This is a genomic window from bacterium (assembly GCA_031082185.1).
GTDB lineage: Bacteria > Sysuimicrobiota > Sysuimicrobiia > Sysuimicrobiales > Humicultoraceae > VGFA01.
Map to the genome: position 1 here is coordinate 1 of JAVHLI010000007.1, position 111682 is coordinate 111682.

Below are 111682 nucleotides of genomic sequence, written 5' to 3' on the forward strand. Positions count from 1 at the left end.
TGCCGCCTCCAGCGCGCGCGCCGCGGCCGGCGAACGGGCGGCCAGCACCTGGAGCCGCGCGCGGAGCAACTCGGCCGCATCCTGCCATACCCAGCGCCGCAGCGCCGGCGCGCCCATGGTCGCCGTATCCGGGAACCCCGGCGTCGGCTCGAACTCCACCCACCCCACCCCGGGGAAGAACACCTCCACCCAGGCATGGGCGTCGCTGTTGCGGACTTCGTACAACCCGGTCAGCGGGTTGAGCGTCCCCGGAGCGTATCCGGTGACCAACCGGGCCGGGATCTCCGCGGCCCGCAGCAGCACGACCATCGCGCTCGCAAACTGCTCGCAGTAGCCCCGCCGCTCCTCAAACAGGAAGTGGTCCACCGCGTCGCCGGGCCGTCGCTGCGGGGGTATGGTCAGGTCGTACCGGTACTCGGCCCACAGGTGACGGTTGATTGCGATGACACGGTCGTAGGTCGTGGGCTGATCTGCTACCAGCCGGCGGGCCAGGTCGTGCACCCGCTCCGGGATCGGCGGCAGTACCATGTAGCGCTCCCGCAGGTCGGCGGGTACCTCGCCCTGAGCGCCGCGCAGACGCCCAGGGTCGGGGATCAGTGCCCGCGATACCACCGAGTAAACCGTGCCGGCCCTGAGCGTGGACGACAACCTGATCGCGCCGTACCGGTCGAGGTAGACCCGGGCGGTGGACAGGTAGAGACTCTCCGCCACCGGCGCGGCAAAGACCACGTTGGGCTGCTCCGCCTCAATGAAGAACGACTGCGTGACCCGAATCGGCCGCGCGCCGTAGCGGAGGACCTCGTCCTGCCGGTGGCCCAGGTTGATCGGCGGGAAGCTGCCCTCTGCCTCGTGTACACGGTTGTCGCCGATCTTCCACCCGGCTCCGGTGTAGGTGTCGAACACCAGCGCCCGCCAGTTGAACTGGTGGGTGGACCGCACACGCATGACCACGGTGTCGTCGAGCCGACCGCGCAGGCGCAGATCAACGGTGGTGCCGAAGCCGAAGTACCCGCGTGGGTTCCAGAGCCGCTGCGCGCCGCTGTCATCGCCCCCATCCGGGTAGGCCGGGTTGAAGATCCGGCCGGCAAAGAAATCCAGCAGCAGGCGCTGGGGCGAGAACGGCAGCGTGACCAGGCGCATCCCCTCGTAGCGCGGGGTGAGCGCGAAAACCACGCCGGCCACCAACAGCACCACTATCAGCAGGTGGTTGGCCGCCGGCATCATCCCCCAGAGCCGTGGACCGGTTCCCGATCCAGAAACCATTCGCGCCGGCCTGCCGGGCGCTCCGCCGGGGGGCGAGGCGGCCTCCACCGCGGCCTGCCAGGCGTTGTGCACCAACACCTGGACCGCGGCCAGGGCATACGGCACAAGGTAGAACAGGTAGGTCAGGTCCCGGCCGAACGCCGCGGCCACCGCCATGAGGATCACCGACGAAAGCAGGCTGAACAGCAGGTCGCGCCTCGCCGGCACATCGAACGAGTGCAGCGTCTGCAGCCAGAGCAGCAGCACCGTGAGCGGTACGCTTGTGTGGAAGGGATCGGCGTAGACGTCGCGCAGGAACTGCCAGCCCACCTGCAGGCACAGCGCGGCCAGAATCAGCTTGACCCACCAGTTGCGCTTCCCGCGGCGCCAGTGGGAGAACGCGAACCCGGCGGCGACCAGGACCGGGACTATCAGGCGGTGCTCCAGGAAGTCGTCGTGGGCGGTCACCGCCATGATGCTCACGACCACCGAGGCCATGGTCCACAACCGGAGCGGCACCGAGTGCTCTGGCGCACCGGTGTCCACGAGGCGGCGCCAACCTACCACGCCTGCACCGTCCCATCCTCCAAGCAGACGAGGACTGAGGCAGGTCCGCCGGGCCACGATCCGCTACCGGAAAGAGCGGTCACGACAATCAGGTGGCGGCCGGACGCGGCCAGTTGCGGGAGCACCTCTGCCACCGGCGGCGCGCAGGGAGCCACGCCGGCCAGCCAGTCCATCGCCGCCTCGCGGCCGCGGTGCTGAACTACCCCCTCCTCCCATCCGGCCAGCACGACGTCCGCCTCCCGGTCGAGTGCCGCCTGGAAGAGCGAGGCCGCCGCGCGCACGACGGCGTCCAGTTGCTCCGCGCTCTGCCGGCGATCGAGGTCAACGACGATCGCGGCGCCGGGCGTCACCGGCCGCTCGAACTCACGGACGACCAGGGCCCCGCGCCGCGCCGAAGATCTCCAGTGGATGTGGGCAGGATTGTCACCCCGCCTGTAGTCCCGCACGCCGTAGAGGTCCTCGGCCTGCCGCGTACGCGCGCCCGAGGACCCACCTTCGAGTACCGGGATCAGGTGCGCCATCACCCCTGAGGGCACCGGTCGGGTCCGCGGCCAGATCGTGACCCCTCCGGAGACGCTGACCCCTCCGGAGGCGCCGCCCCGGCCGGTGGACGGAACCTTGCGGCGCGCCGCGAACAGGCCCAGCGGCCCCCGGGACGCCACCGTCACCGCGTCGAGCGCGAACCGACCGCGGCCGGGCGGCACAACCGTCAGGTCAACCGTGAGCCGGATGCCGGGGATTACATGCGGTAGCAGGGCCCGCGCCCGCGCGCCCGACCATCCACCCTCAACAACGAGGAACCGGCCGCCCCGGGCGGATTCCAGCGTGATCTCAACCGGCAGGGGAACGCCCTCTACCCCCCGGGCCGGAGTCCGCTGCTCAATGCTCAGCCGGCGCAGAGGAACATGCGCCGTGGCCGCGCCGACGAAGAGCAGCGAGACCAGCAGGGCGTCGAGAACGAAGAGGAGCCCGGAGGCCAGGTTGGTCGCAAGCAGAAAGACCGCGCCCGCCAGCAGCAGCGTGGCGGTGCCCTCACGCGTCGGCACGAGGCGCCTCGAAGACCGGCACCGGCGTCTGCGCCAGGATCTCCACGATCACGGCCTCAGCCGAGGATGCCGGTCCGGCCTGTGATCGAAGAACCATCCGGTGGGCCATCAGTGGGACCGCCAGCGCCTTCACATCGTCGGGGGTGACGAACGAGCGGCCGGCCAGCGCAGCCCGCGCCTGCGCTGCGCGCACCAGGGCCAAGCCGCCGCGAGGGCTGCAGCCGAGCGCAACCGAAGGGTGGTCCCGGGTTGCGCCGGTAACCGCCAGCACGTACTCGCGCACCGCCGGGCTGACCACGATCGCCGCCGCGGCTTCTTGCATAGCCAGCACCTCGGAAGGCGCCACCACCGGCGTGACCGTCTCGATGGGATGGTGCCCGGCGTGACCGGCCAGCATCGCGCGCTCCGCCTCCAGCGGGGGGTATCCCAGCGATGTGGCCATCGCGAAGCGGTCGAGCTGGCCTTCCGGCAGAGGATAGGTCCCGTGATGCTCGGTCGGATTGAGCGTGGCGATCAAGAAGAACGGGTGCGGCAGCCGCCGCGCCTGGCCGTCGGCCGTGACCTGCCCCTCGTCCATCGGCTCCAGGAAGGACGACTGCGTGCGCGGCGTGGCGCGGTTCAGTTCGTCCACCAGGACCACGTTGGCGAAGATCGGGCCGGGCACGAACCGGGTCTCGAAGGTGCGTGGGTCAATGATCGAGGTACCGAGCACATCAGAGGGCAGCAGGTCCGGAGTGCACTGGATGCGCGTGAACTCCCCGCCGATCGAACGGGCCAGGGCCCGGGCCAGCATGGTCTTGCCCACGCCGGGCACGTCGCGCAACAGCACGTGCCCACGGGAGAGCAGGGCCACCAGCACCAGGTCAATGACCGCGTCTTTGCCCAGGATGACGCGGCCGATGCTCTCGCGCAGCCGGGCGATCTGGTCAGCGAGCATCGGGGGCCACCCTGACCAGTGTCAACATATATGTCACCTGTATCACCGCTGGCGCCAGGTCCAGACATTGTGCACCACGAAGTTCAGCAACCCGCCGAGGCCGATGGCGATGAGGTTCGAGAGCATCGGTATCAGCCCGACGTGCGTCAGCCCCCAGAGGAACCCCAGGTAGATCAGGTAGCCCAACCAGGTGGCCATATAGTACCTGCCCATCCGCTGCAAGAAGGAGGACAAGGCCCCTTCCTTGCGGTCGGCCCAAGTGTAGGCATTGTTCAGCAGGAAGTTGGTAAACGTCGAAACCAGACCCGCTGCAACGCCCGCCTGCATGTAGTGAACGCCCAGCCGTTGCGTGAGCAACCAGAACACGACCATGTTGACGGCCACGCCGCTGGCGCCCACGAGTAGGAACTTCCACAGCCGCGAGTCCGCGGGGCTGGCCGTGACGAGAACCGCAATGTGGCGAAACAGGTCGAGCCCCTGCCGGAGCGTCGCCTTGGTCTCTCCTGCGCCGCGCGCCTCGAAGACGTAGGGGACCTCGGCCACGCGCCGGTACCGGCCGCGCGCCAGGATCTCCAGCAGGATCTTGAACCCTACCGGTTGGAGCGTTACCCCCTCCACCACGCTCCGGCGCACCACGAAGCAGCCCGAGAGGGGATCGCTGCTACGCCGCGCGGCGCCGAGCAGCGCCCAGGCGAGCAGCCGTGTGGCCTGCGAGACCAGCCGCCGCCAGGGCGACAGCCCGGGCCGGGCCGCGCCGGGCAGGTAGCGCGAGGCCACGGCCAGGTCGGCGTGCTCCTCCTCCAGGTGGCGCATCAGGGCCGCCAACACCTCGGGGGGGTGCTGAAGGTCGGCGTCCAGCACCCCGAGCACCTCGCCACGGCCGATGCGAAACCCCGCCACCACCGCGCCGGCCAGGCCGTCTCCCCGCTCGCGGTGATGCACCGTGATCCTGGGGTCCGCCCGCGCTGCCTCGGCCAGCACCGCGTCCGTCCCGTCGGTGCTGTCGTCCACGAAGACCAGTTCATGGTCAACGGATCCCAGCGCGGTCCGCAGCGCAACCAGGAGGCGCGGGATGTTCTCCCGCTCGTTGCGGGTGGGAATGACAACCGACAGGCCTGGGGGTTGGGGCATCATCATTGTGACAGCAGCGTTGCAAGCTTGAGCAAGGCCTCCTGCACCGTGTCACCCGGAAGCGTGCAGATCCACTCCGCCTCCCGGGCCTTCCAGTCCAGGCTCTTCGCCTGGTCGGAAAGGATCACACCTTGGATTGGAAGCCCCTCAGGGATCTGAACCTCGAACGGGTACCCCTTCACTTGGCTGGTGATGGGGCACAGGATGGCCAAACCAACCTTGCCATTGTACGCGCCAGGCGACATCACCAGCGCCGGCCGTCGCCCCGCCTGTTCGCGCCCCGTCCGCGGATTCATGGAAACCCAGACCACGTCTCCTCGATCCGGTACCTTGGCCATGGCCTACCAGGCCTCGTTCCCTTGCGAAGGGCCGGTGTCCACTTCGCGATGCAAATTGCTCTTCCGGACGCCGCGCAGCAGTTCATCCAGACTGGGCGGAGTTGGGACAGCCGGCTCAACGATGAGCCTTCCTCGATGCAGCCGAAGCACAACGGGAGAGTCGTCCTCCAAGCCGACGTCGGCGGCAAAGGCCTTGGGAATTCGCACTGCAAGGCTGTTGCCCCATCGCTGAACGCGCGTCTTCATTGGGTCCTCCTTCAGCGGACTATACAATGAGTATACCACGCGTGCGGTTCATGAGTCAGCAATCCGCGCCATCACGCCTCGTCGCGATGCGTGATCCCGACGACCGCGGCCAGCCCTCGGACGAACTCGTCGAGGTCGCCCGTCGGCAGACGTCCGAGCCTGCGGCGGATGACTTGACGGGAAATCGTCGTAATCTTGGCCCGTACTACCGACGGATGAAGCAGCCCCGACGCCTCCCATCCCTGCACCAGATGGTCTTCCGGCCTCCGGGGTGCCTCGATGCGGCTCGTTATCATTGCTACGATGCAGTCGGCGCACCCGGCATGGTACTCGCGGGTGCTGATGACGAGCGCAGGCCGAAGGTGCTCGCCGCGTGCATCCGTGAACGGGAAGGGCACAGGTCGCCAGCAGCGTCCTCATCCCTGAAGCGGATCCAGGCGTCTGCTCCGCAGATACAACCACATCCCCACTGCGGCAAACGCCTCGGCCGCCACCACGGCCCAGGCCATCCCCCTCCCCCCAAACGAAGGCGCGAGCCAGATCGCCAGCGCCAGATTGAGCAACCCTGCCCCGATGACGATCCGGGTGAAGGGCCGATCCAGCCCGAGCGGGAGCATCCACTGGATGCCCAGGACGTTGCTGGCCGCGGCCAGGGGTGGGACCAGTGCCAGCACGCGCAGCACCGCGACCGCGGGCTCGAACCCCGGGCCCAAGAGCAGGCGAACCAAGACCGGCGCCCCCAGGAAGGCCGCGACCCCCAGCAGCACTCCGCCCAGTCCCATCGCGGCCAACCCCAACCGGACCATCCGGAGCGCCTCGGTGCGCGCGTGGTCGGCCAGGCGGCTGACGCGCGGGTAGAGCGCCTGACCTGCCGGACCCAGCAGCCCAATTATGGCCCTGCCGATCTTCTCCGCGCCCGCGTAGTAGCCCACAACCTGGGGCGGCGCGAACAGGCCCAGGATGAAAGCGTTGCCGGCTGTGTAGAGGCCTGCCGATGCGCGGAAGACGAACATGCTCCAGCCCATGCGCAGCGCGTCCTGGGTCGCCTGCCAGGCGGGCCACCGGATCGGCGCCTCGCGGCGGATCATGAACCACCCGCCGCAGAAGGCCAGGAAGCCCGCGGCCGCCTGCAGCAACAGCACCAGGGCCGCATCCTCCGGCGCGCGCACCAGAACGAAGATGCCCACGGTCGCCAGGGCTCTTGTCCCGGTGTCGAGCAGCGCGGCCTGCCGCATCCGCTCCATCCCCACCAGGTACCATCCGAACGAGGAACCCTGGGCGATCCCCCAGAGGTACGCGCCCCAGAGCAGCCCGGGATGCTCTCCCAGAACCGGCAGCCGAGCCGCCAGCATGAGTGGAATCGGGAGGATGAGCACCGCCAGCAGCGCCCGCGCACCCAGCACCCCTGCTGCGAGATCTGCCAGCCGGGCACGATCGCCCCTGGAACGGGCGACCTCGCGTGTGGCCGACAGGTGAAAGCCGTACTCCACCATATGCGTGATGTAGATGCCCAAGGCCAGAGCCATCGCCAGACGGCCCCAGCCGGCCGGCCCCAGCACGCGGGCAAGGTACGGCACGGTGACGAGCGGCAGCAAGTAGTTGGCCAGGTGTGCCCAGTACAGCACCAGCGCGTTCTGGGCCAGACTGTGCCGCAGGAGGCCGCGGAGCTCGTTCAGCGCGTCCCCTCCGGGGGAGACCCAGGAACCCGGGGCGATCGTGTGGCGATGAGCCGCAGGTAGCCGAGTATGGTCCTGGCCGCGGGCATCTTGCTGCGGCCGGCCTTGCGGTCGTAGCGCAGGTCGAGCGGCACCTCAACGATGCGCGGCCGGAAGACCGCGAGCTTGACCAGCAGTTCGGTCATCACCACGAACCCGGCCGACTCGATCAGGCGCGGCCCGTAAGCCGCCAGCGCCTGCCCCAGCAACTCGGCGCGGTAGGCGCGGTACCCGCACGAGTAGTCGCGGACCCCGTGTAGCCCGAAGCGCAGGCGGAGCAGCCATCCCACCCCGGCGCTGAGAAGTGCGCGGTGCGGTGGAACTCCGGCCTGAACCGCGCCGTGGACGTAGCGTGACGCGATGACCACGTCGGCCCCGCCGCGCAGCGCCTCGAGCATCGCCGGGATCTGCTCGGGCGAGTGTGTGTTGTCGGCATCCATGGTGACGATGACGCCCGCTGGCCCATCCGGCGCCGCCTCGCGGCAGGCGTGCTCCAGGCCGGTGCGGATCGCGGCGGCCAGGCCACGGTTTCGTCGATGAACCAGCACGGTCAGGGGGATGCGGCCCGCGAAGCCCTGCGCGAGCTCGCCGGTCCCGTCGGTGCTGCCGTCGTCCACCACGACGACACGCACGGCCGCCATGTCCGCAAGCCGCCTGCCGAGGGCCTCGATTGCTTCCAGCAGCGGCGGCAGCCCGGCGGCCTCGTTGTAGGCGGGGAGCACGATCCAGACGGCCACTCCTGCCGGGTTCGTCTCGCCGGAGCCGATTCCTGCGCCGTACGCGGTGCCTTGGCGCCGCGTCGCCCCTGAACCTCAACTCCGTCCCGGACGTTTTATTATGTACTTGAATTTATGGAAATCTGAGTTAGAATGCATAATGTGACCTTCAATCCTCTCCAGAAACGGGAGATCTTTCACCTGGCGTTCCTGCGGGCGCTCGCTCGCTCGGTGCCTCTGTCGGCCTTTGTCGTGAAAGGCGGGGGCAATCTTCGCTTCTTCTTCGGAAGCATCCGCTACTCCGAAGACATGGACCTCGATGCGGCCGGCATCGAGGTCCACGTGCTGCGCGACAAGGTCATGGCGATCCTCACCTCCTCCGCACTGGCCGATACCCTGCGGACCTTCGGGATCGAGCGCATCGAGCCTCCGGCCATCTCGCGCGCCAAGCAGACCGAAACGGTGCAGCGATTCAAGGTGCACCTCATCACGTCTGCAGGGGAAGACCTGTCTACCAAAGTTGAGTTCTCAAGACGCGGGTTGGACTCGCCGCTCCGATCGGAAGCCATCTCGGCCTCGGTGCTTGCAGCCTACCGCATGACTCCCCTGATCGCGCCCCACTACACGGCGCCTGCGGCGGTCCGCCAGAAGATTCGGGCCCTGGCCTCCAGGCATCATGTGCAAGGGAGGGATATCTTCGACCTCTACATGCTGAGCACGCACCCAGAAATCGCGAACGTCAATCTCGCTGATGGCATCCCACGATCAATGGCCCAAGTCGCCCGGGAGAGAATCTTCGCGGTGGGCTACGAACAATACCGGGACACCGTCGTGGCCTTCCTCGGGCCCGAGGATCGAGCCGCGCATGATTCGAGTCAGATCTGGGACGAGATCCGACTTCGCGCGGTCGCCCTTCTTGAGCAGAGGGCTCAGGATGACCGGTAGGATCTCCGTCCCACAGGCCATCCAGGCCATCGGCCGACCGGTGTTCACGACCCGGGAGGTCGCGGCAGTTCGCGGGGGTTCGGTCTCGGCCACGAGCCAGGCGCTGAGGCGGATGGAACGGCAGGGCCTGCTCGTCAGTCCGGCGCGGGGCATCTGGTGCGTCCCGACCGATCCGCGGTTCACGCCTCTTGCGCTGGTGCCCTACCTGGCCGGCGGCCACCAGGCGTATGTCTCCTTCTTCTCTGCCCTGCATCTTCACGGGCTCATCGAGCAGATCCCGCAGGTCGTCTATGTCGCCACGACCGGGCACCCCAGGATCAGAAGGACACCGGCGGGATCCTACTCCTTCCATCGCATCCATCCGCGCTTCTTCGCCGGCTTCGACTGGTACCGCGGCCGGCAGGAGTTCCTCATTGCCGGCCCCGAGAAGGCGCTGGTGGATTGCCTGTACCTATCGAGCAGGAGGGGGAGGCGCTTCGCGCACTTTCCGGAGATCGGTTTCGGCGAGAAGTTCAGCTTTCGCCGCGCCGCTGAGTGGGTGGAGCAGATTCCCTACAGGAACATCCGTGAATATGCCTCGGCACGTCTGGAGGCGCTCAGACGGAGAAGTCGGGAGAGGTCCCGTGGTCTCCCAAGAAGCGACGATTGACGGTTCTGCCCAGGCGCGTGCCCCCGAGCCCCTTGCATACCCGATGGGAATACCTTACGATATACCTTAAGGTGATCCGTATGCGATATGTTCCCGTAGAGGAAGCCCGGAAGAAGCTAGGCGCGCTCCTCCGTCAGGCGCGGGCGGGTGAAACCGTCGTGCTCGGCCGCCGTGGCGCCGACCAGGCCGTCCTGCTGTCCGCCGAGGAGTACGAGCGGCTCCGCCGGGTCGAGGAAGATGCGGCGCGGGCTCGGCTGGAGGCAGCCCTGACCGCCATTGCCGCGGATGTCCGGCGGGCTCGGCTGGCTCCGCGCGTTGTCGAAGAGGCCGTCCGCGCAGCCCGTCGGCGGTGAGGATTGTCCTCGACACCAACACACTGGTCTCGGCCATCGGCTGGGATGGCCCTCCGCGGCGCGTCCTTCTGGCGACCGTTGCGGGCAGGCACCACCTGATCACCACGCCCGACCTCCTGAACGAACTGGTCGCAGTGCTCCGCTACCGTAAGCTACAGCCTGTCGCAGCGCATCCCCTGCTGCCGGCGGTGCTGGCCTGGCTCCACCGTCCGGAGCACATCGTCCTGCCGTCGGCGCGCCTGCGCATCATCGCCGACGATCCCGCCGACAACATGGTGCTGGAAGCCGCGATGGCCGGTGGGGCCGATGTCATCGTCTCCGGCGACCGGCACCTCCTGGCGCTACGCGAGTTCCAGGGGATCCGTATCCTCACCTCCCGGCAGTTCGTGGGGCGGTACGCTCGCAGCGAGGAAGAGGGCTAGCCCGAGACATCACGCTGCCGTGGACCACCTGCCCGCTCGATCAAGGCGAAGTGCCGGTCTCCCGCATGCCAGATCTCGCAGTCCCGGGCGCGGGCGAGACCCGCGGCGGCGCACGCCTCCCACGAGGCGTCGAGCAGCTCCATTGCCCGAATCCGTTCGACGGCCGCGGCATGGGCCGGAAGACGCTCATCCAACCCGGCCGGCAGTTCCACCACGACAGGCGACGCCGTCACAACAAGGCCCTCGGCCAGCGCGGCAGCGTGCCTCACCGCCCGGCGCGCATGGCATCGAGCTGCCGTCGCGTGAGGCGAATGTTCACCCGGCCCGCCATCGCGGCTAGCTCCGCGAGCTTGCGGCGCCGGACGGCTTCTCGAAGCGCCATCTCAATGGTCTCCCGCTTCGTGCGGGCGCCCGTCAGCCGCCGTGCCTCGGCAAGCAGCGCGTCGTCAATCGTCACCATCATGCGCGGCATGTCATACACCTCCCGATACACCTGGCTATACACCAGGCCGCGGCGGAACGGAACACGGAAGCCATCTCGCCTAGCCTCATCGGAACCGGTCACATACCCTCATTCTTGCCGGAGAGCAGCGCCACCCCCTCGGATGGGAACCGTTCATCGAAGGTGTAGACAGCCGGCACTCCCAGCGACCGGGCTGCTGCCCAGATCATCGCGTCCCCGAACGAGATCCGCCCTGACGCGCGGCACATGATCAGTCCGAGCAGAACGTATTCCGCCTCGGCGCCCAGCACCATGATGTTTCGTCGCTGGATCAGGGCTACGAGAGCGTCAACAACCGCTTCCCGCGGCATGCCGTAGACGCTGGTGAGGACGTACGCGGACTCGACGATTCCGACGTCGGTAACGCCCAGCACCAGGTTGCTGTCAATGAGACCGCGCGCGCGCCCCGCCTGTTCTGCGGGCTGACCGGTCAGGTAGCGTACGATGAACGATGCGTCCAGTACCCCGCTGGGACCCGTCATGGCGATCGCCGTGTCTGCCTACGGCGCGACGGGGTCCGCTCCTTGTCCTTCGCGGCCGCCTCCCACGCCGCGCGCTTGACCTCCGACCACGCCCGTGTAGCCGCACCCCGACTGAGGTGGCTGGAGAGCACCCCGAAAAGCGACTCGCTGTGAGCAGGTGGGACGAAGCGGATCTCCACGCGGTCGCCAACAAGCGTCTGGATCGCAACGGCCCCGGGCCGGATCCCCAACCGATTGCGGATCTCCCTCTCAATGACAACCTGACCCTTGGTTCCCACGAGTGTCGGCATGGTATCCCTCCCGGGAGGAGTATAACATATCCGCTGAAGTCATACGATCAAACTCTATGACCGCATCCGACACTTCGGCGCAATCAGAGCCAGTCGATCCTCACAAGTTGCGCGGCTGACCGGAACTCGGGATCACCTGTGACAAGCACCGCATCTTCCCTGATCGCGGTGGCCACGGCAAAGGCATCGGCATACGCGATGGGAAACCGGGCCTTGATCCTGGCGGCATCGAGCACATCGTCGAAGGAGTTGGACACGGCCCGGATCGGCAGAGTCTCGATCCGGCGAAGGACCTCGTCCGCCTGTTCCAGAGACCGCCCCCGCGCCGTGATGCAGTACACTTCACCGATGTTGATCTCGTTCATCAGGAGAGGCTCCTCTGCGGCGGCGCGCAGGAGCCGCCGCACCTTTTCGAACCCCTGTTCTCTGTTGAGGAAGGCCAGTAGCGCGAAGGAATCGAGCACCCAGCGTTGCGCCGCGGGCATTGTCCCGTCTCCTCTCTTCGATCAGAACCTCGGTCAGGGGAGGACCGCCCTGGAGCATGCCGCAGGCGGCCTCGATCGGATCGTCGGGAACCGGCTCGATCACCACCCTGCGGCCGCCGGCCGGGGTCACCAGGACCATGCTCCCAGGCCGGAGCCCGATCTTCTCGCGCAGATGGGCCGGGATCACCACCTGCCCCTTAGGCGAGGATTTAACGACGGCCATGATCGTTCTCCTGTTCTGGAGATCGTTAAACAACCTACCAAGTAGTTTAACGCCCGCTCCCAGAGGTCGTCAAGCGCTCACTTATCCTGCAGCCGCTCCACCAGAATCAGCCGGACCATATTGACGGCCTCCTGACGCCGGACCTCGAACCCCCTGCTGCCCAGGGCCTCCAGCAGGGCTCCAACCGCAGGCGGCACCGGCGGCACGGTCAGGATCCACACGCGCTGGTGCCGCGCCAGCCCGTCGGCAACCTGCGCCAGGCCCGCGCCACCCGGCCCTTCGACGTCCCCCTCGCCCCGCGGCGTCAACACGATGCGCGGCTGTGGACCGTGGAAGTAGTAGTTGACAGGGATCCGCGAGAACCCCGGCAGAAAGGCGATCGCATCGTCGGGCCGCGCCTGCTCGGCGAGCGTGCGTGAGACCAGGCGCCAGTCGAAGACGTCCAGGCGGGGCTGACGGTGGAATGCCATCGTGCCTGCGGCGTTTGGAATGAGCACGAGGATCGGCAGCAGCAGGCCAGCGACGATTCCCCATCGCTTCGGGCCGCCGGCCAATGCCGCAGCCCCACCGGCCACCAGCAGCGCCACCGGAGGCACGATGAAGAGCAGGTAGCGCGGTGCGTAGACGTTGAGTCCCAGCGAGACCGCGAACGCGAGAACCGGCGGCCCGAGCGCAGCGGCGATCAGTGGGGCGATGGTATCGCGCCGAATGTTGGAACCGCGAACAGCCGCGACCACCAGTGCAACTGCCGCGATCAACCCGATCACGGCGATCCAGGGCGTCCCCGCGGCCTGGATCGTGGTTAGCTTGGGACCCCAATGGTCCAGGATCGGCCGGCCTACTGTCATTGCCGCCAGCGTGTCAACCAGGGTGGTTGGCGCAAGCGGAACCCGGTGCGCGGGCCATGCCCGGCCTCCTGCGAGCTGCTGTATGAAGCACGGCATCCAGGGAAGGAAGAGAAGCACGACCCCCAAGGAGGCATAGACCCAACGCCGCCACTGTTCCGAGTCCGTGCGCCTCCAGATGAGGTAGCCCATCTGCGAAGCGACAACGAAGAACCCGAAGTAGTGGGAATACAGCATCGCCGCGGTGGCGACCGCGTAGGTGACCCACGCCCTGCGGTCCCCAGAGATGCCGCCATCGTCGCGTCTGTCGCCGCCGGATGCCGCCCCCCACAGCGCCCACCACGAGAGCAGGGCGGTCAGCGTCAGCAGCCCGTACATCCGGGCTTCCTGCCCGGCGGCCACCTGCGAAGGCGCCACTGCCACCAGCAGCGCGGCGAAAAGCGCCGGGCCCGCGCCGACCAGGCGGCGGCCAAAGGCCCAGGTCACGGCGACGACCGGCACGCTGATCAGCACGGACAGAACACGCACCGCGGCCTCGCCGCTCCCGAAGAACGCCATCCAGAAGTGCAGCAGCAGGTAGTGCAGCGGCGGGTGCGGGTCGTTCGCAGCCACCAGGGCCAGCATGCGCTCCAGCGGCTGAGAGGCCAGGAAGACGCTGACGGTCTCGTCGAACCACAGCGACTTCGCGGTCAGCCCCCACAGCCGTAACCCGGCGGATAGGACCACGACCGCGGCCCAACCGATGCCGACAGCCCTCCCGGTCATGGCGCTCCCTGCCCCTCTCCTCTTGTTAGGAAGAGGACCTGGTCCACCAGCGCGTCCTCACCCGGGAACTCCGCAGCAAGGCACTCGAGGGCGAGAGAGAGATCGCCCACCGACCGCTGAGAGACGGTTCGCTCGCTAACCAGCACGATCCCCCAGTGAGTGAGGCCCTTCCGCGCCCACTAGCCCGCGGGATGCCGAAGGGCTATCTCTTCCTCGACCCTCTTCTCGAGCGCGAGGCGGTCATCTATCTCCCGCGGGTAGCAGCTGTAGTAGTGCAGGGCCGCGTCGACCTGACGCCGCGACAACTGGGGCAGCGTCTGCACCACTGCCTCGACGTCCCCGGCACAGACCCCCAAGACCCGGACTACCTCCCATACATCAACCCCGGTCCCTGCCACGGTCGCACGCCGGCCGGTGGGGCCGTCCGTGAAGACGATACCCGGGCACCGCCGCTGGCGAAGGCCTTCTTCGATCAGGATGGAAGCCACCCTGCTCGCAGGACGGTCCAGGAGTCTGCCAAGAGCCCTGACCTCCCTGAGGGTTTCATCCGCGAGCCGTATGCTGAAGGGTTGGCCCCTTGGCATGACAGAAGCCTCCGTAGCCGGGTGTGGAGCACCCGGCGTTCGCTGTAGTATACCTCACTACATCACACTACGCGGTGACCGCCCTCGCGTCAAGGCGGCGGCGACCTGCGTCATCACTGATCGAGATCGAGCGACCACCGCAGCTCGCGACCGATCGCTTCCATGTCCACCTTCGGCATGGAACCCAGCTTCCGGTGCGCCATGTCCCCCTTGATAGTGCGGACGATCCCCGTAGCTAACGACGGAAGTGGGTATCCACTTCACTCCAGTATCCCCAACATGTAGTATTGGGGCGTGGCCGAGCCCGAGTACCCACGAACGGCTTGCGCAAGCCATCCAGGTCGCGGAGAACTGCGGTACGTAGGCGTGAAGGCGAACAGGAAGGCGGCTACTTCATTAACGAAAAGTCCTTCCTAGTCGCGCTTAGAAGCTGGAACGTTGCCGAAAGCGGCAAAGGCGAGGGTTTTTGAGAGAAATTCTGCGAGAAGTGGTGGATTGCAAATCCCACCACTTCTTTGGTCTTGGGGTCGATGTGGACAAATACCCCATGCTCCAATTCGCGGCTCACATAAACTTGAGAGGGGTCCTTCACCATTTCAAGAATGTCGGCCTCCGAATCGTAGAAGGCCCTGATGCCTACGTTTCCGGCCATATCACAACCTCCCCCTTGCGAAAGCGATCTACAAGATACGCGGTCATCACCCTGCGCGGACTGCCGTCTTCGGCACAGACCAGGATGTACTGGCCCTTGTACCTCCGATATCTTTTCCCCACTTGGCGATAGTAGTAGACATCGCTGTCCTCAGCCGTGATGCACTCGGGCTTGGAGCAAGCAAGACGAAGTTCTCCGGCTAATTGTTTGAAGAAGTGGCGACGTAGTTGGATGTGTATCCAACGACGTTTTGTGAGCACGACAACATGCCCGAGAGGGTCAGTGACTCGCCAAACCTCTTCGTCACCTGGGGCCACGGTTAGGGGTTTCTACTTTGGCCCCCTCCTCCTCCTGCCAACGCCATTAGGAGAACGTTAAGGAGGGTCTTCGTGTTCCCGGCAAACTGGGACACTACCTGCCTCCATGCCCTCGCGGGCCGCCTGCTCCTGCATCCCCGGCAGGGCATGGGCATAGGCGCTCATCGGCGGCTCCAAGCCCCCGACACCACAAGATATGGGGTCAACTGGAGCGAAGTGGATACCCACTACGACGGAAAGAGCAGCCCGGCTTCCTTCCACCCGGCGATCAGGTGATCGCCGGGAAGCCGGCGCTGCACGTTGCTGGTGATGGCGGCCACGATGATGTCGCGCCAGGCCTGGTGATAGGCGCGCGCGCTGACCACGACGGCGGGGCGCAGTTTCCTCCCCGGCTCATCGGCGAACACGAATCCTACTAGAACGACGTCACCCCGATCACAGACGATCATAGGCCGCGTCCTGCGGGTTGTCCCACAGATCCGCCAGCACCGGATCGGCCGCGGCGGTCATACCGAGCGTGGCCCGCACGTCATCGCTCAGGTCTTCACGGAGCCGCTCCTCGATGGCCGCCAGCACGTACTCGCGTATCGTGAGGTCGCGCTGCGCCGCCACCACTCGGAGACGCCTGCGGACTTCGGGTGTAACATCAATGCTGATCCTGGGCCGCTTCGAGGCTGAACCCGCGATCCGCGGCATATCTGACCCCCCGGCGAAACTCGTCCTTTAGCGGCAGATTGTCACAAAGACACCTTGGTGTCAACCTACACATAGTCATCCAGCAGGATGACCACCGGGGCATCAGGGATCGGCCTCCGGAAGACAGGGTCGTTTGTGACGAGCGCGCCTGCGCCGTGCACCATGGCCGTGCCCAGGACCAGCGCGTCCGGCATGCGCAGGCCGAGCGCCCGGAGCCGGGCCGCCCGCTCAGCGATCGGCACCGTCACGTCCGCCAGCACCGCATTGGGCATCCCTCGGAGGAACGCGGCCGCGCGGGCCGCCTTCGCCTCGTCCCGTGCCATGTACGGGCCGGCGAGAATCTCGACGACCGACACCGTTGAGACGACCAGGCGGAACTCCCCCTCGGCCAAACGGGTCAAGAGCGCCATCGTGAGATCCACGTATGATGCCAGACCCTCCAGGTGGTAGAGCAGAACGTTGGAGTCCACCGCAACCAAGGTGTGAGGCCGAAGCGCGTCCAGGAAACGCTCCGTGTCCGCCCGCACGCCCTACGGCCACCCTTCGCGTTCCCGATCTAGGTAGCCGCGGATCTCTTCCGGGCTGCGGCCGTAGGTGCCTGCGAGGATACCCGCCGTCATCTCGGCGTAGCGGCGGGCGCTGACAAAGACGGCCTCGTCCTCACGCAGGATCCACACCCCCCGGTCTCCGGGCTTGAGCGCGAGCTGCTCGCGCACCGCGGCCGGGACGCCGACCTGTGACTTCTGAGTGAGCCGAGCCGGGTAGGCGGTCTGCCTATCTGTATTACCCATGGCATATCACCAGGGAAATAGTAAGGGGTATTACCGATCTGGTCAAGTGTAGTGAGGCGGTTTCTGGAGGACGCCAGGGCCCATGAGGGTATGCCGACTCCCCGCGCCTGGATCGAGGCCACCGGCCCAACCGTAGCCCGCCTGGCGGCCGCCGGCACGTCGGTTGGGACCCGGTCCATCGTTGAGGCCATCGAAACAGCGCGGGATGAGCGGACCGCGGATGCTGCCGCGGGCGGCCCTGAGGACCTGCGGTGAGGGCCGTCCTGGACGCTTCTGTGGTGGTGCGGGCCGTGCCCCCCCCACCTGCTGCCGTTCGAGGTTGCAACCGCCATCCGACGGCTTGAAGCAGGCGGGCAAATCTCGACCGAGCATGCCGAAGTGGCCCTAATCGGGGCGCTGCGCCTGCGGGTCACGCTGCGCACCCCGCGCGACCTCCACATCAGGTCCCTGAACCTTGCCCTGGAAACCCCCTAGGGATTGGGGACCTCCAGGTCGCGGCAGATCTTCCTGGCCAGGCCCTCGTTTGTCTCACGGTGACGGAAGAAGCTCACACCCGTGCTGCTCGAGGTGCCGAACAAGTTCCCGCCGCTTCATGCGGTCGGGAGGGGCTCCCTAATAACCTCTTGACCTTCAAGGCTCTCCTCCGTCAAGATCCGATTCGCCTCCAGAACAAGCTCGACTGCCTCCTTCAGGTTCTCTCTGGCCTCCTCAAGGGTCGAGCCCTGCGTGTTAGCGCCCGGCAGCTCTTCCACGAAGGCGACGTAGCCCTCAGGAACCTTGACGTAGACCGCCGTGAACCTCATCATGTCGCACACCTCTCAAGTATTCTACGCCACGAGGAGGCTTGAAGCCAGATGTGGCTAACTACTCGCCCGTGCCCGCCCCTGCGAGGTTGTCAATGAACTCGCGCGGGGTCACGATCCTGATGCCCTCGAAAACCCCGAGGGGCAGCAGGTGTGTTCTGTCTCCGGTGACGAGAAAGTCAACGCGGGCCGCGACTGCGTACTCCAGTATCCGGTGGTCGGCCTCGTGAGCCAGAACCCCTGAGATCCTGGCAGAAGGCCTGACGAGTGAGGCAACCGCTCGAACCTCGGCAAGAGCGTCACGGACCCGGCTTTCCGGCCAGCCGAAGGTCTTGCTGAGGACCGACCGAAGCTCAGCCAGGATCGCCGGGCACACGAACAGATGCACGACGCCCGCGCGCGCGAGTGCCAGGATGGCCTCGGGCGTGCCGCCGAACACGATCGCCGACACGTAGACGTTGGTGTCGGCGACGACCCGGATCACGCGCCGCCCCGCCTCCGTCCGGTCGCAACCTTGTCAAGCAGCCGCTGGAGATCCTCCTCCGTTCTGATCCCCATTCGTTCCGCTGTCTCAGCCCCCCACCGGCGCAGGCGCTGCCAGCGAGCGGAGGCTAGGTACTGCTGAAGCGCCTCGCGGACGAGCGCGCTGCGCGTGCGGGACTCTTCTCTGGCCACACGCTGGGCCTCGCGCAGCAGGTCTGTCGGCAGCGAGACGGTGATCGGCCTGGTGGTCCGCATCCTGCTCCCTCCTCGGTATTACTCAGTAACATCTTGCTGGTTCCGGCGGCACCCGTCAACCAGAGGCTCAGTTCTCAGATCCTCGAGATGCACGAGATCCGATTCGCTGGACCCCAGCGGTGATTGGTGAGCACGTGAGCGCACGCGTGGCAGAGCCGACCGTCCGCATGCTGTGCGAGATGATCGAGGGCGAGGCGGGCGCGCTGGTTGGCGCCGGCAGCGGCGTTCCTCTGGCTGTTGGGCGGCTAGCTGGTGTGGGTCGAGATGACTACCGATACGCCGCGCTGCGGGGCAGCACGCGCAGGATACGCTTCATCGGCCAAGCCGACGAAGCACTTCATCGTGAGGGATAGTCTCGCTCTCCCCGCGGGCTTCTTGGACGGCGGCAGCCTCTTCTGGCGTTTCAGGCTCGTCATCCTCGGGAGCGATCGTTAGGGCCAGGTCTACAGGGTCAATTGACGCCCCAGCCTTCAGCGCTCGCAGCAGCTTTTCGGCTGCGCCCGCCCGGCTCTCGGGCAGTTCGTCTACAAGCCGATGGAGCTGCTCTCTGATGGTCATGAATGTCCGCCTCCGGCTGAGGGCCCTCACGTTCACGGTCGCCCGCCTCAGACACAGTCAAGACTGAGCCGGCCCTCGCCCTCCGTATTCTACCCCAGGAACGGCGCTATCGAAACTGCTCCCGCCGCCTGGGAGACTGTCAATCCCAGGGTAGCACTTCCCTTGGCCTATGATGTTGGTGTTCGACTCGCTGGCCTCCCTCGCTCCTTGACATGGCTAGAGCCAGGACTCTGTACTTGCCGATAATACAGGTGAGGAGGCAGTTAGAGGGATGGCGGGCAGCCGGCGATTCCGCAGACACCCTAGCCACAGGCTCACCGTGGTCCATCCAGGATAGCCCGCTGGATGTACATAAAGACCCAGTAACATGGACAATCCGATGTACAGGAAGGGGGAGTGAACGGCGTGCTTGATCGTCTGACAGAAGCAAACCCGTGGTGGCGTGGAGCAGCGGCGGTCGCAGAAGACCCCCACCTGCAGCAGTATGAGGCGGCACCGATTCGCTGGACCCCAAGGGTCTGCGCTGAAGCTGATGATCCGGCAAAGCCTACGCGAAACCCCCTATGAAGGCGTGCTGTACTACGCCTGCGACCTCGACACCGACCCGGACGTAATCCGTCAGGCCGTACAGACGGCGAAGCGGCTCCGCCCCCAGTCTCGGCGCTGGCGCATATTCCTGGACGAGGTTTCGGCCATTCCCCGATGGCCTCAGGCGGTGAAGTGGCTTAGAGACAACACACCGGCCAGAGAGGATACCTTCATCCTAACGGGGTCCTCGGCCATCGAGGTCGCGGCCGGCGCGGACAGGTTGCCTGGACGCCGAGGACGCGTCGCACGGCCGGACCGAATTCTCCTACCGTTGTCGTTCGCAGACTTCGCGCGACTGCACGGGGTGGCACCGCCTGTGGAGATGGCAGTGTCTGCTTTCCTGGATCCGGCGGCACAGCGTGAGATAGAACCGATGCTGCTCCACCAGCCACAGCTTCAGGGACTGCTCGAGCGGTACATGCGCGTCGGGGGGTTCCCCGCGGCGGTGATTGATGAGCACGTGAGCGGACGCGTGGCCGAGTCGACCGTCCGCATGCTGTGGGAGATGATCGAGGGCGAGGCGCAGCGGCACCGGCGTGATCCGGTGCGCCTGTTCCGCACGCTCGAGCACATCGTGACCAGCTTGTCGGGCCCCACGGAGTGGACGGCCCTGGGGGAGGCGATCGACGCCGACAGGCGCACGGCCGAGGAGTACGTGCGCCTGTTGGCCCGCATGTTTCTCGTGGTGGTGCTGTTTCGCCGTGATCCGCCAGGCGCGGACTGAACCCAACATACCCGGCCTGGTCGAGAGCGTCGTCCTGACCGCGCTGTTTCGCAGCGAGGAACGGCCGTTGGCGGAGGAGTTCGCCGTCCCAAGAGCGTTGTTCTATTGGCGCTCCAAGGCAGGAGGCGAGGTGGACGCGCTGGTTGGCGCGGGACGCGAAACCATCCCCGTAGAGGTCAAGTATCGAGCCCAGGTGCGCGGCCGCGATCTTGCACCCCTGGCCCGCTCCTTTCCGCGTGGCATCGTCGTCACCCGCGACGCGCTCGACCTCAGCAACCCACGCTTCCCCCGGGTGCCGGCAGCGATGTTCCTCTGGCTGCTCGGCAGGGGACGCACGTCGAACGGTCTTACGGGGCTTCCATCTCCATCCGATCCAGGAAGGCGCGCGGCGTGAGCACAGGCGCCCGTCACCCGCGCCAGCGCTACGAGGTAGTCATCGCCGGGATCCGGCGAAAGCCCGCGGGCATCAGAGGGGTCTTCGGCGGTGGTGGCCATCCGACGGAGGAGGTCAACGTAGACCGCCGCATCGTCCTCGCTGACATACCTATCCCGAGGTGAGGGAGACGACCAGCAAGCCGGGGTCCAGAACCGCCCGGTGCACTACTCTCTCGATGCGTGGAGCTCGTCGTAGGCCAGTGCGAGCGCCTCGTCCTCACTCAGCTCGCTACTCTTCCATGCCCTGGTGACCGCCTCGATCCCCAGGTAGCCCCGCAAGGCCTCCTCGAAGACCTGGTACTCTTTCTTGCCGGTACGCACCGCGGCTATCTTGGCCAGGCGCAGCAGGCTCTCGTCTATGTAGACGGTGGTCTTCTTTCGCGTCATGGATTCATCATGTGGTGTCTCGTTCTTTCCGTCAAACCGCCATTACCCCGGGCAGCGCTCTGCCATGGCTTGTTGACACGGCCAGGCAGATAGGATTGAACGTATCTACTCGTACGACGAGGAGTTCAACCGGGCGGTGCGCGACCTCTTCCGAGATCCAGAGCAGCGGCTGTAGGAGCGGGAGAGCGCCGTTCTTACGGCAGTGACTGAGCGCGCTGCGCCGATCCGTCGTCGTTCAGGTGCAGCGTGATGATGGAGTCGCCCGGTGCGCCCAGGGGGCCGCACTTGGGCGGCGCCCCGGCCGGGTTTCCACTGGCCCTGAACTGGATGCCGGTGGCAGTGCCGGCGGCGGCCAGATCGTAGCTCCAGCAGGCACCGCCGGGTGCGATGAACCCCATGGCGGAGGCGAAGTTGGCGTTGGTGACCCCTTCCCAGGTGCCGTACTGCTGGTAGTAGGACCACGCCTGCGACCTCAACTCGCTGAGCGCCTTCTCGGCCTCCGGAATCAGGGCGCCGCGCCGCGCACCCAGATACCGCGGAACCGCCACTGCGATCAGGATCCCCAGGATCGCGATTACGACGACCAGCTCGATCAGGGTGAAGCCGCGATCCTGCCGGCGAAGTGCCACCTGTGTCACCCCTCCCGGGCCCGTTCCACTGCGACATCATATCGCGAGGCGGCCTGCCCCACGGGTGCCCTTGAGTTTCTGTTCCCCGGAGGCTGCTCCGCTAGACCTCGGGCCCGGGCAGCGCCGAAGCCGAGCAGAGCCCAGAAGACGAACGACGAGCCCTGGTACCCGGGCTGAACCTGAAGCACCAGCAGAAACGCCAGGGCACCGGCCGCGGCGCCGGCAGCCCCCAGGTCGCCCCGGGCGGCCGCGCGGAAGGCTGGGGCCAACAGGGCCACGAGCAACCACAGGTAGGCGGCGAGCCCGAGGATTCCGGCCGCGACCGCCATTTCCAGGAACTCGTTGTGAGCCCGATCATAGCTGAACAGAGGGGGGAGCGTCTTCCCGGCGTAGATCCTGGCCTCCCTCGGGTCGCTCATGTTGGGGAAGTACCGGAACGAATCCAGGCCCTGCCCTAGCCAGGGCCGCCGCATCCAGGCCCGGACCGCGCCCCGCCAGAGTGAAAGCCGCACCTGCACGCCGCCGCCGTGCTCCAGTGTCATCGCCAGCCGTTGCGTCGGCTGCCGGGCGTCGGGGTGGATCTCGCCGGGGACACGCCGGAGCGCCGTGCCGTCGGCAGCGACGCGGATTAACACCTGCTCGTCAATTGTGCGTGCGAATGGCCCGACCTGCGCGGCATACAGCAGTGTCAGCGCAGCCATCAACCCACCGACAGACGCAGCCCACCAGCGCCGTGATGCCCCGTGCCGTGCCAGGACCACCGCTGCGAGCAGCCCGACCCCCAGCCACGACGCGACCCACCCGGCGCGCGACCCAGTGACCAGCACTCCCAGGAAGAGTGAACCGATCAGGAAGACTGCCGCCATTCGCGCCAGCCTGCCCCCGGCAACGAGCATGGATGCTGCTGCCACCGGAATGACCATGGCCAGGTACCCGGCGAGGAACGCTGCGTTGCCCAGAATCGCGAACGGCCGCAGGTAGCCCCGATAGCCCCACACGGGATCCAGGCCGGCGAACTGGATCAGGGCGTAGATGGCGTTACCTGCCGCGCCGATCAACAGTGCCGCGGTGAAGCGGCGCTGGAACCCAGGGGCTGCCCTGAGTTCGTGGGCCGCGACTCCGGCCACGATTAGGTAGCAGAGGATGGTCGCCAGCCCCTCCCTGCGGATCAGGTTTCCCCAGAAGGCAACGTGAGGGTTTGGTGCCTGCCAGGTCGCTATGCCCAGGACAGCGGACAGGACCAGGAACGGGAGTACCAGGCCGGGCTCCGGACGCGGGGAGGACCGGCGGTCGAGCACATACCGCAGTCCCCACAGGACCGCCGTCAGGGCACCCACAGCCCACACCGCGTTCCGCTTGGCCTCAAGGAACGTGCGTACTGGATCCAGGGGGTCGAAAACCAGGGGGACCAGCGCCACGCTGACCACAAGCAGCCAGCGCAGCGCTGAGGACAGGAGGTCGGTCCGGGTTCCTGCTGTGTCGGTCACGAAGCCGGGTCTCCTCAACCATTCGGGTCCAGAAAGCGGAGTGACCCGACATGCGGGCCACTCCTGCTCCATATCAGGTGTGCCGGATTGCTACGGCAGTGTCTGCGAGCGGGCGGACGAACCGTCGCTGTTCAATATCAGCGTGATGGTCGCAAGGTTCACCGGGCCGCACTTGGCCGGAGTGCTGTCGCCGGTGGCCCGCATAGAGATGAGGGCTCCTGTAGAGGACGGGAAAGAGTAGGCCCAACATCCCTTGTCATCGGGTGGCGCGACGAACCCCAAAACCGTCGCATCGCCACCGCCCGCGAACGTCCCGTACTGCTGGTAGTAGGCCCATGCGAGCGTCTTGATCTCCTGCAGCACGTTGTCGCCCTCTGCGATCAGGGCGCCGCGGCGGGCGCCGAGGTACCGGGGCACCGCCAGGGCAATCAGGATGCCGAGGATTGCGAGCACGACGACCAGCTCGATCAGCGTGAAGCCGCGCTGCCCCCTCTTCTTCCAGAAGTACTTCATCATCGCCTATCCCTCCTTGGGATCTTTCTCCTCACGCGCACTCCGTACCAGAAACAATCAGACCAGGGGATCAATGATCCTCTTGCTCTTCGACCGTCCTCCCTCCGCCCATCACCTCCCGCTCCCCGACGTCATCCATCTTCTTGCGCCGCTGTTACTGGTTATGCCCACGCCGACCGCCTCTTAGACCGGCGTTCGACGCTTCGCCGGGTTCCTCACACCCACCACACCCGGAGTCCTGCTGCCTCGGCGCTCGAGCGCTGCCGGGCGTCTGAGGTCAGGAATGGAACGCCCGTCCCGCTCCTCACTCACAATGCGGGAGAGGGGCTTACCCCGGGAAGCCACCGGCCTAGCTGACGGCATGCGGCCCTCCCGCTGCGCGGCCTCGACAAACCCTGCCCGCACCACCCGGTCCAGCGTCACCCCGCCGCTCCCGACCGCCCGCAGAGGGCTGATCACGGCGATCGGCCGCCCCCGGTCGGTGAGGACGACCTCCTTCCCGGCGCGCACGGCGCGAATCGCCTTCGAGAACCCCTGGTTCGCCTCGCGCAGGCCCAGTCGCATGGGGACGACCGGGGTAGCCTACTTCACCCCTGTCGCGAGCTGGAAGATGGGCATGTAGAGCGAGATCACCATCGCGCCCACGATCACGCCCATGAAGATGATCAGGATCGGCTCGAGCAGCGAGGTCAGTCCGGCCACCATCGCATCGATCTCGACGTCGTAGAAGTCGGCCACCTTCTCCAGCATCTGCTCGAGCGCGCCGGTCTCCTCGCCCACCTTGGCCATCTGCACCACCATCGGCGGGAAGACGCCCGAGAACTGCAGCGGTATGGCGATCGTCTGTCCCTCGCGTATGCTACTGCGCACCGCGTCAATCGCGTTGGCTATCACCGTGTTGTCAATTGCCTTGGAGACTACCTCGAGAGACTGCATGATCGGCACGCCGCTGGCGATCAGGGTGCCCAGCGTGCGGGTGAACCGGGCGATCACGATCTTGCGGTTCAGTTCGCCCACCACCGGCATCTTCAGCTTGAAGCGGTCGTAGCGCGCGCGGCCCGACGGAGTCTGCAGGTAGCGGCGCAGCACGTAGAGAGCCACACCGGTAACCGCGAAGATCACGTACCAGTACGAGCGGAGCGCCACGCTGACGGCCATCGCTATCTGGGTGGGCAGCGGGAGCTGTCCCGACCCGCCCAGCTCTTTGAACATGTTCTCGAACTGGGGCAGGATCACGATCGTCATGAAGAACAGGCCGCCCAGCGACGCCGTGGTCAGCAGTATCGGGTAGACCATCGCCGACTTGATCTTGGAGCGCAGCGTCTGCTCCTTCTCTAGGTAAGTGGCGACGCGGTTGAGCACCTCGTCGAGCACGCCGCCGGTCTCGCCGGCACTCACCATGTTGACGTATAGCGCTGAGAACGCCTTGGGGTGCCGCCCCATCGCGTCCGAGAGCGGCCGGCCGGCCTCCACGTCCGCGCGCACGGCGGCGACGATTTCCCTCAGGCGCTTGTTGCTGGACTGCTGCTCCAGAATCGTCAGCGTGCGCACCAGCGACAACCCCGCGTTCACCATCGTGGCGAACTGCCGGCTGAAGATCGCCAGGTCCTTGAGACCAATCCCGAACATGCTCTGCAGGGACTGAAAGATGTCGGCGCGCTCGACCGTGCGCTCCAGGTGCGTTATGAAAAAGCCCATGTCGCGGAGCCGGTCCACGACCATGGCGTCGCTGTCGGCCTCGATGACGCCCGAGATCATGCGCCCGCTGTTGTCTTTGGCGCTGTAGCGGAAGACTGGCATGGCTGCGCCTACCCCCTCGTGTTGCGTCCGGCGTGCTCGACGTCGCCGCCGCCCTCTCTGATCATCTTGCGCAGCTCCTCGGCGTGGATGGCCCGGCCTAGCGCGTCCTCCAGCGTGATCATCTTCCGTAAGCACAGGTCTCGAAGCGACTGGTCCATCGTCTGCATCCCGTACTGCCCGCCGGTCTGGATCGCCGTCTCGATCTGGTGCGTCTTGGCTTCCCGTATGAGGTTGCGGATCGCCGGCGTGGCCAGCATGATCTCCACGCACGGGATCCGCCCGATCTCGTCCAGGGTGGGCCAGGTCCCCCCGCCGGCGCTGCTCAGCCGCGGCCGCCCCGGCGCCGGCCGGCCGTCTACCCGCCCCTTGTACCGCGCGTTGGGGAGCAGTTGCTGCGAGATCACCGACTCGAGCACCATCGAGATCTGGATGCGGATCTGCTGCTGCTGGTAAGGCGGGAAGACGTCAATGATCCGGTCTATGGACTGCGCGGCGTTGGCCGTGTGCAGGGTGGCAAAGACCAGGTGGCCGGTCTCGGCGATCGTCAGGGCCGCGGAGATCGTCTCCAGGTCGCGCATCTCACCGATCAGCACCACATTGGGGTCCTCGCGCAGCACCGCGCGCAGCGCCGCCGGGAACGACTGCGTGTCGAACCCCAGCTCGCGCTGGTTGACGATGCTCTTCTTGTGCTGGTGGAGGTATTCGATCGGATCCTCCACGGTCACGATGTGGACGTGCCGCTCGGCGTTGATGAAGTCAATCATCGAGGCCAGCGTCGTGGACTTGCCGTGGCCGGTGGGACCGGTTACCAGCACCAAGCCGCGGGGCTTTCGGGTCAGCTCCTTCAAGGCCGGCGGGAGGTTCAGGACCTCCACCGTCGGGATCGTCATCGGGATCACGCGAATGGCGATTCCCACCGCGCCCCGCTGCCGGTAGATGTTGACCCGGAAGCGGCCCAGCCCGGGCACGCCGTAGGACAGGTCGAGCTCCCAGAACTTCTCGAACTTCTGCTTCTGGAAGGTGTTGAGCATGCTGTAGCCGAGCTGGAAGGTGTCCTCGGCGGAGAGGATCTCGTGGTGCTCCATCGGCGCCAGCCGTCCCCACAGGCGCATCGTGGGCTTGATCCCGGAAGTCAGGTGCAGGTCCGACGCCTGGGCGGTGACAACCTCGCGCAGCAGATCCTCGATGTGCATGACAACCCCCTATTCGACGAATACGACGCGGAGCAGTTCCTCCAGCGATGTCAACCCGGCCAGCACCTTGGCCACGCCGTCCCCGTGCAGCGTGCGCATCCCGGCGGCTACCGCGGCACGCTTGAGGACGTCCGCGGAGGCCTCCTTCATAACCAGCGCGCGGACCGCGTCGTCCATCATCATGATCTCGAACAGACCGATGCGCCCCTTGTACCCGATGTGGTTGCACCGGTCGCAGCCCTTGGCGCGGTAGACCACCGGCGGCGGGTCGTCCGGACTTACCAGGCCGTAGCGCACCGCCACCTCCACCGGGAGCGTGTACTCCTCGCGGCAGTGCTGGCAGAGCAACCGCACCAGACGCTGCGCAACCACGCCGATCACCGAAGAGGCCACCAGGAACGGCTCCACGCCCATGTCCGCCAGCCGCGCCACGGCCCCGGGCGCGTCGTTGGTGTGCAGCGTCGAGAGGACCATGTGGCCGGTCAGCGCGGCGTTGATCGCGATGCGCGCGGTTTCCTCGTCGCGTATCTCGCCTACCATTATGATGTCGGGGTCCTGCCGCAGGAAAGAGCGCAGGCCGGTTGCAAAGGTCAGGCCCGCCCTGGGGTTGATCTGGACCTGGGCGATGCCGGCAAGCTGGTACTCAACCGGGTCCTCGATGGTGATGATGTTGACGTCAACCTTGTTCAGCCGGTGGAGGATCGAGTACAGACTGGTGGTCTTGCCGCTTCCGGTCGGACCGGTGATCAGAATGATCCCGTAGGGCTTGACGATCAACGACTCGAACCGCGGCAGGTCCGGACCCAGCAGGCCGAGCTTCTCCACCCCGACCAGCGCCGCCCGCTTGTCCAGGATCCGCATGACCACCTTCTCGCCGTATGTGGTAGGAATGCTGGAGACGCGCAGGTCAATCTCGCGGTTGTCCACGCGCAGCTCGATGCGGCCGTCCTGCGGCGCGCGCCGCTCGGCGATGTTCATGTTGGCCATGATCTTTACGCGGCTGGTGGCCGCGGCCTGCACGTGCTTGGGCGCGGTCATGACATTGTAGAGCGTGCCGTCAATGCGGTAGCGAATGCGGAGATGCTTCTCCTGCGGCTCCAAGTGGACGTCGCTGGCGCCCTGCCGGACCGCCTGGACCAGCATCAGGTTCACCAGGCGCACCACCGGCGCGTCCTCGACGATCTCGCGCAGCCGGTCGAGGCCGGGCTCCTCCTCGCCCACATCGGAGGGGCGTATCTCCTGGATGACCTGGTCTAGGGTGCCCTCGAGAGCCGGGTACTGGTTGACGGCGTGCTGGAACCCCTCAGGCGTAATCGCGGCAGGGATCAGGTCGCGCTCCACCGCGCGCCGGATGTCGTCGAGGGCCACCACATCCAGCGGGTCCACCATCCCGACGACAAGCGCGTTTCCCTCGATGCGCAGCGGGATGACCTGGTGGCGCCGGATCAGTGTCTCGGGGAGGGCCAGGATCACCTCCTCGGGAATCCCGACCGCCTGCACGTTGACGAACTCGATCCCCATCTGGCCGGCCACGGCCTTGGAGATGGCCTCCTGGGTCGTCAGCCCGCGGCTAACGAGTACCTTGCCGAGCCGGTCGCCGCTCGCGTGCTGGGCCGCCAGCGCCTGTTCCAACTGGGCGCTGGTGATCAGCCCGGCTTCCACCAGGATCTCGCCCAGCCGGACCCGGCGACGGACCGCTAGACTCTTAGAGGGCCTCATGCCTCTCCATCAACATGACGATGTGCGACTTGTGCACCATCACGACGCTCGTCTCGTAGAGCAGCCGGTCGTCGAGGGTGTAGACTCGCGCAGAGGTAATTGCCAGGAAGTCCTTGGCCTGGTTCAGCCGGTCGGAGAGCCGGGCGCTCGAGGGCAGGTGCAGCTCGCCCTCAATCCGGTGCGACGGCGTGAAGATCACGACCTGTTCGCGGTCCAGTTCCACCTTCATCGGGCAGCTCCCCTTCCCTCGGCGGCCAGCTCGGCTGACCGGGGACGCTCCACCAACCGCTGGATGCCCTTCAGACTCAGGCCCCGCTCGACCATCGCCTTCACCCACCGGATGCGCTCTACATCCTCTTCGCTGTAAAGCCGGTGTCCTCCCCCTGTGCGGGCCGGGACGAACAGGTTGTACTGGTCTTCCCAGGCGCGAATACGCCTGGGGTTGACCCCGGTAAGGTGCGCCACCGTCCGTATGGGATAGATGGGCGCACACTTGTCCACGATCATCTGCCTTTTCCTCCGCTTCCACCACTTCCACCACCGTTCCCACCCACACGTGGCACGGCAACCGCGTCGCGCTGCGGCCGGAACCCGTGGTCGCGCAGGAACGAGTAGATCTCCTGGAGTTTCGAGAACCCCTGGTAGTCGGGGCGGTATTCCTGCTCCAGCTTGTAGTCCAGTTCCACGAGCTTGTTCAGGGTCACGAAGAACGCGTACTGAACGATGTTGGAGGCCGCCTCGGGCGCATCGCGGTTCTTGTCCACGAACAGGTTGAGGATGTCCACCTTGGGCAGATCTTTGGTATCAAAACCCTCGGCCTTGGCCCGGGACTCGATTAGCTGCCGCAGGTCGGAGGTGGCCTTCCAGTCCTTGGCCAGCACCATGGCGACGTCCAGATCGTACTCCAAGTCGCCGCTGCCCATGCTGTGGTGCATCGTCGGCCGGTTGAACGGGTTGAAGATCTCGGTCTCCTCGGCTGGCCGCTCGTCCAGCCGGCAGCCTTCCTTGTCCAGCGGCGAGATCGCGAAGACCGGGCAGTTGAGTTCCAAGCTTAGCTCGGCCAACGCCGTGGAGATCATGTCGGTCCGAGCCTTCCAGTCGTCCACGTAGGCGGAGAGCGGGATCTTCTGGAGGTAGTCGAAGAACAGCACGATATCCTGCGTCTGGAACTCCTGCATCAGGTTGTGGGCGTGGGCGCGGATGCGGTCCAGCGTCTCCTTGCGGCCGGCCTCCACCAGGTACAGGTACGGCGAGAACCGACCCAGCGCACCCCGGGCCGAGGCCACCTTGTCGGCCACCGACTCGCCGTCTCCGTTGCTCCCCATCAGAACCGTGGTGGGGTTGATGCCGACTTCCTTGGCAATCAGCCGGGCGGCCAGCACGCGTCGGGTCTGCTCCCAGGTGTAGAACAGGACCGGCACCTTGTGGTTGGCCGCCACGTGCACCGCCATGTCCAGGGCGAAGTTGGTCTTGCCGCGGCGGGGGGCGCCGGCCATCCCGTAGTAGAAACCCCGGCGCAGGCCCGAGAGCAGGGTGTTGAGCCGGTCGAAGGGACTGATCGAATACCCCAGGATCCCGTTCGTCATCACCGGCCTGGCGTCCATCATTGGGCCGAGCATCTCCGAGATCGGCGCGACCTGACGGCGCGTTCTCCGCCGCTGTATCTCGAGCAGTTGGTGGATCGCGTCTGTGGTGAACTGCACGATGTCGGTCTGCCCCTGGTTGGGGCGGTAGAGGTAGCTCCCGAAGGCCTCGTGGACGCGGGCCAGCAGATCGCGGCTCTCCCGGGCCTTGAGATCCTCCACGTACGCCATCAGATCTCCGGCGTTGGGCGGCGGCAGCAGCAGGACCGATGTGAGGTACTGCTCCATCTCAGGGGTCAGAAGGCCGCGTTCGGCCATCTCCGCGCGCAACCCGGCCTCGTCAAGCGCGGCCGTCGTGGCGTGCGCATCAATCGTCACCTTGGCCAGCCGGCGCGCCTGCGGCGAGGCAAGCTGATCAACGTGGAAGCCCTCGTTGCTCGCCAGCGTCAGCAGGTGCCGGTCCCGGATCAGCCCACTAAGCAAACGCGTTTCCAGCTGGTATAGCTCCACGATTCCTCCGCAGAAGTTCTCCCGACACTATCTTGCGCCGGGTCCCACCCTGTGGTATTGTCGTTGCAACTTCTGAGATGGGCAAGTGAGAATATACCCAGAAGTTTAGCGGACTAGTCCCGTAAGGGCAAACCCGGAGCGATCCGGGGGCGCAAAGCCACGGGACCGGCGGCAGAGGCCGCCGGTCGGCTGGGTTGCCGGTGATGGACGTGACAAGTGACGAAACAGGCCTGGGAGCCCTAAAGACCGCCTCAGGGCTATCGGGCGAGAACCTCACCCTCGAGCGGGCCGCGGCCTATGGCCGTGCCCGGCTTCTGGCGCGCACCGGCCGCTGGTCCGAAGCCCGCGAGGCATATCAGCAACTCATCGCCCTCGATCCCAACGAACCCTGGATATACTGGGACCTGGCCGAGGTCCACCGGGCGCTGGACGACCGCCACGAAACCGGCCTGGCCTTCCTGACCGCCGCGGACAAGCACCTCTCCCGCGGGGAGACCGACAAGGTCCTGAGCGCCTACCAGCAGGCGGCAGCGGTATCGCCCAATGATCCCATCGTCAAGGCCAAGATCGGCGACCCTGCGGTAGCCCACCCGGCTCCACAAGAACCGGCTGCCACGGATGAACCCGCAGCAGGTCCGCCGGCCTCGACCGCCCGGGCGCCGCGCGGCCGCATGGCGGGAAAGGGCAGCACCCTAGGCCAGGTGCTGTTGAACCTGGGCATCATCAACGAGACGCAGTTGACCGAGGGGCTCGAGATCCAGGCGCGCACCGGCGAGCGCATCGGACACATCCTGCTGGAGATGGGCACGGTCACCGAGTCCGACCTGGCCCGCGGCATGGCCGAGCAGTGGGGTTACCCCTACCTGGCGCTGGCCGATACCAAGGTGGACACCGAGATCGCCAAGCTGATCCCGCACGCCCTGGCGGTCCGCCACAAGTGCGTGCCGCTCGAGAAGCGCGGTGGAAGACTGCTGCTGGCGATCGCGGACCCCCTCAACGTCATTGCGGTGGATGACGTGCGCTTGATCACCGGGCTCGAGGTGGACCTGGCCGTGGCCACCGAGGAGGACATCTCCTCGGCCCTCAATCGAAACTACCAGTTTGGCGACGCGCTCATCGAACGGGTCATGAGGGATGCGGTACCCGACTTCACCGTTGAGATCGGCGAGGAGGACCCCTCGCTGGATCAGCTCAAGGCCCTGACCGAAGAGGCGCCCGTGGTCAAGCTGGTCAACCTGACCATAGACGAGGCGGTCAAGCAGGGCGCCAGCGACATCCACGTGGAACCGCAGCGGGCGGGCCTCTGGATCCGGTACCGCGTGGACGGCGTGCTGCGGGATGTGATGAACCCGCCCAAACACCTCAAGGCCGCGTTGATTTCCCGCCTGAAGATCATGGCGGATATGGACATCGCCGAGCGGCGGAGGCCCCAGGACGGCCGCATCCACCTGATCGCCGACGGACGCAGCATAGACCTGCGTGTCTCGACGCTGCCCACGATGTTCGGCGAGAAGGTCGTAATGCGCGTGCTGGACCAGTCCTCAACCAAGATCGGCCTGCCGCGCCTGGGCTTCCAGAGCAACACCCTGGCCCTCTGGGAGAGCGCCGTCAGCAAGCCCCACGGGATGGTGCTGGTCACCGGCCCGACCGGTAGCGGGAAGACCACGACGCTCTACGCGACGTTGGGCAAGCTGAACACCCTGGATCGGAACATCGTTACGATCGAGGATCCGGTGGAGTACCAACTGGGGCGGGTCAACCAGGTCCAGGTCAACCCGAAGGCCGGGCTGACCTTTTCCGGTGGGCTGCGCAGCATCCTCCGACAGGACCCGGACATCGTGATGGTGGGCGAGATCCGCGACCGCGAGACCGCTGAGATCGCGGTGCAGGCCGCGCTGACCGGCCACCTGGTCCTCTCCACCCTTCACACCAACGACGCGGCGGGCGCCGTCACCCGGCTTGTGGACATGGGCATCGAGGGGTTCCTGATAAGCTCCTCGGTGATCGCGGTGCTGGCGCAGCGCCTGGCCCGCACCATCTGCCCCCGCTGCAAGGTGGCCTATTCGCCGCCGGCCGAGGCCCTCGGCCGGCTGGGCGCCGACGCCCGAGTGGACCCCGGCGTGGTCTTCTACAGGGGAGCGGGCTGCGACCACTGCCGGGGCAACGGCTACCGGGGGCGCATCGGCGTCTACGAACTCCTGGTCATCTCCGATACGATCCGCGGCATGATCGTCCAACGCGCCTCGTCCACCGAGATCAAGGCTCAGGCGATACGCGAGGGGATGCGCACGCTGCGCGACGACGGCCTTGAGAAGGTCATGGCCGGGATCTCGACAATTGACGAGATCCTGCGGGTCGTCTACGTGGCAGACTAGCCGGTGCCGGGCTGATGCCCGGCACCGCGACCGTTCGAGGACCGTTCGAGACCCCCTGCTCCCTCGCTCTAGACCAGCGCGGCAGCGAGCTGGCTGTTGCGCCGCATCTCGAGGCGGATGCGGCCCAGGTTGGCCAGCCGCGTCCCTACCACCACCATTATCGCGTCGGCCCCTGCAGGCCCGACGGCCACCGGCCCATCGTCGTACTCCAGCAGCATTGTGCGCAGCGAGCCGCGGCCCATCTCCTTGCCCATCGAGTCGGCCGCCGCGATATTGCTGGCCACGATCGCGCCCAGGGCCTCGAGGTCCACGCGTTCCTCCGTGGTCATCCCCTCCACGACGAACCCGTCCCGGCCGACGATCATGGCGGCCACCACGCCGTCAACCCTGGTCATGTCGGCAAGCACATCCTTCAACTGCGACATCATAAGGTCCCTCCCGCGGCCTACAGCGCCCCGGGTGAGGGCGCGTTGATCGCACCGCGCAGCCTGCCCAGCGCTGCGGCAAGCACGCGCGACACGTGCTTCTGTGAAATCCCAATCTGCTTGGCGGCTTCCATCTGCGTCAGGTCGGTGTAGAACAGGTAGTAGACAACCTTGCGCTGCAGGGCGGTCAGCGACTCCAACGCCTCCATCAGGGTCACCCGGTCCTCGATCGGAAGCTGGAAGCTGATGTGGCTCCGGTGCCGGATCCGGTCGCGGTCCACCCGCAGATCGGCCCCCTCCTCGTCGGCCTCGATCGAGACGGTGCGGAGAACCTCCCTTGCGCGCAGGACCTCCAGCAGTCCGTCCTCCTCGATGTTGAGCTCGCGCGCCAGGGCCTCGAGGCTGGGGAAGCGGCCGGTCTCGCCGACGTGGGCGTTGATGGTTTCCTCAATGCGCGTGTTGATTCTATTGAGCCAGCGCGGCTTGCGAATCGTGTCCCGCTGGTCGCGCAGGTAGTGGCGGATCTCGCCGCGGATCAAGTAGCTGGCGTAGGTGGCGAACTTCGCGCCGCGTCCGGGATCGAACCCGTTGATGGCGTTGAGCAACCCAATGTAGCCCACCTGGATCAGGTCCTCGGACGGTACCCCAGAGAAGCCGAACTCCGCGGCAATGCGCCGAACCAGGGGGGTGCACGCGGCGATGATGCGCTCGTGCGCGTCTGGGCTGCGCGCGTCCGCATGCTCCTGGATCAGGAGATCAACGGCATCGTACCCGGAGGCTTCTTCGAATCGAAGTCCCGGCTCCTCTGCTGGGCGGTGCGGAGTCCTTGCCGCCATCTCCAGCGCCTCCTGAAAACGACGAGCCCTCTCGGGCTGCCCCAAGAGGACCGCGAATCCACCTCCGGCAGCCCGGCCGACCACATCACTGGTCCCGAGGCTTTGCGCCCCCACCTTGCGATGGGTTTGCCCTTTTCGGGGTTCATATTCAGTTGTCGCACCCGGCAGTCAAGCCCGGTAATAATACATCATAGACCGTCGAGAGCATTTGCGCAAGTACTGCCCGATCCCAGGCGTGGGGCCGGCCTGGACCGGCCGACATACCGGAAGGCAAGCCGCTGCGCCATCAACACCCCGACCACGGCTCGGGCCTGCCCCGCGGTCAGCCCGGCCATGGCGGCGACCGCTGCGACCGTGCGCGAGCCGTCGAGCAGCCCAGGCACCGCGTGGCCTGCCGGCCCCGCCACCTCTAGGATACCGGCCGCTACTTCCTCCGGCAGAGAGTTTCGGACGCCGGCAGGAACGAAGTAGGTTTCGTCCGCGGCGCCGGGCTCCCCCACGGCGCATGGCTCGTCCGCGGCACCGGGCGGATCTGCCACAGCCGCCACGGGCACGCGCACCTCCCCGGAGAACACGACGATCCACCCTGACGCCTCGCCGGGAGGCGCGGCGCCTTCTCCGCATTGGGTAACCTCCCCGCCGGCGACCACGTAGACGGACGGCTTGTCTCCCAGAACCAGGACCGCCGCATTGGAGTGCTCTGAGCGCAGTCGCTCGAGCAAAGGACTGAGACGGATGAACTCGGTGTGCAACCCCCCGGCCGAGAACTGCAGACCGGCGATCTGCTCTGCCAGCCACTCGGGGAGCGCCAGGTGGGTCTCTTCCGCGCCCGGGGGCACGCCGGAGGGCAGCACCGTTCCGGGTTGGCCCTGCTCCCAGCCGCCCGGCCCAAAGACCGCGGCGGTCCGGCGTGCCGGCGTCTCCACAACGGCGGCCATTCCGCGCGACCACGCGTAGTGGAAGATCCCGGACCCGTTTGACTCGGACACGGCGGCCTAGGCCTCCTCGAGTGCAGCCCGCTGCCAGAATCCGCCGACCGCCAAGAAGACGAAGCCGGCGACCCACAGCGCGTCTGCCCTGTGCACGGCCGGGTGCAGCCCGTGCCGGATCAGGGAGGTAAACCCGAAGCTCGCCGCGGTCAGGCAGACCGCCGCCAACGCCACGGCAAGCCACGGGTACGCCGATGTGCCTCCGCGGAAGCCGGCAGCGGGCAGGAGGCCCGCGGGCACGAGCAGCACCGCCGCAGCCGGGTAGAACGCGGCCAGCGCCTTCTCTAGTATTGAAGCCTGACTCTGCGCGACCGATACCAGGACCAGCGAAAGGGCGCACGCCCACGCCAGACCGCCGTACACCGCCAGGTTCCTCCGGACCGGCCGATCAACCACGGGCCAAACAAGCCGGACCTCCAGGTAGAGCGCCGCGCCGAGCAGCACATAGAAAGCAACGAAGAACCCGTCTGCCAGGGATGGGAAGGGCAGCGCTCTTCCCTCGATCCACTGGTGACCCGTGAAGACCGCGCGGCCGGCGGCCCATGCCAGGGTAGCCCACGCGCCCATCATCCAGACTGCGCGTTCGCGGTCGCCGCGAGCGTAGGCCCGCGCCGCGCTAAGACACCCAAGCCCGGCCACCAGCGGAGCCAGGAACTGCAGGACGGCACCTGTCACATTGCGCGCAACCTCAATCCCTGGCCCGCCACCATCGAGGCCGTAGGTGATGCCCGCGGCCACGGCAAGTGGACCGATAATCGCCTTCGGCAACCAGGACCGACGCGTCACCAAGCCCCCTCCCCTTCGGTCCCAACAGAGGCATGATTGGATTGCGCCGCGCCCACTCCATCCGCAACCGCGCGTTCGGACGCGGCGATGGTCCGGTCGATGAACGCGCGGCCGGCGATCGCCACGACCGGCGCGCAGGCCGCCTCCACCACGATGCGCCAGGTGGACTCGGGCAGTTGCGGCGCGTGAACCCGTTCCCCATCCATGCCGCCCCCGTGCCGTTCCAGCGCTCGGTTCAGAGCTGCATCGAACTGCGCTGCGAGGCGGGGGCCGCGGCTGCGCGCGACGCGAACCGCCACATGCTCGAGGATGGCCGGCCATGGGTGGGCCGGGGGTTCGGTGGCGACCGCGGGTTGCGGCTCCGGCTCGTCCGCGAAATCCGGGAACTCCGTCGGCACGCTGGGCGGTTCGCACGCCACAACGCTGACACGGCCCCCGCGTGTTACCAGCGCGCTGAGTCGGTCGCGCCCCGGACCGTTGTGCAGCACTTCCGGGACGTCGCCCCCCTCAAACACCCACACCTCGCGGGGCGTACCCTCCTGGAACCAGAGCATGCCGTCGGTTTCATGATCCTCCACGATCACGCCACCGTCGAAGCCGCGCGCGGCCAGGTAGGCCACAAGCAGGTCTAGATCCACTTCGTCGCCGCTGATCCCGGCGAACAGGGCCGCCCCGGCCTGGATGGCCTCGTAACTCTGGATGCGGAGCGTTTCCACTGCGCAATACCCCTTGCCGTTCTCCAAGATACAAACGCCTCCCGGCTGGGGCCGGAAGGCTGGGAGTACCTCCCCTTCGGCAACCCAGCCGACCTGGAAACCCGTAACTTCGGGCTTCCAGGCCCCGTTGGCTTTGCGTCCCCGCCTCGCGGCGGGTTTGCCCGTTCGGAGGCTACTTGTTACTTACTATCTTCCCACTCGAGACTCTGCCTAGTCCCCCCCTAACTTGCCTAGAGACGCCGGGATAGTTCCAAACTCTCGCCCGGAATCGTCAGGAGCCGGCGGTAGAGACTTGACACGTTCGTCACATACCACTGCGTCTCCGCGTACGGAGGGATTCCCGCGTACCTATCAACGGCCCCTTTGCCCGCATTGTAGGCCGCCAGCGCCAGGTGCGCGTTGTTCCAACCAAACCGGTCCAGGTTGCCGCGCAGGTACCGGATGGCGCCGTAGAGATTCTGCACCGGATCCCGGGCCTCCACCCCCAGCGAACGGGCGGTGGCAGGCATGAGCTGTCCCAGTCCAATCGCGCCGGCATGCGAGCGCGCCGCCGGCTGGAATCCGGACTCGATCACCACGAGGGCCACCACCAGGCGTGGGTCAACGTTGAAATGCCGGCTGTAACCGAGCAGTGCCTGGCCTATGGCGGCCGACTGTTCGTGCGTAAGGCGCGGGTTGTAGAAGCGGGCGATGGAGTTGTAGCTTGCCGCGTCCAGCACCCACGGGGGCGCGCTGGGAGCCTGCGACTGCCCGGCCACCGCCTGCGCGGCCGGCGCCTGTCCCGCCGGAGACTGCGCGGCCGGATGCGGCAGCGGTCCCAGCGATCGAAGCGCCTGGTGGGCCAGATCGCGGACCTGGGAGGAGGATCGCGCCAGCAGGACATGCCGGAAGGCCGTATTGGCTTCGGCGGTGCGCTCTGCCCGAGCCAGCGCATGGCCCCACCAGAGCAGCATCAAGCCGTCCCGCGGCGAACGTCGAACCGCCTGGGAAAACGATCGCTCGGCACGCTCAATGTCACCCGCGTGGAACTGGACCACGCCCAGCCAAAGCCACCCATGGACTGAGCCGGGATGCCGGCTCACCGCGCGCGCGAAGACAGCCTCGGCTTCGACCATCCGGCCCCGCGCGAACAGCGCCGCTCCCTCGCGCAGCGCATCAGGCCTGGCCGCGCCGCCGACCGCGCCGCCGACCGCCCCCGCGGGAAGCAGTACCGCGACGGCCAGCCAGGCGGCTAGAAGGCAGAGGATCCTGGTCATCCCAGCTCTTCCGTGATTTCAGCCTTGCACCGACGGACCGCCAGCCGGGCACGCGCGACGTTGCCGCCCGCATCAAGTACCGCCGCCAGGTAGTGCGCCGGCCCAACCGCCACCACAAGGAGAGCCAGACTCTCGGTGGTCACGGCGAGGTAGTCCATCTCGCCGCCGTCCATCTTGCGGGCGCAGTAGGCGCCAACCTTGAACAGCGCGATCAGGTCTTCGGCCACCGTGCTTGGATCGTGGGCGCTGCCCTTCACCACGGTCTCGACAGCTCGGCCGTCGGCGCCCAGCAGCACAACTGCCCGCGTGTCATCGCCGGCCAGCCCCTGCAGAATGCCCCTCAGCTTTGTGCTCATGGTCCGCCCTCGCCACATCGGCCATTCACCGCCGCGCATATCCTTCCCTGCGTGACAGGAGTTGCACCTCCCACTATCGTAACATATGGGGACGAGACCCCGATGAACCCTGTTGCCCTTGATCTGATTCGCACACGGCGCCGAATGCTGGCCGCGCGCTGGGCCCGCGACCTCGCCGCTGCTCCTACGCGCGGGCAGATCTGGCATGACGGCGAGAGGATAGAACAGCACATTCTAACCGGCATGGATGCACTTGTTGAGGCGACGGCCGCCGGACAGGTAGAGCCCTTCGTCGAGTTCGCCGGCAGATTCAGCGGGGAGGCATTTGCCCTGGAGACGCCGCTGGAGGAGGTGATCCGCGCCCTTCTGGAGGTCAAACCGGTCGTGCTTGACTTCCTATCCAGCGACCTGCCGGCCGGCGACCAGGATCCTGAGATGGTCCACCTCCTCAACCGCCTGATCTCGGCCGGCATCCTCGAGGTAATCCAGCGGTACGAGCGCCAGCGGTCGCGCAGAGGACTTGCCGAGCAGGGCCATCTGGACGAGTTGCGCGAGCGCTCGCGGCGCCAGATCATCGTTGACTCACCGACGGGCCTGTTCAACGCGACCCACTTCGCAACAGCGGTGCAGCGCGAAACGATGCGGGCTCACCGGTTCAAGCGCACCTTCGCGGTGGCCCTGGTGGCGGTTGACCAGGAAGAGGAGGTCGGCAACACTCTGGGGAGCGCGGCCGCCCGGGCCCTGACGTTGCATCTGGCCAACATCCTGACGCACGAGACGCGACTGGTTGACCTCCGGGCCGCTCTGGGCTCCGGGAGGTTCGGGTTGATTCTTCCCGAGGCCTCTCTGGAGGGAGCGTTCTCCCTGGCTGAGCGCATTCGCGGGTCGGTCGAGAGCGCCTTGTTCATGCCCCCCGACCATCCATACCCGCTGACCCTTACCGTCAGCATCGGCCTGGCGTGCTACCCTGGGGACGCCGACACCGACCAGGAACTGCTCGAGCGGGCTGAAGAGGCCCTGGCTCGCGCCAGGGCCGGCCAGAACACAACGGTCGCAGCCGCCTCCGCCCGCCACTTCTGACCTGCCCGCACTACGACCGCTCCCGCCAAAGGCGGAGCTGGATATCGAATGGAGGCTTCTCCCTTAGGATACGGAGAAACACCTCCACCAACACCGGATCGAGCGTGTTCCCAGCCATGTTCTGCAGCTCGGTCATCGCCTCTTCCACGGAGCGGCTTGGACGGTAAGGGCGGTGTGATGTCACGGCATCGAACGTGTCGGCCACGCGGATGATGCGCGCGCCGAGCGGGATCTCAGTGCCGGCCAGTCCTTCGGGGTAGCCGCTTCCATCGTAGGCCTCCTGGTGGTAGTGAACGTCGTCGGCAAGCGACCTGAACGGCGGCATCTCTCTCAGGATGCTGGCGCCGCGCTCAGGGTGCAGGTTCATCACCGCCCGCTCCTCGTCTGTCAGCGGGCCGCGCTTGCGCAGGATGGCCTCCGGGGTGGCGATCTTCCCGATGTCGTGCAGCATGCTCGCCCAGAGGATACGATCAATCTCCTCCGCGGAAAGCCCGAGATCGGTTGCGATGGCAACGGCACAGGTCGCGACGCGCTGCGAGTGGCCACGCGTATAGGGGTCCTTGGCCTCCAGTGCCGCGGCCAGGGTCTTCACGGTGCTCAGCATGAAATCGCGGGACTGCGCCACGGCCCGGGCGTCCCACAGCAGGGGCGCGGCCGCCTCGGCCAGTGCACGCGCCGCCTCCGTCTGGTCGCCGGCGAACAGCCGGAGATCGCGGCGCGCCAGCAGGAGGGCGCCGAACGGCTTGCCCGCCACGGCCAGCGGCATCAGAACGGCAGACCGCGCGCCGTCCTCCCCGAGGGCGCCGGCCCATCCTGCGTCCCTGCTAGCGTCCGCCACCGTCTGGGACAGACCCGATTGAAGCACCGTACTGAGCACGCCCGTCGCCGGGAGAGACTCACCCGCGGGCCGGACCTCGCCGTCGGAGCCAATGCCGGCCTCGACGACCGGCAGGCCGTCGCCATCGAGCATCACCACAAGGCCGTGGCTGGCATCGGCCAAGCGCAGCGAGCGCTCCAGGAGCGCTCGGGCCCGACCGGCCAGATCCAGCGGCGCCATCGATGTGACCGCCGCGCGCAACTCGGCCACCGTGTTGGCCTGCCGGGTCAGTGCCTCGACGCCGTGCAGGACCGACGCGGCGCCTTGGGTCCGGCGTTCTTCGATCATACCGATCAAAACCCCGGTCAGGACCAGGAACATGGCCCGCGGGAGCGAACCGGCGGTCGTCCCGCCATACGCGCCCGCGGCGATGGCAAAGGCGGTCGCGGCAACCCAGCCGCTGATCACGCCTGCGATGACCCCGCGACCTGCCGTCGCCCAGAGCAGGATCGGCACGTACAGGAAGTAGAAGATGCTGGTCTTCCCCCCGGTCTCGAACACGATGAAGGATACGATGAGCAGCTCCATCGCGATCCCGGAGTAGCGCGCGAGGGGAAATCCGCCGATCCGACGGGGCGCCAAGACGCTGGGCAGGCCCGCGGCAACCAGCAGCGTGAGCAGCAACGCCACGGTGAGTGGCGACGCAATTGTGGTCCCGGTCGGCACTCCGGTGAAGATCACGGAGAATCCGAACAGCGCGGTCAGCGCCCGAACGTAGAGAGGCCACCACTCCACCCTGGCGTCAAGCTTCATCCCACACCCCTAGCCGACCCCGCGAACTCTCTCGAAGGGCACACTCTGTATGCCCGCGAAGCCGGACGGTCAGACCTGCGGCCGGATCGGCACCACGCCCTTACGGGCGAGCGCGCGGAGCACGAACCTCTCAATCGCCCTCACGAAGCGGACGCGCAGGGGTTCGTAGTGGGACAGCGGTCCGGTCAGGATGGTGGGAACGCCGAGCCGGTTTCCGGCCAGCACGTCCGTGAAGAGCTGGTCGCCCACCATCGCCGTCCGCTCCGGCGACGTCCCCAGGATGCGCAATGCCCGGCGCAGCTTGTCGGCGCTGGGCTTCGATCGCCCCGGTGCCGCCGGCAGATCGAACACCACGGAGGCGGCGCCCAGTCGCCGCGATAGGGTATTGGACACGAGGCAGACCGGGATGCCGGACTGCCGGAGATCCTCCAGCCAGGCCAGAACCTCCGCCCGCGCCTCAATCTTGCCCCAGGACACCAGGGTGTTGTCGAGATCGAGCATTAGGGCCTCTATCCCCCAGGCCCGCAGCCGCGAGGGCGTAAGGTGGAACACGGCGGCAACATAGTATCGGGGCGCGAGCAGTCGCAGGAGGCGGTTCATCTCCGGTACCGCCTGGCCGCGTCCTGATGCTCCCGCAGCGTGCGGCTGAAGTGGTGGGAACCGTCGGGCCGCAGGACATAGTAGAGGAACGGCGTCTCTGCCGGCGCCGCGGCGGCGGCAACCGCGGCCAGGCCGGGGTTGGCGATCGGTCCGGGCGGCAGACCGGGATTCCGATAGGTGTTGTACGGCGAGTCCACCGCAAGGTCCGCAAACGCGAGTTCGGCCTTGTGCCGCCCCAGCGCGTAGAGCACGGTGGCGTCTATCTCGAGGCGCATGCCCAGGCGCAACCTGTTGTAGATCACACCCGCGATCACCGCGCGTTCCTGTGGAACCCGGGCTTCTCGCTCGATCATGGAGGCCACCGTCACGAGCTGGTGCAGGCTCAGACCGCGCGCGCGGGCCGCTTCGCGCAGATCGGCGCCGATCACGGCGTCAAACCGGCCCAGGAACCGTGCGATGAGCGCCGCCTCGCCGAGCCCGCGCGGTAGGAGGTAGGTGTCGGGAAAAAGATACCCTTCCGAGCGCAATGCCAGATCCAGGAACCGGCCGCGATCTGCCAACCCGGCCTCCGCCAGGGCGTCGGCGATCTGAGCCACGGTATACCCCTCGGGGATGGTGAGGCGGTGCAGGATCGCCTCGCCCCGCGCCAGGATACCCACGATCTGCCAGGCGCTCTGTGCCGGGCTGAGCGCGTACTCGCCGCTGCGGAGCCGGCCGTCCACGCGCCGCAGCTTGGACGCAACCACCACGGCGCGCGCGCTGCGCACCACCCGGGCTTCGGCCAGGCGGCGGCCGATCTGCCAGGTGGTTTCCCCAGGCGGCACGACCACGGTGCGGGAGCGGTCCGAACCTCCGGGAGGCCGCATCTCCCACCAGAGGAGCACCGCCGCACCCGCGCCCAGAAACACGGCACCGGCGACCGCGATGCCCGCCAACAACACCGCTCGCCGGAGCCTGATGCGGCATAGGCCGCCCGTACCGATCATCGCAGGCCGCGGGGCAGCCTACTCGTCCTCCTCATCCTCATCGTCCGCCCGGTCTCCGTTGGCCTGCACCTCGCCGGCCAGATCGTCGAGAACCCCCAGATCATCACGGTCCTCGCCGCCCTCCTCGAGGATGATCTCCCCGTACCCTGCGGTCTCCTCGAGCGCGGCCACCACGCGGCTCAGTTCGTCGTCGTCCTCAATCGGCACAAGGTGGTCGGCGCTCTCCATTCTGAAGATGACCGCGGCCGCGTCCTCTTCATCCTCGGGGAGCAGAACGGCGTAGCGACGGTGTTCCACTTCCACGATGTCCACCACGCTGAACCGGTGCTCGAGTCCGTCCTCGTCCTCCAGCGTTACCACGTCCAGTTCCTCAATCACAAAGCACCTCCAAGCCCCCTCCTCTCCCGCAGATCGGCCAGTTACGGAGGGAGCATAACACCTTCATCCGAACCGGGCAACGGCCCGCGGCGGCGATCCAGGTAGGGCTGCAGGATCAATGCCGCCGCCACCGCGTCGCGCTGCCTGCGGCGCTGACGGCCGCCGGCGCCCCCCTCGCGCATGGCCCTGTCCGCGCCCGCGGTCGAGAAGCGCTCGTCCACCTCAACCACCGGTACCCGAAGCGCAGCGCGCAATCGCAGGGCGAAGCGTGCGGCCGATTCTGCCTGGGGGCCTACGGTCCCACCCGCGGTCAGGGGTTTTCCCACAACCACCTCCGCGACCCCGTACGTTTCCACCAGCTTTCGGAGGTAGGCCAGGTCCCCCGACCACCCGGTGCGCTCGCGGACTTCGAGGGGCAGGGCGATACGGCCTAAGGGATCGCTGATCGCGATCCCGAGTCGTCGCTCGCCCGGATCTATTGCCAGAACCCGCGGCCCGTCAGCCCGTCGCACCCAGGCGCCTCACCTCGGCGGCGGCGGATGCCAGGGCCTCGTCGAGCCGCTCCACGTCGCGGCCGGCCGCCTGTGCCAGCTCTGCCTTCCCGCCTCCGGTGCCTCCCATGCGGGCGGCGATCGCGCGGGCCAGAACATCGGCGCGCAGGCCGCGCCCGGCAAGGTCCGGGGTTACCATCACAACCAGGTTGGCCCGGTCGCCGACGGCGCCGGCCAGCACGTAGACCCCGCTGCCCAGGCGGTCGCGCAAACGGTCGCCTGCCGCGCGCAGGGAGTCGTATCCGGCGCCGTCGTCCATGCGGGCGGTCACCACCCGTACGCCTCCGGCGTCGGCCTCCTCATAGCGCACCTCGCCGGCTTCCCCGGCCTGACGTTGTCTCTCGAGGCGCTCTAGGGCGCGCACCTGCTCGCTCAAGCGGCGCACGCGTTCGAGCACCTCCGCGGGCGCGGCACGCAGCACCGTGCCTATCTCCGTCAGAAGCTGCTCGTGGTCGCGCGCGCGCTCGTACGCGCACCACCCGGTCACGGCCTCGATCCGGCGGATGCCCGCCGCCACACCGCTCTCGGCCGTGATGGTAAACAGCCCCACCTCCCCGGTGCTGGTCAGGTGGGTTCCCCCGCAGAGCTCGCGGCTGTACCCATTGACCGACACCACGCGGACGCGCTCGCCGTACTTCTCGCCGAAGAGGGCCTTGGCCCCAAGGTCGCGCGCACGGTCGAGCGTCATCGCATCCGCGCGCACGGGCCTCGCCTCCATCACCATCTCGTTCACCCGGCGCTCCACCCGAACGCGCTCCTGCGGCGTCAGGGCCACCGCGTGGGTGAAATCGAACCGCAGGCGGTCGGGCGCCACCAGCGATCCCGCCTGCTGCGCGTGCTCCCCCAACACCTCCTGGAGCGCCTGGTGCAGCAGGTGGGTCGCGGTGTGGTTGCGCCTTATCGCGTCCCGCCTCTCCCGCTCAACGCCGGCCCGCACGCGCATCCCCTCGCGGACGCGGCCCGAGGTCACACGCCCGGCGTGGCCGGTAATGGCGGGAGTGAGGCGTCGCGCATCGCTGATCTCGACGCGCAGTCCCCTCGCGCTCACAATGCCCGCATCGCTCACCTGGCCCCCGGCCTCGGCGTAGAACGGCGTGCGGTCCAGCACGAGGACGACCTCGTCATCCGTGCCCGCCTCGTCAACCCGCACGCCGTTCCGAATCACCGCCAGCACCCTCGCCGGCGAGTCATACCGGGCATGACCGACGAACGCGGTGGCCGGGAGACCATCCAGCGCGTCGGCTTCCACGCCCGCGGCACCCGTTCCTGACGGCCCCCCTGCCACCTGGCGGCTCCTGAGGCGCTGCTCCTCCATCTCCTGCCGGAAGCCTGCCTCGTCAACGCCGATACCCGCCTCGCCTGCCAGGTCTCGCGTCATCTCCACGGGGAATCCATAGGTGTCGTACAGCCGGAACGCATCCGAACCGGAGATCACACGCCCGCCCCGCGCGCGCGTTGCCTCCACGACCTCGGCCAGCCGCTCCAGGCCTGCCGAGAGCGTCTGGGAGAAGCGGGCCTCCTCCGCCGCAAGGATCTTGAGGATGAACTCGCGCCGCGCGACCAACTCAGGATAGTCCGGCCCCAGGTGCTCGATCACGGCATCGGCGACCTCGCCCATGAACGGCCCCTCGAACCCGATGCGGCGACCGAACCGTATGGCGCGGCGCAGGATCATGCGCAGCACGTAGGCGCGGCCCTCGTTGCCCGGCATCACTCCGTCGGCGACCAGGAACGTCGCGGCCCGGCCGTGGTCGGCAATCACCCGGTACGCGACGACCGCCTCCGCTCGCTGGTCGTCGGAATGCCCAAGCAGGGCCTGAACCCGCCCCATGATCGGCGCGAACAGATCGGTGTCGTAGTTGGTGGCCGCCTGCTGCGCCACGGCGGCGATGCGTTCGATACCCAGTCCGGTGTCCACGCCCGGCCTGGGCAGGGGCGTGCGCGTGCCGTCCGGCGCCTGGTTGTACTGCATGAACACCAGATTCCAGATCTCCAGCCACCGCTGGCAGTCGTTGTCCAGAGCCACGCTGCAGTCCGCCCGGCCGCAGGTGCACCGCTCTGGTCCCCAGTCGTAGTGCAGCTCAGCGGTCGGGCCGCACGGGCCGATCTCGCCCATGGACCAGAAGTTGGTCTTCTCGCCCATGCGCATGATCCGGTCCTCGGGCATGCCGACGGCTCTCCAGTGCGCGAAAGCATCATCGTCATCATTCAGCACCGTGGCAATCAGCCGGTCGGCCGCGATGCCAATCTCCTGCGTTATGAACTCCCAGGCGTAGGCGATCGCCTCGCGCTTGAAGTAATCGCCAAAGCTGAAATTGCCGGCCATGAAGAACAGCGTGTGGTGGCGCGGGCTCGGCCCCACCTGTTCCAGGTCGTTGTGCTTGCCGCTGACGCGCAGGCAGCGCTGTATGGAGGCCGCCCGTACGTACGACCGCTGCTCCAGGCCCAGAAAGACGTCCTTGAACTGGACCATCCCGGCATTGGTGAACAGCAGCGTGGGGTCACCCGCGGGCACGAGCGGAGCACTGGCGACCACCGTGTGGCCGCGGTCCTGGAAGAAGCGCAGAAAGCGGCGGGCAACGGCCATCCCACCGGTGCCGCGCTCGGTTGCCACATCCATAGGCGTCCCCTGAGGGGCTAGCCGAGTCTACCGCGCAGCCTGGGATCCGACAGGTCCCGCAGGCCATCGCCCAGCAGGTTCAATCCCAGCACCGTGATGAGGATCGCAATTCCGGGGAAGATCGTGATCCAGGGCGCGGTCTGCATGAACATCCGACCGGTGGTGATGACCGTCCCCCAGCTCGGTATGTACGGGGGCAGACCCACGCCCAGGAAGCTCAGGGCCGCTTCGGCCAGCACCGATTGCGCGAAGATGAACGTGCCCTGCACGATCACAGGCGGCAGGCAGTTGGGCAGTATGTGGAGGGCGAGGATGCGCGCATCGCTCGCGCCCATGGCCTGGGCCGCCTGGACATAGTCCTGCTCGCGGACGACAAGCGTAATGCTGCGCACGACACGTGCGACGTTGGGGGTGTAGACCACCGCCAACGCGATGATGATATTGGAGATCCGGGCCCCCAGCGCGGCCATCAGCGCGATGGCCAGCAGGGTGGAGGGAAACGCCATAAGCCCGTCCATGATTCTCATGAGGAACCGGTCGAGCCGGTCGGAGTACCCCGCGGCTAGGCCGAGCGTGATCCCAGCTCCCGCGGCGCAGACCACCACGAAGATGCCGACCACCAGCGATATCCGCGCCCCGAAGATCACGCGGCTCAAGATGTCGCGTCCCATGTTGTCGGTCCCAAACGGATGCGCGTCGCTGGGGCCCTGCAGCCGCCGGGGCACCTCAATCTCCTGGGGGTCGTAGGGCGCGAAAACCGGTGCCAGCACGGCGATCACCAAAATGGCCAGCACGATGATCCCGCCGATGAGCGTGGACCTGCTCCGCCGCAGTGTGCGGAAGACAACGGCCCACGTGCCCGCCGGCGGCCGGGACAGGGCTGGAAACGCTCTGGTAGACGCCACTCCTTCGCTCATGGAGACCTCACGCGTACTTGATCCGCGGGTCAAGGTAGACGTAGAGCAGGTCAATCAATAGATTCACCAGCACATAGGTTGAGGCCACGAAGATCAGGACCCCCTGTACGACGGGGTAGTCGCGGCGCATCACCGACGAGATGACCAGACGGCCCACGCCGGGCAGGGCAAAGACCGTCTCGGTCACGATGGATCCGGCGAGGAGACCGCCCAACGCCAGGCCGACCACCGTCAGGGTGGGGATCATCGCGTTGCGGAGCGCATGGTGGTAGATGACGACCTGTTCCAGGTTGCCCTTGGCTCTGGCGGTGCGGATGTAGTCCTGTCCGAGCACCTCCAGCATGCTCGAACGCGTCATGCGCGCGATCAGCGCCGAGGCGCTGAAGCCCAGGGTGAAAGCGGGCAGGACCAGCGACCTGAAGGCGCCGGCGACCGACTGGTCGAGCGGCACGTAGCCCGCCACCGGGAACAGCCCGAGGTAAACCGAGAAGAACAGGATCAGGTTGAGGCCCATCCAGAAGGTGGGCACCGATACTCCAAGCAACGCGATGCCCATCGCGACCTGGTCCACCCAGGTGTTGCGCCGCACCGCCGAGACGACGCCGGCCGGGATCCCGATCGAAACGGCCACGGTGAGGGCCATCAGCGTCAGCACCGCGGTGGGTTCCAGCCGCTCGATTATCGCTTGAAGCACCGGGCGCTGCAGGAAGATCGAGTAGCCCAGGTCGCCCTGCAGAGTGCGGCCGTACCACCGCACGAGCTGAATAATGAGAGGCCGGTCCAGGCCCATGAGGCGCTTGAGGTTTTCCACGTCCTCGGTGGTGGCATCGGGGCCCAACATGACTGAGGCCGGGTCGCCGGGCGTCAGGTAGATTAGGAAGAACCCCACCGTCGCCACTATCATGAGTACCGGCAGGAGCGCGATCAGCCGGCGGAAGATGTATCCGGTCATCGTTGAGTCAAAGTCCTCTGCGAGACCTGTGCGGCCTGCCCGTACCCGGTGGAGGGGGCGCGCGCCCCCTCCACTACGGAACCTGGCACCACGCTACCGTGTCTCAAGCCACGAGTTCCACCACACATGCGTGGGGATGTTGACGTAGCCCTTGAGTTCCTTCCTGTAGAGGTGCAGCACGAAGTAGTCGCCGAACTTGATCGTGCCCGCATCCTCGTACCAGAGCTTCTGCATCCGCTTCCAAAGGTCGTGGCGCACCTTCGGGTCGGAGTGTCGCCGCATCAAGGTCATCATCGCGTTCATGTCGCGATTGTCGTACCAGCCCGGCCACGAGGGCTGCAGCGACAGCAGCAGCACCGGATCGGCGACGAAGCTGAACGCCGTGCTGAACACGTCCCAAAGCTCGGGCCGCGCGCGGCGCGCCACCAGCGTGGCCCAGTCCACAATCTGGAGGTCCACCACGAACCCCGCCCGCTCTAGCATCGGCTTGACCACCTGTCCCGCGGTTCCGTAGGCGACGTACTCCATCGTCGTGACCCAGCGTATGGGCTCGCCCTTGTACCCGGCCTCGGCGAGCAACTGCCGGGCGCGCTCGGTGTTCTTCTGGTTGACGAACTCCTTGCCGGCGTCGGTCCACAGGTAGTGTTCCTTAGGCATCAGCCCTGGGTCTATCCGCCAGAAGCGGGGATTGCCGTAGGCCGCGCGCATAACGGACTCCTGATCCAGCGTGGCCTGGAAGGCCTGGCGGATCTTCTTGTTCCCCATCAGCGGCGACCTGTTGTTGAAGACCGCGGTGAGCCAGCTCGCCGTCTCGGTGATGAAGGGCACGAGATCAGGATCGGTGCGCAGCCGGTCGTACTCGTCGGGCGGGATCGTCTCGGCGAAGTGGTACTCCCCCCGCTTGACGCCGGCGATCCGCACCGCCGCGTCGGGCACGGGGATGACGTAGATCGAGTCGAAGTAGGCGTGCTTGCGACCGGTCGCCCCGTCCGGCTCCTCGGTGCGGGCCGCGTAGCCATCGAACCGGTCGAGCCGGATGTGCCGGTCGGGCAGGTGCTCCACGAACTTGTAGGGACCGGTGCTGATGAATCGCTTGACCGGGCCTGTGCCCGCCTCGTCAATTACCTCTTTGGGGAAGATCACCGCCGACTGTCCGACCCAGCCCAGATCCAGCGGCAGCAGCGCGTACGGATCCCGCAGCTTCATGACCACGGTCATGGGATCGGGGTTGGTGAGCGAGACCACGTTGGCAAACAGCCCCCGGCCCCGCGTTGCGATCCGGCCCCACCGCTCGAGCGACGCCTTGACGTCGTCGCTGGTGAGGTCCTTGCCGTTGTGGAACTTGACTCCTCGCCGCAGGGTGAACGTGTAGGTGAGCCGGTCGGGGCTGAGCGTCCACTTGTCCACCAGCACCGGCTTGGGCTCGAACTTCCGGTTGACGGCAAACAGGCCCTCGTTGACGTGGTTCATGATGTGGCCTGTGATTGCCGCGGTGGTCCAGTGCTGATCCAGCGTAGGCGGCTCCCCGATGTGCGCGATCCGCAACGCACCGCCACGCCGCGGCTGCTGGGCCGCGCTGGGAATCAGGGGAAGAAGAACCAGGGCCAATATGACGGCCAGTGCAACTGCACGACCTGGGAGGAACCTCACGACGGCATTCCCTCCTTAGATTTCATCTGGCGTAGTGTGACACTAGCATATCAGAAACCATCCCACAACACGCCCGCGCCGTCCCGCGTAGGCGCCACGGCCTACTGCGTGCCGGGAGCAACGTCCAACTCGGAAAGCAGCGCCCGCGCTTCCGCCAGGGCGTCCCCGAATACCTCCACCGCATGATCCACCTGGGCATCGGTCGCGATCAGCGGCGGAGCAAACCTGATGACCTCCGGCCGGTTGATCCCATGAAAAGCCAGCACCTGCCGCTGCACCATTCCCGCCAGCACCAGGAAGGCCACGTCGGGGTCGGCGAACTCCGCTCCCACCAGAGCGCCGCGGCCCCGGACATCGGTGGTCATCCCGGGAACGGTCGAGGCAGCCTGGCGCAGCCCGGCCATCAGGCGATTCCCTATCTCCGTGGCGCGAGGCAGCAGCCCTTCCTCCTGGATGACCCGTATCGTTGCGGCGGACGCGGCCCATCCCAGACGGTTGCCGAACGTGGTGGTGTGCATGTAGGGATGCTTCGTCATCGCCCCCCACAGGTGCGGGCGGGCGATGAAAGCCCCCACCGGGGCTATGCCGCCCCCCAGCCCCTTGGACGAAGTGAGGATGTCGGGGACCACATCATCGTGCTCGCATGCCCACATCTTGCCGGTGCGACCCATCCCGGTCTGCACCTCATCGAGGATGAGCAGGGCGCCTGAGCGGTCACAGATCTCGCGCAGCGCCCTCAGGTAGCCGTCCGGCGGCACCACCACTCCGTTCTCGCCCTGGATCGGCTCCACGATCACGGCGCCGGTCTTGGGGGTCACCTTGGCGGCGACCGCCTCGGCATCCCCAAACGGCACATGGACGACGCCGGGTATCAGGGGCTCGAACGGCTTGCGGTACATCTCCCGCCCAGAGACCGACAGGGCGCCCAGCGTCTTGCCGTGAAACGCGCCGATCGTGGCGATGATCTCGGGCCGCCCGGTCGCGGCGCGCGTCAACTTGAGCGCTCCCTCGTTCGCCTCCGCGCCGCTGTTGCAGAAGAACACGTACTGGAGATCGCCCGGCGTGATCTCTGCCAGGAGCGCAGCGAGATGACCCATCGGTTCGTTGGCCATGATCCGCACCGAAAGCGGCATCCGGTCAAGCTCGCGCCGTGCGGCTTCGACCACCTTCGGGTGGCGGTGTCCCACGATGAAAACAGCGGGGCCGCAGGCGAAGTCCAAATACTCGCGGCCGTAGGCGTCTCGGATTATGGCCCCTTGGGCCTCGACCTCCAGCGTCTCTACGCCGAGGAACTTGTACCCCTGGACCCACGAGGGGTTCAAATGGTCGGAGTACTGTTGCAAAACGCGCCGCACGCGCTCGTCCACCTCGCGACTCATCCTTCTGCCTCCCCAGCCGTCGCCAGGCATTCCAGCGCGTTCTGCGCCCGGCGAACAATCTCGCGCGTCTCCTTGTATTTGATCCGCGCCAGCGCCTCGTCGAATGTTACCCACTCCGCGGCCACAAATCCTTCCTCACGCTGGGGCCGGGTTTCCTCCCCCCCGAGGAACTCCAGGAGGAAGTAGTGGACGGTCTTGTCATAGAACGTGTCCTCGGTACGCCAGAAGAACGAGTACCGCTCTCGCCCAAGGTCGCTCACCACGCGCACGTTCGAGAGCCCTACCTCTTCGCGCACCTCGCGCAGCGCCACGGCCTCGGAGGTCTCCCCGGGCTCCATGGTTCCCTTGGGCAGCATCCACTTGCCGGCCTCATGCTGCAGGATCAGGATCCGTACCTCGTCGCCGGCGCGATCGTACACCACGCCGCCGGCGCTCTGGGCACGCTTGATCGGTTTTCGCCGCCTCGATGGAGCCGCCATTCTCCCTCCGTCAACACGAAAGCCCCGGGCCCACACCCGCGCCCGCGCGGTCCGACGCCTAGCACCCCAATGCCTCGCGCACGATGCGCTCAACCGCCCGGCCCTCTGCTCGTCCGGCCACCTGACGCATCACCCGACCCATCACGCGGCCGAACTCCCCGCCGCCGGTTGCACCTGTATCGGCGACGACCTCCGCCACAATCCGACGGAGCTCGGCGTCCTCCAGCGGCGCCGGAAGGTAGCCCAGCAGGATGGCCATCTCCAACTGTTCCTTCGCCACCAGATCGTCCCGCCCACCCCGCGTGAAACCCTCGATCGCCTCGCGGCGGCGGCGGACTTCGCGTTGCATGACCTCGATTACCTCGGGCTCGGTCAGGGGCCGGCGGCGCTCGATCTCGGCGTTCTGCAGCGCCGCCCGCGCCAAGCGGATCGTCGAGGTGCGCAGCGCGTCTCTGGCGCGCATTGCATCCTTGAGGTCCTCCCCGAGGCGTTGCTCGATAGTCACCGGCGTTCCCCGATGGCCTGGGCCAGCCCGGCCGGAGCTAGCGGCGCTTCCGCTTCGCGCTGCGGGCCAGCTTCCGGCGCTTCTTCTGGGCCGGCGTCTCGAAGTGCTCGTGACGCTTGGCATCGGTGAGGATCCCGGATCGCTTCACCTGCCGCTTGAACCGCCGCAGCGCGGCGTCCAGACTCTCGTCCTTCCCCACGCGAATTTCCGCCATCGCCCCATCACCCCTCAAACAGACAGGAAGCAGGCTCCTCCACCCTGCGCTTGAGGAACCTGCCGTCCTAAACCGGTGCGGCCGCCACTTCCAACCGCCGCCTCAACGATCGTGGCAGGTCTTACGACGAGCGTATTATACATCAGCCCGAAATGGGGTGTCAAAAGCCCGGCTTGCGCGCGCCGGCGCCCAGGGTAGACTGGATGGGGTGTCAGACCTGGAGGTGCGGCATGGTTGATGTGGTGATCCTGAGCGCGGTGCGAACTCCCATCGGACGGTTCATGGGAGGCCTGGCGACGATACCGGCCACGCGGCTGGGCGGCCTGGTGGTAACCGAGGCGCTGCGGCGCGCCGGCGTGCCGGCCGATGCGGTCAGCGAGGTAATCATGGGCAACGTACTGAGCGCCGGCCTGGGTCAGGCCCCGGCGCGCCAGGCCGTGCTGGCGGCCGGGTTGCCGAACTCGGTCCCGGCCACCATGGTCAACAAGATGTGCGGATCCGGGCTCAAGGCGGTGATGATGGGCTGCCAGGCAATCCAGGCCGGGGACGCAGAGATCGTGGTCGCCGGCGGGATGGAGAACATGAGCGCGGCCCCACACCTGGCCGAGCGCGTGCGCAGCGGGTACCGTCTTGGAGATGGCGTTCTGGTGGACGTCATTCTCCGCGACGGGCTGCACGACGCCTACGGCCACGGGCACATGGGAAACTGCGCCGAGATCCTGGCCCGCACCCGCGGGATCACGCGCGAGGAGCAGGACGCGTTTGCGGCGGAGAGCTACCGCCGCACGATTGCGGCAATGGACGCAGGGGAGTTCGGCGCTGAGATCCTGCCGGTCCATCCCGACAGCGGCGCGCCGACGGTGGCCGAGGACGAAGAACCCCGCCGGGTGAACTACGCCAAGATCCCAACCCTGAAGCCCGCCTTCCAGGTGGACGGTACCGTGACCGCCGCCAACGCGAGCTCGATAAGCGACGGCGCCGCCGCGGTTGTGCTGGCATCGTCCGAGGACGCCCGCCGGATGGGCCGGACGCCGCTGGCCAGGATCGCCGGGCAGGCCGTGGCGGCAATGGCGCCGGAGTGGTTCACCATCGCGCCCGCCGAGGCCGTCAGGCGTCTGCTGGCCAGGGTGGGATGGACCGCGCAAGATGTGGATCTCTTCGAAATCAACGAGGCGTTTGCCGCGGTCGTGATCGGTGTGAGCCGCGAGCTGGAAATCGGAACCGAACGGGTCAACGTCCGCGGCGGAGCCGTGGCAATGGGCCACCCTATCGGCGCGAGCGGCGCGCGGATCCTCACGACGCTTCTGCACGCGATGGCCGCGCGCGGGGCACGACGCGGAGTTGCCGCGGCCTGCCTGGCCGGCGGTGAAGCGGTGGCGCTGGCAGTCGAGAGGACCGCCGGGGTGACTGATTGACGGCCGCCGGGGGCATACCTATAATGAATCCCCGCCTCAAACGAGGGCGGTGCCGCACGGTCGGGTCGTACCAAGAACGCGCCGCGCGACCATGACCCAAGAGCGGTATGCCTCTCTGAGGGCGGGAAATCGGTGCGGCCGTGCCGGCCGGAGGAGACGGGGCAGCGCCTCGGCTCACCTGGCGACGGCCGCGCCGGCTTTGTGCGGCGGCTACTCGGCGGGTTTGGGTCGGGCATAACGAAAAGACTCGGCGGTCCGCCTGGCAGGAATCCGCAGCCGTTCGCTGACCTGCACCGTCACTTGGATCCCCACAGAGCGCAGCCCTTCCACGAACCCACCGCGGATGGCCAGGGCTGCCTGCAGCGCGGCCGGATCCCCAATGGCCTCGATGCGGTACGGCGGGGCAACGGCGGTGGACCCTACCTGCAAGGCGCCGCCGGCCAGCCGGATGCTGGTCGTGGCCAAGATGCGGACCCCGTTGATGGCCATGGCCTCGGCACCCGCGGACCAAAGCTCGTTGGCCACACCCGAGAGATCCTGTGCCTCCACGGCGGACGGCAGGACGCCGCCCTTCCCAGGGGCCCCGCCCCGCGCCACGACGCGCACCCCAGGACCCTCCACCGGGACCAGGCCCAGCACCAACCTGTAACGGGCCAGATCCCTCGCCATGGCCTCTGACAGGCCGCGGCCCTCGATGACAGCGGCCTCGTAGTCACGCGCCCGCCGCCTCAGCGCGTCCACCTCGGCCTCCAGCAGTCTGCGCGCATCCTCCTGTTGCCTAACAAGGACGGCCAGTTCCGCAAGGCGCCAGGAAGGCAGCGCCCCTGCCTGGCGGATGGGCTGTCGGGTCCTCATCTGCGCCACGACCATGAAGCCGACGACGACCAGGAACAATGCCACGGCGCCTTGCCACCGACTGATGGAAAGCATGTGGCGGGTGCGGCGCAACATACCGTCAGTATAGCACCCGATACCCCGGCTACCCCCTGCTGGAGAGCACGCTCAACGCCTTGGAACGTCGAAAAACCGCGAAAGCCGGAGAAATCGGGACTTTCATGGAGATAATGAGAGCCAGCGCCTGGAAACCACTCAGGACGGCCTGGGCGCCGTTCTTGCGTTGGCGCCGCCGGTTCTGAACAATAGGAGATGGATTGGCACTGTCCGGTGGAGAGTGCTAACACACCGCTGTCAGGAGGATGGAGATGCCGGCCAAGCTACTGCTTTACGATGAGAACGCGCGCCGGGCGCTCGAGCGAGGCGTTGAACGGGTGGCCAGCGCGGTCAAGATCACGTTGGGGCCAAAGGGACGCAACGTGGTGCTTGAGAAGAAGTGGGGATCCCCCACGATCACAAAAGATGGCGTCACCGTGGCCAAGGAGATCGAGCTCGAAGACCCCACTGAGAACATGGGGGCGCAGCTCGTCAAGGAGGTGGCCAGCAAGACCAACGACGCGGCGGGCGACGGCACCACCACCGCGACCGTGCTGGCCTGGGCCATGGTACGGGAGGGCCTGAAGAATGTCGCCGCCGGCGCGAACCCAATGCTGATCAAGCGCGGTATGGACAAGGCGGTGGACGCGATCGTCGAGGCCATCAAGAAGGCGAGCATCCAGATCGAGGGCCGTCGTGAGATCGCCCATGTCGCGGGCATCGCCGCCAACGATGCCGGGATCGGCGAGACCATCGCCGACGCCATGGACAAGGTGGGCAAGGACGGCGTCATCACCATCGAGGAAGGCAAGGGCATCGAGACCACCGTCGAGGTGGTCGAGGGCATGCAGTTCGATCGAGGCTACATCTCACCGTACTTCATCACCGACCCCGACAAGATGGAGACCGTCCTCGAGAACCCCTACATTCTGCTCACCGAGAAGAAGATCAGCGCCGCCCGCGACATCGTGCCACTGATGGAGAAGGTGATTCGGACGGGCAGGCCGCTCATCGTCGTAGCTGAGGACGTTGAAGGTGAAGCACTGGCAACCTTGGTGGTCAACAAGCTCCGCGGCATCCTGCACAGCGCGGCCGTGAAGGCACCCGGCTACGGCGATCGTCGCAAGGCCATGCTCGGGGACATGGCCGCCCTCACCGGCGGCAAGGTCGTCTCCGACGACATTGGGATCAAGATCGAAAGCGTCGAGCTGGAGATGCTCGGCCATGCCGACAAGGTGAAGGCCACGAAGGAAGAGACCACGCTCATCGGCGGCAAGGGCGCCAAGGCCGACATTGACGGTCGCGTCGCGCAGATCAAGAAGGAGATCGAGGACACGACCAGCGACTACGACCGCGAGAAGCTGCAGGAGCGCCTGGCCAAGCTGGGCGGGGGCGTCGCCGAGATCAAGGTCGGCGCCGCGACCGAGACCGAGATGAAAGAGAAGAAGCACCGCTTCGAGGACGCGCTCAACGCCACCAAAGCCGCCGTGGAGGAAGGTATCGTGCCCGGCGGCGGGGTTGCGCTCCTGAGGGCGCTATCGCAGCTCGGCGGCATCTCGGCCAGCGGCGAGGAGCAGATCGGCATCAACCTGGTGCGGCGTGCGGTGGAGGAGCCAACGCGACAACTCGTGCACAACGCCGGCGGAGAAGGATCGCTGGTGGTCGAGCGCATCAAGAAGGAAAAGGGCAACGTCGGCTACGACGTCGAAACCGGCGAGTACAAGGACATGGTTAAGGCCGGGATCGTGGATCCGACCAAGGTCACGCGCCTGGCCCTGCAGAATGCCGCCTCAGTGGCCGGGATGCTGCTGACCACCGAAGCGGTCGTGGTCGAGAAGCGAGAGAAGAAGAAGGGCGCGGGCCCCATGCCGGGCGCCGGCGGCATGCCCGACGAGGACTTCTAGACTGCCGGGTTCGCAGATGTAGAAGGGACGCGGGCGACCCCCGCGTCCCTTCCGCATTCTCTTGTTCGAGTATCTGAGCTGGGGTGACCGACGGGATTTGAACCCGCGGCCTCCTGAGCCACAGTCAGGCGCTCTGCCAAGCTGAGCTACGGCCACCACGCGTCACCGCAGATTGTAGCACAGCGCCGGGAGGCGCCTCAATCCTCGCGGGTCGGCTCCTCGCTGCGCGGCTGCAGGCCGTGCGCCTGAGCGACGCCTAGCGGCGTCAGCATCGTGATCGCATGATCGGTGCCGATACCCTGCCGCTCCACGAGCCCCTGCGCCTCCGCCTCCAGGCGCGCGATCACGACCTGGTGCAGCGGCATCCCTGTCAGCTCGGCAAGGCGGCCATCCGTGAGGCCGCGACGGAACCAGGCCTTTTCGTCAAGCAGGATGGAAAGCAGCCGCGCAATGTCGGCCGCCGTGTCTGGGCGCATTGACCTCTCCCCTCCGGCATCAGGGATCGGGACCTGCAAACGGGTATCCATATGTCAGTTGTGCCCAAGACGCGCGGATTCTAGGCAGGGCCCGCGACGTGCGGCCTACCGGTCGGTGGCCAGGGACCGCAGGTGCGTATCTGCAAAGATGCGCGCGCCCTGCGCGCGCACGTGATGGTTAAGCAGCCGCAGTTTCAGGTAGAGACCGAGGTACTTCGTGCTGATCTCCGTGACGGCTGCCTCTCCGGTCAGCGCGTCTACCTCCCAGGCCAGGCCGTACGGCTGGCGGTAGTGCCGCTCCAGCGCGGTGGAAAGCAGCGCCGCCTCCTCCCCCCACTCCCTATCCTCCGTCAGCTGCTCGATCTTGATCAGGTTCACGGCGAGGTCCACGAGTGGGTCGAGCGCGGCGTTGCGGTCGGCGTCCCGGTTCGGTATCAACCCAGCCGTGGTGCGCCGCCGCAGCCAGGCGCGGGCCGACCGGCGCGCGGCGAGCAGGCACTCCTCATCGCCCATGTCGTGGAAGATGTCGAGGAGCAGCTCCATCCACGTGTTGTTCGCGAACAGCGAGAGATCCCTCGTCGCGCCTCGTGCCGACCGCACGTCGTAGAACCGGCCGTCCTGTGCCGTCATGGCGTCGAGCGCACAGCGCTTCCAGCGCATCACAGCAGAGCGAATCCACTCATGACCGCCGGCCCTGTGGAGAGCCAGCAGCCCGAAGACGAAGAACGCGTCCCCCTTGGCGATGACGCTGTCGCCCGACCCCGGGCGCCCGCGCGCCCTGAAAGCCAGGTCCAGCATAGGAACGACAAGGTCGCCCAATGCGCTGGTTGGGAACCGCACGGGAAGAAGTCCCTGGGCACGAACCTCCGGCAGGGCCAGCACCGCCTGTGCCATCTCCGCAGCCCAGGACAGGAGGGCCGGATCGCCCGTTATGTCGTAGATCTTGACGAGCCCCTCGATCCACGCACCGGCCAGCATCGAACTACCTAGCGGCAGGTGGAGGCGCAGGGGCCGGCAGGGGAGTACCGCGTACACCGGAAGCCCGCTACGGCCGGCAGCCAGGAGTCGGACACCCGCCAGGAAGCGCTCGACTTCGGAGGAGATCACCCCCTTACCCCAGGTGCGAAGCGACTCCGCCAGGCCCCACAGAGTATCCACCGAGGCCAGATTGGAGTACAGGATCCTGTGAGTGCGTCCCCGGAGACCATGAACGAGTGCGAGGCCGTGGATGAGGCCGCTGGGGGCCTGAGCAAGGCGCAGCGCTTCCAGAACCTGGCCCCTGGCCCACTCGCACAACGCGCCGTCGCCGGTGATCAGCCCGAGTTCGTGGACGTACTGCACGTAATCCCCCAGTTCGTCAATGATAGGGCTGGGGTCGCGTATGCAGCCGCGCCGGACGTCCACTGTGCGCGCCAGGAGTCCGTGCCCTCCGCAGTACCGATCGCGCAGGAGCCGGGCGACCTCAACTGCCGGGGCCAGATCGCCACCCGCCACGCCGCTACCTCCCCTGGTGAAGCGTGCTCTTCATCACGGGTCGCTTGCCCGATGGCTCGCGGGGGATGTGATCAACCGGCGTCACCCTCACGGCAATCCCGCCTCCCAGCGCCGCCTGCAGGTGCCGGGCCAGCTCCTCCTGGCGATCCTCACCGCAGGCGCCCACTGGCACAACCGCGACCTTGAGCACCTTGGGATCATCCTGCCGGAACTGATACTCCCGCAGCAGGTTCCCATGTGCCAGCATGGCCCGTTGAAGAATCGTCGCTGGGATCCTGAGACCTGCGGCCGTCACCACCCACTCCCAGACCCGGCCGTCCAGCTCGCCCAGAAGCGGTAGGGTCCTACCGCACGGGCACTTCTCTTCCCATGCCGCTGTACCCATGTCTCCGATCTCGTACCGTATGAACGGCATTGCGAGGTTGCGCAGGTCGGTGATGACCAACCGGCCCTTCTGAACCGGCGTCCCCTGCGCATCGCCCGGCTCCCCGCTCACTACCTCCACGATGAACCCCTCGGTGTTCAGGTGCCACCGCCCAAGTTCACACGTCTGAGCAACCCCCCCTGAGAACTCCATCGCCCCGTAGCGCGAGAAGATGGGCGCACAAAAGGCCCGGGCTATCAACTGGCGGGTGTCGTCCCCCATCTGCTCCGCATGGTAGAAGATGCAGCGAGGGACGGTCCGTAGCGGCCTGCCAACCCGCAGCACCGCCTGGGCCAGCAGGTGTAGAAGGCTTGGGAACCCGTAGATCCATACGGGCGCCATCCGCTCAAGCACCTCGACGGTGGGCACCGGATCTCGCGCATAGAGAACCTCCAGTGGGAAGAAAGTGCTGCCGATCAGCCGGCTCCACCACGTCTCCTTCCTCCTCCCGAGTGGGTCCAGACGATGCGCCAGCCACAGCACAGGGGCCACTGCCGTCATGCCGGCCCACCCGAGCGCGTGCCACATCGTGGCCTGCTCGAACGGCGCGGTACGCCTGTCACGGGCGTGCTTCAGGGGCGCCGCGGCTGTCCCTGATGTCGTCTTGAACTGAAGGTCTTCCTTGCTCGCTCGCGTTGAGATCATGGCATCAAGGTGTACCTTGACGTCACGCCTCCGCAGCACGGGCAGCAGCGGGAGGTCCCCGAGGCTCCGGATGTCACCGGGTGATACCCCTGCCTCGTCCATGACCCGCGTGTAATACGGAACCGTTGCGTATGCCCAGGCGATCAGGGCGCACAGCCGGGCTTCCTGCCGAGCGCGGAGCTCCATCGGGTCCGCCTGCTCGGCCCGCCTGAGCACGTCGAGCTCGCGCAACGCCTGGCGGCGGACCAGGCGCGATCCCACCGCAAAGAGACCGTGCATCAGGGCGGTGCGCAACACACCGCTACCTCCCCTGGTGAAGCGTGCTCTTCATCACGGGCCGCTTGCCCGATGGCTCGCGGGGGATGTGATCAACCGGCGTCACACGCACGATGATCCCGCCTCCCAAAACTACCTCCAGGTGCCGGGCCAGCTCCTCCTGGCGGTCTTCGCCGTAGGCACCAACGGGCACAACCGCGACCTCCAGCACCTCGGGGCGGTCCTGCCGGAATTGATACTCCCACAGCAGGTCAATGTGCAGCCGCATGGCCCGTTGAAGAACAATCGCCGGAATCCTGAGACCTGCTGGGGTCACAACCCACTCCCAGATACGGCCTTCCATCTCGCCTAGAAGCGGCAGGATCCTCCCGCACCGGCACTTCTCTTCCCCTGCCGCCGTGCCCACGTCCCCGATCTCGTACCGTATGAATGGCGCTGCCAGGTTGCGCAGGTCGGTAATTACCAAGCGGCCGCTTGGGGCCTGCATCCCGTGCAGGTCGCCCGGCTCACCGGTAACGACCTCGACGACAAACCCTTCGGGGTTCAGGTGCCACCGCCCGTGCTCGCATGTCTGAGCGACCAGCCCGGACAACTCCGCCGCCCCGTAGCGCGAGAGGATGGGCACACCGAAGGCCCGGGCGATCAACTGACGCGTGTCCTCGCCCATGTGCTCCGCTTGGTAGATAATACGGCGCGGGCGGGTTCGCAGCGGCCTGCCGGAGCGCAGAACCGCCTGGGCCAGCAGGTGCAGGAAGCTCGGGTACCCAAGGATCACCGCCGGCGCTATGCGCTCCAGTATCTCCACGACAGGAGCTGACTCCCGTGAATAGAGGGCCTCCAGCGGGGTGGAAGCGCCACCCACCATCCGGCCCCACCAGGTCACCTGTGAGGCCCCCACTGAGACACGGCCCAGCGTGAGCAGCAGATGAGCGTCTGCGGGCGTGACGCCCGCCCACCCCAAGGAGTGCCACCTGGTGGCCTGCTCGAACGGCACGGTGCGCCTGTCGCGGCAGAAGCCCAACGGCTCCGCGCTCGTTCCTGACGTCACAGTGGGCAGCAGATCTCTCTTCCTCGCCCGCTCAGACGTCAGGGCATCAAGGTGCATCTTGACGTCGCGCCGTCGCAGTATCGGCAGAAGAGGTAGATCGTCAATGCCCTGGATGTCGTCGGGCGACACCCCTGCCTGGTCCATGGCCCGGCGGTAGTAGGGGACCGTGTCGTAGGCCCAGCGGATCAGGGCGCGCAGCCGGACCTCCTGCCGCACTCGGAGCTCCTTGGGATCGGCCCTCTCAGCCCACCTGAGGACGGCAAGCTCGCGCAACGCCTGCCGGCGGACCAGGCGCGAGCCCACAGCAAAGAGACCGTGCATAAGGGCGGTGCGTAACACACCGCTACCTCCCCTGGTGGAGCGTGCTTTTCAGCAAGGGGCGCTTGCCTGACGGCTCACGAGGGATGTGCTCGACCGGTGTCACGCGCACGGTGGTCCCGCCTCCCAGGACTGCCTCTAGGTGCCTGGCCAGCTCCTCCTGGCGGTCCGCGCCATAGCCACCTGTCGGCACGACCACGACCTCCAGTACTTCAGGACGATCCTGCCGGAACTGGTACTCCCACAGCAGGTCGCCGTGCAACCTTGAGGTCTGACGTTGAAGGACCGACGCCGGAATCCGAAGACCCGCAGCCGTCACAGCCCAATCCCAGTATCTGCCTTCCAACGCCCCCAGCACAGGAAAGGTTCTCCCGCACGGACACTTCACTTCACCTGCCGCCGCGCCAACATCGCCGATCTCGTACCGCAGGAAGGGCATAACGTGGTTGCGCAGGTCGGTGATGACCAGGCGACCGCGACGAGCCGGCATCCCCTGCCGGTCTCCTGGATCGCCCGTCACGACCTCGACGATTGCGCCTTCAGGGATCAGGTGCCACCGTCCGTCCCCACATGTCTGGGCGACCATCCCCGAGAGCTCCCGCGCCCCGTAGCGTGAGAAGACCGACACTCCAAAAGCCCGTGCGAGCAGCTCGCGAGTATCCTCCTCCATCTGCTCTGCCTGGTAGAAGACGCAGCGAGGGCGTGCGCGCACCGGCCGCCCGGATCGCAGAACCGCCTGGGCCAGCAGGTGCAGGAGGCTGGGCATTCCCAGGATCGCCGCGGGCGCCACGCGTTCCAGCATCTCGATGACCTGGAGCGTCCGCCGTGCGTAGAGGATCTCCAGCGGCATCAAGGCGCTCCCGGTCAGCCTGTTCCACCATTTGATGCGCAGGGTTCGAGGGCGGAGCCCGTCCAGCGTCAGCCTCAGCACAGGTGCCCAGGGCATGACACCGGCCCACTCCAGGGAATGCCACTGGGTGGCCCGCTCGAACGGCAGGGCGCGCCTGTCGAGGTACAATCTCATCGGCTCACCCATCGTGCCCCCAGTGATCTGGGGTAAGAGATGGCTCCGGCCAGCTCGCTCGGAAACCAGAGACCCGAGGTTCACCTTGATGTCGCGCCGCCGCAGTATCGGCAGAAGAGGTAGATCGTCAATGCCCTGGATGTCGCCGGGCGATACCCCCGCCCCGTCCATAGCCTGTCGGTAGTAGGGGACGGTGTCGTAGGCCCAGCGGACAAGGGCGCGGAGCCGCGCCTCCTGCCGCGCGCGCAGCTCCAGAGGGTCCGCCTTCTCGGCCCATCTGAGTACATCGAGTTCGCGCCTCGCCTGCCGGCGATCCAGGCGCGAGCCCAGCGCAAAGAAACCGTGCATCAGGGCGGTGCGCGCCGGTGTCACCGCCGCACCAGGGGCACAAGCGCCACGCCGAACAGCGAATGCCAGATGCGCGCGGCGCACTTGGCCGCGGCCACGCCGATCACCCCAAACCGCATCGTCAGTAGGGCAAGGCCCACGACCTCGACGGCAAAGGCAGTCGCGGCCAACCAGTGCTGCGCCCTGACGTGGCCGCGGGCTGCCAGGAATGAGTTTGCCTGGCTGCCCGGGAAGCCCAGCGCCACCGCGGCGACTAGAACCTGGGCTACAAGAACGCTATCGCGGTAGTGCGCGGTGAAGAGAGCGGGCACCAGCATCGGCATCGCGAGAACCATCGCCCCTCCAACCGCGACCGCGGTCGGGAAGCCGGCAATCAGACTGCGCCGCAGGAGGCGGCGCGCATCGTCATCGCGGGCCGCAGCCATGCGCGGCACCATCTGGAGATTGACCAGCGATGTGGCCTGCCTGAGGACCTCCCACCACACCATGCCGATGGAGAACACCGCCAGGCTGGCCGGCCCAAGGGCGGTTCCCACGACGAGGCCCGAGAGGTAGGTTTGGCCGGTCGAGACAAGATAGACCGGCGAGAGCCGGCGGCCGTACTGCACAGCCTCGGGGTCGGCCGCTGCATGAAAGGCCACGCCCCGCGCAGTCGCCCGGAGGAATGCAGCGTGGAGCAAGATCGTCGTCGCCAGCCAGGCGAGCGCGGCCGCCTCCAGCCGCCCATGCGCCAGGAGCACCAGGACCACTACCGGCACCGGCAGCGCCATGACCGCGCTCTGGAAGAGAGCATACCTCAGGTAATCCTGCCTGCCGCCGAGAAACGGCAGATAGAGCTCGAGCGTGGTCAGCATGGGAAAGCAGAGGGCGGCGATCGCCAGCGCGCGTCCCATGGCCGGTTGGCCCCAGGCGCCGAACACCATTGCCAGCACAAGCAGGATGCCGATCCCGATAGGCGACGCCCTGGCACGGGCGCGCATGCCCGCCCTGAGCACGCCGTCATACCCACGCGCACTGGCCCGCATGACAGCCACGGTCATTCCAGGCAGGGCGGTCAGCCCAACCATCCCAAGCAGCGCCATCGCGTATTTGTACTGCCCGTACACCTCCTGGGTTGAGAGGTGTGCAAACGCCATCCCCATGCCGAACCCGGCCAGCATGGAGACGCCCCTGCCGCCGGCCAGCAGCACGCTGTCCAGGGCAGGCCGCAGCCAGCCCTGGACACGACCCGGCTTCACGCGGTCTCTTCCAGCAGACGGGAGTATATCCGAAGAACATCTGCGGCCATCCGCGACGCCGTGAAACGCTCGGCTACGCGCGAACGGCCGCCCGTGCCCATCCGCTCGGCGGTTGCGGGATCACGCAGCAGTGCCACGATCGCCCGACCGAAAGCATCGGGGGATTCTGGACCCACCAGCAGGCCGGTTTCGCCGTCTTCTACTATCTCGTCCAACGGCGGAATATGGGCTGCGACGACCGGCTTACCCGCGGCCATCGCCTCGGCTACGGCCAGCCCGAAGCCTTCGGACCTGGAGCCAGAAGCAAAGACGTCCACGGAGTGAAGAAAGGAAGGGACATCTTCTTGGAATCCCACAAGCCGCACGTGTTCGCGCAACCCCAGGTCATGTATAAGGTTTGCGAGCGCGCGCCCGTATGCCGCCGAACCCACCCCCGCGATCAGCAGTACCGCGTTCGGGAACTCGCGCAGCACGCGCGGCATGCCTTGGACCAGGAGATCGTGCCCCTTGCCGGGCTCGAGCCGGCCCACGGTGCCGATGACCGGCCGCTCCTCCATCCCCCACTCGGCCCGCAGGTCGCGCCGCGCTGAGGCGAACGACTCGACATCGATCCCGTTGTAGACCACGCGCACGCTCTCCGAAGGCAGCCCGCATGACTGCACAAGCCAGGTGCTCACGGCTCCGGAAGTCGCCAGCACGGCATCGGCGCGGCGCCATACACCGGCCAGCGCCGGTTTCAGGTAGCGCCACATTCCCTGCGTGCCATAGGTACCGTGCACGGTCACCACCCTGGGGATCGGCTTCCGTCCGCGTGCGACGATTCCCGCAATGTCCGCCCTGGGCAGGTGCGTGTGCAGAATGTCGGGACGTTCCTCGCGGATCAGGCCGTGGAGAGTCCAGGGACACCTCGGATCGAAGCGCGCACAGTCAAGGTCGCGCACCACAATGCCTGCACGCTCAAACTCCGGTCGCAGCGACCCCGTGTCGGGGACGTGCTCGCGCAGACACGCGACGGTCAGATCCACCCCGGCCGCCTTGTGATGCCGGCACAACGCCAGCAGCGTGACCTCCGCGCCGCCGGCCGCCACAGTGTTGGTGACGTGAAGGATCTTCACGACGCTCCCCTGTGCGGGACCGAAGCGGCGGTCGAGCTCAAGAGGGCCTCGGTGGCGTCCGCCACGCGCGAGACGGTGAAGCGCTCCGCTGCGCGGAGGGCGCCGGCTGCCAGCCGTGCCCGCTCAGCCGGAGAGGAGATCAGGCGCTCAAGCGCCCCTCGGAGGGCATCGGGATCCGAAGGCGGAATCAGCAGCCCGTTCTCTCCGTCTTTTACGGCCTCAGGCACACCGCCCACGGCGGTTGCGATCAGCGGCATCCCGAGCACCATGGCGTCCAGCACCGCGTGGGGCAGGCCCTCCCACGTGGAGTTCAACACAAAGATGTCGCAGGATGCCATGATGCCCAGCGTCTCCTCGCGCGACCTGCGGCCAGCGAAGAACACGCGGTCGGCCGCGCCCGCCTCTATCGCAGCCTGCTCCAGCCGGACCCGGTCCGGACCGTCACCGACCACGACCAGGCCGAGGTCGCGCTGCCCGGCGACCACAGCGATCAACTCGCCGATCCCCTTCCACCTGGTAAGACGGGCCGCCGTAACCAGCGTCAACGGCGTCGAGAGCGGAAGGGTCGCGGGGGCGAGCGTCTCAGGCAGTTCAACCCCGTTGGGTATCACAGCGATCCGGGAGGCCGGGACTCCCCACCGTTCAACCCAGCCGGCCATCCATCGCGAGTGGACGATCACGCGGTCCGCCCGCCGGATCCACCAAGCGCGCAGGCGCCTCAGCGCCTCCACCCTCGCACCATACCTCTGCTGCTGGAATACCTCGAAGGTGTCGTGCACCCGCCCCAACAGGACCGAGCGCTCCCAGGCCAGGTCGCCCACGACCTTCATCACCAGGGGCCGCCGTAGCAGCGCGTTGGCAACCACCGACTCCAGGGCCAGACCGTAGACCAGCAGGACGTCGACCCGGCTGCCCAACTCCAGGATCGCACGGATGGTTCGCAGCCACCGTACGAGTCTGGGCCCGGGTCGGGCAAAGCGCACAACCGAAAACGGGTAGAGCGAATCATCGCCGTCCGCGCGGTCGCTTACTGTCAGAACAGCCACCTGGTGGCCGCGGCGGCAGAGTTCCCCGGCCAGAGGCGGGATCGCCGTGGCGTGCCCGCCTATGTCGGGTGGAAAGACCGGAGTGACTATCAGAATCCTCATCGTCCCTGCAGCATGGCGCGGGCCTGCGACCGCTGCCGCGGTCGGCACGCGCGCCGAACTGCGCCCGCGGTTATGCGCCCCAAGTCTCGCTCAGGACCCTCACCCAGTTGCCGTGGGCGATCTTGCGCAGGTCCTCACCCGAGTATCCGCGGTCTGCGAGCGCCCGCATGAGCTTGGGCAGACCGGCTGCATCCTTCAACTCGGCCGGCATGACCGCGCCGTCCAGGTCAGAGCCCAGGGCGACGCAGTCAACCCCCATCCGCTCGGCCATGTAGTCAATGTGCTCAACCATTCTCGCGATGGGCGTCTCGGCGTTCCGAGCTCCGTCCTCGCGCAGAAAGCCCACGTGAAAGTTGAGACCCACTACACCTCTGCTCTCGCGGATCGCGTCAAGTTGCCGGTCCGTGAGGTTCCGCGGCGACGGCGTCAGCGCGTGGGCATTGGAATGGGTGGCAACCAATGGGGCATCGGTCAGAGCCGCCACGTCCCAGAAGCCCTGCTCGGTAATGTGGGAGAGGTCAATCATCACCCTGCGCCGGTTGAGTTGCCGCACCAGCTCCCTGCCCGCATCGGTGAGCCCGGGGCCGGTGTCGGGCGAATGAGGGAACTTGAACGGCACGCCCTGCGCGAAGCGGTTACGGCGGCTGTGCGTGATGCCGACCGAGCGCAGCCCGGCGGCATAGAACGCCTCAAGCGCGCGTCCCTCTGGATCGAGCGGCTCGGCGCCCTCGAAGTGCAGAAGCATGGCGAAGACGCCTCCCTCGAGGCACTGCTGCAGCTCGGCCGCGCTGCGAACGACCTTCGCCTTCCCGCCCGAGGCCTGCTCGGCCTGCAGCAGCCTTCCGAGCAGGCCGAGCGCGGTAGCCTGCGCGTACTCCAGTGACATCGGCTCCGGCCACGTGCTCTCGTCGCCGTACACACGCATCGAGGTGTTGGTGGATGAGGAGTCCGCCGGAGGCTCCTCCGATACGCCAGGGTCGCGTATGTAGATGGCGAAGAAACCTCCGCCCAGACCGCCCTCATGCGCGCGAGGCAGGTCAATGTGTCCGACTTCAGAACGATCGAAGAACGACCGGTCCGTATCAACTAGACTAAGAATCGTGTCGTTGTGACCGTCGAAAATCAGCGGGAATCCCATCGTTGTCTCAGTCACGCCGTAACTCCCCTTCCGGCACGCATTGGCCACAGATGTTTGGGTCTTTGCCGTGGTCCCGCTGCAGTCCTGCCGCTCGACGAGTTCCTGCGCGAATAGCAGGAGCAGTGTCGGCGATGGGGAAGGGATACGCAGCGACGGATTCCGTCCCGATGGAGGAGATCACTGTGCGGTTGCGTGGAAAGAGTGCTGTGGTGGCTTTGGTGGTGGTGGTGGCCGCGGTTGCGGCGGTTGCGTTGGTGGCTTCGAGGGGCATCCTCGCGGCGCCGGTTGCCCTGCCGCCCGAGATATACAGAGTAGTACCGGCGCCGGAGAGCAGGGCCTGCCCTACCCCGGAGATCGCCGTGGGCCTGCGGCTGACCGACGCGATGCGGCAATATGGTAGTCTTGACGTGAAGTTGGTGACGTTGAAGCTCGACGGCACGGACATCACGGCAAGTGCACAGGCGAGCGGGACGAAGGATTTCCCTCAGAGCATGGCCACCCTTACCTACAAGCCCACGGCCCCGCTGGCGCTGGGCTGGCATCAGGCTTCGTTCACCTTCCCCTCGAGCAAGGGGCCCGTGACCTACGAGTGGAAGTTCCGTGTTGCGGAGATCGCGTGTCGCTAGACGACGTCGCGCCGTTCTCGACCACCTCTATAGTAGCTCCCCGACTTGTGTCGCCCGCCATCGGCCGAGCGAAGTCCAGTGCCCAGTGGAGGATCCTCCGCGCACCGGGGGTCCAGACTACTTGCCGGCCCTAAGCTGCCATCTACGCCTAAGTGCCTCGGCGACCTCGTTTTGTGGATGATGGAGTGACGTCCTCCAGGCGCAGTCGTCTGGCAGGCGGTCCAGCGGCTCTCCGACTGTCTGTTGGCTTCCATGAGAATCGCCCCTCAGGCTGGTTCAGGGAGTCACGCACCTGGGTCAGACGGTTGGCGGCGGCGGCGGTTTCCGTTCTCATCGTACTGGTGGCGGATGAAGTGCCCCAGCGGATCGGTAACCCGTGTGACCAGCCTGCGGGTGTCGTACTCGGTGGTCCCTGTGCGGCCACCTCCGTCGGTCCTGATGACCTGGTTATCGAAGGCATCGTAGCCGAAGGTGTTGTAGACGTACTGGACCAGGGACTCATCCGCTGTGTCGGTGGCCTTGCGGACGTGGGTCGGGTTGAGGATCCCGACAGTACTGCAGGCGATCGCCAGCCTGGACGTGCGTCGAGGCGACTAGCCGAAAAGAGCCTGCAGAAGGGAAGTTCTGTCGATTTCGAGGTAGCTGGCAATATCCTTCAGAATTCCGCTCAGAGTACCGGTCTTCAGCGGAGCGTAACGAGGAATCGTGATGTGGTGCGACGAGCCTTTCAGGGTTGAGGTCAAGCGAAGATGACTGCCGGTCTGACGCGTGACCTCCTAGCCGTATCGGCGGAGCACCTGGGCGAGGTCGTCGCCACCGAGGTCGCGCGGGACCTTCATGCCGGGATGAGCTCGTCCCGGACCAGGTGGAGCCGAATGACGCGGGGTCGGTCCTCCTCAGAGAAGTGACAGCGGACGGCATCCCGCACCGCGTCCTTCAGCGCCTCCACAGTCTCGGCCTCGGTGAAGATCGAGGCGCCGAGGGCTCTGGCCTCATAGCCGCCGTCGGCGGATTCCTCAATGAGGAAGATGATCTCGCTCACGACATCCCCTCCGCTTTGCGCCCGTAGCATAACATAGGATAGGCCGCAACGGCGCGCATTACATGCCTGCGGCAAAACTGCAACGACGCCATTCGACAGCGGCACATTCTCAGCGGGCAAAGTGGTGAGCGCATTTCATTTGGTGAACAGAGAGCGCGGGGGCCGAGACTGGCGAGATACCCTACAAGTAGCAGCGCCACAGCTGGGACCGTAATCCCCGTGATTATCTCTCACTTCCTGGTGTGATCGGTCTCTGTCCGACGTTCCCTGATGAACTCTATGACCTGCGCGCGGGTCGGAATCGGCTCCACTGCCCCGAGTCCCATCGCGGTGAGAGCACCGGCCGTGTTCGCGACGCGCGCGGCCTCCCCCACGCCTGCACCTTCCAGCCACGAAGCGACGAAAGCGCCGGCGAACGCGTCTCCCGCTCCGCTCGCGTCGACTACATCCACCGACCACGCCGCCAGAACAAAGCGAGCCCTCTCTGCGGTGGCGACCAAGCAGCCTTTTGCTCCGCGCTTGAGCACGACCGTCCGCGGCCCGAAACTTAGGACGTGCTCGACCACAATTTCTGGATCGACACCAGGATAGAGGTGAGCGATATCCTCCTCGCTGACGAAGACCAGGTGCGCACGGGCGAAAGTACGCTCGACCACCGGACGGGCCACCTTGAGCGGCCATAGCCTCGGCCGCACGTTTGCGTCATAGCTGATCGTGCGGCCCGCGCGCTCAGCGATGTCGAGCGCCGTCTCCACCGCCTCCCGCGCAGTTTCGGAGATGGCCTGAGTGATCCCCGAAGTGTGAAACACCTTAGCGCCAGCGATGTAGACCTCGTCGAGATCCCCCGGGGCTAGCCGCGAGGCCGCCGACGCCGACCGATAGTACGTGAAGTCGTGGCTCCCCTTGTCGCGGATCGAGATGAAGTACACGCCCGTGATGCCCTCGGACTCAACAATCACCCGGCTGTAGTCCACCCCCTCCCGCTCCCAGAGGGCAAGAAAAGCGTGGCCGAACTCGTCCCCGCCCACGCGGGTCACATAGCCGGACGACGCGCCCATCCGCGCAGCCGCCACGATGAAGTTGGCGGTATCCCCGCCGAAGCCCCTACGGAACGTACGCACCTCTCCCAGGCGACCGCACTGCTCGGCCGCGAATTCCGCCATCGGCTCCCCGAGGGCGATGATCTCAGGCAATCCCTTAGATGCGGGCAAGCTCCTCCACCGCTCTGCGGATCGACCCTAGCTTATGGATCGCGTCGGTCATCCGCCGCTCTGTCTCCTCGATCTGACGGGCAGTATCCAGCACATCCGCGGCGTGCCCCCTCGGGACGACGACGACCCCGTCGGCGTCACCTATGCTGATGTCGCCCGGATGAACTAGCACGCCGCCGCAGACGACCGGAAAGTTGAAGCCGACTGTCACATACCGACCGACGGTGGTGCTCGGGACGATCGTCCGGGAGAATGCAGGAAACTGGGCCTGGCGAATCTCCTCGACGTCCCGCACGCCGGCATCGAGAGCCGCACCACCGAGGTTCCGGGCGACGGCTCCTGCGGTCATGATGCCTCCCCACTGCGCGACGTTGCGCGCGCCCTGAGGATCCTCCATCCCGATGACGATAATCGAGCCCGACTCCGCCTCGTCAATCGCCTGGAGCGCATGCTCAGGGGACTTGCTCTCCTGCGCGGCTCGCTCCAGTACCTTCACTGCCGGCCCTACCATCTTCGCCAGAAACACGGGTTTGATCTCATGCGTCATGAATCCCGGTCGCTTCACAACTCGGTCCACCGCATCTGCGACAGAGGCTGTCGCGACTGCCCGGAACCCCGCGATTGGCTCACCAAGCGTTGCTCCCACTACAGCTCACCGTCCTCGCCTCGAAGAGTCCGCGTCTGCCCCAGCGCGAACGAGATCCGCACCCTCGCCTGCCGCACTTGGAGACCAAGCACCCACCGGGCCTGTCCCGGCTGACGTTCGGGCTTGCTTCCGACACACTCACTACCCGGCCCATCTGCGCCCGGCGGTCGAAAAGCGCGGCGCCCCGAGCAGCGAATAGAGCCCAGAGGCTTCGGCCGGATGGCGACGATGATGTGCGCGAGATTCATTTCTCTCGTCTGTTTCAACGTTCTGCTGGCCATCCTTGCTCTATGTGCCGGGTTGTGCTTGGGCCCGCGCCCCATCGGAATGCCAATCTACGAATGTTCTGCCGTCTCTGAAAGGCGATATCCACGTACCCAACGGAGATAGTCGATTAGCCCGTCCTTCAAATCAAACTGCGGCGTAAACTCCAACTCTCTCTCTGCGGCAGAGATGTTATATGTGCTGCGAATGCAGTCAAGCACCACCTCGATGGGACTCAGCCCGGATCCAATGCTCACGCGAGCTCCAGGCTCCAAGCCGCGCAGGATCTCCACAACATCCCTATCCGTGTGGAGCCGACCCAGAGCGATGAAGAACAGGCGCTGCGTCAATCGCTCGGGAGGAACATCGATCGCCCTTACCAGAGCCTCGGCGGCGTCCCGCACGTAGAGGTAATCGCGTCGGTCGTCGGCGCCGCTCGGGCGCTCAAACGGCTCGCCTGCGGCCTGTGCGTGCGCGGCCCCCGCCACGAACGTTTGGTGAGGGGACCCGAAACCGTATACCGAAGGGAAACGGAGCACAATCACGTCCAGACGCTGCACGCGCGCGAAGGCGAGGGCGACAATTTCACTCATCGCTTTAGATGCGCCGTAGTGGCCCGCCGGATGCCCAACGAAGATGTCGAGTGTCGGGTGGCGCTCATCCGTCCGGTCTACCTGAGTCCCGACCAGGGCTCCCGTGGAACTGACGTGAACGAGGCGCCGTACTGCCGCCTGCGCGGCCAAGTCGCACAGCACAAGGGGGCCGCGCACGTTCACCTCGTAAGTGGCCAGGGGATGAGCGTTGCACCAATCGAGCATCTGAAGAGCTGCGAGGTTCACAATGGCATGGAAGGGTCCACGGCGCAGGAGCCCGGCCACCTCCGTCGGGACTGAGATGTCACCTTCGACAAACTCCACTCCATCGGGCGCATCTGCGAGGATGTAGCGACCCATTTGGTTGGGCGGTGCCCGATCGAAGAGCACAACCTCACCGCCGCGCTGGGTGAGGAGTCGAGCCAAATGACACCCTACGAATCCTGTACCTCCCAGTATTGCGATGCGCCTGTTCATCTATCGATCCCGCAGTGAGGGGTCCAGGACATCCCGCAGTCCGTCCCCGAGGAGATTGATCGATAGGACGGCAAGAAGGATGGCACAGCCGGGGACGAGCGGGTACCAGAACTCCGAAGTTAGGAACCGCCGCGCGTCGTTGAGCATGAGGCCCCAGCTTGGATTGGGTGGCTGCGTTCCGATACCCAGGAAGCTTAGAGCTGCTTCGGAGATGATGGCGTGTCCGAAGAGATAGCTACCCATCACGAGGATTGGACCCACGAGATTGGGGGCAATGTGACGCATGAGGATGATGTGATCCCGCGCCCCGATCGCCCGGGCGGCGAGGATGAACTCAGTCTCCGCGATGGAGAGGACGCTGCTGCGGACCACCCGGGCGCAGCGAGGCGCGTACACGATTCCGAGCGCGATGATCGCACTGCGTAGATTCATACCGAGCATAACCGAGAGCGCCATCGCCAGCAGGATGTCGGGAAAAGAGAGGAACGCGTCCATGACGCGCATCAGGGCGCGGTCGAGCAGACCCTTGTAGTAGCCGGCGATCAGCCCCACCAAGCCCCCGCCCAGCACGGCGATGACAGTGACCGTCGTGCCGACCCCGATTGAAATCCGGGCGCCGTACAAGGTGCGCGAGAGCAGATCCCGACCAAGCGAGTCCAGCCCAAGCGGAAACTTGATACCCGGAGGGGTGAGCGGGGTGCCCAGGTTCATCTCGATGGGGGAGTAGTCTGCGATGACTGGGGCGAGCAGCGCGCTAATGGAAAAGATCGCGAAAAGAACAGCGCCCGCCATACCTACTCGGTGGCGGAGGAACCGACGAAGTTGCTGGCGCCCGGTGCCCTCGTGGACCGGAACAAGCGACTTCTTCGACCGTCCTCCGACCCGAGTGCCGACACTGAGTTGCGCACGATTCCTCATTGGTAGCGGATGCGGGGGTCGGCGAGCGTGTAAATGATGTCGCTCACCAAGCTGCCCAGCATGCAGACCAAGCTCAGGATCAGGGTCACGCCCTGCACAACCGGGAAGTCACGCATGAAAATGGACCGAATGAGCAGCGCGCCGATCCCCGGTAACCCGAAGATCTCTTCAATTATGATCGCTCCTGCCATCAGGTGGACAAAGTTGATCGTCGCGATGGTGATGACCGGGATGATACCGTTGCGCAGGGCGTGCTTGTACATGACCTGCCAGTGCGAGAGACCCTTCCCTCGAGCGGTGCGGATGTAGTCTGCCCCCAGTACTTCCAGCAGACTGGACCGGGCAAGGCGCGCGGTGAGACCCGCGTAGCCGACGCCAAGCGAGAGCGTCGGCATGACGAGGTTACGCATCGCGATGAGTGGTTCGCCCCACAGGTCCACGCTGAATGCGGCGATCGGGAACAGCCGCCAATGCACGCCGAGCGCGAGGATGAGCAGCAGGGCCATCAGGTAGGAGGGCACGGACAGACCCAGAATCGCCGCTACCATGATCCCCTGATCCACAGCGCTGTTGCGTCGGAGGGCCGAATAGAACCCTGTCAAGAGTCCAAGGAGGGTGGCGAACGCGATCGCCGTGAAGGCAATGTAGGTCGTGGTGGGTGCCCGCTCCGCGATCATGTCGATTATGCGCTCGCGCGTCCTTAGCGAACGCCCGAGATCACCCCGCAGAATGCCCCACATCCACCGCGTGTACTGGACAGGCAGCGGGAGGTCTAGTCCCAGCTCCTTGCGTACTTCGGCAACCAACTGCGACGTGGCGTCTGGTCCGAGCATGATGACGACCGGGTCGTCGCCGCGCACGCGCATCAGCCCGAAGACGAGCAGACTGACGAGAAAGAGCGTCGGGACGAGATCGATCAGGCGCCTCAAGATGTACTCCACGACAGCCTAGAACCCCCGGTCGTGCGACTGCAGGGCGTTCGTAACAATCTGTCGGAGCATCGTGACTAAGCCAGTCTGGACGTCGCGGCTTGTACCGTCCACGAAGGGCATCTGTGCTGCGTAGTTGCCGTCAAACCCGCCCGCCGCCACACAGCGATCGAGTATGCGTCCAGCGAGCTCCGCGTCGTGCAGCGTCGACGGATCACGAAGGATGATGGCGAGGGCGGCGGCCACTCCATACGCACCCCAGTTCGAGATGGCCGCAACAACCAGCGCATCAGTGGGGACCACCGTCCCCACGCCGCCGCCACAACCGCAGTGGCAGGCCTGGCCGTATGGGTGGACCTCCCGGACGGCCGCCGCGATGACGCCGAAGCCAATCTCGTTCCCGCCGTCGCCGATGCCGACGGTATAGATCCCCAGCTCGTGGGCACGCGCGGCCAGGAGGTGCGCGTGTCCTACCTCGGAAGGCGGCACGCTCACGCCGTTCACAGTGTGCCAGACCCCCTGCTCATTTGGACCGAGCTTCTCGATGAAGATGACGGCAGATGGGCGAAAGGTATCCAGCATCTCCTGGTACGCCTTCGCATCGGCGCCGGGATCGCCCGGAAGGGTCCGCCATGAGGCGCACATGCCCCGGCGGGCGGCCACCCAAGCGTCGTCCATCAACGGCATCGCCGCCGCTTCGCAGCTCGCCCGTAGTGGGGCGAGGTGATGTGCCTCGCAGACGAAAACGGGGCGGGCGCCCAGGCCGATCCCAAGCGCCCGCCCTAGGGCTGCCGCGCCGACAGGCCCGTCGGTCTCGCCAGCCGGCAGGTGCGGGGGGCCGCCCGCACCGGTGACGAGCAGTACATAGTCTCCGGCTTCTACGTGCGCCTTCAATCCTGTCGCGGCCCGGTAGGTGAGAGGACTACCGGACGCGGCTCGGGCGGCGTCGTACAGCCGCGGTATGATGCCCCGGGGGAAGCCGGAGGCAAACCGCATCTCCACAGTGATCAGCCGGTCAATCTGCTCGCACGCGATCGCGGGCATGGCCGCCTTCGTGTCTCTAACGTCTCAACCAGGTCCCGGAGTAGCTCAGCTCTGCGCCCGGGGTGAGGAACAGCTTCTGCACGGAGTCCAAGGTCGCCTGAACGTTGATCGAGTGAACGGTGTAGATGAACGAGTTCTCCTGCCGGATCAGATCCTGGACCCTCCAGTAGATGGGCTCGCGGTCTTTCCGCTCGGTCAACCCCCGACCTCGATCCAGCAGTGCGTCGATCTCAGGGTGCTCCCAACCGTGCCAGTGCTGGGTGCCCTTGCGGTGGAACCAGTAAATCGGAGAGTCAGGATCCGGGCTGACGATCACGACGTCCTGCAGCGCGATCTCGAATTCATTCGTTCCAATCAACTTCGAGTTGTACGTGCCTGTGTCCAGGGCCTCGATTTTGACCCGGATGCCGGCCTGGGCGAGCTGGCTCGCGATGACCTCTGCTTGACGCACCATCGGTTGGTAGTTAGGGGCCATCAGCGTCGTCTCGAAGCCATCTGGATAGCCGGCGTCGGCCAGCAGCTTCTTCGCCGCAGCGATGTCGGCCTTGTTTCCGTACACGCGATTTGGTGGGTAGCCCATGAACCCCGGAGGCGTCGGCGTGTCCGCGGGAACGGCGAACCCGTAGTAGACGTCTCGCACGATCTGGTCGCGGTCCAGCGCCAGGGCGATCGCACGCCGGACGCGAGCGTCACCGAGCGGGCCGTTCTTCACCATCTTGTAGCTGAACAGGATGCCGTCCCATGCGTGTGCGACAATCGCCTGCACAACGATCCCCTTCTCTGTGCGCAGCTTAGCTACGTCCTTTAGGTCGGGAGTCTGGACGACGTCCGCCTGCCGGGTACGGAGCATATTCGCCCGGACGAACGGATCGGGTACGATCAGGAACTTGATCCCGTTGAGGTAAGGCAGTCCCTTCATCCAGTACTTGTCGAACCGCTTCAGCTCGATGGAGTTGCCGGGGATCCATTTCACGAATTGGAACGGCCCGGTTCCGACGGGATTGCGGTTGAACTTCTCCATCCCCATCTCCTGATAGGCTTTCTTGGAGACGACCATGGTGAGATGAGTCAGGGAAGTCGCCTGGAAGGCCGCGTAGGGCATGGTCAGAACGAACTCGACAGTGTACCGGTTGATCACCCGCGCTTCCTTCAGTCCGCTCAACGAGAAGAGAGACCGCAGCTTCTTCTGCACGACCTCGTTGTAACTGAAGGCCACGTCTTCCGCAGTCATCTCACCGTAGCCCTTGTGGAACTGCACGCCTTTGCGGAGCCTGACGATCCACCGGGTGTCGCTAACTTTCTCGATGGAAGTAGCCAGCCCCGGTACGAGCTTGCCTTCCCCGTAGTTCACGAAGAACAGCGGATCGAACAGCGCCAGCCGCGGCTTCGCGGACGGCGCATCGCCGCCGGTCATAAGTGGGCTGAGCGTGATCGGCTCCACGGCCACAGCGAATCGAAGCGTCCCGCCTCGCACCGGAGCCTGGCTGGCGCCGGCCGCAATAGCCATCGTCGTGACGACCATCGCCAACACGAGTACCCATACCGACAGGGCACGTTTCATGTGAACCGCAACCTCCTTTGTCTGACTCCTGCTTGTCCAACTCCCGCCGAACTTATACAACCGACCGCACACAGTGGCTCGCTGGCCCACCTCCTTTCCGGTCACTCAGTCCTCGCGGAGCGCCACGACCATCTCCACTTCGACCGGGATGTTGTTGGGCAGCGCGGCCACACCCACCGCGGAACGCGCGTGGCGCCCGTTCTCTCCCCAGATCGAAACCATTAGATCCGAGAACCCGTCAACGACCTCTGGTTGCCGGTAAAAGTCAGGGGCGCTGGCGACCAACCCGAGCACCTTCAGTACGCCGGTGACACGGTCGAGGTCGCCCCCGAGAAAGTCCCTAAGGGCACTGAGCGCGTTGAGACCGCACAGTTGGGCCGCTTTATACCCCTCTTCGAGGGATACTTCCGCCCCCACCTTTCCCTGGCACTGGGGCGTCCCGTCGACAGTCGGCCCTTGTCCGGAAACATAGAGCAGATGGCCGTCACGCTTGACAGGTATCAACCCCTTCCGATACGGGGTCTTGGGGAGCTCGAGACCAAGGCCACGAACGACTTCCTCTACCCTTCGCATGGCACACAACTCCTCAATGCGCCGCAGCAGTTACCGCTGCCATCGGGCGCCTGTTGTATTTCCTCCTGGCTGGTAAGGGCCGCGAGGAAGCGCGCGAAGCACTCCGCACCGTCGCGGCATACAATCGCTACCGCGTCCTCGCCCACGCCAACTTGGCCATCTGGATCTCGCCGGCTTTCAGTGCGTTCAACATGCTCTCTGCCTGTCGTTGCTGCTAAGAAATCTCTCGACGTCCACCCGCGTGGGGATGTATCCACCGCCCCCAACCCCGTCGCCGTTAGCACCCCCACTGCATGTCCGATGCGTCCGGCCTCCGCAGCGGGAGCGCCCGCCGCCCATGCGCTCACAAACGCACCGGCGAACGCGTCGCCGGCCCCGGTCGTGTGCAACATGTCCACGTGGCGCCGGAAGCGCGACCCGCTCGCCTTCGTCGGTCACGACGAGACAGCCGTCCGCACCCCGCCTGAGCACAACAACCCTCGCCGCCAGCCCGAGCAACCGGTCCACCACCTCGTTTGCAGATACCTCTGGGTGCAGCTGCGCGGCGTCCTCGTTGCTGAGGAACACCATGTGCGCAGCGGGCCGTCTGCTCCGCGACGGAACGCGCGGCGAACGCCGACCACAGTCGGGGCCGGAACTTCAGATCGAAGCTGATAAGACCACCAGAGCCCCGGACGATCGCGACCGCGGTCTCTGCGGTCACACGGGTTGACTCAGAGCTGGCCTGCGTGATGCCGGAGGTGTGCAGGTTCCGCACACGCGACAGGTAGGCGGCGTCGAGGTCCTCCGGCCGCAGGCGCGAACCGGCCAAGTGCGACCGGTAGTACGTGAGTTCGTGTCCATCGTCATCCCGCAGCGAGATGAAGTACGCGCCGGTGGTCCCATCGGGTTCAACGATCACGCGGCTGTTATCAATTCCTTCGTGCTCCCACAACCCGTGGAACGCCCGGCCGAACTCGTCGGCCCCCAGACGTGCGATGTAGCCGCACACCGCCCCCATCCGTGCCGCCGCCACGATGAAGTTGGAGGTGTCGCCGCCGAAACCGCGGCGAAAGGTGCGCATGTCGCCCAAGCGGCCGCGCTGCTCCGCCGCGAACCGGACGAGCGGCTCCCCCAGCGCCGCGATGATTGAGACGCCCTCAGATGCGGGCAAACTCGTCCAGCGCCTTCAGGATCGAGCCCGTGCGCCGGATGCCCTCGGCCATGCGCCGCTCGGTGTCCTCGATCTCGGTCGCCATCTTCAGCACCTCGGCGGCGTGGGCCCGCGGCACGACCACGACCCCGTCCGTGTCGCCCACGATGATGTCGCCCGGGTGCACCAGGACGCCTCCGCAGGTCACCGGGAGGTCGCGGCCGACGGTGACGTACCGGCCTACCGTCGTCGACGGGATCACGGTCCGGGAGAATACCGGAAAGCCCATCTGCCGGATCTCCTCGACGTCCCGCACCCCGGCGTCGAGGACCGCGCCCGCCAGCCTGCGCGTCACGGCCGCGGTGGCCATCAGCCCGCCCCAGCACGCCACGTTGCGGCTGCCGTGCGGATCCTCCATACCGATCACCACCACGGCGCCGGCCGGCGCCGTGTCGATCGTCTCGAGCGCGTGGGTGGGCGGCTGCGGTTCCAGCGCCGCCCGCTCCAGCACCGTGACCGCCGGACCGACCAGCTTGGCGCTGAGGATCGGCTTGATCTCGTGGGTCATGAACCCGGGGCGGCCGCTCACCCGGTCCACGGCGTCAGACACCGACGCCGTGGACACGCCGCGAAACCCCTCGACGAGGTCCTGCAGGTCAACTGCCATTGTGCTCACCGTCCCCACCCAGAGTGCCCTTCCATCCCATGCTGCGGGAGATGCGCTCCGCCGCCTCACGCACCTGGGGGCCGAGCCAGCGCCGCACGCGCTCCATGGTCACCGTGCGCGTCGCCCCCGAAACACTCACCGCCCCGGCCACGCCCCCCGTATGGTCGAAGACGGGAGCGCCCACGCAGCGGATGCCGTCTTCGTTCTCAACGTTGTCGATGGCGTACCCGCGGGCGCGCACGGCCGCTAGTTCCCCCCGCAGCCGGTGCCGGTCGGTGATCGTGCGAGCGGTTCGCCGCGGCGTGCCCCAGGCGTCGATGACCCGCGCGACATCTGCGTCGGGTAGGTACGCCAGCATCGCCTTCCCCAGGGCGGTGCAGTGGGCCGGTATGATCTTCCCGATCGCAGAGGCCATGCGCAGGGGGCCGGCGGGCTCGACCTTGTCGATGTACACAACCTGCCCCTGCTGCAAGACGGCCAGGTGCGTGGTCTCGTCCGTGCGGTCGCGCAGGTCGAGCAGCACGGGCCGTCCCGCGGCACGCACGTCGATTTGTTCGAGGCGCTGCGCTGCCAGCCAGAGAACGCGCGGGCCAATGACATACCCACCGTCGGTGGCGGCAATCATCCCCTGATCGTTGAGGGTCTTCATCAGGCGGTACACCGTGGGCCGGGGCAGCGAGACCGCCGCGCTCAATTGCGCGACGCTGAGGGGCGGGCCGGCGCAGCCCAGGGCGCGGAGGAGGGCGATCACTCGCTCGACGGATTGCACCCCCTCGCGGGCAGGAGGGGCCTTGCGACCTGCGGCAACCGCACGACGTTCGATGGGTGGCATCGTCCCGGCATCCGAACAGGCCCCACTCGATGTCCGCATCGTGGACAGCCTATTCTTATTTTGACTAGGGGGTTCGACGCCAGAGACGTGTTCTCCTGCCCGAGGATGGGTCAAGTCCCAAACTCGAGTCAGGCAAGAGTCCACGGACCGGGAGAGCGCGTTCCAAGGGGACTCCGAAGGAGCGGACGTTCGCATTCCGAGTCCGGGAGGCTGGACACGCCGGTTCGGAAATCCGTACCCATACAGTCCGGAATTCCGGACACCTCGCCCGTCCCCAACATGGCCGTGTGACTTCGGCAGTTGGCAGTCAGGCCTGGCTTCTCTTCGTGGCCTTCCGCGTCCCGGCCAGGTAGCTCTCCAGGATCTCAGCAACCGTCGCCGTCATGGACTTGCGCTTCTCCCGCGCCAGCTCCTCCAGTTGCTCTGCCATCTGGGGCGTGAGGCGAATCGTCAACTGCACCGTCGGCTTTGGCATCGGGGGGACCCTCCCATCACGGCTGTGCCCAACCTACCACACCTCACCCACGCAGGCAAGTAGTGACTCATTGACAGCCCGCCTGCATCAGGCTATCATGGGGGTGAGGTGATGCTCATGTGTTCAAGAACCACCGCCCCAATGTCCCCGAACTGATCGTCGCCCGCCTCCTCCAGGCCCGAGGCTTCCGGGTCGCCCCCCTCGCCCAGCCCCCTTATCCCTGCTCTCGCACTCCCCGACTACCTCCGCTTCGCCCCAGACTTCCTAGCCTGGCGCCCCAACGCCCAGCCCAGACTCCTCGAGATCAAGAGCTCCTACAACGGCCACGCCAAGATCAAGCTACGAGCCCTCCACGCCTACGAGGCATGGCAGGCCTTCGCCGGCCTCGACCTCCACCTCCTGGCATGGTCCTTCGCCTCCGCCAGCCTCTACGCTTATCCCTTGGACGTCGTCCGATCGCTCATGCGCTCGCGGCCCGTCGAGCGGTTCTACGACACCCACGACGAGTTCGTGTCGATCCCCCTGCCCAAAGAACCGGTCGACCCGAATCGCTGGTAGGTCTGCGGGGCGCCCCAGGGGCCGGAGCCGGCCAGTCACAGTCGCCTCCGGCCCGCCGCCCGAACGATCAGAGAAGGTGACCGCGGCCCCGCGGGACTGTAAGAGCCCAGGTCAGTCTGGCCTTGGGAATCCTGCAATATGCCACCGAGCAGTTCGCAATCGGGCCTCACTGCTGTGAGGCCGCCATCCCACACTTGTGAGATGCGGGCCGATGCCGCACGATGGGACGATCATCCCCGACGCGCCCGATCGCCTGTGGGGCACGGACGCCACGATGGCGTATACACGGAACGACGGATGGGTGTGGGCGTTCGTGGCTGTCGATCACTACACCGCGGAGGCCTGAGCGACCGTGGCCAAGCGTGGTGATCGGTTTGCCGCCACCGAGCCGATCTGCGATGCCTCAGGCCACTTCCAGGGCGCGCTGCGCCTGCGGGCCCAGACGTATGCCGGTCTCGATGCGAGAGGCCTACGCGAGTGCCACGCAGGTGATGGCAGCATGATCAGCTAAACCGAGATGCTGTCCAAGGAAACCGGGACCGGTGCACTGGGGCGGAGCTTCAAGACGACGAACACCCTGGAGTCCATCATGGCTCAGGTGGAAGACCGGATCGGTAAGGTGGATCGCTGGCAGAACAACCAGCAGAAGCAGCGGTGGCTGGCCACGGCCCTGTTGGACATCGAGCCGCGGTTGCGACGGCTCAAAGGGTACCGAGCGTTGCCGAAGTTACGGCACGCGCTTCAACGCACGATCGCCTCTAAGGAAGTGACGGCGGCCTGATGATGCCCGTGGCCGCTTCCCTCAATTCTCAACGGACTCTACCACACTCTCGGCGTTCCGGCGGAGAGATTCGCGTACTACGCCGATGGACTTGTGCATCTTTCGGTATCTCATGAATCCAAAGATCCCCACGGCGATACCAAAGAGGATGCAAACCATCCCGATGTAGGGAAGTATGCCCTTCTCAAGAAAATGGAGGAAGGTCACCCCAACAATGACAAGGGTCAGTGAGCTGCGAAAATACGCCAAGACCGTTCGCTCGTTTGCCAAGAGGGTTCGGTCAATAGCGAGTTCATCGCGCAGGATGAGTTCCTCACGTTGGAATCGCTCATAGGGATTTCCTGTCATGCGTCTTCCTTTCGTATGATCGAACGGCTTGGCGATGAGCCGCGCCATCTTCTGGCGTCGGTCTCCATCGCCTGGTTAGGCACGGCCTCCCTCCGACCTGCCAGCATCATTACGAACCGCCAGCGCGAAGGAGGTTCACCACGGCATTGACGACTCGCTTCAACGATTGCGACTTCAGTGTGGCAACCTCCGCCGCAATGAGATCCCTATTGGCGGTGAAGAGTTTGCCGGGACGGGCATAGCTCGTGACTCGCAGCGACCCAGTGGCGAAGCTGGTACCCTCAAGTTTGATTGCCCGGGTGTCGCCGTAGGGCTTACTCGTCACCTGGCACAGAATCCAGTCGCCCCGGCCAGCGTCAGCAAGCACCACGGCCGGACGCAGTTTCGTCTGCGACAGGTCCGAGAATGGGAAGCGCACCAAGACTACCGCACCTGCTGCAGGTGCGCCCACGCCTCGTCCTCCTCCGGACGGTTCCAGTCGTCGGCAAGCGCCGCCTCGCTCAGCAGTGCACTTTCAGCTATGCCCGCCACTGGGCGTTCCTCCAGGATCGTCACGAGCGCCCGTCGCGCTGCGGGGAGACGCACCTGCTTCAGTAGGCGTACGTTTCCCTGCTCATCGATCACAGCCTCGACCGTTCGGATCATCGTCTCTGCCTCCAAAGGCTAGTGTACACGATTCGCGTTGCGCCTGCCTTCTATGAAGGCTCTGCGTCACGCACCGTAGATGACCGTGTCGGCGTCCGACTCTCCGGCTCACTGCGTGTCGCTGGCGGCCTGCCTCGTGCGTCCGGGCCCGAAGGCCTCGAACGACCTTCTATCCGTGCTGGCCACTCCCGGCCAGGCACCTCATCCTGTGTTCGCTCCGCGGCGAATCCGACAGGCCCTGGGGGAAGAGTCCACGGACCGGGAGAGCGCGTTCCAAGGGGACTTCGGGAAAGCGGGTGTTCGCATTCCGAGTCCGGGAAGATGCACACACCGGTTCGGAAATCCATACTCGTACAGTCCGGAATCCCGGACACCTCACCCGTCCCCAACATGGCCGTGTGAGTTCGCCAGTTGGCAGTCAGGCCTGGCTTCTCTTCGTGGCCTTCCGCGTCCCGGCCAGGTAGCTCTCCAGGATCTCAGCCACCGTAGCCGTCATGGACTTGTGCTTCTCCCGCGCCAGCTCCTCCAGTTGCTCTGCCATCTGGGGCGTGAGGCGAATCGTCAACTGCACGGTCGGCTTTACGGGGTAGTGTACGGTAGTCTGTGTACTTTCTTTGGGTACCCTCCGGAGGGTACCCAAAGAAAAGGGCGTATCCCTGACCCAGACCCAGGTGCAACCAGGAAGGGGGAAATACGCCCATGGCCAGTCGCACGAAGCTCCTGACCGATTTGACCCTAACCGACCTGTGGAAGGAGGTCAAGGACCCCGCCACCCTCTGGGGCGACCTGACACTCGAAGCCCAGCGCACCCTCAAGCTCCTCCTGCAGAATCGCATGCATGAGGAACTGACTGCCTATCTCCACGCCCCGCGCTATCGGCGTGTACGAGCCCGTCAGGGCGTCCGCAACGGCCGCTACGTACGCGCCCTCACAACCACCTGGGGCACGATCCCAAATCTGGAGATCCCTCGCGCCCGGGAGAAAGGCTTCGTCCCCTCCGTCCTCCCTCGCTACCAGCGACGGATGCCCGAGGTCGATCGCCTCATCCAGGCCGTCTTCCTCGCCGGCATCAGCACCCGCCGCGTCGGCCGCACCTTGGCTGAGATCCTCGGCGACACCGTGAGTGCCTCCACCGTCTCGGCCATCACCCGCACCCTCGATCATGCGGTCGCCGCCTGGCATCGCCGTCCAATCCAGGATGAGTATCGCTACCTCATCCTCGATGGCCTCTCCCTCCGCGTCAAAACGCCCGACGGTACCAAGCGCCGCCTCATCCTCGTGGCCTACGGCATCACCCAGGACGGCCGGCGCCGCGTGATCGACTACCGCCTGGCCAAAACGGAGAGTCAGGGCGCCTGGGAGGGTTTCCTCATCAACCTCGCGGCACGCGGCCTGGTCGGCGAGCGCCTCGCCCTCATCACCACCGATGGCCACCGCGGCCTCCACGCGGCCCTCGAACTCGTCTATCCCACCGCGCCCCGCCAGGCCTGCTGGGTCCACGTCCTCCGTAACGTCGCCCAGCGCCTCCGCGTCAGGGACCGGGAACGCTGTCTGACACTGGCCCGCCGCATCTACGAAGCCCGCTCCCGACCAGCCGCCGAGACGGCCTTGCGCCAGTGGGCGCGGCTGTGGGAGCCCATCGCTCCCGCCGCCGTTGCCTGCCTGCTACGCGACTGGGAAGCCCTCCTGGCCTTCTACACCGTCCCCCAGCGGGATTGGCGTAAGACACGGACCACCAACGCCATCGAACGCGCCTTCCGAGAGGTCCGACGCCGCACAAGCCCGATGACGTGCTTCACCAATGACGCCAGCTGCGACCGCATCACCTATGCGGTCGTGCACAACCTCAACGAGCAGTGGCAGGGACGTCCTCTCTGGTGAGAAAGTACACAAGACTCTTGACACTACCTCCGGTATGGGGTTTCCGCCGCTGCGGGCCGCCGGCAGGGTAACGATCTCCCTTCACAGAACCTAGAGTCGCTGTTCATCTGTCGCGCATCCTGCGCGCGGGGGCTATCATGAGTCCAGGAGCGGATTTGAGCGCGCTGCAGTCGCGCGCTCGCGGCTTTCGCAAGACGATCCTAAAGATCATAACCCGAGCCGGTTCCGGGCATCCGGGCGGTTCACTCTCGGTGATTGACCTTCTGACCGCGCTCTACTTCCATAAGTTGCGGCACAACCCAAAGGATCCGGCGTGGCCTGAACGCGACAGGGTGATCCTGAGCAAGGGGCACGCCTGCCCTGCCTGGTATGTGGTCCTGGCCGAGTGCGGCTACTTCGATCCCAACCACCTGTGGACGATGCGCCAGATGGGCAGCATCCTCCAAGGGCATCCTGACATGGGGCGGACGCCCGGTGTGGACATGTCCACCGGCTCGCTGGGCATGGGGTTCTCGGCCGCGATCGGCATGGCGCTGGCCGGCAAGCGCGACGGACGCCCCTACCGCGTCTATGCAGTGCTGGGCGACGGCGAGTGCCAGGAGGGCTCTGTCTGGGAAGGCGCCATGTTCGCCGCCCACTACGGCCTGGACAACCTGGTGGCGATAGTGGATCGCAACGGCGTCCAGCAAACCGGCCGCACCGAGGAGCGCATCCGCCTCGACCCCCTCGCCGACAAGTGGCGGGCATTCAACTGGGACGTGGCGGAGATAGACGGCCACGACATGGGAGCGATCGTCTCCGCGTTGGATCGGGCGGCGGCCGCCGCCGGGCGGCCGCATGTGATCGTCGCCCGCACCGTGAAGGGCAAAGGCGTCTCGTTCGCCGAGGGCGCGGCAGGGTACCACGGCAAGGCGTTGACCGAGGACGAGCTGGCACGCGCGCTTGCCGAACTGGATCTTGCCGAACTGGATGGGAAGACGCGAGGGTAGCATCGGATGGCGATAACGCTGGCACGGACCGCAGCCATGAAGGCAACCCGGGACGCCTACGGTGAGGCAATCGTCGAGGTGGCCCGAGACAATCCGCGCGTCGTGGCGCTCACCGGCGACCTGCGCGACTCCAACCGGCTGGAGGCGTTCGCCGAGCAGTACCCCGACCGCTTCTTCGAGTGCGGGATCGCTGAGCAGAACATGGTCGGCGTAGCCGCGGGCCTGGCCACCTGCGGCAAGATCCCGTTCGTGAGCTCGTTCGCGGCCTTCTCGCCAGGGCGGTGCTACGACCAGATCAGGGTGCTGGTCGCGCAGCCCGGCCTCAACGTCAAGCTGGTCAGCACGCACGGCGGCCTGACCGTGGGAGAGGATGGGGCGAGCGCCCAGGCCGTGGAAGAGCTGGCGATGATGCGGTCCCTGGCGAAGATGACCGTGATCGTTCCGGCGGACGCCGTGGAGGCGGCACAGGTGATCCGCGCGGTGGCCGAGCACGTCGGTCCGGTGTATGTGCGGCTCGGACGCGGCAACGTACCCGTCCTCTTCGACGACTCCTACCGGTTCTCGATAGGGACGGCCCCGGTGCTGCGCGACGGCGGCGACGTTACGCTGGCGGCCTGCGGGATCATGGTGGCGGAGGCGCTGGAGGCCGCCCGGCTGCTGGAGGCAGAAGGCATCTCAGCGCGCGTGCTCAACGTCTCAACCCTCAAACCACTCGATGAAGCGACGATCCTGGCAGCGGCGCGAGAGACCGGCGCCATCGTCACCGCCGAGGAACACACAATCTACGGAGGGCTGGGAGGAGCCGTCTGCGAGCTGGTCACCGCCTACCACCCGGTGTGTATCGAGCGCGTGGGGATCCAGGATCGGTTCGGTGAATCAGGGCCGCCCAGGCTACTGATGGAGGCCTACGGCCTTACCGCGGGCGAGATCGCCGCCGCCGCCAGGCGGGCGGTCAGCCGGAAGCGGGTACCCTAGCGCCGCGCAGCGTACTCGTCCAGGCCCTGCTCCAGGGAGATCCAGGGCAGCGTAGCGCACTTGACCCGCACCGGGAACTTGCGGACTCCCTGCAGCGCGGCGAGATCGCCCATCTCGTCGCCGGGCTCCTCACCGTGCATCATACCCTTAAACGCGGCGACCAGCGCCCGGACCTCGTCCAGCGTCCTGCCCTTGATCGCCTCGGTCATCATCGAGGCCGAGGCCTGGCTGATCGAGCACCCGTGTCCCTCGAAGCGTGCCTCCTCGACCCGACCGTCCCGGAGACGCAGGTAGAGCACCAGCTCGTCCCCGCACAGTGGGTTGGCACCTTCCACGGCAACGTCGTTCGGCACCAGCCTGCCCCGGTTGCGGGGATGCGCGTAGTGGTCGAGGATCACCTCGCGGTAGAGATCATCCAGCGCCATGCGCACCCTCCTTTGCCGCGGAGGAGGCCCGCGCAAAAAGGCGGCGGACCTTGTCCAGTCCCTCGACCAGCGCGTCTACCTCCGCACGTGTGTTGTACAGGTGGAAGCTGGCGCGGGCGGAGGCCGGAATCCCAAACCGTCGGTGCAGCGGCTCGGCGCAGTGGTGACCGGCGCGTACGGCTATGCCCTCGCCGTCGAGGACCTGGGCGACGTCATGAGGGTGGACGCGGTCCAGCGTAAAGGCGACGGCGCCGCCCCGGTCCGTAGGGGTCTGGGGCCCGTAGATCGTCAGCCCCGGGATGTCCTTCAACCGCAGGAGCGCGTAGGCCGTGAGGTCGTGCACGTGCTCGGTGATCGCCTCGAGGCCGACCTGCCGCATGTAGTCCACCGCCACGCCAAGCGCGATCGCATCCGCGACGTTGGGAGTTCCGGCCTCGAACTTGTAAGGAGGGTCTTTGTAGGTGGACCGGTCTAGACCCACGCTAATTATCATCTCGCCCCCGCCGTGGTAAGGCGGCATCGCTTCAAGTAGTGCGTAGCGGGCCCACAGTCCTCCGATGCCCATGGGCCCCAGCATCTTGTGTCCGGAGAACGCCAGGAAGTCGGCGCCAAGATCCGCGACGTCCACCCTCTGGTGCGGCACGCTCTGCGCCGCGTCCACGACAACAAGCGCGCCTGCCTGGTGCGCCCGGTCCGCGATCCGCCTGACCGGGTTGATCGTGCCCAAGACGTTGGACTGATGGGCCAGTCCCACGAGCTTCGGCCGGCCGGCCAGCAGCCGATCGAAGGCATCTAGATCGAGCCGACCTTCGTCGGTAACGGGGATGTACCTCAACGTGGCCCCGCGCTCGGCCGCCAGCATCTGCCAGGGCACGATGTTGCTGTGGTGTTCCATCTCGGTCAGTAGAATCTCGTCCCCCGGTCCAACGTTGGCGCGGCCCCAGGTCGCTGCTACGAGGTTCAGAGCCTCGGTGGTGCCACGAGTGAAGACAAGCTCCTCGGGCCGCGCGGCGCCGACAAAGGAGGCAAGATTGACACGAGCCTCCTCGTACCTGGCGGTGGCCTCCTCGGCCATCCGGTAGATGCCCCTGTGGACGTTGGCGTTGTAGGAGCGGTAGTACTCGGAAAGGGAGTCCAGCACCTGGCGCGGTTTCTGAGAGGTCGCCGCGCTGTCGAGGTAGACCAGGGGCTTCCCGCCCACCGTTTGGCTCAGGAGCGGGAAGTCGTCGCGGATGCCTGCGCCTAGAGCCACGGGCACACCTCCTGCCTAGCGCCTGTGCGGCATTCCCTGTCCGGGACTGCCCTCAAGCGAGATCAGGACCGCGTCACCCTCCACCCTAACGGGGTACGTACTCACCGGGCGCACCGCAGGCAGCGAGAGCACCCGGCCCGAGGGCAGGTGAAACCGCGATCCGTGCTTGGGACAGACCAGGATCTCGCCTACCACAGGACCGGCCGCCAGGGACTGGTCTTCGTGGGTGCAGGTGTCGTCCACGGCGTAGACCGTGCCGCGGACGTTTACCACGGCGATCTTGCGACCCCCTGCCACCACCTGCTTGGCGGTGCCGGACGGGATCTCTTGAAGCGTCGCAACCTGGATGAACTCGGCCATCTCAGATCATCTTCTCCGCGACCCTGGCCCGCAGGTAGGAGCGCACCCGTTCTCTTGGAATGCGATCGAAGACATCGGCGAAGAAGCCCTCGACGATCATGAATGCCGCCCGCTTGCGAGGGATCCCCCGGCTCATCAGGTAGAAGATCTGTTCGTCGTCCAGGTGGCTGGTGGCCGACCCGTGGGTGCACCTGAGGTCGTCGGCCATGATCTCCAGCATTGGGATGCTGTCGGACCGCGCGCCGCGGGAGAGAATCAGGTTGCGGTTCACCTGGAACGCGTTGGTCTTCTGCGCGCCAGGATCCACCCTGATCAGACCCGAAAACACGGCCCTGGCCGTGTCCTTCACCGCACCCCTGTACAGGAGGTCGCTGGAGGTGCTGGGCGCCCGGTGTTCCTGCAGTGTGTGGAAGTTCACCCGCTGCCCCCCGGTCCCGAAGTAGACCCCGAGCATCTCCGAGGAGGCCCCAGGCCCCAGGAGTTGCGATTCGACGTCCACCTTGACGAGCCCCCCACCCAGCGCGACAACCAGACTGCGCAGCGAGGCATCCCGGGCGAGGTGCGCGCGGATCAGACTCCCCACCTCCCACATGGGCAGGCCCCACTCTTGAACGGCCGCATACTGAACGCGCGCTCCGGCGCGCAGGATCAGTTCGACCGCGCCCGAGGAAAGCGTGCGCCCTCCGTCCCCCGTGGAAGCGAACAGCTCAATCAGGGTCACGCTGCTCCCTTCCTCCGCGATCAGGAGGGTGTGGGGAAAGAGGGCGCACCCTGGGGCGCCCAACCAGGTCTGGCTCATTAGCGGCAGTACGACGTCTACCCCCTTGGGCACGTAGATGAACGTGCCTCCGGTCCAAAGCGCGGCGTGCAGCGCCCGGAACCGGTGCTCGTCGGGCAGAGCCACTGTGGTCATAAGGTGATCGCGCACAAGGTCCGGGTGTTCCCTGACCGCCGTGGCGAGGTCCGAGAAGATCACTCCCTGTTGGGCCGCCTCCGCCATAAGCTCGACGGCCGCCAGGCTGCCGTCCAGATGGGTAATCAAACCGGCCCGCTCTTCTACGTCCCTCGCGATCGTTCCGATGTACCGCATCTGCGCGCTGTCCGCGGTGCCGCCTACGAGGCAGAACGCACCCGGATCCAGTTCGCCCAAATCGGTCCGGCGCCACTTCTCAGGGTGCGTCACCGAAGGCATGGGAAGCTGCTCGAACGCATCCCACGCGGCGGTCCTGAGGGCGCGCGCCCAGTCGGGCTCGCGCATCCTGGTGCTCAGTGCTTCTACGGTCTCGCGGCTCACGCCGGCCGCGCCCGGGGATCCGCTAGCCAACGGAACCCTCCATCTCCATCGCGATCAGCCGGTTCAGCTCCACCGCGTACTCCAGCGGCAGTTCCTTCACTATCGGCTCGATGAAACCGCGCACGATCATGTTCATGGCCTCGTCGGCCCTGATCCCGCGGCTCATAAGGTAGAAGAGCTGCTCGTCGCTCACCTTGGAAACGGTGGCCTCGTGGGTAATCGAGGCGTCCATCTCGTCAATCTCCATGTACGGGTAGGTATCGGAGCGGCTCCGGTCGTCGAGGATCAGGGCATCGCAGCGCACCGCGCACTTGCTGCCCACCGCGCCGGGGTAGACCTTCACGAGCCCGCGGTATCCGGCCCTCCCACCCTCCTTGGCGATGGACTTGCTGACCACCGAGGACTGGGTGTGCGGGGCGGCGTGGACCACCTTCGCGCCGGGATCCTGGTACTGGCCCTTCCCAGCGAAGACCACCGAGAGGATCTCGGCCTTGGCGCCGGGCTCGACCATGTACACGCTCGGGTACTTCATCGTCACCTTGGAGCCGATATTCCCGTCAATCCACTCCATCGTTGCGTCCCGGTAGGCCACCGCGCGCTTGGTCACCAGGTTGTAGGTGTTCGTGGACCAGTTCTGGATGGTGGTGTAGCGACAGCGCGCGCCCTCCTTCACGATGATCTCCACCACCGCGCTGTGGAGCAAGTCCGTGGTGTAGATCGGGGCGGTACACCCCTCGACGTAGTGAACGTAGGAGCCGGGCTCGCAGATGATCATCGTGCGCTCGAACTGGCCCGCCCTCTCTGCGTTGATCCGGAAGTAGGCCTGCAGAGGGATGTCCACCTTTACGCCAGCGGGCACGTAGATGAAGGAGCCGCCGGACCACACCGCGCTGTTGAGCGCGGCCAGCTTGTTGTCCTCTGGCGGCACGACGGTGCCGAGGTATTCCCGCACGATGTCGGGGTGCTCCCGGAGCGCGGAGTCGGTGTCCAGGAAGATAACACCGAGCTTCTCCCACTCCTCCTTCAAGTTGTGATATACAGACTCGCTTTCGTACTGCGCCCCCACCCCGGCCAGGTACTTCTTCTCGGCCTCCGGGATGCCCAGACGGTCAAACGTCCGCTTGATCCCTTCGGGCACGTCCTCCCAGGTGTGGCCTTTGCCTTCGGTGGGCTTCAGGTAGTAGTAGATGTCGTTGAAGTCCAGATGCGTGAGATCCGCGCCCCACGTGGGCAACGGACGCCGGAAGAAGTGCTCCAGCGAATGCAGGCGGAAGGCGCGCATCCACTCGGGCTCGCCCTTCATGGAGGAGATCATCTCCACGATCTCGCGATCGAGGCCCTTCCGGGCCTTGAAGACGAGCTTCTCAGGGTCGCGAAAACCCCACTCGTAGTGGTCGAGGTCTATGCCCAGCGGGCTGCTTGCCGCCATTCGGCTCTCCCCGAAAACTAGTGAACGACCCAGAAGACCTTGCCGGCGCGCCTGACCGCACCCTCCTCCTGGACCTCTGACGCCACCACCTCAAACTGCTGCCGGATGCCCTCGTAACCGTGTTGCTCCAGTTCCTCGGCGAGCTCCGGACCGCCCGAGACGACGATGCGGCCGTCGTACATGATGTGCACATGGTGGGGACGCAGAAACTGCAGGATGCGTGAGTAGTGCGTGATCACCAACACGCCCATGCCGCCTTGGGCCTCGTCGTACATCCTGAGGATGCCGTCGGCGACCACCTTGACGGAGTCAATGTCCAGGCCGGAGTCGGTCTCGTCCATGAAGGCGATCTGCGGTTCGAGCATCGCCATCTGGAGGATCTCTGCCCGCTTCTTCTCTCCTCCGGAGAACCCATCGTTCACGTACCGGCCCGGGACCTCCGGATCTATCTTCAGCGCCTCAATCTTGGAGCGGAGCAGCTTCTGGAACTCGAGGACCGGCATCAGCTCCTGCTTGTATCCCCGCCGCGCCGAGACCGCGGTACGCAGGAAGCTGGCCATTGTCACGCCGGGGATGCTCACCGGATACTGGAACGCGATGAACAGCCCCTTCCTGGCGCGTTCGTCGGGAGCCATCGCCAGGAGATCCTCTCCCTTGTAGAATACCTCGCCGCTCGTGACCTGGTAGAAGGGATTGCCCATCAGGACGTTGGCGAGGGTGCTCTTGCCCGAACCGTTGGGCCCCATGATGGCGTGGATCTCCCCGGCGCTGAGTTGCAGGTTGACCCCCTTGAGAATGACCTTGTCCTCAACCTGCACGTGAAGGTCGCGGATATCCAAGTCTGCCATGCCTGTCTCCTTCCGGCGCCGGGCGGCGGCCTCCGGGGCGCGCCACCCGCACATTCTAGACTGATTTGGTCAAGTTTTCAATCGGACGGCCCGCTCCAGTGACTCCCGCTCTCCGGCCGGCAGAAAGGCCGCCCGCGCGGCCGTCACCTGGAGGTTCACAAGGATCTCCCGACTCAACCGGTGCGCCCGTGCGATACCCGCGAGTTCTCCTGTCAGCGTCGTACCCAGCAGCACCGGATCGTCGCTGTTGATCGTAACCGGGACTCCCTGATCCAGGAACGCCCCCACGGGATGCGTCGACATCGCGGACACCAAGCCGAGGCGGACGTTGCTCGTCGGGCAGATCTCGAGCGCCACACCCCGTTCACGGAGCCGGTCCAGCAGCGCGGGATCCTCGATGGATCGGATACCGTGACCGATCCTCGCAGCCCCAAGCTGATAGACGGCAGCCCAGACCCCGGCCGGGCCGGCGAACTCGCCGGCGTGCACCGTGATGCCCAGGCCGGCGTCGCGGGCGCGCGCAATGGGCGCCGAGAACAGCCCCGCAGGATAGTTCTCCTCGTCGCCCGCGAGATCCACGCCCACCACGGCGCAGCCGGAAGCCGCCGCGGCCTCGGCGATGATTCGGTCGGCCTCCTCGGGCCCGCGCTCGCGGATCACCGTGACGATTGTCCCGTAGGACAGGCCTAGGCGCCGGGCTTCCCCTGCGCCCTCGGCCATCGCCTCGAGCATGCCGCGGACTCCTAGGACGGAAAACGCGCGCTGGCCTCCCACGCGCACTTCGATGTGCCGGACCGACTGACCGGAGGCCTCGGCGATCAACTCAGCGGTGATCGCGGCGATGTTGGCGCGCGTGTACGCGGCATCGGGCAGGCGGTTCCCCCTCTCGGCGTACCGCAGTCGGCGCAGCCGGTCGTAGCCGGCGAACCGCGAGGGATCGGATATGAGGTGGACCTGTCCGATCAGCGGATGGTCGGGATCGCGCCGTTGGAGCAGGCGGCGTAGGCGAAGCGATGTCTCAAGGTGGACGTGAAGCTCGACTTTCGGGAGGGCTGCAATGTAAGGAAGTTCGGTCGCGTCAACCACTGTGATCTCCGGGGTGTGGCGCCATTGAACCGGGGGTCGGTGGGCTAACTCCCGGCGAGGTACTCCCGGATCGTGATTTCGGCGCGACCGGCGATACTCTCCCACGCCGCCGCCGGGTCGCGCGTGACGGTCACGAAGTCGTTCAGCACGAACACCTGAACGACGCCGGGAATGGCAAACAGGCCGGCTGCCAGCGGATTACCTACGGCCTCCTCCGCTGAGCGGAACGTCTGGCTGCGGCCATGGGTCAACCTTCGGCCGACCACGAACTTCAGGGCGTTCGTGTTGGGTGTAGGCAGGACCATCAAATTCAGCGGATCGCTCACTTCGGTCTCCTTGAAGGATCCCGGGGTGATCCCGGCAGTTCGCTTAGTGGACCTTGGCGTCGCCGCGGCCGCCAGGCATCTCGCAGTACCAGGCCGCCAGCCGCGCGAAGGCGATCAAGGGAGCGAGACCTGCGCGGATTCCGCCCAGCATTCGGTCCGTGGAGTGGACCCCGCCGGAGGCCAGCATCTGCCATCGCAGTTCGGCGAGTGCCCCTAGATGAAGCGCCAGATCCATTGTCATCAGCCCGGTATCGGCGATGGGAAGGAAAACCTGCCATCGGCGCGGGGGCCTCTCCATGTCGAACATCGTCAGCATGGCCTTGGCTATGCCGGCCGCGGCGCCCGCGGCATTGCTGAACCACCCCACCGACTGGCCGAGCCGTTCGGGATCTCTTGCCACGGCTTCCAGGTCTCGAGTGGTCGCCTCGAGCACGGCCACGGAGGCCAAGATCCGCCCGATGCGCCAACCGATGCGGATCGGATCCAGATACCCGGGCGGCTGCGGCAGCACGAACCCGGCAGTGGCCGACACGGCAAGACCAAGCGATCGGGCCTGCATGATGGCCTCCTTGGCGTCATCCAGCAGACCGGCGCGTTCATCCGTTAACCGCTGCCGGGCCTGCTCGACAAAAGCCTCCCGCACTTGGGGGCGGTTGTCCACCAGCAGCGTCCCGCTTGTCAGAACCTCGTGGATGACCGGAAGGATGTGTGAGTTGAGCGCGAACGGCATGACTATGCCCGGTTCTCCCCCGAGAGGGTTGACGTCGGAGATACGGTCGAGGAACTCGCGCACCTCATCCTCTTCCGTGCCGTCGTCGAAGACCAACCCCAGCTCGATGTCCGTGTCGGGGTAGCTCGGCCCCTGACCGTACCGGCCGTAGAGATAGACCGCCGCGACCTCGCGCGGCTGGGCAAAGAACGTCTTCAAATTCTCGATTGCCTGCAACAGAAGCCTCCGGGAGCCCGTCTGATCCCAGTGTACACCGCCCTTTCCCCCGCCTCAACCGTGGAAACGCATTTCCGGGCGGAGGTAATCAATCGTGCGGGATGGAATTGTCTGGTTCGTTCGACGCATCTGCGGATTGAGGAGGCATGTTGCAGGATGACACCAACCGGGGTGATCCCGATGCCCGATGAGATGTGGCGCGTCGGGCTGGCCGCCGTGCCTATCGTCATCGTGCTCGTGGGTTTGCTCGGACTGAATTGGAGCGGCGTGCGGTCCGGCGCCGTGGCGCTGGCTGCCGCCGCAGCGCTTGCGCTTGTCGTCTTCGCAGTGCCCGCGGGTGCCGTGGTGGTTGCGCTGTGGCGCTCTCTTGCCTTGAGCCTTCACGTGCTCTACATCATCTGGGCCGCCCTCGTCCTGTACAAGTTCGCCGACGAGTCGGGCGCGATACGTAGCATCGGGCGCGCCATCGGGCACCTCACCGGCGACCGCGTACTGCAGTTGCTGATCATCGGATTCGCGTTCAGTTCGTTCCTGCAGGGAGTAGCCGGGTTCGGCGTTCCCGTCGCGGTCACCGCCCCACTGCTTCTGGGGCTGGGATTCACGCCGCTTGAATCCGCCGCGATCCCTTTGATCGGCCACGCTTGGTCGGTGACGATGGGAGACATGGCCTCCTCGTTCCAGGCGCTCCGCGCCGTCACCGGCCTGCCGCCGCATGAGATGGGCAACTGGATCGCGGTGTTCCTGGGACTCTCCGCGGTTGCAAGCGGGTTCGCGGTCGCCCACATGCACGGCGGAACCCGATCAGCCGGGCGCGCCTTTGGCTCGATTCTGACGATGGGCCTGGCGATGGGTCTGACGCACCTGGTGCTTTCGGTCACGCAGTACTGGACGATAGCCTCGTTCGGCGCCGGAATGGTCGGCCTTGCCGTCGGCATCGGCCTCGCCCGACTGGGCAAGCGCGGTAACGCCGGCGAGGCGCCCGCGGGCTCCGGTGCCGGGGAGATGCCGTTCCAGACGGCCTTTCTGCCCTACTACGTCCTGATCGCGGTGATCGCCACCGCCACGTTCGTGCCCGGGCTGCACCAAACCCTCGAGCGCGTGGCATTCACCTTCAGGTATCCCGAGATCACGACCGGTCTTGGCTGGAAGACGGGTGCAGGGGCGTTTGCGCTCCCGATCTTCGGCCACCCCGGCGCGTTACTCCTGTACGCTTCCGGGATCGCGGCTGTGCTGTTCAAGCTCCTGGGCCGCCCGTCGCCGGACTGGGGCGCCGTCTGGAAGGGCGTGCGCAAGCAGGGACTGCCGACAACGCTGACGATACTGACCCTGGTCGGCACCGCGATGATCATGCTCTACAGCGGCATGACCTACCTCCTTGCCCGCGGGCTCGTTCTGCTGGTGGGATCGTTCTTCCCGTTGATATCGCCTTTCATCGGCCTGCTGGGAGCGGTGATCACCGGAAGCAACACCAACTCGAACGTGCTGTTCGGCGCGCTTCAGCGCGACGGGGCGCAGATGCTGGCCATGAATCCGGCTCTGATGGCCGCGCTGCAATCCTCCGGGGGCTCTCTCGGCTCGATGATTGCGCCGGCAAAGGTGGTCCTCGCGACCGCAACCACCGGGCTTCTAGGGCAGGAAGGTAGGGTCATGCGGGCCACCGCCCCGTACGCGATCGCGATGACCGCGGTACTCGGCCTGCTGGGATGGATCCTGCTGTCGCGATAGGACGCGAGCGCGCCATCACCCCTTCGCCGGCCATCCAAGTGCCTGCTCTATCACGCGCGCGCAACCGAGCAGCGTGCCCTCGCGGAACCGGCCTGCAGCCAGTTGCACCGCCACGGGCAGCCCTTCGTCGGTGAGACCTGCCGGAAGGACGATCGCGGGAAGGCCTGCCAGGTTGTACAGCCGTGAGAACCTGCCCAGCATTCGGCGCACCTGGGGCCATGCGGCGCCCTGCGGGTCGGCATCTTCCAGACGAGGTGCGCCGGCGGGCAGTGCGGGCCCCAGCAGGAGATCCACCTCACCGAAAGCATCGGAGAGCTCGATCGTAACCCGCGACTGGACCTTCCGCGCCTCGGAAAGCATCTCTGCGGTGATCTCCTCACCCTGGTCCAGCAGGACGCGCACGTCCCGGCCGTAGCGCTCTCTCATCCCCGGATAGGCATCGCGGTGAAACGCGGCCGCTTCGGCAAGAAGCAGCGTTACCTGGGCCAGGTTGGCCTCCTCGGGAGCCCGCAGGCAAACCGGACGAACGGTGAAGCCGGCCTCTACGCACGCGCGGGCAGCGTCGTCCACCGCCCGGGATGCGGCAGGGTCGAGGTCCGACTCGAAGAACGGGCCTGCCAGCCGGCCCACGCGCAGGCCCGGCCGTGCCCGCGCCACCTGCTCGATATAGGCGTCCACCGGCACATCGCGCGAGGCAGGATCGGCCGGATCCATGCCTGCCATCACGCCTAGGAACAACGCCGCGTCCGTTACGCACCGTGCTATGGGACCTACGGTGTCAAACGATCCGGACAGCGGCAGAACGCCATGTCGGCTGATCCGGCCGAAGGTCGGCTTCAAGCCCACCACGCCGCAGAGGGCCGCGGGAATTCGTATCGAGCCGCCGGTATCGGTGCCGACCGCGCCGGCCGCCAGAGCGGCGGCCACGGCCGCGGCCGAACCTCCGCTCGACCCGCCCGCGACGCGATCGAGGCGCCAGGGATTGCGGGGGGTGCGGCCGTGCGGGTTGCGGCTGGTCATTCCCAGGGCGAACTCGTGCAGCGTCGTTGTGCCCAGCACGATCGCCCCCGCGGCCTCCAGCCGCCGCACCACGGTCGCGGTCGCGCGCGACGGCTCGCTCCCCAGGAACGACGAGCCCGCCGTGAGCGGCACACCCTCAATCTGAATCAGGTCCTTGACGGCAACCGGCACGCCGTGAAGCGGCCCGCGCCGGCGCCCTGAACGCGCCTCGGCGTCGCGGGTGACCGCTTCGGCTCGGGCGCGTCCGGCCAGGACGGTGACGTACGCCGCTACCTGCGGGTCTATGCTCGAGATCCGCTCCAGGTATGCTTCGACGGCACCGACCGCGGTGAGGCGCCCGTGGCGGATCCGCTCTGCCAGTGCCATCGCTGAGAGGCCGGTGGTCCCACTCATCGTTGATCCTTTCTTCGGACCGGCCCCTCTGTCCCTCTCCTGCCGGGGATAGGACTCGGGCGTGGCCCGCCTGCTGGGCGACACGATAACGCTGGCGGATCCTTCTGTGATTCAGGGCCTACGGGAGCGATACGAAGAGGACATCTAGGATTAGACGATCAGGTCGCCGGCGGGTCTGGCATCAGCATCCCGCGCAGCCGGTGTAGTGCCGAGGCCAGAATCCGGGAAACGTGTTTCTGGGACACGCCGATGCGTGCGGCGCACTCCGACTGCGTCAGATCGGTAAAGAAGATGTGGAAGACAACGACACGCTGGATCGGGTTGAGTATCTCCAGCGCTTCTATCAACATCATCCGGTCCTCCAGCGGCACCTCCAGCCAGGCCGCCTGCCGCCGTCCGGCCCTGTCCGCGTCCACCCTGGGCTGCCCGCCCTCGTCCTCCACGTCGAGCGAGATGGTTCGGACCACCTGACGCGTCTTGAGGATCTTGGTCAGCGATTCCGCGTCCATGGAGAGCATCTCGGCCAACCCGGTGAGGCCGGGGTAGCGGCCGTTCTCGCCGAGATGCTCGCCCACCGCCTGCTCGATCTGACCGTTGACCTGCTCCAGCCACCTGGGCCGGCGCAGCACCGACGCATGATCCCGCAGGTAGTGCCGGATCTCCCCACGGATGAAATGGCGCGCAAAGACCAGGAACGGCGTCCCCCTGGATGGATCGAAGTGCTCGATGGCGTTGAGCAACCCCAGGAACCCAACCTGTACCAGATCTTCTTCCTGACCGGGGTTCCGGTAGTCGGAGGCGATCCCGCGCACGAGGGGCTCGCACGCGCGCACCAACGCATCACGCGCCTCGGGGTCGTGCGTGTGAGCGTAGTGCCGCGCGGCGGTCTCCGGATCGTAACACGCGATCCCCGTCGGCATCCCACTGCACCTCAACCGCACCGCCTCACCCCCGCCGGTTGCGTTCTTTCAACGGATGAGGCGCGGATTCCTATTGGGCCGGCCGGACTCCCTCTAGGTCGAACGCGCTGTGCACCGCGCGCACGGCGTTCTGGATCTCCTCGGCGGAAACCACGCACGAGATCTTGATCTCCGAAGTACTGATCATCTGGATGTTGATGCCCGCCTCCGCCAGCGCGCCGAACACCCTCGCGGCCACACCAGGGTTGCTCGCCATACCTGCTCCCACGACGGATACCTTCGCCACCCCCTCGACGGCCACCACCTCCCCACCGCCGACCTCCAGCGCCACCCCTCGGGCGGTCTCCTCCGCGACCGGGGCGTCGGCCCTGGTCACCGTGAACGAAATGTCCGCCTTGCCGCCGCGGCTGGCAGCCTTGACGATCATGTCCACGTTGATCTGCCGGTCGGCCAGTGCCGAGAAGATACGGTGGGCGATGCCCGGGCTGTCAGGGACGTCGGTGATCGTGATGCGCGCGACGTCAACGTCGTGGGTCACTCCGGTCACCGTGCGAATGCGTTCCACGTCGGGAACCTCCTCAACAAGGGTGCCTGGCGCATCGCTCCAAGCCGAGCGCACGTGCATCCGCACGCGATATGCCTTAGCATACTCCACCGATCTGGCCTGCAGGACAACTGCTCCGCTGGAGGCCATCTCGAGCATCTCGTCGTACGACAGGCGGGCCAGTTGCCGGGCGTTGGGCTCGATCCTGGGATCGGCGGTGAACACGCCCGGGACATCGGTGTAGATCTCGCACTGGTCTGAGCCCAGGGCCGACGCCAGCGCAACCGCGGTGACATCGGACCCACCGCGTCCCAGGGTTGTGATCTCATCTTCGGGGGTAACCCCCTGGAACCCGGCCACGATGACGATGCGGCCCTGCGCCAGTTCGGCGTCTATGCGCCGCCGGTCCACATCTAGGATCCGGGCCTTGGTGTGCACGGCGTCGGTGACGATCCGCACCTGACCACCGGTCAGGGAGATCGCCTGCTCCCCAACCTCCTGGACCGCCATGCTCAGGAGCGCGATCGATATCTGCTCGCCCACCGCCATGAGCATGTCGAGTTCCCTCGCCGGCGGGTGCGAGGAGATCTCGCGGGCACGCGCGATCAACTCGTCGGTCATGTGGCCCGGCGCGGACACGACGACCACCACGTTCGAGCCCCCCCGGCGCGTCGAGGCCACGCGGGAGGCGACGTGGCGCAGGCGCTCGGCCGTCGCCACCGAACTGCCCCCGTACTTCTGCACGATCAGCCCCACGGCTCAGCCATCCCAATGACGTCGGGATCCTTCAACCCGTGGCCTGTCAGTACGCAGACAAGGTCGCCATCGGGCAACCCGGCTTCCGGAAGGTGCAGGGCACCCGCGGCCGCGGCGGCCGACGCGGGTTCGACGAAAACCCCTTCCGCCGCGAGCGCCCGCTGGGCTGAGAGGATCTCAGCATCGCTTACCTGCAGGAACCAGCCTCCTGAAACCTCCGCGGCCTCGACTGCCCCCTTCCAGCTCGCCGGGCGGCCGATGCGGATCGCCGACGCCACCGTCTCCGGCCGAGCCACGGGCGAACCGCGCACTAGGGGGTTCGCACCCTCGGCCTGCACCCCGATCATCAGGGGACGCGAGCTGATCCGCCCTGCCGCATGGTAGCGGAGGAAACCCATCCAGCACGCGGTGATGTTGCCGCCGTTCCCCACCGGAAGAACCATGGCCGCCGGCGCGCGGCCCAACGCGTCGCAGATCTCGTACGATGCCGTGGCCTGGCCTTCGAGTCGAAGCGGGTTGAGCGAGTTGACCAACGTGTATCCCTCTTCCGCGGCCAGCTTCACTGCCATGCCGAGGATCTCCTCGAACTCCCCCTCAACCGCCAGCACGCGCGCGCCGTGCGCGGCGGCCTGAACAAGCTTCCCCCGAGCCACTGCGCCGGCGGGCAGCAGGATGCTGCAGGAAAGACCTGCCCGGGCGGCATAGGCGGCGGCCGAGGCCGCGGTGTTGCCGGTAGAGGCGCAGATCACTCCACGGGCACCATCTTCGGCGGCCCGGCTCACGGCAACTGTCATGCCGCGGTCCTTGAACGAGCACGTTGGGTTGCTGCCTTCCAGTTTGAGCCACACCCGGCGCCCCAGGCGCCCTTCCAGCCACGGTGAGGGAACCAGGGGCGTGCCCCCTTCGTGCAGCGTGACCGGGGTGGCCATGGGCGGCAGGAACTCCCCGTACGCGGCGATGATTCCCTTCCAGGCAATGGGTGGTGCCACGGTGCCTCCCCCTGCGCGGTGCTGGCCACCGTATAGCAGACGTGCAATGGCGTGTCAAGGCGCGCGAAGACCAGCGTAGCCACGCCCGCCGAAAGCGACTACTCTAGTGGGGCGCGGAGACGGTGGGGTGCGGCATCCCCACCCGCGCATGGAGACCATCGGATGGGACGCCATCCATCACGGCGCCACGCATCACCCGAGGATGTTCCGGTCGGAGGCCGGATCCGCGAGCGCAGACGCGAACTCGGAATGACGCAGACACACCTTGCCGGCGATGTCTACACCAAGAGCTTCATCAGCCAGATGGAGAGCGGGCACGCGGACCCCTCTGTGGACACCCTGCGCTACCTGGGCCGCAGGCTACAGATGGCGCTGTCCAGCATGGCCGGAAGCGTCGCCGATCAGCATCTGGCCGCGGTGGAGGGCCTGCTGTCTTGGGCACAGGAGGCGCAGCAGGCCGGCAGGGCCGACGCCGCGCGCCGCGCGATCGAACTTTGCATTGAGGTCGCGACCGCCCATGAGTGGCACCGCCACCGCGCAGAGGCCTGTCTGCTCCTGGCAGAGGTTGAGATCGAGTCAGGGGCCGGCGATCGGGCGGCAGGGGCGCTGGAGCGGATTCCAGACCCATCCGTCCTGGCCGATCCCCGCGTTGCGATCCGGAAGGACCTGGCAGAAGGCCTGCTCGCCTTACGGAAGAACAACGTCTCCGAGGCCGTCGCGGCGTTCCGTCGGGCGATGCACCAATCACGCAGGTCGGCCCGGCACGATGACCTGACGGTCCGGGCGCTGGCAGGGCTCGGCGAGGCGCTCGCTCGGGCAGGCGACCACCGGCAGTCCCGGCGCAGGATCGAAGCCGCCGCGCGAATGGCAGCGCGGTCGCGCAGGTAGCGGTTCCGGCTACGGCTCTCCCGCCGCCAAACTCCGGACCGTGGCATCGGCCATGCGGGCAGCCTCGTATCCGGACAGGCGGAACTGGCGGGCGGTCTCAACGGCCAGCACGTAGATCTGAGCCATCTGGCCGGAGTTGATCTCGGGCGGCGCGTCCGGCTCCGACCGCTCCCCCTCCGGTCCTCCCTGCACGCCCCGCTCACCGGTCCGATCCGTGGATCGCAACCTCGCCAGCCACCGCTTGACGAACGCGCTGATCGCGCCCGCCGCTTCCTGCCTGAGCGTCTTCTTGATCTCGTTCACAATGAATGCCACGACCTCGCTGGCTACGGCCAGCGCGACCGGGGCAACCACCGCGGCCGCCCCGGCTGAATCGGACCCGCGCAGCGCAGCCTCGCGGGTCCGATCTTCCAGGGAGCCTCCGGCCTTGTCGAAGAACGCCTCCTGACAGGCAGAAAAGCCGGGCAATTCCTGGGGCGCGAGGACCTCCACCACGCTCCGCGCCAGACCGGCCACCATCTCCTGATGCGCTTGATCGCTCATCGCGACCCCCTTTCTCCTTTGGATGAGCGCACGCGGACCGTGCGCGTCGCAGCGTCCCAGGCAGGAGCCTGCCATCCCAACCTGGCACACAACTCGGAGATCTTCACGTAGCCGCGGTCGCCCCGCACGTTCGCAGCCAGATCACAATCCCCAGCCCCGGTGCGCAGGGTGGCGGCCCGGCCGTCAATCCGGAGGACCGCCCAGCCAAAGAGGTCGGCCAGCGGCCGCAGGGGGCACCACGACGCCCCGCCCTTGAGCAGTCCCTCATCCGAGACCGTGCGGCCGTCCACGATTACACGCACCGGAAGCAGCCGCTCCTTTCGCGCGGCGCCACCCAGGCTTTCCCCAACACTCACGCGGAAGGCCTCGCCGACTTCAACCGTGGGCCTCCGCGGGTCCCAGGGCAGCACCATGGGATCCCACTTGCCTCCCTGGGGCACGCTGAGCGCGGACTCGACCTCGCCGTGCCCCAGGACCGTCTCAAGAGCCACCGGTATGCGGTACCGTTCGCAGAGATCGGCTGCCACCGCTGCCATCACCTCGTACTGGGCGGCGCTCATCGGGTACCTCCCTGCCCGGAAGGGCCGCTGCATGGCGCCGGCCATGCCGCATGCGGCGATGCCGATGCTCCCTGCGTTCATCATTCGGGTGTGCCGGGCGTAGTCGTCACCGGCCGTACTCACGTTGTCCGATATCGCGTGGTCGCCCCGCACGAGCCGGCCGTCGGATTCGATCAGAACATGGTAGTGTTCCCGGTCGCCGGCTCCGGCGTGGTGCACTCCGCCCGTCCAGTGGGTAATGATGCGCTCCATGCGGCACTCGGGCATCCACGCGTCGGGCACGATTCGTGACATCAGGACTCTTCCCGAGGCCTCAGGGCCCCTGCCCGTCGAATCCGGCCTGCGACCTCCCTCCGGCGCGACTGGTCCTTGCCCTGCCGGAACTCGGCGATGTATCCCTCAAAGTCCCAAGATGAAAGGAACCGTTCGGACGCTGCCCGTCCGGACTCGTACAGGGCCAGGGCCCGGTGGCGCGGCAGGTTGAACTCCGTGCCTGTGATGCCCTGCGTCGGTATCGGGATCGTGCGCGCGAAATCGGCGCTCTCGATGTAGAGACGGTCGTGGGCCTCCAGCATGGTCTGAACGATGCTCTTGAGGTAGTCCACCACCCTACCGGCCGCGCCGCGGGCCGCCCTCTGCCTGGGCAGGCGTTCGGAAACCGGGGTCCTCGGATCGGGCTCCACCAGCAGCAGCCCGAAGGTAGGCCACGGCGGCTCATCGTCGGTGTCGAACAACCAGACAGGGAAGTTCGAGAGCATCCCGCCGTCCACGATCAGGTGCTCCTGCCCCGTTTGCGGGTTTCGGAACCGAACCGGTTCAAAGAAGATGGGAATGCTCATGCTCATCCGAACAGACAGCGATACATCGAAATCGTCCGGGCGTACGCCGAGCCGGTAAGCATCGCGTGGGAGCACCAACAGGCGGCGTTCGGTCAGGTCTGAGACGATCACCTGCACCCGGTAGCGGTACCGAAACTGATCCGCGAACTCGGGATGAATCAGATCGGAGAACGTGTGCACGCCCTTGGCCTCCAGCAGGCTGCGCGCAAACGCGAGGAACGCGTCGCCCTCGTAGATACCCTGGTCCAGAAGGATGCTCAGCGGCACCCCGACGATGGGTATGCGGTCTTCCCAAGCGGCATCCAGGAAGCTGCGGAAGTCGAGCTCCAGGATGATCTCGCGCAGTTCCGAGGCAGAGTACCCGGCGGCGTGCAGGACGGCGACAATGGCCCCGGCAGAGGCGCCGGCCACGTTCTGGGGCAGGAAGCCGCGCTCCTCGAGGACCGAGAGGGCGCCGACCAGCCCGATCCCCTTGACCCCGCCACCCTCGAAGACGAGATCCACACGCTGGCCGCGCGGTGGGCCTGTCTCATCCCCCTGCTCGGGCATCGCGCCCACCTCCGAAGCCGGCCGGGTGCACGTGATCTACAGGTGATCTAGCTGGAGGCGAGCGCGGCCTCCTGGGCGCGAAACGCGCGGGCGAAAAGCCGGGCCGCCTGCCCTTCCTCCCCGCGCTCGAGCGCGAGAAAGGCGTAGTCACGGCTGACCCGGGCGATCTCTCCCGCCGCCTGGAGACGCTCGAACTGCTCCAGCGCGAAGGCGTACCGGTGGGCGGCTTCGTCGAGACGGCCCTCACGATGACAGACCGCGGCCACCACCGCTTCGGCGCGAGCCGCCTCAGACGGATCCTGGAGCTTCACGGACAGGCGGATCGCTTCTTCTGCCTGGCCACGCGCCCCCTGTAGATCCCCGCGCAGCATAGCGGCCCGGGCGAGTTCAGTCAGTGTCTGCGCCCGCCCGGCGTCGTCGGCCAGATGAACGGCCAGGGTTAGGCTCTGCTGGAGAGCCTCTGTGCCCTCGCCGAGACGCCCGCGACTCACCAGCAGAATGCCCAGGCTGCGCTTGACCGTGCCCAGCAGATGGAGATTCTCTTGAGCCTCGAAGAACAGGGCGGCCCGCGCCAGGTGGTCGTGGGCCAGATCAAAGGCCTGCTGCCGCTCGTAGGCCACGCCTAGGTTGAAGTGGAGCAGCCCCAGCGCGCCCATATCGCCCAGAGGCTCGAGCCGTTCGAGGGCTGCCTGGTAGCAGTCGAGTGCCTGCGCGGGGAGGCCGAGTTCTGAGTAGGTCCGGCCGAGGTTGGCCAGTTGCCTGCCCTCAAACTCAGTGTCCACCGGGACGGCCGAGCGGATCGCGCTCAGGGCTTTGGAGAATGCATCTCGGGCGGCCGGGTAGTCGCGCTGCCGGAGGGATAGAAACCCTGTGGCGCTTGCCACGCGCGCGACGAGATCCGGCCGCCCGAGCGCGCCTGCAACAGTGCGCCCGCGTGCTAGGTGGAGTTCGGCCAGGTCAAACTGCCTCAGCCCGGTGAGCGCCTGGCCCAGTCCCATCTCAATGCGGAAGGCTATCTCCAACCCGGAATCCCGAGCCGACGCCCGTTCCGCCTCCTGGTATGCTTCCAGGGCTTCGGTGAAACTGTGTTGCCGCAACAGCGATGTGCCGAGTTCGAGCTTCAGGGCAACCTTCTTGCGCGGCGGTGGATCGGCATCGAGCAGATCGGCCAACGACACGTTCAACCGGCCGGCAAGTACCCGCAGCGTCTCGAGTGAAGGGCGAACCTTGTCGTGCTCGAGCATGCTGATGAAGCTTTCGGAAAGTTCGCCCGCTGCCAGCCGGCGCTGGGTCAGGCCACGGCTCTTACGGGCCTGGCGGACCTTCTCACCAAGCGTCACGATCTTCCCTCCGCTGTGGCTTTCGGCTATGCTGCGCCGAGCAGCTCACCGTCGCCGTGACCGGCCCAGCCACCGCTCAGCAGCTCGCCGTCGCCGTGACCGGCCCAGCCGCCGCTCAGCAACTCGCCATCACCGTGACCGGCCCAGCCACCGCTCAGCAACTCACCGTCGCCGTGACCGGCGGTGCACATCGGGGCAAACTGGACGGTAGCGGTAGCCACCATGACAAGCGAGATCGCGAAGGCAAGGGCGATGATCCTACGCATGTGACTCTCCTCCTTGGGCTTCCGACCGGGCAGGCTGTAGCGGGGTATGGCGGAAGGGTGCGTGTGAAGCTGGATGCCCGAAGTGGGGGTGTGTTCGACGCAGGCTACTGAAGTTCCTCCCAGGAAGCCAGAGAACCTCACCTGGGCTGAACCACTCCAGCCCCTGGGTACTGAAGTTCGCGGATCTATACAGACCGGCGGCCTACATTGGAGGATTCACGGCTGCGGATGGCTGAAGGAGGAGCCGAAGGTTCGGGTCGGGGGTGTCCCCTCTGGACCGACGGTGCCGGAGGACGTCGTGCCGGTTTCCACCCCCGACCCTTCAACTCCCACAAACCCAAAACGAGAGCCCGCGGTCGGACACCGCGGGCTCTCGCCGTCCTGGCGGCCGTCAGCAGCCCGGCTAGCCCACTATCCCGTGCGCGTACGGGCTGTGGATCAGCGCTCCTTCGGCGAATCGTGATGGTCGAAACGCGGTGAGGTCTATCTCGCCGTAGCGCCCGGTCACGATGAGGCCCGCCAGGGTCTCCCCTATTGCAGGACTCAACTTGAACCCGTGCCCGCTGAAGCCGGCGGCAATAAACAAACCAGCTATCTCGGTATCCGGGCCCAGCACCGGCTGCCAATCAGGGGTGACATCGTAGAGACTGGCGTACCCCCCCTTCACACCCACACCCTCAAAGGCCGGTATGCGGTGTTCCATCCGCCTTGCCATTCCTTCAATGAACTCGAAATCGGCTCCCTCGTTGAACGCGTCGGCAGACACCTCTTCGTCAGGGTACTCTTCCACCGACCCGCCATGGAACTGGCATCCAACGTCGGGACGCAGGTAGAAACCCGTCCCCAGGTCCACGAGCACGAAGCCGAGTGGTGCTACCGACTCCGGTCCCTCGAACAGCACCACCTGGTGGCGCGTGGTGCGGACCGGCAGGTCAATCCCCAGCGGGGTCAGCAGCCCGCGCGCCCACGGCCCTGCGGCAACGAGAACGGCCCCGGCCGTGATCCGACCGCTCGGGGTGTCCACCCCTGTGACCCGCGAGCCCTCGACCACCAGGCGGACGGCCGGCATGTTCTCCCGCACCTCTGCACCGTGCCGCCGCGCCGCCGCGGCGAACGCGGTGGCGGTAGCGTACCCGTCGGCATACCCGGAGTCGGGCTCGAAAGCCCCTGCGCCCACATCGTCGGTGCGCAGACGAGCGTCGAGGTCGGCGATGGCTCTGCAATCCAACACGGTCGTGTCTCCACCGAGAGAGCGCTGCAACCGTACGTTCGCCTCCACGGTCGCCTCCTGCCCGGGCGGTGCCAATAGCAGAAATCCGGTCTTCTTGAAGTCGGCGCTCCCGCCAACGACGGCGTCGAAGTTCGCGAACACCTCGCGGCTGCGCAGCGCCAGTTGGACCAGGGGCGCATAGGAGTAGTGCATTCGAACGATGCCGCTGGAGCGACCCGTAGGCCCGCCGCCCACGGTGCCCCGATCGAGAAGCACCACTTTCTGCCCATGGCGTGAGGCCAACCAGAATGCTGCGCTCGCGCCTGTGCAGCCTCCGCCCACCACGATCACATCGGCTACTGCCATCATGAGCCTCCTGTTCCGCGGGGAGGGGAGTCGTTCAGCGGTGGAGAAACCGCGACCATGATCCCGAGAAGCCTCCGCGGCTATCTCTTCGATATGGACGGCGTGCTCTACCGGGGCAGGCGCGTGCTCCCCGGGGCGCGCGCGCTGCTGGCGGCACTCGATCGGAAGGGCATCCCCTTCGCGCTTGTGACCAACAACAGCACCCGGACCCCGCGCCAGTACACAAGGTTCCTGGCGACGATGGGAATGCGCGTGCCGGCCAAGCGCATCGTTACCTCTTCGGTGGGAACCGCGGCCTACCTGCGCGCCGCGCTGCCGCCCGGATCCCGCGTGCTGGTCGTCGGCGAACCGCCGTTCCGGCATCTGGTGGTCAGGGCGGGATTCACCGTGGCATGGGAGGACGTCTCGGCCGTAGTCGTTGGGCTGGATAGGCGCCTAACCTACGCGAAGCTCGCGCGGGCGACCGCGGCGATCGCCCGGGGCGCGGCGTTCATCGCCTCGAACGCCGACCCGATGCTGCCGACCGAGCACGGCGCGCTTCCGGGCGCCGGCGCGCTGGTGGCCGCGGTGGCGCATGCAACCGGCCGCACGCCGATCGTGATCGGCAAACCCGACCCCCGGCTGCTTCACGAAGCGATGGCCCGGATTGGGACGCGCCCTGAGCAGACCGCGATGGTCGGCGACCAGCTCGGCACCGACATAGCGGCGGGCCGCGCCGCAGGGCTTTTCACGATCCTGGTGCTCACCGGGGTGACGACGAACCGGTCTCCAACTGACTGCGACCCCCGCCCAGACCTAACCGTGCGCGACCTGAACGATCTCCGGCGCTGGATGGCCGGTGAGAGCCTTCGGCCGGACTAACGCCCCATTCCGCTGACGGCCAGCGGCTGGATCAGAACGCTCACGCGATCCTCGGGCCCTCCGCCGTACTGATAGGAGTACGGCTTCCCTGTGTAGCGCACCGAGAGCCGGTCGATGTCGCGGGCGCCGTTCTCGACGTCGAGGCGAACGACCCTGCCCTGGACCTGCACGTAGCGGTACATGTTCTTAGGGTCAACAACGGTCAAAGCCACGTGCGGTCGGGTCTCGAGGTTGCGTAGTTTCACCCTGCCCCTGCTGGTGTTGATCAGGATCTGGTCGGCTTCCAGCACGAACCAGACCGGCGTGGCCTGCGGGCGGCCCCCTGGGGAAGCTGTAGCGAGCACCGCGGGATTGGGCTCGCCGAGAAAGGCGCGTGTCGCCTCATCGAGTCGCATGGACATGGGATCCTCCTCTGCCTTGGATTCCTACAACCTAACGCTGCGGACCGCGGGCCGATTCCCCGACGGCGTCCGGGAAGGCAGGATAGCCCCCTTGATCGCCGAACCTAGAAGTTTATGAGCCAGCAGACCATCACACGGGCCGCAATCCTGGGCCTCGGCATCTATGTCCCGCCGCGGATCCTGACCAACGCCGATCTGGAGAAGATCGTCGAAACCAGCGACGAGTGGATCGTCACGCGGACCGGCATCCGGACGCGCCGGATAGTTGAAGGTGACCAGGCCGCGTCCGACCTGGCCGTGCCCGCGGCCGAAGCCGCGCTGCGCGACGCGGGGATCTCCGCGGCGGATCTGGACCTGATCATCTGCGGGACCACGACCCCCGACATGATCTTCCCTGCCACCGCGTGCATCGTCCAAGAGCGGATCGGCGCCGCACGGGCCGGGGCGTTCGACCTGTTGGCCGCCTGCTCCAGCTTCGTCTACGGTGTGGTCACCGCCACGCAGATGATCGAAGCCGGGCTAGTAAGACACGTGCTCGTCCTGGGCGCCGAGGTGCTGACCCGGCTCGCGGATTGGAGCGACCGCACCACCAGCGTGCTAATCGGCGACGGCGCGGGAGCCGTCGTGATGGGACCCTCCTCTGAGGGCGGCGGTGTGCTTTCCACGGTCGTCGGCTCAGACGGCTCCGCGGCCGACATCCTCAAGCTACCGTCGGGCGGCAGTCGCGTGCCCATGACCGAAGAGGTCGTCGCCAAAGGTCTCCACCGCGCCCGCATGGATGGACAGTCGGTGTTCAAGCTGGCGGTACGGATCGTGCCCGAGGCCATACGTGAGGTCGTCCGGAAGGCGGGGTTCTCGCTGGACGACATCTCTCTGGTTGTACCGCACCAGGCCAACCTGCGCATTACCGAGGCAGTGGCCCGCGCGACCGGCCTTCCCATGGAGCGGTTCGTCAGCACCATCGAGTCGTACGGCAACACCTCCTCGGCGTCGGTGCCCATCTCGCTCTGGGAGGCACGGTCCGACGGCCGCATCAAGGACGGCGATCACCTCGTGCTGATCGGCTTCGGCGGCGGCTTCACCTGGGCCGCCTGCGTGCTTACCTGGGGACGGTAGGACGGCGGCGGCCGCCGTCCTGAAGGCGTAGAGTGCCGGCGGCCGCCACGAGGTAGACCGCCGCGGCTCCCAGAAACGGTCCGGACTGGACGATGCCATACATGGTTCCTGCCCACAGCGGCCCCACTGCACGGCCCAAGCTGTCAAACGACGTCTGCATCCCCAGCGAAGTGCCGTAGCCCAGTCGGGTGGTGCGGGAGTTGAGCGCGGCCAGCGAGGGCCGAAGGAACGCCATCGCAAGCGAGGTCATGCAGACGGTTACGGTGATCGCGGCCACCGATCCGGCCAGCGCCACCATCACGAACCCCGCTGCGCCGGCGACAAATCCGGCGCGGATGGTGCGGACCTCTCCCCACCTCCGCGTCACAGGCCCCACGGCGATGCCCTGCGCCACAACCGATCCCAGCCCCAGAGCGGTGAACATCACTCCGACGTCCGAAGGTGTCCCGCCCGCCCTGTCAATCGCGTAGTAACCGAGCATCGAGAACAGGCTCGATCCCCCCAATGTCGTGGCAAGGGCCATCAGATAGAGAGGGAGTTCCGAGCTCCGCAGCGCCTGCGCCAGCGCTCCGGTGCCAAGGCGCGCAGCGGCCGCGCGCCTGGCATCGGCGGGTGGTTCACCCACCAGCCGAACAACCAGAGGCACGGCCAGCGCCGAAGTGGCAGCAGCCACATAGAAAGGAACGAGTGGCCCGACCAGCGCCAGAATCCCGCCGGCCGCCGGCCCCACTAGGAAGCCCAGCCCAAATCCCGCGCCCATCCTGCCCATCACGGCGCTGCGCTCCTCCGGCGTGCTGAGGTCCGCTGCGATGGCCTGCGCCGATGGCAACACGGAGGCCGAGATGAGTCCTCCGACAACGCGCGCGGCCAGCAGCATTTCGTAGGATTGGGCAAGCGCCATGCCCAGGAACGCGACGGTGTAACCGAGCAGGCCGACAACCAGCACCGGCTTCCTGCCGATCCGGTCGGCGGCCAACCCCCAGAACGGTGAGGCCGCGAATTGAGCGACCGCCCATGCCGTGACGAGCAGTCCCATCTGCAGCGGCGAGGCGCCGAACCGCCTCGCTAGGAAGGGCAGGATCGGCATGACGATGCCGAAGCCCACCATTACCAGGAAGACCGTCGCAAGCAGCATCCAGGTCTGGCGGCTGGCGGATGTGGTGCCGGCAGGAGACATCACCCGGGTATTCCGTGCGGGCGCGCCGCTCTCCCCCCTGAGCAGGGCGGCCATCACCGTGCGGCGACGGTAAGGCGGCACAACCTGCGACGTTGAACGCGAGAGGGCGGGGGGTGTCCCCGCCCTCTCGCTCATTCCCCGCTGGAGTCCCGGGGCTACGGCGCCTTGTAGCTCACCAGCTCCGACCAGCCGCTGATCTGGGTGTCGCCGCGGTAGCCCTTCCGCTCGCTCCGCACCGCGCCGACACCCGGCGCGTACCAGGTGTAGGCCGTGATCTCGGTGTCCTCACCGGCCGTAACCGTCTGGAGCTTCCAGGCCTTGTAGGTACCTGCGGCTACCTTGACTGTTTCCTCACCGATCCACTTCGAGGTGATCTTCATCTCGAACGCGGAGTCCGCCGGGCTCCACGACCACGTCTGCCCTGCCTTCGGCGGCAGCTTCATCAGCGGACGCGCGGGTTTGCTCAGGGTCAGCCCTCCCCTAGGCGAGGTCCACTCAATGATTAGGATCTCGGCGGCGGTAACTTGGTAGCAGGTGCGGTCGATCCGCTCGCGGCCACGCTCGACCGCCTTGCGCTCGGCCACAACGCACCGGACGGTCCCGACGGTCTTGGGACCCACAACCTTTGTGACGGACTCGGTCCCCTCATCGCTCTTGCGCGTCCATACCGCGCCGGCAACGAGCGGGAAGAGCGACGGGGCAGGCCCCGCCGCGACCTGCGCCACCGGCGGCACGGCAACCGCCACCACGAGAACGACAAGCAATGCCCTGTAGACCGTTACAAAGACTGTTTCCATGAGTACCTCCTGCATGATGCGGTCTCTGTGTTCGACCCTCCAGGGCCGTCTGGCGTTTACCT

126 protein-coding genes, 1 tRNA gene, 3 pseudogenes and 3 riboswitches are annotated in these 111682 nt (G+C 66.6%); of the genes and pseudogenes, 23 read left to right on the plus strand and 107 right to left on the minus strand.

The genetic code is table 11. The features are described 5' to 3' along the window. The 9 genes from RDU83_07940 to RDU83_07980 form a co-directional block, all read right to left on the minus strand. Window positions 1–1809: transglutaminaseTgpA domain-containing protein (locus tag RDU83_07940; GenBank protein ID MDQ7840942.1), on the minus strand; the 1809-nt coding region annotated here is incomplete at its 3' end. Then, window positions 1803–2855: a DUF58 domain-containing protein gene (locus RDU83_07945; GenBank protein MDQ7840943.1), complete on the minus strand. Its 1053-nt coding sequence runs from the start codon at window positions 2853–2855 to the stop codon at window positions 1803–1805. The genes RDU83_07940 and RDU83_07945, both read right to left, overlap by 7 nt. Then, entirely contained in the window at window positions 2842–3792 is a 951-nt protein-coding gene (locus tag RDU83_07950) for a MoxR family ATPase (GenBank protein ID MDQ7840944.1), read from the minus strand. The genes RDU83_07945 and RDU83_07950 overlap by 14 nt, the downstream gene beginning before the upstream one ends. A 42-nt stretch (window positions 3793–3834) precedes the next feature. Beyond that, window positions 3835–4929, minus strand: a complete 1095-nt coding sequence (locus RDU83_07955; GenBank protein ID MDQ7840945.1) for a glycosyltransferase — start codon at window positions 4927–4929, stop codon at window positions 3835–3837. After that, complete coding sequence (locus tag RDU83_07960; GenBank protein MDQ7840946.1) at window positions 4926–5261, minus strand: type II toxin-antitoxin system PemK/MazF family toxin; 336 nt, start codon at window positions 5259–5261, stop codon at window positions 4926–4928. The genes RDU83_07955 and RDU83_07960 overlap by 4 nt, the downstream gene beginning before the upstream one ends. A gap of 3 nt (window positions 5262–5264) precedes the next feature. Further along, window positions 5265–5507: an AbrB/MazE/SpoVT family DNA-binding domain-containing protein gene (locus RDU83_07965; protein MDQ7840947.1), complete on the minus strand. Its 243-nt coding sequence runs from the start codon at window positions 5505–5507 to the stop codon at window positions 5265–5267. A gap of 71 nt (window positions 5508–5578) precedes the next feature. Further along, window positions 5579–5905 (minus strand): type II toxin-antitoxin system PemK/MazF family toxin, encoded by a 327-nt coding sequence (locus RDU83_07970; GenBank protein MDQ7840948.1) that lies wholly within the window; start codon window positions 5903–5905, stop codon window positions 5579–5581. A gap of 18 nt (window positions 5906–5923) precedes the next feature. Next, on the minus strand, window positions 5924–7222 hold the full coding sequence (locus RDU83_07975; GenBank protein MDQ7840949.1) for an oligosaccharide flippase family protein: 1299 nt from the start codon (window positions 7220–7222) through the stop codon (window positions 5924–5926). After that, window positions 7180–7959, minus strand: coding sequence for a glycosyltransferase (locus RDU83_07980; protein MDQ7840950.1), 780 nt, complete (start codon window positions 7957–7959; stop codon window positions 7180–7182). The genes RDU83_07975 and RDU83_07980 overlap by 43 nt, the downstream gene beginning before the upstream one ends. Window positions 7960–8091: 132 nt before the next feature. Between RDU83_07980 and RDU83_07985 the strand changes: the two genes are divergently transcribed. The 4 genes from RDU83_07985 (at window position 8092) to RDU83_08000 (ending at window position 10307) form a co-directional block, all read left to right on the plus strand. Beyond that, window positions 8092–8883: a nucleotidyl transferase AbiEii/AbiGii toxin family protein gene (locus tag RDU83_07985; GenBank protein MDQ7840951.1), complete on the plus strand. Its 792-nt coding sequence runs from the start codon at window positions 8092–8094 to the stop codon at window positions 8881–8883. Then, the gene (locus tag RDU83_07990) at window positions 8873–9532 is read left to right on the plus strand and encodes a type IV toxin-antitoxin system AbiEi family antitoxin domain-containing protein (protein MDQ7840952.1); all 660 of its coding nucleotides are present in this window, start codon (window positions 8873–8875) and stop codon (window positions 9530–9532) included. Before RDU83_07985 ends, RDU83_07990 begins: the two co-directional genes overlap by 11 nt. Window positions 9533–9612: 80 nt before the next feature. After that, window positions 9613–9885: a type II toxin-antitoxin system Phd/YefM family antitoxin gene (locus tag RDU83_07995; protein MDQ7840953.1), complete on the plus strand. Its 273-nt coding sequence runs from the start codon at window positions 9613–9615 to the stop codon at window positions 9883–9885. Next, entirely contained in the window at window positions 9882–10307 is a 426-nt protein-coding gene (locus tag RDU83_08000; protein ID MDQ7840954.1) for a putative toxin-antitoxin system toxin component, PIN family, read from the plus strand. The genes RDU83_07995 and RDU83_08000 overlap by 4 nt, the downstream gene beginning before the upstream one ends. On the opposite strand, the gene RDU83_08005 is transcribed toward RDU83_08000, so the two are convergent. From RDU83_08005 to RDU83_08065, 13 genes and pseudogenes are all read right to left on the minus strand, one after another. Then, window positions 10304–10576 (minus strand): hypothetical protein, encoded by a 273-nt coding sequence (locus tag RDU83_08005; GenBank protein MDQ7840955.1) that lies wholly within the window; start codon window positions 10574–10576, stop codon window positions 10304–10306. The two genes, RDU83_08000 and RDU83_08005, sit on opposite strands and share 4 nt — an antisense overlap. Beyond that, window positions 10573–10779, minus strand: coding sequence for a type II toxin-antitoxin system VapB family antitoxin (locus RDU83_08010; protein MDQ7840956.1), 207 nt, complete (start codon window positions 10777–10779; stop codon window positions 10573–10575). The genes RDU83_08005 and RDU83_08010 overlap by 4 nt, the downstream gene beginning before the upstream one ends. 89 nt (window positions 10780–10868) lie before the next feature. After that, the gene (locus tag RDU83_08015; GenBank protein ID MDQ7840957.1) at window positions 10869–11291 is read right to left on the minus strand and encodes a PIN domain-containing protein; all 423 of its coding nucleotides are present in this window, start codon (window positions 11289–11291) and stop codon (window positions 10869–10871) included. Then, the gene (locus RDU83_08020) at window positions 11288–11581 is read right to left on the minus strand and encodes an AbrB/MazE/SpoVT family DNA-binding domain-containing protein (protein ID MDQ7840958.1); all 294 of its coding nucleotides are present in this window, start codon (window positions 11579–11581) and stop codon (window positions 11288–11290) included. Before RDU83_08020 ends, RDU83_08015 begins: the two co-directional genes overlap by 4 nt. A gap of 83 nt (window positions 11582–11664) precedes the next feature. Further along, window positions 11665–12066 (minus strand): type II toxin-antitoxin system VapC family toxin, encoded by a 402-nt coding sequence (locus tag RDU83_08025; GenBank protein MDQ7840959.1) that lies wholly within the window; start codon window positions 12064–12066, stop codon window positions 11665–11667. Window positions 12067–12160: 94 nt separating this feature from the next. Further along, a pseudogene (locus tag RDU83_08030) lies at window positions 12161–12289 on the minus strand (AbrB/MazE/SpoVT family DNA-binding domain-containing protein). Between the two features lie 77 nt (window positions 12290–12366). Beyond that, on the minus strand, window positions 12367–13899 hold the full coding sequence (locus RDU83_08035; protein MDQ7840960.1) for a glycosyltransferase family 39 protein: 1533 nt from the start codon (window positions 13897–13899) through the stop codon (window positions 12367–12369). Between the two features lie 179 nt (window positions 13900–14078). Further along, window positions 14079–14483, minus strand: coding sequence for a DUF433 domain-containing protein (locus tag RDU83_08040; protein ID MDQ7840961.1), 405 nt, complete (start codon window positions 14481–14483; stop codon window positions 14079–14081). Window positions 14484–14871: 388 nt separating this feature from the next. Then, window positions 14872–15135: a DUF2283 domain-containing protein gene (locus tag RDU83_08045; protein MDQ7840962.1), complete on the minus strand. Its 264-nt coding sequence runs from the start codon at window positions 15133–15135 to the stop codon at window positions 14872–14874. A 544-nt stretch (window positions 15136–15679) separates the two neighbouring features. Then, on the minus strand, window positions 15680–15901 hold the full coding sequence (locus tag RDU83_08050; GenBank protein MDQ7840963.1) for a type II toxin-antitoxin system PemK/MazF family toxin: 222 nt from the start codon (window positions 15899–15901) through the stop codon (window positions 15680–15682). Next, entirely contained in the window at window positions 15888–16148 is a 261-nt protein-coding gene (locus tag RDU83_08055) for a hypothetical protein (protein ID MDQ7840964.1), read from the minus strand. Before RDU83_08055 ends, RDU83_08050 begins: the two co-directional genes overlap by 14 nt. A 65-nt stretch (window positions 16149–16213) precedes the next feature. Continuing rightward, window positions 16214–16675, minus strand: coding sequence for a PIN domain-containing protein (locus RDU83_08060; GenBank protein MDQ7840965.1), 462 nt, complete (start codon window positions 16673–16675; stop codon window positions 16214–16216). Window positions 16676–16678: 3 nt separating this feature from the next. Next, entirely contained in the window at window positions 16679–16939 is a 261-nt protein-coding gene (locus tag RDU83_08065) for a hypothetical protein (GenBank protein MDQ7840966.1), read from the minus strand. A gap of 90 nt (window positions 16940–17029) precedes the next feature. On the opposite strand from RDU83_08065, the gene RDU83_08070 reads away from it, so the two are divergent. Next, window positions 17030–17194, plus strand: coding sequence for a hypothetical protein (locus tag RDU83_08070; GenBank protein MDQ7840967.1), 165 nt, complete (start codon window positions 17030–17032; stop codon window positions 17192–17194). A 335-nt stretch (window positions 17195–17529) separates the two neighbouring features. On the opposite strand, the gene RDU83_08075 is transcribed toward RDU83_08070, so the two are convergent. The 3 genes from RDU83_08075 to RDU83_08085 form a co-directional block, all read right to left on the minus strand. After that, complete coding sequence (locus tag RDU83_08075) at window positions 17530–17742, minus strand: type II toxin-antitoxin system HicB family antitoxin (GenBank protein MDQ7840968.1); 213 nt, start codon at window positions 17740–17742, stop codon at window positions 17530–17532. Between the two features lie 61 nt (window positions 17743–17803). Continuing rightward, window positions 17804–18226: a putative toxin-antitoxin system toxin component, PIN family gene (locus RDU83_08080; GenBank protein ID MDQ7840969.1), complete on the minus strand. Its 423-nt coding sequence runs from the start codon at window positions 18224–18226 to the stop codon at window positions 17804–17806. After that, on the minus strand, window positions 18223–18480 hold the full coding sequence (locus tag RDU83_08085; GenBank protein MDQ7840970.1) for a ribbon-helix-helix protein, CopG family: 258 nt from the start codon (window positions 18478–18480) through the stop codon (window positions 18223–18225). Before RDU83_08085 ends, RDU83_08080 begins: the two co-directional genes overlap by 4 nt. A gap of 134 nt (window positions 18481–18614) precedes the next feature. Between RDU83_08085 and RDU83_08090 the strand changes: the two genes are divergently transcribed. From RDU83_08090 to RDU83_08100, 3 genes are all read left to right on the plus strand, one after another. Further along, window positions 18615–18833 carry a hypothetical protein gene (locus RDU83_08090; GenBank protein MDQ7840971.1) on the plus strand — a complete coding sequence of 73 codons (219 nt, stop codon included), beginning with the start codon at window positions 18615–18617 and terminating at the stop codon, window positions 18831–18833. Between the two features lie 737 nt (window positions 18834–19570). Next, window positions 19571–20350 (plus strand): AAA family ATPase, encoded by a 780-nt coding sequence (locus tag RDU83_08095; GenBank protein ID MDQ7840972.1) that lies wholly within the window; start codon window positions 19571–19573, stop codon window positions 20348–20350. Continuing rightward, window positions 20328–20744, plus strand: a complete 417-nt coding sequence (locus tag RDU83_08100) for a DUF4143 domain-containing protein (GenBank protein ID MDQ7840973.1) — start codon at window positions 20328–20330, stop codon at window positions 20742–20744. The genes RDU83_08095 and RDU83_08100 overlap by 23 nt, the downstream gene beginning before the upstream one ends. 206 nt (window positions 20745–20950) lie before the next feature. Here the strand turns inward: RDU83_08100 and RDU83_08105 are convergent, their stop codons facing one another. From RDU83_08105 to RDU83_08155, 11 genes are all read right to left on the minus strand, one after another. Beyond that, a complete protein-coding gene (locus RDU83_08105; GenBank protein MDQ7840974.1) occupies window positions 20951–21172 on the minus strand; it encodes a hypothetical protein in 222 nt (73 codons plus the stop codon). Between the two features lie 194 nt (window positions 21173–21366). Then, window positions 21367–21801: a type II secretion system protein gene (locus tag RDU83_08110; GenBank protein MDQ7840975.1), complete on the minus strand. Its 435-nt coding sequence runs from the start codon at window positions 21799–21801 to the stop codon at window positions 21367–21369. Window positions 21802–21806: 5 nt separating this feature from the next. Then, the gene (locus tag RDU83_08115) at window positions 21807–23288 is read right to left on the minus strand and encodes an O-antigen ligase family protein (protein MDQ7840976.1); all 1482 of its coding nucleotides are present in this window, start codon (window positions 23286–23288) and stop codon (window positions 21807–21809) included. Window positions 23289–23378: 90 nt separating this feature from the next. Then, entirely contained in the window at window positions 23379–23804 is a 426-nt protein-coding gene (locus RDU83_08120; GenBank protein MDQ7840977.1) for a prepilin-type N-terminal cleavage/methylation domain-containing protein, read from the minus strand. A 180-nt stretch (window positions 23805–23984) separates the two neighbouring features. Next, complete coding sequence (locus tag RDU83_08125; GenBank protein MDQ7840978.1) at window positions 23985–24365, minus strand: type II toxin-antitoxin system prevent-host-death family antitoxin; 381 nt, start codon at window positions 24363–24365, stop codon at window positions 23985–23987. Window positions 24366–24383: 18 nt separating this feature from the next. Further along, window positions 24384–25601, minus strand: a complete 1218-nt coding sequence (locus tag RDU83_08130) for a type II secretion system F family protein (protein MDQ7840979.1) — start codon at window positions 25599–25601, stop codon at window positions 24384–24386. Window positions 25602–25609: 8 nt separating this feature from the next. Next, window positions 25610–26794, minus strand: a complete 1185-nt coding sequence (locus tag RDU83_08135; GenBank protein MDQ7840980.1) for a type IV pilus twitching motility protein PilT — start codon at window positions 26792–26794, stop codon at window positions 25610–25612. A 9-nt stretch (window positions 26795–26803) separates the two neighbouring features. Next, on the minus strand, window positions 26804–28513 hold the full coding sequence (gene gspE, locus RDU83_08140; GenBank protein MDQ7840981.1) for a type II secretion system ATPase GspE: 1710 nt from the start codon (window positions 28511–28513) through the stop codon (window positions 26804–26806). Continuing rightward, entirely contained in the window at window positions 28500–28742 is a 243-nt protein-coding gene (locus tag RDU83_08145) for a hypothetical protein (GenBank protein MDQ7840982.1), read from the minus strand. Before RDU83_08145 ends, gspE (RDU83_08140) begins: the two co-directional genes overlap by 14 nt. Continuing rightward, window positions 28739–29020, minus strand: coding sequence for a MerR family transcriptional regulator (locus RDU83_08150; GenBank protein MDQ7840983.1), 282 nt, complete (start codon window positions 29018–29020; stop codon window positions 28739–28741). Before RDU83_08150 ends, RDU83_08145 begins: the two co-directional genes overlap by 4 nt. After that, entirely contained in the window at window positions 29017–30606 is a 1590-nt protein-coding gene (locus RDU83_08155) for a DnaB-like helicase C-terminal domain-containing protein (protein ID MDQ7840984.1), read from the minus strand. The genes RDU83_08150 and RDU83_08155 overlap by 4 nt, the downstream gene beginning before the upstream one ends. A gap of 116 nt (window positions 30607–30722) precedes the next feature. Beyond that, window positions 30723–30808, plus strand: a riboswitch (cyclic di-GMP riboswitch). 7 nt (window positions 30809–30815) lie between these two features. Between RDU83_08155 and gspE (RDU83_08160) the strand changes: the two genes are divergently transcribed. Beyond that, window positions 30816–32981 (plus strand): type II secretion system ATPase GspE, encoded by a 2166-nt coding sequence (gene gspE / locus RDU83_08160; protein MDQ7840985.1) that lies wholly within the window; start codon window positions 30816–30818, stop codon window positions 32979–32981. 68 nt (window positions 32982–33049) lie between these two features. Here the strand turns inward: gspE (RDU83_08160) and RDU83_08165 are convergent, their stop codons facing one another. The 7 genes from RDU83_08165 to RDU83_08195 form a co-directional block, all read right to left on the minus strand. Continuing rightward, on the minus strand, window positions 33050–33409 hold the full coding sequence (locus RDU83_08165) for a roadblock/LC7 domain-containing protein (GenBank protein ID MDQ7840986.1): 360 nt from the start codon (window positions 33407–33409) through the stop codon (window positions 33050–33052). Between the two features lie 17 nt (window positions 33410–33426). Next, window positions 33427–34242 carry a sigma-70 family RNA polymerase sigma factor gene (locus tag RDU83_08170; GenBank protein MDQ7840987.1) on the minus strand — a complete coding sequence of 272 codons (816 nt, stop codon included), beginning with the start codon at window positions 34240–34242 and terminating at the stop codon, window positions 33427–33429. A 63-nt stretch (window positions 34243–34305) separates the two neighbouring features. Next, window positions 34306–34383: riboswitch (cyclic di-GMP riboswitch) on the minus strand. A 47-nt stretch (window positions 34384–34430) separates the two neighbouring features. Beyond that, complete coding sequence (locus RDU83_08175) at window positions 34431–35231, minus strand: hypothetical protein (protein ID MDQ7840988.1); 801 nt, start codon at window positions 35229–35231, stop codon at window positions 34431–34433. Between the two features lie 6 nt (window positions 35232–35237). Further along, a complete protein-coding gene (locus tag RDU83_08180) occupies window positions 35238–36017 on the minus strand; it encodes a hypothetical protein (protein MDQ7840989.1) in 780 nt (259 codons plus the stop codon). Beyond that, window positions 36014–36760 (minus strand): hypothetical protein, encoded by a 747-nt coding sequence (locus RDU83_08185; GenBank protein MDQ7840990.1) that lies wholly within the window; start codon window positions 36758–36760, stop codon window positions 36014–36016. Before RDU83_08185 ends, RDU83_08180 begins: the two co-directional genes overlap by 4 nt. 48 nt (window positions 36761–36808) lie before the next feature. Next, a riboswitch (cyclic di-GMP riboswitch) is annotated at window positions 36809–36905 on the minus strand. Window positions 36906–36963: 58 nt separating this feature from the next. Next, on the minus strand, window positions 36964–37989 hold the full coding sequence (locus RDU83_08190) for a transglycosylase SLT domain-containing protein (GenBank protein MDQ7840991.1): 1026 nt from the start codon (window positions 37987–37989) through the stop codon (window positions 36964–36966). Next, window positions 37986–38345, minus strand: coding sequence for a hypothetical protein (locus tag RDU83_08195; GenBank protein ID MDQ7840992.1), 360 nt, complete (start codon window positions 38343–38345; stop codon window positions 37986–37988). The genes RDU83_08190 and RDU83_08195 overlap by 4 nt, the downstream gene beginning before the upstream one ends. A gap of 102 nt (window positions 38346–38447) precedes the next feature. On the opposite strand from RDU83_08195, the gene RDU83_08200 reads away from it, so the two are divergent. Further along, window positions 38448–39425: a diguanylate cyclase gene (locus RDU83_08200; GenBank protein MDQ7840993.1), complete on the plus strand. Its 978-nt coding sequence runs from the start codon at window positions 38448–38450 to the stop codon at window positions 39423–39425. Between the two features lie 10 nt (window positions 39426–39435). On the opposite strand, the gene RDU83_08205 is transcribed toward RDU83_08200, so the two are convergent. The 13 genes from RDU83_08205 to rpsU form a co-directional block, all read right to left on the minus strand. Next, the gene (locus RDU83_08205) at window positions 39436–41055 is read right to left on the minus strand and encodes an HD domain-containing phosphohydrolase (protein ID MDQ7840994.1); all 1620 of its coding nucleotides are present in this window, start codon (window positions 41053–41055) and stop codon (window positions 39436–39438) included. Window positions 41056–41124: 69 nt separating this feature from the next. Beyond that, entirely contained in the window at window positions 41125–41655 is a 531-nt protein-coding gene (locus RDU83_08210) for a YqeG family HAD IIIA-type phosphatase (GenBank protein MDQ7840995.1), read from the minus strand. After that, the gene (gene mltG / locus RDU83_08215) at window positions 41652–42590 is read right to left on the minus strand and encodes an endolytic transglycosylase MltG (protein ID MDQ7840996.1); all 939 of its coding nucleotides are present in this window, start codon (window positions 42588–42590) and stop codon (window positions 41652–41654) included. The genes RDU83_08210 and mltG overlap by 4 nt, the downstream gene beginning before the upstream one ends. Before the next feature lie 69 nt (window positions 42591–42659). Next, window positions 42660–43019 carry a DUF1292 domain-containing protein gene (locus RDU83_08220; GenBank protein ID MDQ7840997.1) on the minus strand — a complete coding sequence of 120 codons (360 nt, stop codon included), beginning with the start codon at window positions 43017–43019 and terminating at the stop codon, window positions 42660–42662. A gap of 41 nt (window positions 43020–43060) precedes the next feature. Continuing rightward, the gene (gene ruvX, locus RDU83_08225) at window positions 43061–43531 is read right to left on the minus strand and encodes a Holliday junction resolvase RuvX (GenBank protein MDQ7840998.1); all 471 of its coding nucleotides are present in this window, start codon (window positions 43529–43531) and stop codon (window positions 43061–43063) included. Next, window positions 43518–46190, minus strand: coding sequence for an alanine--tRNA ligase (gene alaS / locus RDU83_08230; protein MDQ7840999.1), 2673 nt, complete (start codon window positions 46188–46190; stop codon window positions 43518–43520). Before alaS ends, ruvX begins: the two co-directional genes overlap by 14 nt. 17 nt (window positions 46191–46207) lie before the next feature. After that, window positions 46208–47107, minus strand: coding sequence for an ABC transporter permease (locus tag RDU83_08235; GenBank protein MDQ7841000.1), 900 nt, complete (start codon window positions 47105–47107; stop codon window positions 46208–46210). Window positions 47108–47114: 7 nt separating this feature from the next. Then, a complete protein-coding gene (locus RDU83_08240) occupies window positions 47115–48059 on the minus strand; it encodes an ABC transporter permease (GenBank protein ID MDQ7841001.1) in 945 nt (314 codons plus the stop codon). A 93-nt stretch (window positions 48060–48152) separates the two neighbouring features. Continuing rightward, a complete protein-coding gene (locus RDU83_08245) occupies window positions 48153–49709 on the minus strand; it encodes an ABC transporter substrate-binding protein (protein ID MDQ7841002.1) in 1557 nt (518 codons plus the stop codon). A gap of 101 nt (window positions 49710–49810) precedes the next feature. Next, window positions 49811–51088 carry an aspartate aminotransferase family protein gene (locus RDU83_08250; GenBank protein ID MDQ7841003.1) on the minus strand — a complete coding sequence of 426 codons (1278 nt, stop codon included), beginning with the start codon at window positions 51086–51088 and terminating at the stop codon, window positions 49811–49813. Continuing rightward, entirely contained in the window at window positions 51085–51567 is a 483-nt protein-coding gene (locus tag RDU83_08255; GenBank protein MDQ7841004.1) for an NUDIX hydrolase, read from the minus strand. The genes RDU83_08250 and RDU83_08255 overlap by 4 nt, the downstream gene beginning before the upstream one ends. Before the next feature lie 58 nt (window positions 51568–51625). After that, a complete protein-coding gene (locus tag RDU83_08260; GenBank protein MDQ7841005.1) occupies window positions 51626–52072 on the minus strand; it encodes a GatB/YqeY domain-containing protein in 447 nt (148 codons plus the stop codon). Between the two features lie 37 nt (window positions 52073–52109). Continuing rightward, complete coding sequence (rpsU, locus tag RDU83_08265) at window positions 52110–52286, minus strand: 30S ribosomal protein S21 (GenBank protein MDQ7841006.1); 177 nt, start codon at window positions 52284–52286, stop codon at window positions 52110–52112. Between the two features lie 230 nt (window positions 52287–52516). Here rpsU and RDU83_08270 point away from each other — a divergent pair, with 230 nt between their 5' ends. Continuing rightward, entirely contained in the window at window positions 52517–53701 is a 1185-nt protein-coding gene (locus RDU83_08270) for a thiolase family protein (GenBank protein ID MDQ7841007.1), read from the plus strand. A 210-nt stretch (window positions 53702–53911) separates the two neighbouring features. On the opposite strand, the gene RDU83_08275 is transcribed toward RDU83_08270, so the two are convergent. Continuing rightward, window positions 53912–54601: a DUF881 domain-containing protein gene (locus tag RDU83_08275; GenBank protein ID MDQ7841008.1), complete on the minus strand. Its 690-nt coding sequence runs from the start codon at window positions 54599–54601 to the stop codon at window positions 53912–53914. Between the two features lie 302 nt (window positions 54602–54903). Between RDU83_08275 and groL the strand changes: the two genes are divergently transcribed. After that, window positions 54904–56535 (plus strand): chaperonin GroEL, encoded by a 1632-nt coding sequence (gene groL, locus RDU83_08280; GenBank protein MDQ7841009.1) that lies wholly within the window; start codon window positions 54904–54906, stop codon window positions 56533–56535. A 79-nt stretch (window positions 56536–56614) separates the two neighbouring features. Here groL and RDU83_08285 read toward each other — a convergent pair. The 10 genes from RDU83_08285 to RDU83_08330 form a co-directional block, all read right to left on the minus strand. Beyond that, window positions 56615–56691: transfer RNA gene (locus RDU83_08285), tRNA-His, on the minus strand. A gap of 41 nt (window positions 56692–56732) precedes the next feature. Next, the gene (locus RDU83_08290) at window positions 56733–57011 is read right to left on the minus strand and encodes a hypothetical protein (protein ID MDQ7841010.1); all 279 of its coding nucleotides are present in this window, start codon (window positions 57009–57011) and stop codon (window positions 56733–56735) included. 105 nt (window positions 57012–57116) lie between these two features. After that, complete coding sequence (locus RDU83_08295; GenBank protein MDQ7841011.1) at window positions 57117–58505, minus strand: hypothetical protein; 1389 nt, start codon at window positions 58503–58505, stop codon at window positions 57117–57119. A 4-nt stretch (window positions 58506–58509) separates the two neighbouring features. Beyond that, on the minus strand, window positions 58510–59871 hold the full coding sequence (locus RDU83_08300) for a hypothetical protein (protein ID MDQ7841012.1): 1362 nt from the start codon (window positions 59869–59871) through the stop codon (window positions 58510–58512). 4 nt (window positions 59872–59875) lie between these two features. Beyond that, entirely contained in the window at window positions 59876–61237 is a 1362-nt protein-coding gene (locus tag RDU83_08305; protein MDQ7841013.1) for a hypothetical protein, read from the minus strand. Window positions 61238–61241: 4 nt separating this feature from the next. Further along, the gene (locus RDU83_08310; protein MDQ7841014.1) at window positions 61242–62612 is read right to left on the minus strand and encodes a hypothetical protein; all 1371 of its coding nucleotides are present in this window, start codon (window positions 62610–62612) and stop codon (window positions 61242–61244) included. Further along, window positions 62609–63826 (minus strand): oligosaccharide flippase family protein, encoded by a 1218-nt coding sequence (locus RDU83_08315; GenBank protein ID MDQ7841015.1) that lies wholly within the window; start codon window positions 63824–63826, stop codon window positions 62609–62611. Before RDU83_08315 ends, RDU83_08310 begins: the two co-directional genes overlap by 4 nt. Beyond that, window positions 63823–64941 carry a glycosyltransferase family 4 protein gene (locus tag RDU83_08320; protein ID MDQ7841016.1) on the minus strand — a complete coding sequence of 373 codons (1119 nt, stop codon included), beginning with the start codon at window positions 64939–64941 and terminating at the stop codon, window positions 63823–63825. Before RDU83_08320 ends, RDU83_08315 begins: the two co-directional genes overlap by 4 nt. Next, window positions 64938–66089 carry a glycosyltransferase family 4 protein gene (locus RDU83_08325; GenBank protein ID MDQ7841017.1) on the minus strand — a complete coding sequence of 384 codons (1152 nt, stop codon included), beginning with the start codon at window positions 66087–66089 and terminating at the stop codon, window positions 64938–64940. The genes RDU83_08320 and RDU83_08325 overlap by 4 nt, the downstream gene beginning before the upstream one ends. Window positions 66090–66159: 70 nt before the next feature. Next, window positions 66160–67242, minus strand: coding sequence for a dipeptidase (locus tag RDU83_08330; protein MDQ7841018.1), 1083 nt, complete (start codon window positions 67240–67242; stop codon window positions 66160–66162). Between the two features lie 116 nt (window positions 67243–67358). Between RDU83_08330 and RDU83_08335 the strand changes: the two genes are divergently transcribed. Then, window positions 67359–67853 (plus strand): hypothetical protein, encoded by a 495-nt coding sequence (locus RDU83_08335; protein ID MDQ7841019.1) that lies wholly within the window; start codon window positions 67359–67361, stop codon window positions 67851–67853. A gap of 593 nt (window positions 67854–68446) precedes the next feature. Here the strand turns inward: RDU83_08335 and RDU83_08340 are convergent. The 14 genes and pseudogenes from RDU83_08340 to RDU83_08405 all read right to left on the minus strand — a co-directional run bounded on the left by RDU83_08340 (window position 68447) and on the right by RDU83_08405 (window position 80217). Continuing rightward, a pseudogene (locus RDU83_08340) lies at window positions 68447–68617 on the minus strand (type II toxin-antitoxin system HicA family toxin). Between the two features lie 71 nt (window positions 68618–68688). After that, window positions 68689–68925: a 2-oxoisovalerate dehydrogenase gene (locus RDU83_08345; GenBank protein MDQ7841020.1), complete on the minus strand. Its 237-nt coding sequence runs from the start codon at window positions 68923–68925 to the stop codon at window positions 68689–68691. A 200-nt stretch (window positions 68926–69125) separates the two neighbouring features. After that, the gene (locus RDU83_08350) at window positions 69126–70106 is read right to left on the minus strand and encodes a sugar kinase (protein ID MDQ7841021.1); all 981 of its coding nucleotides are present in this window, start codon (window positions 70104–70106) and stop codon (window positions 69126–69128) included. After that, the gene (locus tag RDU83_08355) at window positions 70093–70752 is read right to left on the minus strand and encodes an RraA family protein (GenBank protein MDQ7841022.1); all 660 of its coding nucleotides are present in this window, start codon (window positions 70750–70752) and stop codon (window positions 70093–70095) included. Before RDU83_08355 ends, RDU83_08350 begins: the two co-directional genes overlap by 14 nt. Window positions 70753–71087: 335 nt before the next feature. Beyond that, on the minus strand, window positions 71088–72086 hold the full coding sequence (locus RDU83_08360) for an NAD(P)-dependent oxidoreductase (protein ID MDQ7841023.1): 999 nt from the start codon (window positions 72084–72086) through the stop codon (window positions 71088–71090). Beyond that, a complete protein-coding gene (locus tag RDU83_08365; protein MDQ7841024.1) occupies window positions 72087–73004 on the minus strand; it encodes an ABC transporter permease in 918 nt (305 codons plus the stop codon). Continuing rightward, window positions 73001–73933: an ABC transporter permease gene (locus RDU83_08370; protein MDQ7841025.1), complete on the minus strand. Its 933-nt coding sequence runs from the start codon at window positions 73931–73933 to the stop codon at window positions 73001–73003. The genes RDU83_08365 and RDU83_08370 overlap by 4 nt, the downstream gene beginning before the upstream one ends. An 18-nt stretch (window positions 73934–73951) precedes the next feature. After that, entirely contained in the window at window positions 73952–74977 is a 1026-nt protein-coding gene (locus tag RDU83_08375; GenBank protein ID MDQ7841026.1) for a DUF4392 domain-containing protein, read from the minus strand. A 16-nt stretch (window positions 74978–74993) separates the two neighbouring features. Beyond that, a complete protein-coding gene (locus tag RDU83_08380; protein MDQ7841027.1) occupies window positions 74994–76538 on the minus strand; it encodes an ABC transporter substrate-binding protein in 1545 nt (514 codons plus the stop codon). Between the two features lie 105 nt (window positions 76539–76643). Then, complete coding sequence (locus RDU83_08385; protein MDQ7841028.1) at window positions 76644–77111, minus strand: RidA family protein; 468 nt, start codon at window positions 77109–77111, stop codon at window positions 76644–76646. Between the two features lie 343 nt (window positions 77112–77454). After that, window positions 77455–78264 (minus strand): sugar kinase, encoded by an 810-nt coding sequence (locus RDU83_08390; protein ID MDQ7841029.1) that lies wholly within the window; start codon window positions 78262–78264, stop codon window positions 77455–77457. Then, window positions 78251–78910, minus strand: coding sequence for an RraA family protein (locus tag RDU83_08395; protein MDQ7841030.1), 660 nt, complete (start codon window positions 78908–78910; stop codon window positions 78251–78253). The genes RDU83_08390 and RDU83_08395 overlap by 14 nt, the downstream gene beginning before the upstream one ends. Next, complete coding sequence (locus RDU83_08400; GenBank protein MDQ7841031.1) at window positions 78900–79742, minus strand: IclR family transcriptional regulator; 843 nt, start codon at window positions 79740–79742, stop codon at window positions 78900–78902. The genes RDU83_08395 and RDU83_08400 overlap by 11 nt, the downstream gene beginning before the upstream one ends. Window positions 79743–80049: 307 nt before the next feature. After that, window positions 80050–80217, minus strand: coding sequence for a ribbon-helix-helix protein, CopG family (locus tag RDU83_08405; GenBank protein MDQ7841032.1), 168 nt, complete (start codon window positions 80215–80217; stop codon window positions 80050–80052). A gap of 763 nt (window positions 80218–80980) precedes the next feature. Here RDU83_08405 and RDU83_08410 point away from each other — a divergent pair. The 3 genes and pseudogenes from RDU83_08410 to RDU83_08420 all read left to right on the plus strand — a co-directional run bounded on the left by RDU83_08410 (window position 80981) and on the right by RDU83_08420 (window position 81556). Then, window positions 80981–81115: pseudogene (locus tag RDU83_08410) on the plus strand (IS3 family transposase). Between the two features lie 12 nt (window positions 81116–81127). Continuing rightward, complete coding sequence (locus tag RDU83_08415; protein ID MDQ7841033.1) at window positions 81128–81286, plus strand: hypothetical protein; 159 nt, start codon at window positions 81128–81130, stop codon at window positions 81284–81286. A 6-nt stretch (window positions 81287–81292) separates the two neighbouring features. After that, window positions 81293–81556 (plus strand): hypothetical protein, encoded by a 264-nt coding sequence (locus RDU83_08420; GenBank protein MDQ7841034.1) that lies wholly within the window; start codon window positions 81293–81295, stop codon window positions 81554–81556. A 21-nt stretch (window positions 81557–81577) separates the two neighbouring features. Here RDU83_08420 and RDU83_08425 read toward each other — a convergent pair whose 3' ends face one another. The 4 genes from RDU83_08425 to RDU83_08440 all read right to left on the minus strand — a co-directional run bounded on the left by RDU83_08425 (window position 81578) and on the right by RDU83_08440 (window position 83114). Then, a complete protein-coding gene (locus RDU83_08425; protein MDQ7841035.1) occupies window positions 81578–81952 on the minus strand; it encodes a DUF202 domain-containing protein in 375 nt (124 codons plus the stop codon). 61 nt (window positions 81953–82013) lie between these two features. Further along, on the minus strand, window positions 82014–82355 hold the full coding sequence (locus tag RDU83_08430; protein ID MDQ7841036.1) for a type II toxin-antitoxin system PemK/MazF family toxin: 342 nt from the start codon (window positions 82353–82355) through the stop codon (window positions 82014–82016). After that, window positions 82328–82549 carry a hypothetical protein gene (locus RDU83_08435; GenBank protein MDQ7841037.1) on the minus strand — a complete coding sequence of 74 codons (222 nt, stop codon included), beginning with the start codon at window positions 82547–82549 and terminating at the stop codon, window positions 82328–82330. Before RDU83_08435 ends, RDU83_08430 begins: the two co-directional genes overlap by 28 nt. A gap of 418 nt (window positions 82550–82967) precedes the next feature. Next, on the minus strand, window positions 82968–83114 hold the full coding sequence (locus RDU83_08440) for a ribbon-helix-helix protein, CopG family (protein ID MDQ7841038.1): 147 nt from the start codon (window positions 83112–83114) through the stop codon (window positions 82968–82970). Between the two features lie 134 nt (window positions 83115–83248). Here RDU83_08440 and RDU83_08445 point away from each other — a divergent pair, with 134 nt between their 5' ends. The 3 genes from RDU83_08445 to RDU83_08455 all read left to right on the plus strand — a co-directional run bounded on the left by RDU83_08445 (window position 83249) and on the right by RDU83_08455 (window position 86394). Next, complete coding sequence (locus tag RDU83_08445) at window positions 83249–84430, plus strand: IS256 family transposase (GenBank protein MDQ7841039.1); 1182 nt, start codon at window positions 83249–83251, stop codon at window positions 84428–84430. Window positions 84431–84567: 137 nt separating this feature from the next. Next, window positions 84568–85419 (plus strand): transketolase, encoded by an 852-nt coding sequence (locus tag RDU83_08450; GenBank protein ID MDQ7841040.1) that lies wholly within the window; start codon window positions 84568–84570, stop codon window positions 85417–85419. Between the two features lie 6 nt (window positions 85420–85425). Then, a complete protein-coding gene (locus RDU83_08455) occupies window positions 85426–86394 on the plus strand; it encodes a transketolase family protein (protein ID MDQ7841041.1) in 969 nt (322 codons plus the stop codon). On the opposite strand, the gene RDU83_08460 is transcribed toward RDU83_08455, so the two are convergent. The 9 genes from RDU83_08460 to RDU83_08500 all read right to left on the minus strand — a co-directional run bounded on the left by RDU83_08460 (window position 86391) and on the right by RDU83_08500 (window position 94360). Beyond that, window positions 86391–86819: an SUF system NifU family Fe-S cluster assembly protein gene (locus tag RDU83_08460; GenBank protein ID MDQ7841042.1), complete on the minus strand. Its 429-nt coding sequence runs from the start codon at window positions 86817–86819 to the stop codon at window positions 86391–86393. The two genes, RDU83_08455 and RDU83_08460, sit on opposite strands and share 4 nt — an antisense overlap. Beyond that, window positions 86806–88071, minus strand: coding sequence for a cysteine desulfurase (locus RDU83_08465; GenBank protein MDQ7841043.1), 1266 nt, complete (start codon window positions 88069–88071; stop codon window positions 86806–86808). The genes RDU83_08460 and RDU83_08465 overlap by 14 nt, the downstream gene beginning before the upstream one ends. 15 nt (window positions 88072–88086) lie before the next feature. Then, on the minus strand, window positions 88087–88431 hold the full coding sequence (locus RDU83_08470; GenBank protein ID MDQ7841044.1) for a non-heme iron oxygenase ferredoxin subunit: 345 nt from the start codon (window positions 88429–88431) through the stop codon (window positions 88087–88089). A 1-nt stretch (window position 88432) separates the two neighbouring features. Then, window positions 88433–89755: a Fe-S cluster assembly protein SufD gene (gene sufD, locus RDU83_08475; GenBank protein MDQ7841045.1), complete on the minus strand. Its 1323-nt coding sequence runs from the start codon at window positions 89753–89755 to the stop codon at window positions 88433–88435. Beyond that, window positions 89748–91154, minus strand: a complete 1407-nt coding sequence (gene sufB / locus RDU83_08480) for a Fe-S cluster assembly protein SufB (GenBank protein ID MDQ7841046.1) — start codon at window positions 91152–91154, stop codon at window positions 89748–89750. The genes sufD and sufB overlap by 8 nt, the downstream gene beginning before the upstream one ends. Before the next feature lie 17 nt (window positions 91155–91171). Further along, window positions 91172–92002, minus strand: coding sequence for a Fe-S cluster assembly ATPase SufC (gene sufC, locus RDU83_08485; GenBank protein ID MDQ7841047.1), 831 nt, complete (start codon window positions 92000–92002; stop codon window positions 91172–91174). 69 nt (window positions 92003–92071) lie between these two features. Beyond that, complete coding sequence (gene add, locus RDU83_08490; GenBank protein MDQ7841048.1) at window positions 92072–93088, minus strand: adenosine deaminase; 1017 nt, start codon at window positions 93086–93088, stop codon at window positions 92072–92074. A 44-nt stretch (window positions 93089–93132) separates the two neighbouring features. Next, entirely contained in the window at window positions 93133–93414 is a 282-nt protein-coding gene (locus RDU83_08495; protein MDQ7841049.1) for a NifU N-terminal domain-containing protein, read from the minus strand. 43 nt (window positions 93415–93457) lie between these two features. Then, window positions 93458–94360: a nucleotidyltransferase domain-containing protein gene (locus RDU83_08500; protein MDQ7841050.1), complete on the minus strand. Its 903-nt coding sequence runs from the start codon at window positions 94358–94360 to the stop codon at window positions 93458–93460. Window positions 94361–94516: 156 nt separating this feature from the next. On the opposite strand from RDU83_08500, the gene RDU83_08505 reads away from it, so the two are divergent. After that, window positions 94517–96085 (plus strand): L-lactate permease, encoded by a 1569-nt coding sequence (locus tag RDU83_08505; GenBank protein ID MDQ7841051.1) that lies wholly within the window; start codon window positions 94517–94519, stop codon window positions 96083–96085. A gap of 15 nt (window positions 96086–96100) precedes the next feature. Here the strand turns inward: RDU83_08505 and RDU83_08510 are convergent, their stop codons facing one another. The 4 genes from RDU83_08510 to thrC form a co-directional block, all read right to left on the minus strand. Then, a complete protein-coding gene (locus RDU83_08510) occupies window positions 96101–97498 on the minus strand; it encodes an amidase (protein ID MDQ7841052.1) in 1398 nt (465 codons plus the stop codon). A gap of 158 nt (window positions 97499–97656) precedes the next feature. Further along, window positions 97657–98418, minus strand: a complete 762-nt coding sequence (locus tag RDU83_08515) for a sigma-70 family RNA polymerase sigma factor (protein ID MDQ7841053.1) — start codon at window positions 98416–98418, stop codon at window positions 97657–97659. Window positions 98419–98488: 70 nt separating this feature from the next. After that, a complete protein-coding gene (locus RDU83_08520) occupies window positions 98489–99718 on the minus strand; it encodes an aspartate kinase (protein MDQ7841054.1) in 1230 nt (409 codons plus the stop codon). Next, complete coding sequence (gene thrC / locus RDU83_08525; GenBank protein MDQ7841055.1) at window positions 99709–100707, minus strand: threonine synthase; 999 nt, start codon at window positions 100705–100707, stop codon at window positions 99709–99711. Before thrC ends, RDU83_08520 begins: the two co-directional genes overlap by 10 nt. 162 nt (window positions 100708–100869) lie before the next feature. Between thrC and RDU83_08530 the strand changes: the two genes are divergently transcribed. Further along, complete coding sequence (locus tag RDU83_08530; GenBank protein ID MDQ7841056.1) at window positions 100870–101595, plus strand: helix-turn-helix domain-containing protein; 726 nt, start codon at window positions 100870–100872, stop codon at window positions 101593–101595. Between the two features lie 9 nt (window positions 101596–101604). Here RDU83_08530 and RDU83_08535 read toward each other — a convergent pair whose 3' ends face one another. The 6 genes from RDU83_08535 to RDU83_08560 form a co-directional block, all read right to left on the minus strand. Continuing rightward, the gene (locus tag RDU83_08535) at window positions 101605–102138 is read right to left on the minus strand and encodes a hypothetical protein (GenBank protein MDQ7841057.1); all 534 of its coding nucleotides are present in this window, start codon (window positions 102136–102138) and stop codon (window positions 101605–101607) included. Beyond that, on the minus strand, window positions 102135–102992 hold the full coding sequence (locus RDU83_08540) for an N-acetylmuramoyl-L-alanine amidase (GenBank protein MDQ7841058.1): 858 nt from the start codon (window positions 102990–102992) through the stop codon (window positions 102135–102137). The genes RDU83_08535 and RDU83_08540 overlap by 4 nt, the downstream gene beginning before the upstream one ends. Beyond that, window positions 102992–104086, minus strand: coding sequence for a patatin-like phospholipase family protein (locus tag RDU83_08545; protein MDQ7841059.1), 1095 nt, complete (start codon window positions 104084–104086; stop codon window positions 102992–102994). Before RDU83_08545 ends, RDU83_08540 begins: the two co-directional genes overlap by 1 nt. 47 nt (window positions 104087–104133) lie before the next feature. After that, window positions 104134–105426 carry a tetratricopeptide repeat protein gene (locus RDU83_08550; protein MDQ7841060.1) on the minus strand — a complete coding sequence of 431 codons (1293 nt, stop codon included), beginning with the start codon at window positions 105424–105426 and terminating at the stop codon, window positions 104134–104136. A gap of 26 nt (window positions 105427–105452) precedes the next feature. Continuing rightward, window positions 105453–105692 (minus strand): hypothetical protein, encoded by a 240-nt coding sequence (locus RDU83_08555; GenBank protein MDQ7841061.1) that lies wholly within the window; start codon window positions 105690–105692, stop codon window positions 105453–105455. Window positions 105693–106095: 403 nt separating this feature from the next. Then, window positions 106096–107268 (minus strand): FAD-binding oxidoreductase, encoded by a 1173-nt coding sequence (locus tag RDU83_08560; protein ID MDQ7841062.1) that lies wholly within the window; start codon window positions 107266–107268, stop codon window positions 106096–106098. A gap of 57 nt (window positions 107269–107325) precedes the next feature. Here RDU83_08560 and RDU83_08565 point away from each other — a divergent pair, with 57 nt between their 5' ends. After that, window positions 107326–108129, plus strand: a complete 804-nt coding sequence (locus tag RDU83_08565) for an HAD-IIA family hydrolase (GenBank protein ID MDQ7841063.1) — start codon at window positions 107326–107328, stop codon at window positions 108127–108129. On the opposite strand, the gene RDU83_08570 is transcribed toward RDU83_08565, so the two are convergent. Next, window positions 108126–108530 carry a PPOX class F420-dependent oxidoreductase gene (locus RDU83_08570; protein MDQ7841064.1) on the minus strand — a complete coding sequence of 135 codons (405 nt, stop codon included), beginning with the start codon at window positions 108528–108530 and terminating at the stop codon, window positions 108126–108128. The two genes, RDU83_08565 and RDU83_08570, sit on opposite strands and share 4 nt — an antisense overlap. A gap of 114 nt (window positions 108531–108644) precedes the next feature. On the opposite strand from RDU83_08570, the gene RDU83_08575 reads away from it, so the two are divergent. Then, the gene (locus tag RDU83_08575) at window positions 108645–109646 is read left to right on the plus strand and encodes a beta-ketoacyl-ACP synthase III (GenBank protein ID MDQ7841065.1); all 1002 of its coding nucleotides are present in this window, start codon (window positions 108645–108647) and stop codon (window positions 109644–109646) included. Here RDU83_08575 and RDU83_08580 read toward each other — a convergent pair. Next, the gene (locus tag RDU83_08580) at window positions 109630–110904 is read right to left on the minus strand and encodes an MFS transporter (GenBank protein ID MDQ7841066.1); all 1275 of its coding nucleotides are present in this window, start codon (window positions 110902–110904) and stop codon (window positions 109630–109632) included. The two genes, RDU83_08575 and RDU83_08580, sit on opposite strands and share 17 nt — an antisense overlap. A 74-nt stretch (window positions 110905–110978) precedes the next feature. Then, on the minus strand, window positions 110979–111620 hold the full coding sequence (locus RDU83_08585; GenBank protein ID MDQ7841067.1) for a hypothetical protein: 642 nt from the start codon (window positions 111618–111620) through the stop codon (window positions 110979–110981). Window positions 111621–111682 lie beyond the last annotated feature (62 nt).

Bases quoted from the DNA above. Each gene is read 5' to 3' on its own strand.
- RDU83_07950 (MDQ7840944.1), bottom strand. From the start codon at position 3,792: ATGCTCGCTGACCAGATCGCCCGGCTGCGCGAGAGCATCGGCCGCGTC.
- RDU83_07955 (MDQ7840945.1), bottom strand. From the start codon at position 4,929: ATGATGATGCCCCAACCCCCAGGCCTGTCGGTTGTCATTCCCACCCGC.
- RDU83_07960 (MDQ7840946.1), bottom strand. From the start codon at position 5,261: ATGGCCAAGGTACCGGATCGAGGAGACGTGGTCTGGGTTTCCATGAAT.
- RDU83_07965 (MDQ7840947.1), bottom strand. From the start codon at position 5,507: ATGAAGACGCGCGTTCAGCGATGGGGCAACAGCCTTGCAGTGCGAATT.
- RDU83_07985 (MDQ7840951.1), top strand. From the start codon at position 8,092: ATGCATAATGTGACCTTCAATCCTCTCCAGAAACGGGAGATCTTTCAC.
- RDU83_07990 (MDQ7840952.1), top strand. From the start codon at position 8,873: ATGACCGGTAGGATCTCCGTCCCACAGGCCATCCAGGCCATCGGCCGA.
- RDU83_07995 (MDQ7840953.1), top strand. From the start codon at position 9,613: ATGCGATATGTTCCCGTAGAGGAAGCCCGGAAGAAGCTAGGCGCGCTC.
- RDU83_08010 (MDQ7840956.1), bottom strand. From the start codon at position 10,779: ATGCCGCGCATGATGGTGACGATTGACGACGCGCTGCTTGCCGAGGCA.
- RDU83_08015 (MDQ7840957.1), bottom strand. From the start codon at position 11,291: ATGACGGGTCCCAGCGGGGTACTGGACGCATCGTTCATCGTACGCTAC.
- RDU83_08020 (MDQ7840958.1), bottom strand. From the start codon at position 11,581: ATGCCGACACTCGTGGGAACCAAGGGTCAGGTTGTCATTGAGAGGGAG.
- RDU83_08025 (MDQ7840959.1), bottom strand. From the start codon at position 12,066: ATGCCCGCGGCGCAACGCTGGGTGCTCGATTCCTTCGCGCTACTGGCC.
- RDU83_08035 (MDQ7840960.1), bottom strand. From the start codon at position 13,899: ATGACCGGGAGGGCTGTCGGCATCGGTTGGGCCGCGGTCGTGGTCCTA.
- RDU83_08040 (MDQ7840961.1), bottom strand. From the start codon at position 14,483: ATGCCAAGGGGCCAACCCTTCAGCATACGGCTCGCGGATGAAACCCTC.
- RDU83_08045 (MDQ7840962.1), bottom strand. From the start codon at position 15,135: ATGGCCGGAAACGTAGGCATCAGGGCCTTCTACGATTCGGAGGCCGAC.
- RDU83_08050 (MDQ7840963.1), bottom strand. From the start codon at position 15,901: ATGATCGTCTGTGATCGGGGTGACGTCGTTCTAGTAGGATTCGTGTTC.
- RDU83_08055 (MDQ7840964.1), bottom strand. From the start codon at position 16,148: ATGCCGCGGATCGCGGGTTCAGCCTCGAAGCGGCCCAGGATCAGCATT.
- RDU83_08065 (MDQ7840966.1), bottom strand. From the start codon at position 16,939: ATGGGTAATACAGATAGGCAGACCGCCTACCCGGCTCGGCTCACTCAG.
- RDU83_08070 (MDQ7840967.1), top strand. From the start codon at position 17,030: ATGCCGACTCCCCGCGCCTGGATCGAGGCCACCGGCCCAACCGTAGCC.
- RDU83_08075 (MDQ7840968.1), bottom strand. From the start codon at position 17,742: ATGAGGTTCACGGCGGTCTACGTCAAGGTTCCTGAGGGCTACGTCGCC.
- RDU83_08085 (MDQ7840970.1), bottom strand. From the start codon at position 18,480: ATGCGGACCACCAGGCCGATCACCGTCTCGCTGCCGACAGACCTGCTG.
- RDU83_08095 (MDQ7840972.1), top strand. From the start codon at position 19,571: ATGATCCGGCAAAGCCTACGCGAAACCCCCTATGAAGGCGTGCTGTAC.
- RDU83_08105 (MDQ7840974.1), bottom strand. From the start codon at position 21,172: ATGACGCGAAAGAAGACCACCGTCTACATAGACGAGAGCCTGCTGCGC.
- RDU83_08120 (MDQ7840977.1), bottom strand. From the start codon at position 23,804: ATGATGAAGTACTTCTGGAAGAAGAGGGGGCAGCGCGGCTTCACGCTG.
- RDU83_08125 (MDQ7840978.1), bottom strand. From the start codon at position 24,365: ATGCGACTGGGCCTGCGCGAGGCGAACCAGGGGTTCTCGAAGGCGATT.
- RDU83_08130 (MDQ7840979.1), bottom strand. From the start codon at position 25,601: ATGCCAGTCTTCCGCTACAGCGCCAAAGACAACAGCGGGCGCATGATC.
- RDU83_08135 (MDQ7840980.1), bottom strand. From the start codon at position 26,794: ATGCACATCGAGGATCTGCTGCGCGAGGTTGTCACCGCCCAGGCGTCG.
- gspE (MDQ7840981.1), bottom strand. From the start codon at position 28,513: ATGAGGCCCTCTAAGAGTCTAGCGGTCCGTCGCCGGGTCCGGCTGGGC.
- RDU83_08145 (MDQ7840982.1), bottom strand. From the start codon at position 28,742: ATGAAGGTGGAACTGGACCGCGAACAGGTCGTGATCTTCACGCCGTCG.
- RDU83_08150 (MDQ7840983.1), bottom strand. From the start codon at position 29,020: ATGATCGTGGACAAGTGTGCGCCCATCTATCCCATACGGACGGTGGCG.
- RDU83_08165 (MDQ7840986.1), bottom strand. From the start codon at position 33,409: ATGATGTCGCAGTTGAAGGATGTGCTTGCCGACATGACCAGGGTTGAC.
- RDU83_08170 (MDQ7840987.1), bottom strand. From the start codon at position 34,242: ATGGCGGCAAGGACTCCGCACCGCCCAGCAGAGGAGCCGGGACTTCGA.
- RDU83_08190 (MDQ7840991.1), bottom strand. From the start codon at position 37,989: ATGACCAGGATCCTCTGCCTTCTAGCCGCCTGGCTGGCCGTCGCGGTA.
- RDU83_08195 (MDQ7840992.1), bottom strand. From the start codon at position 38,345: ATGAGCACAAAGCTGAGGGGCATTCTGCAGGGGCTGGCCGGCGATGAC.
- RDU83_08200 (MDQ7840993.1), top strand. From the start codon at position 38,448: ATGAACCCTGTTGCCCTTGATCTGATTCGCACACGGCGCCGAATGCTG.
- RDU83_08205 (MDQ7840994.1), bottom strand. From the start codon at position 41,055: ATGAAGCTTGACGCCAGGGTGGAGTGGTGGCCTCTCTACGTTCGGGCG.
- RDU83_08210 (MDQ7840995.1), bottom strand. From the start codon at position 41,655: ATGAACCGCCTCCTGCGACTGCTCGCGCCCCGATACTATGTTGCCGCC.
- alaS (MDQ7840999.1), bottom strand. From the start codon at position 46,190: ATGGATGTGGCAACCGAGCGCGGCACCGGTGGGATGGCCGTTGCCCGC.
- RDU83_08235 (MDQ7841000.1), bottom strand. From the start codon at position 47,107: ATGAGCGAAGGAGTGGCGTCTACCAGAGCGTTTCCAGCCCTGTCCCGG.
- RDU83_08240 (MDQ7841001.1), bottom strand. From the start codon at position 48,059: ATGACCGGATACATCTTCCGCCGGCTGATCGCGCTCCTGCCGGTACTC.
- RDU83_08250 (MDQ7841003.1), bottom strand. From the start codon at position 51,088: ATGAGTCGCGAGGTGGACGAGCGCGTGCGGCGCGTTTTGCAACAGTAC.
- RDU83_08255 (MDQ7841004.1), bottom strand. From the start codon at position 51,567: ATGGCGGCTCCATCGAGGCGGCGAAAACCGATCAAGCGTGCCCAGAGC.
- rpsU (MDQ7841006.1), bottom strand. From the start codon at position 52,286: ATGGCGGAAATTCGCGTGGGGAAGGACGAGAGTCTGGACGCCGCGCTG.
- RDU83_08270 (MDQ7841007.1), top strand. From the start codon at position 52,517: ATGGTTGATGTGGTGATCCTGAGCGCGGTGCGAACTCCCATCGGACGG.
- groL (MDQ7841009.1), top strand. From the start codon at position 54,904: ATGCCGGCCAAGCTACTGCTTTACGATGAGAACGCGCGCCGGGCGCTC.
- RDU83_08290 (MDQ7841010.1), bottom strand. From the start codon at position 57,011: ATGCGCCCAGACACGGCGGCCGACATTGCGCGGCTGCTTTCCATCCTG.
- RDU83_08325 (MDQ7841017.1), bottom strand. From the start codon at position 66,089: ATGAGGATTCTGATAGTCACTCCGGTCTTTCCACCCGACATAGGCGGG.
- RDU83_08335 (MDQ7841019.1), top strand. From the start codon at position 67,359: ATGGGGAAGGGATACGCAGCGACGGATTCCGTCCCGATGGAGGAGATC.
- RDU83_08345 (MDQ7841020.1), bottom strand. From the start codon at position 68,925: ATGCTACGGGCGCAAAGCGGAGGGGATGTCGTGAGCGAGATCATCTTC.
- RDU83_08360 (MDQ7841023.1), bottom strand. From the start codon at position 72,086: ATGAACAGGCGCATCGCAATACTGGGAGGTACAGGATTCGTAGGGTGT.
- RDU83_08365 (MDQ7841024.1), bottom strand. From the start codon at position 73,004: ATGAGGAATCGTGCGCAACTCAGTGTCGGCACTCGGGTCGGAGGACGG.
- RDU83_08375 (MDQ7841026.1), bottom strand. From the start codon at position 74,977: ATGCCCGCGATCGCGTGCGAGCAGATTGACCGGCTGATCACTGTGGAG.
- RDU83_08380 (MDQ7841027.1), bottom strand. From the start codon at position 76,538: ATGAAACGTGCCCTGTCGGTATGGGTACTCGTGTTGGCGATGGTCGTC.
- RDU83_08385 (MDQ7841028.1), bottom strand. From the start codon at position 77,111: ATGCGAAGGGTAGAGGAAGTCGTTCGTGGCCTTGGTCTCGAGCTCCCC.
- RDU83_08395 (MDQ7841030.1), bottom strand. From the start codon at position 78,910: ATGGCAGTTGACCTGCAGGACCTCGTCGAGGGGTTTCGCGGCGTGTCC.
- RDU83_08400 (MDQ7841031.1), bottom strand. From the start codon at position 79,742: ATGCCACCCATCGAACGTCGTGCGGTTGCCGCAGGTCGCAAGGCCCCT.
- RDU83_08405 (MDQ7841032.1), bottom strand. From the start codon at position 80,217: ATGCCAAAGCCGACGGTGCAGTTGACGATTCGCCTCACGCCCCAGATG.
- RDU83_08420 (MDQ7841034.1), top strand. From the start codon at position 81,293: ATGCTGTCCAAGGAAACCGGGACCGGTGCACTGGGGCGGAGCTTCAAG.
- RDU83_08425 (MDQ7841035.1), bottom strand. From the start codon at position 81,952: ATGGCGCGGCTCATCGCCAAGCCGTTCGATCATACGAAAGGAAGACGC.
- RDU83_08435 (MDQ7841037.1), bottom strand. From the start codon at position 82,549: ATGATCCGAACGGTCGAGGCTGTGATCGATGAGCAGGGAAACGTACGC.
- RDU83_08445 (MDQ7841039.1), top strand. From the start codon at position 83,249: ATGGCCAGTCGCACGAAGCTCCTGACCGATTTGACCCTAACCGACCTG.
- RDU83_08450 (MDQ7841040.1), top strand. From the start codon at position 84,568: ATGAGTCCAGGAGCGGATTTGAGCGCGCTGCAGTCGCGCGCTCGCGGC.
- RDU83_08455 (MDQ7841041.1), top strand. From the start codon at position 85,426: ATGGCGATAACGCTGGCACGGACCGCAGCCATGAAGGCAACCCGGGAC.
- RDU83_08460 (MDQ7841042.1), bottom strand. From the start codon at position 86,819: ATGGCGCTGGATGATCTCTACCGCGAGGTGATCCTCGACCACTACGCG.
- RDU83_08470 (MDQ7841044.1), bottom strand. From the start codon at position 88,431: ATGGCCGAGTTCATCCAGGTTGCGACGCTTCAAGAGATCCCGTCCGGC.
- sufB (MDQ7841046.1), bottom strand. From the start codon at position 91,154: ATGGCGGCAAGCAGCCCGCTGGGCATAGACCTCGACCACTACGAGTGG.
- sufC (MDQ7841047.1), bottom strand. From the start codon at position 92,002: ATGGCAGACTTGGATATCCGCGACCTTCACGTGCAGGTTGAGGACAAG.
- RDU83_08505 (MDQ7841051.1), top strand. From the start codon at position 94,517: ATGACACCAACCGGGGTGATCCCGATGCCCGATGAGATGTGGCGCGTC.
- RDU83_08510 (MDQ7841052.1), bottom strand. From the start codon at position 97,498: ATGAGTGGGACCACCGGCCTCTCAGCGATGGCACTGGCAGAGCGGATC.
- RDU83_08515 (MDQ7841053.1), bottom strand. From the start codon at position 98,418: ATGCCGACGGGGATCGCGTGTTACGATCCGGAGACCGCCGCGCGGCAC.
- RDU83_08530 (MDQ7841056.1), top strand. From the start codon at position 100,870: ATGGGACGCCATCCATCACGGCGCCACGCATCACCCGAGGATGTTCCG.
- RDU83_08535 (MDQ7841057.1), bottom strand. From the start codon at position 102,138: ATGAGCGATCAAGCGCATCAGGAGATGGTGGCCGGTCTGGCGCGGAGC.
- RDU83_08540 (MDQ7841058.1), bottom strand. From the start codon at position 102,992: ATGTCACGAATCGTGCCCGACGCGTGGATGCCCGAGTGCCGCATGGAG.
- RDU83_08545 (MDQ7841059.1), bottom strand. From the start codon at position 104,086: ATGCCCGAGCAGGGGGATGAGACAGGCCCACCGCGCGGCCAGCGTGTG.
- RDU83_08555 (MDQ7841061.1), bottom strand. From the start codon at position 105,692: ATGCGTAGGATCATCGCCCTTGCCTTCGCGATCTCGCTTGTCATGGTG.
- RDU83_08560 (MDQ7841062.1), bottom strand. From the start codon at position 107,268: ATGGCAGTAGCCGATGTGATCGTGGTGGGCGGAGGCTGCACAGGCGCG.
- RDU83_08565 (MDQ7841063.1), top strand. From the start codon at position 107,326: ATGATCCCGAGAAGCCTCCGCGGCTATCTCTTCGATATGGACGGCGTG.
- RDU83_08570 (MDQ7841064.1), bottom strand. From the start codon at position 108,530: ATGTCCATGCGACTCGATGAGGCGACACGCGCCTTTCTCGGCGAGCCC.
- RDU83_08575 (MDQ7841065.1), top strand. From the start codon at position 108,645: ATGAGCCAGCAGACCATCACACGGGCCGCAATCCTGGGCCTCGGCATC.
- RDU83_08585 (MDQ7841067.1), bottom strand. From the start codon at position 111,620: ATGGAAACAGTCTTTGTAACGGTCTACAGGGCATTGCTTGTCGTTCTC.